Origin of the sequence: Flavobacterium sp. ASW18X (assembly GCF_005144745.1) — a bacterium.
Taxonomy (GTDB): domain Bacteria; phylum Bacteroidota; class Bacteroidia; order Flavobacteriales; family Flavobacteriaceae; genus Croceivirga.
The window spans coordinates 1-100,736 of sequence record NZ_SWKK01000018.1; the positions used below are offsets into that span (position 1 = coordinate 1).

Below are 100,736 nucleotides of genomic sequence, written 5' to 3' on the forward strand. Positions count from 1 at the left end.
TTTCTAAAGGCTATTCCCCAGATAGGGGCAGGTTCCATACGCGTTCCGCACCCGTGCGCCGGTCGTCAGCAAAAAAGCAAGCTTTTTCCTGTTACCCCTCGACTTGCATGTGTTAGGCCTGCCGCTAGCGTTCATCCTGAGCCAGGATCAAACTCTCCATCGTTGTTCTTTAAAATATCTCGCGATACCCTTAGAACCCCAATTCCTTGACGTCAAAATGGTAATTCTCTTTACGCTGTCGTTTCTTCAATATGTCCAATGAACTTCTTTCATTTTTGCTCGAAAACCTCTAGGCTTTCTCCGCTGCCTTATCGGCTAAGCGGCTGCAAATGTACAACTGTTTTTTAAACTGGCAAGCTTTTTTTTTTAAAAAAATTTATTTTCTTTTTTCTCGCCAAAAACAAGATGTGAATGAACTTTGCTGTTCCTTCAAAACTAAACCCGTAAGCTTCGTTTTTCCGGGGCTGCAAATCTACAACCGTTTTTTTTAATTGGCAAGGTTTTTTTGAAACTTTTTTTTAAGCTACCCGCTTTAAAAAACAATATGTCAATGAGCTTCTTTTCTCATCCCCTTAACAACTATACCGCTGTTTTTCGGGCTGCAAACATACTACCCTTTTCCTTTATTATCCTAACTTTTTATCGCCTTTTTTTAACCTTTTTTGGAAAGTGATTGGTTTACAGTAAATTAAAATTGCAGAAATATTAATTCAACTATGAAAACAGGTTCCAAACTAATCCAAAACGGATAACAAAGTCCCTGTAGGGATAATTAGGAGCGGCATAATATTGATATTCTTTTGACCAAATAGTATTTAAATGTTCGGCTTTTAAGAACAATCTGGTTTGCCTAACCTTTGCATTGATAAAGAAATCTAACAATGGATAACCTCCTATTTCTTCTATATTTTGTGTGTAGAACTCTCCAAGTAGTGGTTGATAGCCATCCATATGATAATTGGAAAAGTATTTAAAAGTTACTCCCGTTTGCATAAACATGGCTTTTTTAAACATATCACTGGAAAAATATAAGGTATTTCTAGTTACAAATTCTGGAACATTAAAAACAGGGTTTTCTTGAGATACCTTTTGATACATTACCGTATTATCTAATGCCCACTTTTTATATTTAAATTCCTTATTATATTTTGCCTTTAGGTAGGTAATTGAATTTTCTTCTTGTAAAGCGGTAACAAATGTATCTTGTAAACCTGCCTCTAAATCTTCCTCCGTAGGCTCTCCTTGAATACCAAAATAGGCATGGTTATCCACTGAAGAATAATCTAGGCTTAGATTTCCAAACCAATCTGAATTGAAACCTCCATGTATGGTTTTAACCTGTTCCCGATTAAAGGTATCCGTATTATTCCAGTTAAAATTTGCATAATCACTCTGATACAAGAGAAAGTTGTAATTAGGCATTTTAGAACTGATAAAAACCCCACCATTTAATTGATGGTTTTCTGAAAGTCTTATTTTGACACCGGCATCTATTAAATTTCCTGTTAACCTTCCCGACATGGTGTATCTTACCTTACCAAAAATATCTAGCGCTCCTAAACTATTATTGTAATCCCCCACAATACCAATTTCGTCTCCTTTTAGTTGTGCAGGAATAGTACCGGCTTCTGTTATTAAAATACTCCCTAATGCATAATCATACGAAAACATAGAAGCACCTATAGAGAGTCTTCCTAGTGTTGCACTAGAAAAATCTGCGGTTACCCTATTATATGTAGTTCTTAAAGTAGCCTTATCATCAATTGGCGTATCATACAATTCGCTCCCTAAAAAAGCGACTCCTGCGGTCTGTACAAATTGATAGTATTTGGTTTCATAATTAAATTGGTGGCCTATAGCTAAAAGTGTTGACCTAGATTTTATACTGTCTCGCTTAGGACGTACTAAATTAAATTGATGATCTAAAAAATACCTCTTACCCACTATATTATTACTAGCATTGGCATAACGCAAATCTATCCTGGAACGATCTAAAAGGTTTGGATCACCAGACTCAAACTGTAATTCTTTATTTGCTAACCCTCCACTTTCTTCTCCTTCTAAATCTTGGGCCGTAAAATGCCCCCTTATCCAATACCTATTATTTAACGTTCTATAATTAAAAGTAGCCCTAAATCTACCCGCTTGCGTTTGCTCATAGTCGTACTTACCCAATGAGCGCATTCCTGTATAGGCTACCGAAGCATTAAATCTTGGTGATGTATTGAGTGTCAACATCGCATCTAACAACTGCCCGCGTTCCATTGTAGTTTTAAAAAATAGCTCTGTTAGCGGCGTTGCAACATTGTAGTAATTAACATCTTCTACTTCTAGATATCCTATATTTCTAGAACGCGCTCCTATTTTAGGATACAAATCGAAACTAGTGACACTTTTGCCTAATTGGTTGTATGCTTGCCCTATATTTGCAAAAGACATCAACTCAAAATCATCTCTTCTCAAATAGTTAAACTTGTACTCTTTTTTTATGGTGAGACTGGTATCTAAGATAATAGTATCCCGTGCAAGGGTTATAATTTTATAATTAGCAATCGTTACTTCTTGAACATCCTCTTTTTTTGTTTTCTTTTTTTTCTGCCCAAGACTGTCTTTGACAATCCCTCTTTCAGGTATTTCCTTGTTATCTATTGGTAATTTATTTGGTAGCGGTTTTGTTTGTCCCGTTACCGAAATAGAAATTGCTAATACAAAAAAGGCAGTTAAGAGCTTGTTCAACTTCATCCGTTTAAATTGGATTTCAAAGGTAATTTTTTCGTTTTTAATAAAAAGCTAAAATTCTCCTAGCAAAAAGGTGCAGTTCAACGATGCCTTTAAATTCTTAACAAAATATGTGGTAAGTTTTAAGTAATTTACCGACCATTTTAATAAAAAATTATGAAAAGAAAGTTACTCCTGCTCTTCACTTTATTGACAGGCTTAGCGAATGCACAGTTTAATGAAAGTGCTCCTTGGATGACAGAAAGTCAAAACCTCAAGACTCTTCCCAAACAAAAGAATTCTACAATTCTTACTAAACAAAAATCATTTAAAGAGATTCGTTCTAATTTCAATGAATATTGGATAAATAAAGATTACAAGATTAAGGGTAGTGGCTATAAACCCTTTAAAAGGTGGGAAAACTACTGGTATTATCAGTTAGATGAAAATGGTAAGTTACCCAGCCCGAATGATTTACTGCTTTCTTATGAGAAAAAGAGAACTATTAGTTTAGCCACTTTAAACCCTACAAGCAGTTGGCTGCCCATTGGCCCTAACAGACCTGGAACCTTGTCAGGTAGTTTACCTGGAACTGGAAGAATAAATGCAATAGCCGTTGACCCTAACGATTCTAATATCTGGTATGCTGGAGCACCAGCGGGGGGTATATGGAAATCTTTAAATGCAGGTCAAAGCTGGACTAATTTATTTGATGATTTCTTGCAGATTGGCGTTTCTGGTATTGCTATTGACCCACAGAATTCTAATATAATATATATTGCCACTGGCGATGACGATGCTGCTGATTCCTTTAGTATTGGCGTCTATAAATCCATAGACGGGGGTATAACTTGGAACGCAACTGCTCTGAGTGCAGAAAACGATGAAACTTGGGGTAATAATAGATTAATGAGTGAAATTCAAGTAGACCCTACAAACTCTAACATTATTTGGGTCGCCACATCCTTTGGTTTGTATAAATCTGAAGATGCTGGTATTTCTTGGGAGAATAAACAATCTGGAAACATTACTGATTTTAGAATGAAACCAGGTGATAGCAACACTATTTATGCAATTTCAAATTCATCGTATTACAAAACAACCAACGGTAACGATTTTGTGCAAATTGAGGATATTCTTCCTGCCAGTTCAGGTAGAAGAGTTTTAGACGTTTCTCCTGCCAACCCTGAAGTCTTGTATATTCTAACGGCGGATACTGCTCCGGGGTATGAATTTCAAGGTTTATACAAATCCGTGGATAGCGGCGAAACATTTACTGCATCCAACAATACAGAAAATATAATGGAATCGAACCAAGCATGGTTCGATTTGGCAATATCTATTGACCCCACAGATGAAAATGTATTGTATACTGGTTGTTTAAATATTTGGAAGAGTACCAACGGCGGTAATACTTTCTCTAGACTTAACCAGTGGTTCACCAACAACGCTAGATATACTCATGCAGATATACACACGCTGAAATTTTTTAATAATCAGCTCTTTGTTGGTTCAGATGGCGGACTATATATTTCTGATAATAACGGGGTTTCCTTTGAAGATAAAACAGGAAATATGGGCATAACCCAGTTCTATAGACTATCTACAGGAAAAAATGACATTACAAGACTGGCTGGAGGCACACAAGACAATGCTGGTTTTGTGGCGACAAATGAATCTTGGAATGTTTATACGGGAGGTGACGGAATGGATTACGAAGTAGACCCGAGCAATAAAGAAATAGTATATGGTTTTACACAGTTTGGAGATAATTTTTTTATCACCAATAATGCAGGACAATCTGTTGCTTTCATAGGCAGACCAGATGAAGATAACGGTCCTAATAATCAAAAAAATTGGATAACACCATTAGCGGTAGATTTAAACGGTAATGTTTTTGCTGGTTTTTACAAGGCTTTATTCAAATTAGAGAATGGCGCATGGGTAAAATGGTCTAATGAATTCGGATCTAATTATTTGGATGATGTAGAAATAGACCCCAATAATCCACAAATAATTTATGTTGCCGATGAAGATTTTGTATATCGAAGTGAAGATGGTGGTCAAAATTTTAGTGCTTTCAATCGTTTTGATGGTATCGTTTCAGATATAGCTATCAACCAAAACGATGGGTCTGCCATTTATGCCACTACTTCATTTAGAGTTGGCACTGCACAAAGCAACCAAACGTCAGGGCAAGCAGGCACACGTGGAGTGTTTAAAGTGGCCGTTAACGCTAATGGGGACCCTGGACCCGAGGAAGACTTAACCTTGAATTTAACCGATGATTTTGCTTTCCTATCCATTGCACACCAAGGTAGACACACTGAAAATCCCATTTACGTGGGCACCAATGTTGGTGTTTTTAGATTAGACGAAAGCTTATCTGAATGGGAAGCCTATGATAATGACCTACCGAGTGTGGCTATAAGTGATTTAGAGATTAGCTTAGATGATGAAGTAATTGTGGCTTCTACTTATGGAAGAGGTGCATTTAAAAGCCCACTACCCATACAAACACCTGAAAATGATGTGAGAATAGCCCAATTGACTCCCGTAACAAATTCAGTCCTTTGTGGAGAAATATTCCCCATGGCCACAATTGAAAATAAAGGTCTTAATGAAATTACAACCATCAACATAACCTACAATTATAATTCTGAAAACACTTCAGAATTTACATGGAATGGTAATTTAGAGAGTGGTTCTACCATAGAAATCGCATTGCCTTCTACTACTAATTTGCCTTTTGGAGCAAATACGTTAAACATAACAGCTACCATACCCAACGATGCCTTTAGTGAAAACAATAATTATAGTAGCACTTTTATCTACTCTAATTTTGCTTCTGGAGACCAACTATATGATTTTGAATCAGACTCAACTTCCTTAATTGGATTAAATGGTGACGGGACAGAAAGTTTATGGCAAAGAGGAGTTCCTACAGGAAACTTATTAAATTCAGTTTCTTCAGGCTCGAACGCAATGGCAACTAATCTTCAAGGAAACCACCCAGATGCAACAATAGCCTATCTAATTAGTGGTTGCTATGAGCTATCATCCATATTAGCTCCAGTTCTAAAATTTAATATGGCTTATGATTTGGAATTAAATTTTGATATAGTTTACGTAGAATATTCAACAGATTCTGGTAACAATTGGAATGTGCTTGGCAATATTAATAGTGAACCCAACTGGTATAGTAGCAATAGAACCAACGCAACTTCAGGTGCGGAAGATGATTGTCAAAATTGTCCAGGAGCACAATGGACCGGCACCAATGCAGCAATGACAGAATACGCATACGATTTTGAGCTTAACGCTGCTGCTGGAGAAACCGATTTAACTAATGAAGACAATATTATTTTTAGAATCGTTTTTCAATCCGACCCATCAGTGAATCAAGAAGGCGTGGTTATTGACGATTTTATAGTTACTGGTTTTCAAGATGATGATGATGACGACAACGACGGAATTCTAGATATTAACGACAATTGCCCTCTTATTGCAAATGCTGATCAATTAGATACTGATAATGATGGATTTGGTGATGTTTGTGACGATGACGATGATAATGACGGTATATTAGATGTGAATGACAATTGCCCTCTTGTACCGAACACCAATCAGTTAGATGATGATAATGACGGATTAGGAAACTCCTGTGATGAGGATAGCGATAATGATGGTGTTATTAATGCACTAGATTTATGCGATAACACCCCTCTTGATGCGGTTGTAGACGTAAACGGGTGTGAAATATTTTCGCTACCGCAAAACAATTTTCTAATTAGCACAAACGGTGAAACTTGCGCTTCCAAAAACAACGCGTTTATAACTATAAGTGCAGTTGAAGCATTAGATTATACGGCAACTTTGACGAATTTAAATAGTACAGAGTCTATTCAGTTCACGGATACTATTCAATTTGAAAACTTAGCTGCAGGGAATTACACCTTATGCATTACAGTAAGCGGCATAGAAGAATATGAACAATGTTACGAATTATCTTTAGGGGAACCACAAAATCTTGATGTAGATGCAACTATTAATTCATTAGATAAAAAGGTAACCTTAAATATGAATGGCGGAAAGATTTATTTTATTCAAATTAATGGTAAAAACTTTGAAACGAGACAGTCATCAATAACATTACCTCTGGAGCGTACAATTAATGAAATTATAGTTAAAACAGATATTGACTGTCAAGGAACGTTTCAACAAACCATAAAACTAGACAATAGCATCTTACTATATCCAAACCCAATTGGTGATGAAATGCTAAACATTTTAATAAGTCAAAATTTAAACACCGAGTTTTTTGTTTCTATTTATGCCTCTAGCGGTCAATCTGTTTACCATAAAAAGCATAAAAAAGAAGGAGATTTTCAATTAGATTTATCTAACCTTTCTAAAGGAATTTATTTAATTACTATTAAAGACAATAACAATTCCTTTCAATATAAAATTATAAAGAAATGAAATTAAAAAACATATTCTTCACAAGCCTAACAACTTTTATTTTACTATACGCATGCGGGGGTTCTGATGGGGGACCAACTCAAGAAGAACCAGAGGTAATAGTACCTCCTAGCCCTAGCAATCTAATTTTTCCAGAGAACAATACAGAATGTAATACAGGAGAAATTTTGAATGACACACAAAGTAGGGTTAATTTTCAATGGACCGCATCCGAAAATACGGACACTTATGAAATAAACATTATTAACCTAAATACCAATAATGTTCAAAAATCTACAAGTATTGCCAACCAAACTGATGTAAACCTATTAAGAGGTGTACCTTATGAATGGTATGTTATTTCAAAGGCCAATAGCACCAATGAAACGGCAGAAAGTTCTCGTTTTCGTTTTTACAACGAAGGAATTGGCGTTCAAGATTATGCTCCTTTTCCTGCAGTTGCCATAAAACCAACCAGAGGACAAACAGTATTTACTACTTCTGACATACAATTAGAATGGAGTTCTAGTGATTTGGAAGATGATGAATTAACGTATGAAGTTTATTTAGGAACCAACCCAGAAAATATTAATCTTATACTAACAACAACAGAAAATACAACTGAATCTATTAACTTAGAGGAAAATACCACTTATTACTGGCGAATAAAAACTATAGACCAAAGTAATAATACAAGTATTTCTGAATTATTTGAATTTAAAATCAATTAAAGAATATGATAAAAAAAACATTACGCAACTTAAGCATAATACTATCCATTATTAGTTTTAGTGGTTACAGCCAAATGACCTTAGATTTACCAACGGATTATGTGAGAAATCAAGTGTTTAACGTGAACGGTCTTACAAACGGCAATAACTACGATGGTTCTCCATATTTATATACATCATTTGTAACAAGTATTATAAAAAACAAAATGAATACTTATCAAGTACCAACAAGATTTAATACCTATAACAACACTTTTGAATTAAAACTAGCTGATCAAATAAGTACATTAAAAAAAGAAGAATATCAGGAAATTAATGTTGACAATCATACATATATAGCATACCAATACAAGAATGAGCCAACATATTTTGAAGTGCTTTCTAGTGGAAGCCATACGCTTTTGGCCTTACGTAAAACTAATTTTATAGAAAGTAAAGCAGCAACTACAACATATGGCACGGATAAACCCGCGAGATTTAGTCCTTCAACAACATATTTTTACTTCAAAGAAAACAGCAAGAACATTAAGGAATTAAAGCTTAAAAAGAAAGAAGTTCTAAATATTTTCGATAGTAAAAAAAATATGAACTTATTTTTTAAAGAAAATAAGATAAATCTAAAAAAAGAAACCGACCTTATTAAACTATTTTCTTATAGCAATAAAAAAGTTTAATATTTCTCTCTTTAAAAATAACTACTTAAAATAAAAAAGCCCCTCTAATTTATAATTGAGGGGCTTTTTAACTTATTGTAACACTGAAAAGATCATTACAACTTAGTCAACTTAATTGTGATTTGAACAGGTCCGCCACAGCCACCTGCACCATCTACATCATCTGTCCAATTTATTAAAATCTCTGAATCATCTGCACTATCATAAATCGCATTAACCTCAGGAGAACCAACCACGATACTACCGCCACAACCAACGCCTGTATCAACGCCAGAAGGAACAACTACTTCTCCACAAATTAAACTAAATGTCCAGGTATATGGTCCAAATCCTCCAAAAGCATCATATAAACCCGACGAGAATTGTCTATCAGCAACAGTTGCGCCTTGAGTTAACGTAACTGTACCTGACTGAAATGTTTCAACACCAAATATTCCAGTAGTAACGGTTGTTAACTCATAATCCCCTAAAAAGGTCGCACCATCTTCAAAAGGACAAAACCTAAATAAATTGATTCTGTGTTGCAATCTTCCGGTAGTTGGATTGTCTAAAATAGCACCTTCTACTGAATCTAAATTCAAAACAACTTGGGTTTGACCTGTCTCAGGTATTTCATTAAAATTACCAAATACCTTTACAGTTGCAACAAACTCTCCAGCTGGTATAACCAAAGTACTCTGGTCGATTGTATACTCAGACGGATTTGCTGTAGATTCCTCATCAATGCTAACAACTACAGTTCTATCAACATCGGATACCGTTGATACTCCTACTAAAACTTCTGTGAAACTCTCACCTGAATCATCGACAGGATAAGTTTGTACCGTTCTATTAAATGCTGCTAACGCAGCACCATTATTTACATCATATATTGGTCCTTCTGTGCTATCACAAGAAGCTAAGGCTAAAACCAGACCAAAGATTAATACTATTTTTTTCATGTAATGTATATTTTAAGATCCGTAACCCGGATTCTGAACCATATTTTCGTTTGCATTTAATTCTGCCAAAGGAATTGGTAAATTAAACCTGTAATCTGCGGCAGGTAAGTCACAGTTTCCAGTAGGGCAATCTCTTGCATCTCTAGTAATACCAATATTTAATACATTACGTAGCCTTCTTATATCTAAATATCTATGTCCTTCAAAAGCTAACTCAATTCTTCTTTCATCTAAAATTCCTGTTAGCGCATCATTTACGGAAGAATATACTGGAGCGGGAGTGTCTACCCCAAAACGGGCATCTCTAATTTCCTTAATGGTTTCACCTGCTCCTTCTAAGTCATTAGTTCTGGCTTGAGCTTCCGCCTTTATTAAATACATTTCCGAAACTCTAAAGATTTTCAAATCGTTCAGGAATCCTGGTCCAGTATACTTACCGATTAAATGTGAATTGTTCTCAGGGTCACTACTATCTTCCCAAAAATTAACGTCATATCTAATATCCGCGGGATCAAGAGCATCATAAAGCCCATTAGACATCTCTAAGAATGGACCTGCACTACCTGTGAAGTAATAATAACCTCCTACAGGAAAATTACCAGCCACCCTTCGAGCTTTTAATATTACCTCGGTATTATCAGAATCCGCAAATATGCCCTCGTACTCTCCCCTATTAGCTAAAGGATAAGCATCTATTAGTTCTTGAGCCTTTGTCAAAGCAACATCAAAATTTTCTAAATACAAGTTCATTCTTGCTTCCATTGCCGTTAGAGCGTCTTGATTCATGATAATATTACCATTTGTCCCGCTTAAAAATGTTCTAGCTTGGGCAATATCAGCATTGATTCCCGCAACAACCTCACCTACCGTATTTCTTGGTAACTCTTCTATTGTTACCACAAAATCCACGTAAGGAACTGCCAAAGAGCCATCATCCGTATAATCTGTTGAAAACCAAGTTAATAACTGAAAATGACCAAACGCCCGCAATGCATATAACTGTCCAAGTATGTTATTAAACTCCGCTTGATCCTCAGCTTCTACCTCAATGGATTCTGAACCTTGTAACACTCTATTTACAGAATTAATCATCCCGTAATTAGATGTCCAATGAGCACCAGACTCTCCACTTTGAGCATTTAAGTTAAAATTGTAAAAATTTATATACTGCCCACCGTTATCAGCTCCTGGCTTAACTTCATCAGTCATGATATCAAATTGTAAATTCAATTCAGATGTCATGCCTGTATATGCAGCGTTTAATCCTTGTTGTAAATTGTCTACGGTCTCAAAGGTGTTTTCATCTGATAGAAAACCAATTGGTGCAATTTCTAATTGTTCGTCACAACTAACAAATAGAACCACTGCCGCCAATACCGCACTGACTTTTTTATGTATTCTTTTCATTATTTCTTTTTTTTAAAATTGAATATCTAATCCTAAAGTCAATATTCTGGGGGTTGGATAGTTGAAAAAATCTTGTACCCTTAAAGCGTCAGCCTCTGGATCAAATCCTCTCCATTCTGTCCATGTAATCAAATTCTCTCCTTGTAAATAAACCCTTACAGAAGAAAATGGAGTCTTTTCTAATAAATCCGATTGTAGGTTATACGCAAGTGTTACATTACGCAATCTTAAATAACCCGCATTTTCTAGGTAACGGTCAGTTAATAAATTTCTGGTACTACCTGCACTGGCCGCAGGAATATCAGTAATGTCCCCTGGAGTAGTCCAAATATTATTAACTGTTGAAGATTGGTTTGCTAAAGAAATCAAGGTAGGATCTTCCGCAACACCGTAAGCATTGTTATACCTATAAACATCACCAACAAATGAAAATAATGTACTTAACGTTAATCCTTTATAGTCGGCGTTAAAACCAAATCCTCCTGTAAATTCTGGAATAGTTCCTTTATCCACAAAAACTCTATCATCAGGATTATATTGAGAAGTAGGATTACCTTCCTTGTCTAAATAAATAGGTTGACCGTTAGCAGGATTTACACCGGCCCATCTTACAGCATAAAAACTATTGAATGGCTTTCCTTCTTGCAATGCTATTCTTCCACTTTCAATCAATTCACCATCTAGTAGTTCAGTTATCTCATTTTTATTCCATGCGGCATTAGCATTAACACTAAATTTAAAATTATCTGTATCAACTACATCTGCATTCAAACTAACTTCAACACCTTTGTTACTCATCGATCCTATATTTCTGGAAATAGAACCAAAAGTAGAAATAAGAGTATTTGGTGTTGCATAAAATAAATCAGAAGTTCTCTTGTCATATAAATCAAAAGTACCTGATAATTTATTAAACAAGCCGAAATCTAAACCTATGTTGTATTGCTCCGTTGTTTCCCATTTCAAATCAGGATTAGCTAAACTTGAAGCTACTATTGCTTGAGAGGCATTATATCCATTACCAACTGCATATAGATTATTAGTTAATGTGGTACCTCCAAATCTACCCCCTGTAATTCTATCATTCCCAGAGGTTCCATAACTAACTCTTAATTTTAAATCGTCTACTACATTAGAGTTAACTAAGAAATTTTCTTTGCTAATATTCCATCTCGCTGCTGCAGACCAGAAAGTACCCCACTTGTTTGTAGAACTAAATCTTGAAGACGCATCCCTTCTCAAAGACAAATCCACTCCATACTTACCATCGTAATCATAATTAAGCAAACCAAAATAAGAAAACAAGCTAGTTTCTATTCTAGTAGAGAATACATCTGGAATGTAGTAAAGTTGTAAATTGTCAAGAGACTCATCACCTGGGTCAACATCTGGAAATTCTCTTAAATCTCCAGGCGCAAAATTATACCCCTCTAAACGCGGATCAATTCCATAGCCGGTAAATCCGAATCTATCAAAAATATTCTGGTTAAATTCTACAAAACCCGAAATATCAAAAGTGTGTTTATCTGCAAAAGTATTAGAGTAGTTTAACCCTAAATTACTAGTCATTTGTAAATCTCTAGATTGTCCTTCGAATTGAGAACCTTTAAGCTCTGAATCTGGATTAGGTGCATTCTGACCATATATACTCAAAGGACTTGTTATTATTAAATCATTGGTTTGCGTAAAATCTGCACCAAAAGAAGTAGTCGCCCTAACATTCTTCAATAATTCAAGACTTGCGTTAAAAGAGCCAACCACTTTAATTTCCTCTTCTAATTGTGTATTTAGCTGAGTGTTGTTTAAGGATACGAATGGGGTTACATCAAAACCATCTCTATTAAGCCCTACAGTATTTAAACTTCCATCTGGATTAAAAGGATTTAAGTAAGGCTTTGCCAAGTAAGCCACAAGAAATGGATTACCTAAACTACCAGTCCCTTCGTTTTGAATAAAATTACTTTTACTAAAGTTAGCAGTAAAATTAGAACCGTAAGTAAATTTATTATCATTAGATTTCCCAGAGTAGTTAGTTCTAAACGTGAATCTTTGAAGATTACTTCTTCTAGCTGTACCCTCTTGTTCATAGTAAGAAATAGAGTTATAGTTAGATGCATTCTCACTACCGGAAGTTAAAGATAACTCATGAAGTATTGTCTTACCAGTTTGGGTAATTATGTCTGACCAGTTGGTATTGATATTTTCAGACACCAAAAAACTTCTAGCAGGATCACCACTCATGGCGTCAAAATTGGTATTACCAGTAAGTCTTTCTAAGTTTATAATTTCATCCGTGGTCATTGTCTCAAAGTTAGGATCCTGAGGTGAGGTAAAACCTGTTTGTGTTCTATAGGTTACCTTAAACGCAGAGTTAAACTTCCCAGACTTTGTTTTAATTACAATCACCCCTGCAGCACCTCTACTACCATACAATGCTGACGCAGAACCATCTTTTAAAATGTTAATTGATTCTATATCATTAGGGTTAATACTTCTAAAATTATCTTCATCTATAGGAACTCCATCCATTATAAATAATGGCTCCACATTTCCACTTAAAGAAGTTACACCTCTAATTAAAATTGTACTATTACTACCCGGCTGTCCAGACCCAGTGGATATCTGCATACCTGGCGCTTGAGACTGTAGTGTTTGTACAAACGAAGCATTTGGTCTAGATTCTATTGTTTCCGAACCAACTGTTGTAATTGCTGAGGCTATTTTACTTTTATCTTGTCCTCCACCGTAACCGGTAACCACAACCTCTGCCAATGCCTGAGCATCTTGCTCTAATTGTGCATTAATTGTACTAGAGGTGCCTACAGTTTTATTTACTGTTTTTTGCCCCAAGTAACTAAATCTTAAAACTTGTCCTGTACTTGCGGTAATTGAGTAATTACCATCAAAATCGGTTTGTGTTCCATTAGATGTCCCTACAACAACAATGGATACACCAGGCAATGGAAGACCGTCTTGGTCCGTTACATTACCTGAAATCGTTTTCTCTTGTGCAAAAGAAAAAGACATTGTAAACACCAACAAAGGTGTCAACAACCATGTTAACATTGATTTCATTTAAAAAATTTTTGAATTAGTCAGTCCCAAAAATGATAAATTATCGTTAAGAATCCAAAAAAGCTACGTATATGAGAAGCGATTTTGTTAATTATTACAGAATTTTTATTATTTGATTCTTAAATATTATGCTTGCATAATAATTTTTTAATATTTTGATGTTTCCTTTAATTATTATGCAATTTTTTAGTTAATTTTTAATTAAATTAAATTATGCTTAACATTTTTTATGATTCTTTTAACGATGCAGGAACAGATGAAGCAGGTAGGGGTTGTCTTGCAGGTCCAGTTACCGCTGCTGCTATTATACTGCCAGAATCTTTTAAAAATGAAATGCTTAACGACTCCAAACAACTTACCTTAAAGCAAAGAAATCTGCTTAAACCATTATTAGAAGTACAGGCTACCTCATTTGCTGTTTGCCATGTTTTTGAAGATGAAATTGACCAAATTAACATTCTAAATGCATCAATTTTAGCGATGCATAAGGCATTAGATAAACTAACGTCTACTCCATCTCATATTTTGGTAGACGGAAATCGGTTCAAAAAATACAAGAATATACCACATACTTGCTTTGTTAAAGGAGATTCAAAATACTTAACCATTGCCGCTGCTTCTGTCTTGGCTAAAACCTATAGAGATGCTTATATGTTAAAAATTCATCAAGAATTCCCTATGTACAACTGGGCAAAAAACAAAGGCTACCCTACTAAAGAACACAGAGCAGCCATTAAAAAGTACGGCCCTTGCAAGTACCACCGTAAAAGCTTTAAATTACTACCAGAACAATTGTCTTTTGATATATAAACAAAGCCGTTAACTTTGCGCTAAACACATTTTAAATGAGAGCAAAGGCAACACTAGTTATCTGTTTACTACTATCTATAGCTTGTAATAAACAATTACAAATTAAAGATGCTCTCAGCGCTACCTTACCTCAAGATGCCAGCGTCTTCGTTAAAATTAACAATTTAGACAACTTAAAAAGTGAATTAAAAAACAGCAGCATTCTAACTGCTTTACAATCTTCTGCAACCCACAATAGCATTGTAGATAAAATTGCTATCCTATCTAATGCCCAACCTAAAGGAAAAGGATTTATGGGTTTTTACGAATTGGGTAGAAATAATTTTGAATTTCTATATGCAACTAAGAAGGATAGTTTATTCTTTTCCTTGGCTTCAATTAAAAATAAAACAATAGAAAAATTACAGTACGAAGGTCATGAAATATTACATTATACTCTAGACGGAGAAGAAGGCTACTTATTAGAGAAATCTTCATATGTAATCGTAAGCTCTTCTAAATTGCTTATAGAGAACTTAGCTAGAGCTTCTGCAACACCTAAAGTGGACCCAATTTTAGAAAAACTGTATACCACTTCTGAAGATAATAAAGCGGCTAATTTTTTTATCAACCTAAAAAAGTCTAATTCATTAACCAGCTCCCTTATAAAAAATAGTTATACCGCTGAACTTAAAAATTTTGCTGATTGGTTGAGTTTAGACCTTAATTCTTCTCAAGAAGAACTTTCGCTTAGTGGTATTCTTACAGCGAACGATTCTATAAAAAATTATGTTAATCTATTTAAAGGTACTTCTCCCGTTACAAGCATTGCAAAAAACATAGCACCACAACACACAGATATCTTTATCAGCTACACCTTTAATGATTATCAAAAGTTGATTCAAAACCAACGTAAATTCTTAGATAAAAAATCATTTGTAAGTAGTTTGTCTAATATAGAAGAGATTGCCATTATTAGGGTAAAAGAAAATACCTCTATTTTATTAAATAGCAGCATAGGAGAAGGTCTTTCACAAACTGTTGATAGTTTAAGAATAGAAACTACAAATTACCAAGGTGTAGAAATCATTAAGCTTAGTAAACCCGATTTTATAACTACTAACTTTCAGCCAATCATAAAAAATTTTGAAGCGAATTACTGCTCTATTTTTGATAATTCTTTTCTTTTTGCAGAAAACGAAGAAACGTTACAAACCTTAATTGCAAACGTAAAAAATGGTAATGTTCTAGCCAATAATCCAAATTTTACACAGACAATGGAACAATTGGCAACCGAAGCATCCATCACTTATTTTGCCACACCTAACGGCATAAAGTCATTAGCAAATACCTATTTGCTTCCAGATAAAGCCAAGGAAATTTCAGAAGCCAGTATTGAGCAATATTTTGCAAGTCAAATTAATACAGACCAAGGCTTTTACCACTTTAATATTATTGCCTCAAACACCAAAAAAGTAAAAGTAGCTGCTAGTGTAGCCCCTGTTTTTACACTAGAATTAGATAGTGATTTACACTTAAAGCCACAGTTTGTTAAAAATCATAGAAATAACACCTATGAGATTGTAACTCAAGATATAGACAATAACTTATATCTTATATCACCCAATGGTAAATTGCTCTGGAAAAAACAATTAGAAGGGAAGGTTCAAGGAGAAATTCAGCAAGTAGATTTATATAAGAATGGCAAATTACAAATGGCATTTTGTACAAACAATCAATTCTTAATTCTAGACCGTAATGGAGAAGAGGTCGGTGATTTTAATAAAAAGTTTGAAGGCGGAAATTTAAATCCGTTAGCCGTTTTTGATTATGACAACAACCGTAATTATCGTTTTGTGGTTACTCAAGGACAATCCGTTTACATGTATAATAATCAAAATAAAATTGTGGATGGCTTTACTTTTACCAAAGCGGATAAAACGATTATACAAGCTCCAAAACACTTTAGAATTTCTGGTAAAGATTATTTATTGTTTCCATTAGCAGACGGAACTTTGAAAATTTTACACCGTGCTGGTCAAGACAGGTTAAACATCAAAGAAAAAATAGACTTTTCTAAAAACGAAGTATACTTGTATAAGAACAAGTTTACTACTACAAATACCAAAGGTGTTTTACATTTAATAGATACTAAAGGTAAACTAAGCGCCTCTAACCTTAACCTTGGTGCCGACCATGGAATTGACGCCACTAGTAAAACTTTAGCCTATATGGATGAAAACGTACTAAGCATTAAAGGAAAAAAAGTGGAACTAGATTTAGGTGTATACTCTAAACCTAAAATCTTTTACATTAACAACAAGATTTACGTAACTGTTACAGACCTGCAAAGTCAACAAGTTTATTTGTTTGATAGCCAAGCCAAACCCATCCCTAATTTTCCGGTTTACGGCAGCTCACAGATAGATTTAATTGATATGGATAAGGATAACGTTTTAGAATTTGTGTCTAAAGACCAAGAAAACTCCATCATAGTGTATAAGCTTAACTAACCTTTTATACAGCTAGCAATACCAATTATACAGATTTAAGAACATTCTCATTTACTGTTTTCTAATTTGTGGTGAATCTCATGAATCAACACAAAACAATAGAAAATGAAATTTCCCTTAAGAACAGTTGGCCTAATGGCATTTTTATTCCTGTTCACAGCTCCCGTACAGAGTCAATTTTTAAAAAAATTAGGCAAAAAGGCTAAAGAAGCTGCAGAACGCACGGTTGAACGCCGCGTAGAAAGTGAAACTTCTAAAAAAACAGACCAAACTTTAGATAGTATTTTAGAGCCTGGCAGTAAAAAATCGGAACCAAAAAGCTTACCCCAACCTACTAACCAAGATGATGATACGTTAGATACGGGCACCAAAGACGGTAATGCATCCAAAAACACCAGTATTAGCAATTCCGACCAAGAACCAAGCTTAGAAGTATACAGCAAATTTGATTTTGTTCCTGGAGATACGCCACTGTTCTTTGACGATTTTTCTAACGACTTTATTGGTGACTTTCCAGCAAAATGGAATACCGATGGCGGTGGAGAAGTGGTAAAAGTGAACAATAACAATCAAAATTGGTTTGAAATGCTATCTGGATCTTATTACATTCCTGATGTTCCCTATTTACCCGAAGAGTATACAATTGAATTTGATTTGTTAGCTGTTGGCGTTGATAAAAATACGTCATCTGCAGCGTTACTTCATGTAATTTTGGACGAAAAGGATAACTTTAGTTACAGTAATAACACTGTTTTCAGTTATCTTCCTTTTTGTCAATATACAGACATTGACATACGTATGTGGAATAATATTGACGGTAAAAACACCATCAACAATCGTATTAATGCAGATGTTAGGGAGGAAATGAATCAAATGCCCCATATTTCTATCGCCGTAAACAAACAGCGTTTTCGTTTATGGATAAATGAAGAAAAACATGTGGATATTCCAAGGATTGTCCCAGTAGGCAAGATTACAAAGTTGAAGTTTGAACCAGTAGGGTTTAAAGATGGTAAGGAAAAACTTTTAATAAGCAATCTAAAGGTTGCAGAAGGCGGTTTAGACTTAAGAAGAAAACTTATCTCCGAAGGTAAAATCTCTACCAACGGTATTTTATTTGATTCCGGTTCTGCTAACATCAAACCAGAATCTATGGGTATTATTCGCCAAATCTACCAAGTACTACAGCAAGATTCTTCTATCAAACTTAAAATTGTTGGTCACACAGATGCAGATGGAGATGATGCCACAAATCTTAAATTGAGTGATACCAGAGCACAATCTGTAAAAAAAGCTTTGACAGATGTATATGGGGTTGCCGCCAATAGACTTACCACAGAAGGTAAAGGTGAACTAGAACCCATAGCGGACAATACCTCAATAGAAGGAAAGACCCAAAACAGACGTGTAGAATTCATCAAACTATAAAAACATCATGAAAAATCTTATAATCCTGCTAACATTAAGTTGTTTTACCTATATGGCCTCCGCGCAATGTAGTAGGTATTATCCGTTAGAAAAAGGAACCACTTTTACTTATGACAACCTCAATAAAAAAGGTAAATCTGACGGAATTACCCATTACAAAGTAAGTGATGTAAGCACCGCCGGGGGCATTACAACCGCAACCATGGAGGTAAAACTTACAGATGCTAAGGGAAAAGAGTCTTTTTCCTCAGATTATTCATTTACCTGTGATGGCGATGTGGTACGAATTGACTACCAATCTTTAATGAACACAAAGATGTTAGAACAATTCAAAGACATGGAGATGGAAATTACGGGTACAGAGGTGGAATTACCCAATAATCTAAACGTAGGACAAGATTTAGCAGACGCAAATGTGGCTGTATCCATAAATATGAGTGGCATGAACATGAAAATGAATGTAGATACCGTAAACCGAAAAGTAGAGAAAAAAGAAACCATAACCACTAGTGCAGGCACTTTTGACTGCTATGTTATCTATAGCGAAATCAAAAGTAAAATGATGATGACCAACCAAACTTTTCCGTCTAGACTGTGGTTGGCAGAAGGTGTAGGATTGGTTAAGCAAGAAACCTATAATAAAAATGGGAAGCTTATGGGCTCTACCGTGCTTACCAGTTTAGAAATGTAAATAGATGCATTCAAAAAACGGAAGGCCTCGGTATTATATCGAGGCTTTTTCTTTTCATTAAGAACTTGTAAAAAAGAGGATAAACAGCAGCATGATTGATACTAACAAAATAATTTTCACCTTTTTCTTGACCACCATTGTTGGTTTATCTCAGAAATCTAAAGAATTTTCAAATTTATCTAATTCCGATTCCATAATATTTCAAGATTACCGTAAAAAGGTTGTAGTTCATATAAATCCAAAACCTGATAGTGCATTGTTTTACATTCAAAAAATGAGAACTTTCAGTTTTAACAAAAACTATAAGATAGGAATTGCCGACACCGAATATACTATGGGGCACTACTACAGAAGAATCCAGAATATGGATTCCGCCCTTTTTTATTATGCCAAGTCTAAAAAAATAGCCCTAGATATCAAATACAACACTGGTGCCGCTCGTGCATTGAATGCGCTTTGTAGAGGTTATTATTTGGTTGGCAAAATTGATTTGGCTAAAGACACCTGTGAGGAGTGTTTAAGAATAGCCTCACCAACAGATGACACCCATATAATTGTAGACACCTATACTGCATTGGGGAATACTTATGCAAGGGAGAATAATTTCAGTATTGCCGTTAATTACTTTTTGAAAGCAGATTCAATTCATCAAAAAAAACCACAGCGACCCGATATTATTGCTGCGGACTATCAAAGCTTGGGCAACGTTTATAAAGAACTAAATGATTATAAAAAATCGATTGAATATTATTTAAAGGCCAACAAAGAATTTGAAAAGTTACCGGTTAACAAAGAGTATTTCGTAAATAACACCAACATGCAATTGGGTACGGTTTATTACTTAAACAATGATATTAGTAAATCGGATTCTCTCTTAACCATGACCCTCGAGTACTTCAAGAATATAAAAGATGAGAATGCCCAAGCCCAGACCAGCACCTATCTAGGGCTGACGAAACTAGAATTGGGCAAACTTGATGAAGCCGAAAAATTATTGACCCAAGGGTATACCTTAAACAGAGACAATAAATTCAGTTACGAAACTACAGAGGCGAGGTTAAAACTTGCAGAACTGTATTTAAAAAATGACAATCCCAAAAAAGCCGCTCAACATCTTGAAGGAGTTTTAGAAAACAATATTGAAGGTAATAAAGGTATCGAAGCAAATGCACTTGAAAAACTAGCTCAGGCCTACCATTCTCAAGGTCTCTATGAAAAAGCCTATAGCTCGCTTCAAAAGGCAAAGCAGTTAAAAGATTCTATTGGGGCCGTTCAGAATCAAGCTACCATCCGGGAGCTGGAAACCATTTATGAGACTAGTCAAAAAGAACAAGAGATAGCCCTTTTAAAATCTGAAAATGAACTTGTACAGCAACGACAAAAAAGTCAAAAAAACATTTTACTAACTGCAATCGGCCTTACCACACTAACAGGTGTTTTTCTGTTCTTTTTATATAGAAACCGCCAAAAAACCAATAAAAAGCTGATGGAGTTAGATATGGCCAAGTCCAACTTTTTTACCAACATTACCCACGAATTGAGAACACCTTTATCATTGATTCGAGGCCCTATTGAACAACAACTAAGTAATGATAAATTAAGTATCGAATTAAGAAATGGTCTTACGCTGGCCAAAAAAAACTCTGAAAGACTGGAAGAACTTGTCGACCAGATAATGAATCTCTCTAAGTTGGAATCTGGCCAATATCAACTAAAGGTTTCTCTACAAAATCCCGAACCATTTATCAAATCAATTTTAAGCTCATTTGAATTTAACGCGAATCAAAAGGAGCAGAACTATAACACTCACATTAATTTAAATGTACCTGATGCATGGTTTGATCAAGATGTGCTTCAGAAAATACTCACCAACTTAATTGGCAATGCTATAAAATATAGCCCTGAAAAAGAGAAAGTTTTGATTGATATCAATGACAATAAAGACCAACTTTTTATCAAGGTAAGCAATTCGGGCACCTCGCTCTCTAATGATGAATTAAAGCAATTATTCAATAGGTTTTATAGAGCCAAGGATACAGATTCGGGTACTGGAATTGGACTTGCCTTGACCAAAGAATTGGTAGAGCTACACAAAGGGCAAATAAAGGTTGATTCCAGTCACGATGAGGTAGCGTTTACGGTGCAATTGCCTATTTCAAAAAATGCTTTTTCCTCCGATGAAAAGCTTTCTTTTAAAAAGGCTCCGGATACACTTAAAATTGATGCTACCGATGCGCCTCATGAAATTGGGAAAATTGATACAATTTCAAACAAAGACTTGCCTATATTGTTGGTGGTCGACGACAATGAAGAACTTCGAAACTTTGTGGGCTCCTTATTCGAAAAGGATTATCAAATTCACCTGAAAGAAAATGGAAAGACAGGATTTGAACTTGCACAAGAAATAGTGCCAGATATCATTATTACTGATTTAATGATGCCTGAGGAAGATGGCTTGCTTTTTACCAAAAAATGCAAAACCAGTGATGCCACTTCGCATATCCCTATTATAATGCTAACGGCAAAAGCAGGCGATGAAAATACCCTTGTGGGACTTGAATATGGAGCCGATGCCTATCTAACCAAACCTTTTAATACTGAAATTCTACGACAGCAAGCCAAAAATCTACTTGAAACGCAACAAAAAATACAGCAACGCTTTAGCAAAGAAGTGGTTCTGACTCCAAAAGACATATCCATCAACTCATACGATGAACGTTTTTTGACAAACTTGCAAAACATTCTTGACGATAAATTGGTGGAATCTGATTTCAATACCGAAAATTTTGCCCAAGCATTGGGTATGAGCCGCATGCAACTTCATCGAAAGCTAAAAGCCTTGACCGGACAGAGCACTACAGAGTTCATTAGAATTCAACGGTTAAAGCTTGCTGCGGGACTCTTAAAAAAATCCGATGTAAACGTTTCAGAGATTGGTTACTCTGTAGGGTTCAACAATCATTCTTATTTTACCAAAAGCTTTAAAGAACACTTTGGCGTCTCACCAACTGAATACAGCACAACCTAACCTTACAGAATAAAGAAAACGTCTTTCCTTTTACAAATTCTTCTATTTTTATTTTTCTAATAATTTGATTTTTAGTTAATTACGACACATGTTACAATAGTTAAAGCTATTGTTACATACGTGATAATCCTATTTTTCCTTCTCATCTAGTTTTGAACTGAAACCAAAATAGTTCCCAAATAGAATTGAAAAATGATTATGAGAAAAGGGTGTTTGAAGGAAACCTTTCCAAAATGGATAGCACAGAAATCTATCTAAATGTGACCCATTTGAACCATGGTGATTATGTAATACTCATTACGGACAAAAACAAGGTTATCCAAAAAACGACTTTTAAAAAAATGGATGTTAACCCTGATAAAGGAAATTCATTGAAGTAAAACAGTAAAAATTAAGAAGATGAGAAAACAACTTTTATTCAGTTTGACAATTATTATGTCTTGCTGCCTCGGACTTACGGCACAGGATAAAAAACAATCCTCCGGCACCAAAGAAACTCCCAAAAAAGAAATGAACCTAATGGATGAACAGGCCAAACTGTTCGGAAAACTTTTTGGTGACATGGAACAAGACCTTGACGGCACAAAAGACCCTTTTAAAGATGTAAAAAACTATGAGAATCTTTTGAATAGGTCCAAAATGGACCCCGAGACAAAATCAAAAATGAGGGCCATGTACCTTATGTATGACCAAAGCCTGGACCCTGGGAAAAAAGATTCGCTGAAAGTTTCCCTGGAAAAGATGTTTGAAGCGCATATTAAAAAAACCGAAAAACAGCACTAAGATGAAAACTATCAAAAACTTATTTGCACTGTGCTTCCTGACCCTGCTATCAACTTCGGTTACCCAGGCCCAATTTTTAAAAAACTTGGGGAAAAAAGCACAAAAAGCAGCTGAAAGAACCGTAGAACGTAGAGTTGAGCGCGAGACTTCAAAAAAAACCGACCAAACGATTGATAGTGTTTTTACCAAAAAGGAAGACAAAGGCATTGAAATGGGAGAGGATGCTAATAAAGCTTATGCTTTCAATACGAAATATGTCATGGAAATCACTACAGATAATGACGTATTGCCCATCACCTATTTTTTTAGTGAGAAAGGGGATGTCATGGCCACAACCATGGAAATTAAGCCGAATGAAAAAATCTATTCCATCATCGATTTAGGTGAAAATAAAATCCATTCGCTAATGGATCTTAATGGGCAAAGATCTCGTACTTCAATGAAGTTTTCTCCCAACAAAATAATGGAGGATACCGATTACAGCAAAATTTCGGTAAAACCCAACGGTCAAACCAAAACCATTATTGAATATACCTGTAAAGGCTATGAAGTGTCTGGAACCGATTTTAACGGTACGGTATGGGTAGCAGAAAACACTGGATTTTCGTATCCAGAAAAATTCAAGAACATGTCCATTAAAAATGGCAAAAAAGAAGGTATCAACCCACAATGGATGAGTTTGGTAGAAGGTATTCCTCTAGAAATGGACATGCTGGACTCTTCAAAGAAAAAACCGCAGAAAGTACACATGCTCTGTACAGAAATTGGAACAACTACTTTCTCTCTGGACCCTACGGAATACAAAGGAATATTTTAATTGATAGTCATGAAAAAAGTCTTAATCATATTTGGAATCTTACAACTACTATGCGTAAGCTGTAAAGAGAAAAAGGCAGCTGATAGTCAAACCTCAGAAATGAAGACTGAGGAAAACACACAAGTGGCCACATCCAACGATAACGTACTTTGTAATATCAATGGAGCGCCTTGGAGCTATACCGAAGCTTCAGGTGTTTTGGTGGATGACAAGAACAGGGGCATAAGAGTGTTAACCCTCACCTTCACAAAATATCTTAATCCAGGAAAGGAACATTTAAGCCTCAGTTTTGACGAAGCCACAAAAGAATTGTTTGAAGCCTCCGTTCAGATCAAACAACCGGGTAAAGATGGCCAGCGCATTCATGCCATTTACCTCTACAATGAAAGAACAGCAAAAAGCAACCCAAAGGGCAGTATTTCTGGCCAAGTTACCCTAGATCACGATGTGGCTTCGGGCACTGCTCAATTACAAAACCTGCACATTCAATACGAAGGGTCTTTATTGGCCAATGAAAAGGATACAGAAATAACGGTAACCGACCTTTCTTTTAACAACATTGCCTTCTCCGATGTCAAAAAAGAGATGGAAGCAATCTTTAAAAACTCAAAATGATGAAGACAAAATACGCCATGACTATTTGTTTGTTGGCATTTTCCATTTTCGGAAACCTTCTCGCACAAAACGAACAAGATTTTACTCCGCCGTCAATTAATGATGAAAAAGAAATTCCTGTGGTAAAAGAAGAACTTCCCATTCCAATGGAAGGTGAAAATTTTACCGTCCGCTACTTCTCAGGAGTAACGGATGGAGAGGAAAGTAGAATTGCCATTAAAAGCTTAGGGTATATTCTTCGAAACACAATGGTACATGTCTTTACAGAAAATGGTGACGAACTGGATGTAAAAATAGTCAAAAAAGGTTGGGACGATATACAAAGACAAGGCTCAACTAAAAATGGAGAATTCAAAAGTGTTTTTAGGACTGCATTGGAATTTGGCGTAGTTATCTCTGCCGCTGAAAAAGGCATCCCTTTCATTGTAGCTATTTCTGCAGGTCCTGAACTTTTCCCAACCAGCAACTTATTTGTTGATATCAGCACTAAGCAACCCACAATGAATGATAGTGATTCTCAAACAATCGAAAGTGATAAAACCACATCAATTTTCACAACTAAAAGCCTTGCTTTTATTCTTATCGCTCTAGCCATTATCATAATCGGGTTATTGTTTTTTATAATATTCCGCAAGAATAGAAACACCCTAAGTATTTTCTTAATGTTTTTTAGTCTTTGTTCACTTCATGCAGGCAAAGTTTTACCGCATGGCAACTCTTTAAACAACTATAGACAAACTCCTCAAATGCAAGAACTTATAAATAGAAGTAATAAAAAAATAAGAGAGGCAATAGAAGATGAATACGATAAAGATAAAAAAGACGAAGAAGACCTCTTATCAGAAGAGGACATAGAATTTGAACCTGAGCTTAGCCCAGCAGGTCAACCCTCCTTACCATCTAGCTGTATAGCGACTGCCAACGCGAGTGAGGGCGGCTCCATGGACGGTGATTTTGAACAGAATAAAAAGGATGGTTCTCAAGATGACAAGTATAAAGAAGGAAGCAAAAGTGAAAATGCATTTTCAGAAGATGGTATGGATTACGATTCAGAAAATTCAAGCTCCTCTAACCAACGCGAAAATAGTGGAGGTACAGAAATGATTTCGTCAAGTAATTATGAAGCTAAAGAACCCAACAATGAAAATACGTTTACTGGAGAATCGTCTTCTGAAACCTATAGAAGACTCCCGAAATATGATGAAAACGGCAACCTAAAGAATTCAGGCGATTATCCTGATGCGCCCGTAAAATATGACCCAAACTGGGCACCTGAAGAAAATGTTTTTGTTGAAAGTGAAGGCAGTACCGGTTCATACAGAAGATTACCGAAATATGATGAATATGGTAATTTAAAGAACCCAGGTGATTTTCCTGATGCACCTATAAAATACGACCCAAATTGGGAACCTCCTGAAAATCCATTTACTGGCGAGTCATCATCCGGTGATTATAGAAGGCTCCCAAAATATGACGAAAATGGTAATCTCAAAAATCCAGGAGATTATCCTGATGCACCATCAACATACGATCCGAACTGGATTCCTGAAGAAAATGTTTTTATAGAAAGCAATGGCTCTTCTGGCACTTACAATAGAATGCCAAAGTATGACAAGGATGGGCATCTACTTGATTATGGCGATTACCCACATGCCCCAAAACAAATTGACCCTGAACGTGTTGATGACCAAGAGTACATCATGAATGAAATTGAAGCAAATATTGATGAACCCAAAGAGGGTGAAAACACAAATTCGAGTGAAGGAAGCCAAGAGGAAGAAAATAGGCCAGGTCAAAACAATCCGTCTGAAATGGATAGTGGAAGAAGGCAAACTTCGAACAATAGCAACGACAGAAAGCGTGAAGGTTGCGAATGTTTAAAAAAGGCGTACAAAGAACTTCATAAAAGAAGGTATAGTCTTGAAAAACTCTCAAAGATAGGCAAATACAACAAAAAGGTCACAGATTTCGGTCTTTCGTTCGGTGATAATTTTTCAAGCTCCAGCGGAGTTGGTTCACTGGCTTGGAAAAACAAAAGAATAAAAATCATGAAGTCAATTAAAAAATTTGACCAGTCCTATAAAGACAAGCATGAGCAAATCACCAAATTATTGTACAAAAATCTCATGGAGATAAATAAATGTGAGCGCATGTTGGGAGAAGATAATTGGTACAATAAATATGGCTTTATCTATTACGAATTCATGAAAACACGTTATGCAACCTATAAATAGAAAAAACGGACCTCTTTATTTAGCCCTTTTAGTTTTGACATTTGTTTTAGCATCCTGCAATTCAAAATCGTCTAAAGAAAAGGAAAACCAAAGCGATTCAGAAGTATCGGAAACATTAGAATATAATGGTGATTCAAATGGTGACTCCAGAAATTCTTATGATACCAATGCTGAGGACCAAACTGAGGTTGGCACCTTGTTTATTGAAGAAGATTTTCTGGCCCAAAAAAAGGCAGATGAACCTGAATGGGATGAAATTCCCAAAGTCGAGGAAGATGATAAAAATCAATCCAAATTTGATGTTGACCCAGAGGAGTTAAAGCCATTGTTCAAAACCTTCTTTGGCCTTGATTCGAAAGAATCCAATCAATTTTTCTCCTATAAGGCCAAAATGGATGAACTAAAAAGCAAAAACCAATTCGATGGCCCCGAAGGTGACCGTTTGAGACAACAGGCCTATGCCTTTATCGACGAATTGAAAAAAACAAAGCCCAAGACCGTGGCACCTTTGGAAGAGCTAAAATTCATCTTTCGAAAGTCAAATTTGGAGAAAAAACGAAAAGACAGTCTGCGATATGTGATTCGAGAATCTTTAAAACAAATACCCCAAGAATTTTTAAGAGCCGACGGGGTGGTTGACGTCTCCTACATTGAAGCGGAATTGCGAAAAGAAGAGTTTTACCTCATCATCGAAAAATTCATCGAAGAAAACAAACAGCAAATGGTACTTAAAAATCTCGATGACGCCCAATTGGCAGAGCTAATGGAGGTTACCGAAGAAGAATACCAAATGCTAAAGGAAACGCCCGCCCAAACACATCTAAAAACGGCAAGTGAAGCTGAAGAATTGGCAAAAGGCCAGTTATCCGAAGAGATTGAACAGCAATTGAAAAAGGCTTCGGTTTCTGAAAAGTTTACCGAACGCATGAAGGCCCAAAAGAAAAAGCAAGTGGCTGTTGCCAAAAAGTTCTTGGCCAATTGCAAAAGGGCAGAAACCAAATTTTATAAAGAAAACCCAAGTTGGTACAGCAATAAAGAGGGTCTGAGCGAAGTATATCTTTCCGACCATGATGATTACGTATTTCTGCCACTTGGTAAACTTTCTTTTGCCGATCAGGTAATTTCTTTTGATAGGGGTGATGGGGCCAGTTCGGCCAATCCGAATGCTGCTTTGAACGAACCTGATTACGACCGCAGGTTACAGGATTACAGCAAAATGTGCAACTTGGGCACCAAAGGCGTGTTGACTTTACAATTTGTGGACAATGTACTTATTGATGTCAACGGCCCCGATCTTTTTGTCTTTGAAGTAGGCGCCATAGAGCCCACCTTGTTGGAAATCTCCAAAGATGGACAAAACTGGGTTGATATTGGTAAAATTGAAGGGGGTACGGCCCAAATTGACATTGCACCATTCATCAATCCCGGCGATACCTTCAACTACGTTCGGTTTACCGATTTAGATACCTACAGCGCGGTGCCTGGTGCCGATATTGATGCCGTGGCCACCATTGGTGGGGCATTGCGATTGAGCTTGGATAGTGCTGTACTCTTTGATACTGGAAAGTTTGAATTGAAACCTGAAGGCGTTACTGCTGTAAAAGCCTTGGCAACCCAAATTAAAAGCATACCCAAAGGTACCATTTCAGTGGATGGGCATACCGATAATGTTGGTTCCATTCAAAGCAATATGACCTTATCCAAAAAAAGGGCGGCAAGTGTGGCCAAAATACTCCGGCAAGAATTGGGTGAAGTGGCCTTCAAGTGGAAAGAAAACGGCTATGGAGAAAACAAACCATTGGTACCCAACACCACCGATGAAAACAAGCAAAAAAACCGGCGTGTCGAAATTTTGGTAACACCCTTTTAAACAAAAAGGTTCCTCAAAATACCTAAAAACCTTTTAATTAAATTTTATGAAAACAAAAAAATTAAATTTTAGAATTTTAATGATGGTACTTGGTGCCGTTTTAGTGTATTCTTGCTCAAAAGACGAAGAGCCGAAACCAGAATCTTTAAGTGGTGAAAACGAGATGTTGTCTTTTCAATTTCTTGTGGAAGACCAACCTGATCGATTGATAGTAGACGTCGATGCTGAAATTGATGGAGTCAATCTCAACGCCCAAGTTTTTCCTTTATATGTAGCCTCAGCTTTGACACCAGTGATAACTGTATCAGAAGGGGCGGATTATAGCCCAAAAGGTTCTCAAGATTTTACCGAGCCTGTGACCTATACCGTTACGGCTGAGGACGGTACAACCAAGTCTTATTCAGTATCAATTGAAGAAAACTTCACCTCCAGGAACTTAAGCGAAATAATCAATTGGGCCATTCTTGATGGGGACTCAGAATTCAACCCTATTGATGACGATATTTATGGGGAAATAAATGATGACAGCAACTCTATAATTTTCACCTTTCCATCGGGTTCTGATGTTTCCACCATCGACCCTCAAATTCAGTTTGTTGAAATGGATGGAACAATTCTTACAGGTGGCACTTTTCTAGATTTCAGTGAAGGAGGACCCATAATTTTGGAATATAGAGAGCAAGATGGTTCTGGGTTGTACATTAGTTTTGACATTGCATTTGAATAACTCATTTCCTAGAATAGTTTCCCGGGATATTTAACCTTTCAATATAAAATGATATGAAGACAAAATTTTTAACAAATAAAGTTGTACCGATGATACTTGGTGCCATATTAGTTTTTTCCTGCTCTGTGGAAGACGGTATTGATGGAGCGGTCGAACCTCAAGGGCTCCAGGGCATTCAAGGTCCCAAAGGAGACCAAGGAGAACCAGGTCAGGACGGAAACGATGGTACTGATGGACAAAATGGCCAGGACGGCACGGACGGACAAGATGGAGCAAATGGACAAGATGGAGCCGACGGAGAAGATGGGCAGGACGGGAATGCCAATGTAGCAAGTGTACTCTATGATGTATCCGACTGGTCAGGCTCTACCCGTAGTGTAGATTTACCATTTATACCATATTCGGTCTATGAGCAGGGTGCTATTTTGGCATACTTAAAATCTGGGATGGTTTGGCACCCAATTCCAAACACTAGGGTCCTTACAAATAGTAACGACTATATAGATGTAAATACTTGGATGACTGAAGGACCCAATGGAAGTTTTTTCTATGCGATGGAATTTACTAAATCAGATGTTTTATTTGCAATATCATCTGGAGACCTAGATGTCCTGAAAATTGTAATTATCGAGGCATCGACAACTATTAATGGAAAATCCGAGGCTACTTCAATTCTGGCTAAAATGAAGAGCGATGGCATAGACCCTAATAATTATTATGAAGTAATGGATTATTTCAATCTGGAATATTAAAAGTTTGAAACCTATAAAAAAACCACGGCTCAGACCGTGGTTTTTTGTTTTATGATTTCCGCCTCAAAAAGCGTTGTGAAATGCTTTAATAATTTTTGCTTCACTTCATCTATATCCACCTCCTTCTTCCCTAACTCTACATTTAAAGAGGTAACAGCCTTGTCTTTAATCCCACAGGGAATCATTAAATCAAAATAGCCTAAATCTGCATTGACGTTCAAAGCGAACCCGTGCATGGTTACCCAGCGGCTGGCACGTACGCCCATGGCACAAATTTTTCGAGCAAAAGGGGTTCCTACATCTAACCAAACACCCGTTTCACCCTCGGAACGTTCTGCTTTTAAACCATATTCTGACAGGGTCAAAATAACCATTTCCTCTAAAAAACGTAGGTATTTGTGTATATCGGTAAAGAAATTATCAAGGTCTAAAATGGGATAACCCACCACTTGTCCAGGACCATGATAGGTAATATCTCCACCCCTATTTATTTTATAGAAGGTAGCGCCTTTTTCTTCCAGAACTTTGTCGTCTACCAGAAGATTGGCCATATTTCCACTTTTGCCCAAAGTATACACGTGCGGATGCTCTACAAATAGAAAATGGTTTGGAGTTTCTAGCCCCGCATCTTCCCTTCTATTTCTAATCTTTACGTCTACAATATTTTTAAATAACGATTCCTGATAATCCCAAGTTTCTTTGTAGTCCTTCTGCCCTAAGTCCTCTAAATGTACCTTTTTATTCATATAGCAAAGATACAAAATAGGGCAATCTAGTCTTCTAGTTCTACCTCTATCTGTATAGATTCTGGGTCTTTTAGCATTTCTAGAAAATTAGCTTCGTAGATTAAGGTTTTTCCATCCATAGAAAAGGTGGCCTCATCCAAATTAGTACGCTTTATACGTCTTGGAAAATGATATTTAAAGGTATACGTAGAACCCCCTAAAAACATCTCTGCACTTGCCAAACTATCTACACTTTGGTTAAATAATGCTTGGTCTACTATTTTAGCTGTTCTTTTAAACGTATTTCTCTTAAAAGAATAGTCCACCTTTGTTGAGCTACCATCAGCCTGTTTGGGCATGGGTTTAGATCCTGCCGTAGGGCCAACGGTACTAGCATTCTGGAACGCATTAAAAGCATCGTTCATCTGAGAAATCTTTTGAAAATCCCCAAACATATCAAACTTCATCAGACCTTCAGCATCGTTCATTTGCATTCGTAAACTAAAAGGCTCCAAACGCATTAATTCTTCCCGTTCTTTAGGGCTCAGCGTTGCAATACTATCTCTTTTCTCTCTTATTAAATCCTTAAATACAATGGTAGAATCCATAACCTCTCCAGTTCTTGCGGAATCTGAGGGTATCATACTCATCATTTCGCTTCCATCAAATCCTATATTCAGCTTTCCAGAGCCATCCGCATTAAGGTAAATTTCTTCTGTAAAATTACAGGCTACAATTAGCACTGTTAGCATTAAAGCCAAAATAGATTTAGCTATTTTCATTGGTATTTAGTTTGGATTATTTAGTATAACAAGTGCCGCGATTACCCCTGGCACCCAACCACAAAAGGTTAATAACAATACAATTAAAAAAGACCCGCATCCTTTACCAATTACGGCTAAAGGCGGAAATAAAATGGCCAATAATACTCTAATTAAACTCATGATTTATTTTGATTGATGTACCTATTGGACGTATTTTAGGGTTCTTTGTTACAAAAATAGTTAGGGTGCACCAATTACTACGCTTTTTTTTGCTTATACCGATGATTTGCATAGGGCAATATCAATTTAAGGGTTCAGTCACCGATGAACTAAAAAACAAACCCATATTCCTATCACTTATAAACGATTTGAACAAGACAGAACGCGTTTACCAGGACCAAATAATTCAGCAGACCACAACAGATAGCCTAGGTTATTTTCTATTTGAAGGTGAGCAATTGCCCACCAACAACAGCCTGTTAAGATTGCATATAGACACTTGTACCGATACTATAAGAAACCAGCACTTTATGCAAACTTGTGAAGACACTAAATCCATATTATTTCTAGCAAAAAATACGGACAGTCTATATTTTCCGATGTCTGATTTTGGCGAAGCTTTTTGCAGCATAGAAGGCACCAATCCTATTGCTAAAGGCTTTCTAGATTTAGCGTTAATAAAAGATGCGTTTATACATGATTTTACGGGCAAAGAAACTTCTGCTGAGAAACAATTAAAATTTAACCAGTGGTTTACCCAATTTCATGAGTTTGCACAAACCCAAAACGAGCCGCTTTTAGAAGCTTATCTTCTATTTTATTTGGGCAACCCTACCGCAGAAACATATGATGACTACAAGACTTTTTTAGCAGAACTACATAATCAGAAACCAATATTTAGCACTTCTAACCCCACCACTTTAAACCCTAATTTTAGAGCGCAAGTCAACCAAAAATTAGCTTCGCTTGGTCTAGTTACCGTAGCTGTCAATTCTACATTAAATGTTTTTTGGATAGCACTTAGCATCGTTGGCGTGCTAATGGTCGTCTTTGTTTTATATCGCATTGGCAAAAGAACTTCTTCCAAGGCAAAACTAACAGCGATATTAACCCCGCAAGAACTTAAAATTGCCAAAGCAATCGCGGCTCAAAAAACCAATAAGGAGATAGCCACAGAGTTATTCATTAGTCTAAGTACTGTAAAAACCCACATAAACAACATCTATAAGAAACTGGGAATTACGGACAGAGAAATGCTAAGCAAATACCTATCCGATTAAATTTCAACCCGGGGTCTAGACCCAATCTCAACCCCATAAAAATTCAAACAAAAAGGATTTAGAATGATTTTGGCCTAAAAATCCAAAACATCATGAAAAATCTAATAATTACAAGTTTTACATTACTCTTTATTTACAACCTAAACGCCCAAACCGAACTACAATTTAAAAGCGGGACGCCATTTTTATTGGGAGAAATAGCCCAAGAGCATTTAGAAAAACCTCCCTACAAAAACTGGTTTGCTCCTAATTTTGAAAAGGCCACCATAAACCAAAAACTAATTACGCCATTGGCAGAAAAAATTACCCATAAAAAAATCTTGCTGTTCATGGGTACTTGGTGTAGAGACAGTAAAAGAGAAGTTCCCACAATTTTGAAATTATTACAGCATCTAAATTTTCCAAACAACCAATTAGAGATTATAGCGGTAGACGGCAGAAAAGAATTTTATAAAACAAGTCCTGATGGTAAAGCAACTACCTATAATCTTAAAAGAGTACCCACACTAATTGTCTTAGAAAACAATAAAGAATTAAACCGTATTGTAGAAACACCTATTATTTCTTGGGAAGCAGATCTATTAGCTATTTTAAACCAACAAAAATACGTTCCCAACTATACCACAAACAGAATGGAATAAGTTCATGATATTAAAGCGCAAAAGTGTAATTTTGCGCTTTAATTTTTTTAGCCCATGCAACTGTCAGAGCAAGAAATAGTACGTAGAGAAAAATTAGGCAAGCTTAGAGAAATGGGGATTGACCCATACCCTGCTGCATTATATCCTGTAGACCATACTTCTAAACAAATTAAATCTTCTTTTGAAGAGGGTAAAAAAGTGGTGGTTTCTGGTAGACTGATGAGTAGAAGAATTCAAGGAAAAGCTTCTTTTGCGGAATTGCAAGACAGTGAAGGGAGAATACAAGTCTACTTTAACCGTGACGAAATTTGCCCTAGTGAAGACAAAAATTTGTATAATGAGGTGTATAAAAAACTTCTAGACATTGGTGATATCATTGGGGTAGAAGGGGAATTATTTACCACCCAAGTTGGCGAAAAAACCATAATGGTTAAAAACTTCACTCTGTTAAGTAAAGCACTTAGACCCTTACCCCTACCAAAGGTAGACGCAGAAGGCAAGGTGTTTGATGAATTTAATGACCCAGAGTTGCGTTACCGCCAGCGCTATGTAGACTTAGTGGTAAACCCAAAGGTAAAAGAAACCTTTATTAAGCGAACAAAAATCACAAATAGCATACGTGAGTTCTATAATGCAAAGGGATATTTAGAGGTAGAAACACCCATTTTACAGCCTATTCCAGGTGGTGCAGCCGCTAGACCCTTCTTAACGCATCATAACGCATTAAATATTCCGCTATACCTAAGAATTGCTAACGAATTATACCTAAAACGATTGATTGTTGGCGGTTTTGACGGTGTTTACGAGTTTGCTAAGGATTTTAGAAACGAAGGAATGGACCGTACCCATAATCCGGAATTTACGGTAATGGAATTATACGTTGCCTACAAGGATTACAATTGGATGATGGATACCACAGAGCAATTGTTAGAAAAAATTGCTTTGGATGCCAATGGAAGCACCAAAATAACCGTTGGAGAAAATGAGATTGAATTTAAAGCTCCTTATGCCAGAGTACCAATTTTAGATGCTATTAAAGAACATACAGGAATTGATGTTTCTGGTATGGATGAAGGGCAACTAAGAGAAACTGCCAAAAATTTAGGCTTGGAAGTGGATGATACCATGGGCGTTGGTAAGTTAATTGATGAGATTTTTGGTGAAAAATGTGAGCACCATTACATACAACCTACATTTATTACAGATTACCCAAAAGAAATGAGTCCGTTAACCAAAGCACACAGAAGCAAACCAGGATTAACTGAGCGTTTTGAGTTGATGGTGAACGGTAAAGAATTGGCTAATGCGTATTCCGAGCTAAATGATCCTATTGACCAAAGAGAACGTTTTGAAGACCAATTAAAACTTTCTGAAAAAGGTGACGATGAGGCCATGTTTATAGACCAAGACTTTTTACGGGCTTTAGAATATGGGATGCCACCAACATCTGGTATTGGCATAGGTATAGATCGTTTGGTGATGTTAATGACGAATAACTCTTCTATACAAGAAGTACTTTTCTTCCCGCAAATGCGACCAGAAAAGAAAAAAGTAGAACTTACAGAAGAAGAAAAAGCAATAATAGCTATTCTTAAACCACAGGGAGAAATGCCATTAGCAGACCTTAAAGCCGCTGCAGGACTGAGCGGTAAAAAATGGGATAAGAGCAGTAAAAATTTATCCAAATTGGGGCAGATTAAAATAGAAAAAACTGCGGATGTACTTTTAGTTAAGTATACAGGTTAAAACCCTACTTTTTAAAATTTTACAAAGAAAAGGAAAGCATCGCTGTCCTTTTCTTTTTTCTTTCCACTAAATACCTTAGCTTAGAATCCCGATGGAACTAAGTAAACGACTGGGGCTTATAACGGGACCTCTATTATTTTTAGTAGTGCTTTTTTTACCGTTTGATTTGATTAACCCCAAAGGGGATGCTGTAATTGCGGTTGCACTTTGGATGCTCATCTGGTGGATTACAGAAGCTACTTCAATTTCCGTTACTGCCTTATTACCGCTACTCCTTTTCCCTATTCTAAACATATTACCAATTGCAGAAGTAGGCGCAAATTACGGTAGCCCAATTGTTTTCCTCTTTTTTGGAGGGTTTGTAATGGCGCTTGCGCTAGAAAAAGTGAATCTTCACAGGCGTATTGCCTTAAACATTATAAAAATCACGGGAACAACCCCGAATAAAGTTGTTCTAGGCTTTATGATTGCAACAGCCACTCTAAGCATGTGGATTAGCAATACGGCAAGCACGGTAGTAATGTTACCTATTGCTCTATCGGTTATCAATTTGTTGATACACGATGCTGATGGCTTTACAAAAAAAGACAAAAACTTTGCGCTTTGTGTTATGCTAGGCATCGCCTTCTCTGCTAATGTGGGCGGAGTAGCAACGGTCATTGGAACACCACCCAACTCCGTTATGATTGGGTTATTAGAAAATGAATATGGCATTCAAATTTCGTTTTTAAAATGGATGGTCATGGGGCTTCCTTTCTCCATAATACTAATTGGAATTACGTATATGGTATTAGTTAAATGGATGTACCCAAGCACTGGACTGCGTTTTACCGCTTCTAAAGATGTGGTACAACAAGAGCTAGATAAATTAGGGCCTACTACGGGCAAAGAAAAGCAAGTGCTTATTATTTTTGCAATTACCATCTTCCTTTGGATATTTCGTTCTTTAATCAATAATCTACTTCCTAATCTTGGTTTAACAGATACCATGATTAGCATTTTTGCCGCCATATCCCTTTTTGCCATTCCCTATAAAACAAAACATAAAGATTTTATCATAGAATGGAAAGACACTTCTAGGCTAGCATGGGGAATTTTGATATTATTTGGAGGGGGTTTAGCATTGGCTAAAGGTATGTCTGTGAGCGGCATTGTAGACCTTGTTGCTACCACCATTGCAGAGAGCGATGTAAGTATTCTATTAACTGCATCTTTGTTAATACTTCTTATGCTTTTTATGACGGAACTTATGAGCAACGTAGCACTGGTAGCCGTTTTAGCACCTGTAGTAGCAGGTATTGCTATTGGTTTAGAAATTCCTATTCTTTATCTATTGATTCCGGTAACTATGGCCAGTAGCTGCGCTTTTATGCTACCCATGGCAACCCCACCAAATGCTATTGTTTTTGCCAGCGGCCATGTTAAAGTTTCAGAAATGGCTAAAGCAGGGGTCCTTTTAAATCTTATTTCGGTAGTACTTTTAATACTTGTATTCCAATTTGTCTTACCACACCTTTTCTAAATAAAAAAGGCCCCGTTACACGGAGCCCTCTTAGATGCAAGTTTAATTTTCTATTCCATATCAGAGAATTTTAACGTAGCTGCGCCTGTGCTTGCATTGTTAAAATTTATAGCTTTAATACTTTTTCCTTCTATCGCAATATCTGTAACCACTAATTGTTGTTCTGCTAAAGTTTTTAAGTTGTCTAAATCCTCAAAATCATTGTACGCTAAATACAATTCTTTTAAGTTGATAAGATGTTCCATACCCGTAGGCATTTTTCCATTTAATTTATTTTTAGTCAGCACCAAGGTTCTTAAATTCTTTAGCTCTGGTAATGATTTTGGCAATGCCCCGGTTAACTGATTATCTGCTAAATTAAACTCTTGTAATTGCTGCAATCTGTTAATGGTTTGTGGAATTTTACCACTAAAGTTATTACCGCTTAAATCCACTACGCGTAAGTCATCAAACTTACGAAGCTCTGCAGGTATTTTACCTTTAAGATTGTTACCGGATAAATCCAATACTTTTAAGTGGGTAAGATTACCTATAGTTAAAGGTAAATTTCCTTTTAAATTGTTGTTAGACAGGTCTAGTCCAGTTACTTTACCATTTTCTACGGTAACACCGTACCAAGTGCGGATAGGTTTGGTGGTATCCCAAATATGAGTCCACTCATGGCCATTGGTTCTAGAACGTAGTTCTAATAATGCAATAACTTCTCTTTGACTTACTTCTTCTTGTGCGCTAAGATTTGCGTGGAATGCAAACATTACCAAACACAATGCCATTAACTTGCCGTATAGTGTCTTGTTCATAGGTTGAATAGGATTTGGGTTTCCGAGATTAAAGTTGGCTTTTTTCTTGTTCGAAACAAAAACTTTGTGGTAAACCCGTTATTTTCTGTGGTGACAAAATAGAGGAATTTTAACATTTACAGACGAAATACATCAATAATTCGATGAAATACATAACAAAAGCCCAGTCTATTGACTGGGCTTTCTAACTAACTAACTCAAAAATTTTGATAAAATGAAAACATCCTACCTTAGTTTGACCCTTGATAAGGATCAAAATCTTTTGGAAGAAGCGCTTGCGTATCAAAACCAAATGCGTCGTCTTCCACTTCCATATAATTTATACTGTCCACACTTATGTTATCACTATAAGGATTAAATTTACTGGGCAAATACAATTTTGTATCAAAACCTAAATCAGATTCCAAAACCTCTTCGAACTTAAAACTATTTAGTGCTATATATGAGCCATAGGGGTCAAATCTTTTAGGTAAATAAGGCGTTGGGTCAAAATCCAACGGCTCCTCTATTTCCATATAGTTAAATCCATGTACATCCGTAGGTGCAGCATAAGGATTAAAATTACTCGGCAAGTACTTTTGAGAATCAAAATCTAATTGGTCTTCTTCTAATTCCATTGTTACCATATCTTCCAAATTCACATATTTCTCGTGTGGATTAAAGTTGGCTGGTAAATAGTCAGCTGTATCAAACCCTAAATCTTCTTCTACCTCTACATATACTATAGCTCGGATATCTAAATTATAGCTATCCGTTTTGTAGGTTGGTTTACTTTTTAATGTGTAATTTAAATTAACTCTAGAATGGTCATGAGCCTCATAGGCAATCTCTTGCATTTCTGGTTGCACAATTGGCTTTTCCTTGGCGGTTACTACAGGACTATTACTTAAAAATAATGCTCCTAAAATCATTACTAACTTGTTCATTTTCTGATTGATTTGATGATTGATGTTATTTGCTAATAAGACCTTTGAAAAGCACAATTGTTACAGCGCAAATTTGATTTTAACAAATTTTGAATACCCAGATATAACTTCAAAAAAACGGCATTTCTTTGGGATTATCAGTAAAACGCAGGAGTGCGAAATTTTACTACTTCTTACAAAAAAAATGCTCTTAATACTTTTTTAACACGCTTACCAATAAATTTTTAAGTTCTTTGAAAGTATTGACTAATCCAAAGTGACTAAAATGATTCAAAAATTATTCCCAAAAGCAATGCTTTTGGTGTTGTGCATGGGTATCTCTACCCCTTCTTCCGCACAACTTTTTAAGAAAAAAAAGAAGAAAACGGAGCAATCTGCTAGCACCAAACCTAAAAAAGATGACATACAACCGTATAGTAAGGTAATTACTAAAGACGCAAAGTCAGACCAAGGTTTGTTTACCGTGCACCAAGTAGACCAAAAACATTTTTACGAAATTCCAGACTCTTTATTTAATAGAGAAATGCTAATGGTAAGCAGAATCTCTAAAACTGCAGATGGTATTGGTTTTGGTGGTGGTAAAATAAATACGCAGGTATTACGCTGGGAGAAAAAACCAAAAAAGGTATTACTACGGGTGGTATCTTATGAAAATTTTGCCGCAGACTCTTTACCTATACATGAAGCTGTAGTGAATTCTAATTTTGAACCTGTTCTTTATTCTTTTGACATTAAAGCTATTAATAAGAAGGATTCTATAAATCCAGCTACGGTAATAGAAGTAGACCCTTTATTTACTAAAGATGTCAACGCTCTAGGTTTACCAGACGGATACCGCTCTAGATATAAAGTAAGCCGATTAGATGGAGATAGAAGCTATATAGAAAGTCTTAAAAGTTACCCTTTAAATATTGAAGCCAGACATGTAAAAACTTATTTTGCTAAAAGTGCACCTAGTAATAAAAGCTTAGGTTCTATCTCTATAGAGATAAATAACTCTATGATTCTTTTACCTGCAAATCCCATGAAACGCAGGTATTTTGACGAACGTGTAGGTTGGTTTGCACGTGGACAAGTAGACTATGGTTTAGATGCCCAAAAGAGTAAAACGGTAACCTATTTAGATAGATGGCGTTTAGAAGTTAAAGAAGAAGACATTGCCAAATACAAAGCAGGAGAATTGGTAGAACCTAAAAAACCAATTGTTTACTATATAGATAGAGCTACTCCAAAAAAATGGATACCCTATATTAAACAAGGCGTGGAAGACTGGCAAGTTGCTTTTGAGGCTGCTGGCTTTAAAAATGCAATTATAGCAAAGGACCCACCGAGTGTAGAAGAAGACCCAGAATGGTCCCCAGAAGATGTGCGCTATTCTGTGGTACGTTATTTAGCCTCTCCCATCCCAAATGCCAACGGACCACACGTGAGCGACCCACGCAGTGGCGAAATATTAGAATCTGACATTAATTGGTACCATAACGTAATGACTTTGCTACGCAACTGGTATTTTGTACAAACCGCTGCAATTAACCCAGAAGCTCAAAAAACTGAATTTAAAGATGAGATTATGGGTAGATTAATTCGTTTTGTATCTGCTCATGAGGTAGGCCATACGCTTGGGCTACCCCACAACATGGGTAGTAGTGTAGCGTACCCTGTAGACAGTCTACGCTCTGCTAGCTTTACACAAAAATATGGCACTGCTCCCTCCATCATGGATTATGCTCGTTTTAATTACGTTGCACAACCAGAAGATAAAGGCGTGGCTTTAATGCCAAATATTGGAATTTATGATAAGTATGCTATCAAATGGGGATACAAACCTATATTAGATGTTAAAGCAGAAGATGAAAAATCTATTTTAAACCAATGGATTATGGAGCATGATGGCGACCCAATGTATCGCTTTGGTCACCAACAAGTTGGAGACATTCATGACCCTAGCTCGCAAACTGAAGATTTAGGCGATGATGCTATTAAAGCTAGTATGTATGGAATTGCCAACTTAAAGCGCATTGTACCTAAACTTATGGAATGGACCACCAAGGAAGGTGAAAATTATGACGAGTTAGAGACCATGTACGGGCAAGTACTATCTCAATTTAATAGATACACGGGTCATGTAGCTAATAATATTGGTGGTGTTTATGAATATCATAAAACCGCCGACCAAGAAGGTGCAGTTTATACTCATGTCCCTAAGGCTCATCAGCAAAAAGCAATGAAATTCTTAAATGAGCAGCTGTTTGCAACACCAGAATGGATGCTAGACCAAGACATTCTTAATAAGATAGAATATTCTGGTTCTGTTGAGCGTATTAGAGCATTACAAGAAAGTAGACTAAAAACTGTATTAGCTTTAGGGAAATTAGCTAGAGCTATAGAAAACCAAACTCTTAATGGTAAAGATGCGTATAGTATTACAGAAATTATGGGCGACCTACGTAAAGGCATTTGGTCAGAAACCAGAAGCGGAAAAACACTAGATACGTACCGTAGAAACTTGCAAAAAGCGCATATAGACCAGCTTGCTTATTTAATGACTGCAGACAGCCAAAGAAAGCTGCCAGATTTTGGAGGGTACAGAAAATCTACCCCTATCAACACAAGCCAATCAGATATCCGTTCTGTTGCTCGTGGAGAATTAAATAATCTTAAAAGAGATATCAGAAACGGTCTCGCTAGAACGGGAGATACTATGAGTCGTTATCACTACCAAGATGCCTTAGAGCGTATTGACCAAATTTTAAACCCCACTAAATAAATAGACTATTTCTTATATAATTAATAAAAAGGCTTGTGGTAACACAGGCCTTTTATTTTCGTCTACAGAAAAACAACATTCACCTATAGAAACCAGATTTTCACAACATTCCAAAAAAACGCTTTTTATTATTTTATAATTTAGGAGTACCAAATTCTTACACATGAAAGCGTACAAGATTAAAAGTTTACTTTATTTAGGCGGATTTGTTGCTGCTGCATTTGTTTACCACAACATGGAACAAAGACAACTATTTAACCAAGACTCCCAGGCCTCCACTGTTGCAGATTTATCTACAGAAGATACTACTGAAGACCTTAAGGTTGCCGAATTAGAAGCAGAAAACTTCAACTAAAACCTAGTTAACCCCCTGTTAAATTTCACTGCTGTTTTAAACCTTTGATGCCCCCAGCCGTCTTATAGACAAATCAAAAACTTAACGCAGTATGAAGAAATTAAGATTGCTTATAGCTACCGCATTATTAACCAGCATGGTTGGTGTTGCACAAAGAGGCCCAGAACATAAGGGTAAAGATTTAAAGGCTGAACTGTCTGTAGAACAGCTAGCCACATTAAGAACTAAGCGCCTAACTTTAGCCTTAGACTTGGACAGCAAACAACAGAAGCAAGTCATGGATTTAAATCTTGAGCAAGTTGCTAAACATAAGCAAAAAATGGACGAGCGAAAAGCAAAGCGCGAGGAAGGTGAAAGAGAAAGACCTAGCCCAGAAGAGCGTTTTAAGCTAGAAAATGAAAAATTAGATGCTAGAATTGCACACCAAAATGCAATGAAAGATATATTATCTGATGAACAATACGAGTTATGGAAACAAATGCATAAAAACCGAAAAGGAAAAGATGGTGATGATAGAATGAGAATGCACAAGAAAGAAGATAGAAGAGGATAGTGTTTTATGTATGATGTTTTGAATCCCATGCCCAAAAATTGGGCATGGGATTTTTTTATTTTAGTTACAATTAAACTCCCACATAATTGGTTTCATAGCCTTGTAACACGCTATAGTTGTTTGTTGCAATAGTATCTACAAAATGATATGATGCATTGGCAGCTCCTGGTGTAAAATGCACTTTAACAAAGCCACGCTGTTTTGCATCAAAATATTTTAATCCATCTATAAGCAGTGTAAATGCTTGTTCTATACCCGCTATAGTTGTTGGGTCTTCCCCAAATAAACCTTCAAACCCCGGAGAAGTCACCGATGGGCAACCAAATTCTTCCCCAATTTTATTACCGTTACTATCTATTAGTTCATTATGCCAACCATTGTGCGTATCCCCAGCTAAAACCACCGTATTTTTACCAGCTAAAGCAGCAAATAATTTTTCTCGCTCCACAAAATAACCATCCCACGCATCTAGATTGTAAGGAACACTAGCCGCTAGTCTACCCTGTTCTTGCGGGGTTAGACTGTTGTCTCCTTGCAATTGTCTAGCTTTTAAAGTAGATAGTTCTGTAATAGTATTAGCTAATAATTCTAAAGTGGCTGCAGAGGTATCGCCGCCAGCAACCCTACCTACAAGCGTTAACAGTTCTGCCGGGATTGTCATTTTACCCATCAAAACTTGTTGCCCAAGCACTTGCCATTTTGCAGTACTGCCTGTTATACGTGTAGCTGCCCATGACAATTGCGCTGCGCCCATCAGCTCTCTTGTTGGGTCTGCTACTGCATTAGTAAAACCAATCGCATCAAAACTACCATCTGCATTTATAAAATCTGAGAAAGCTAATTGTTTATCTCTACCAACAATACGTGTATCTAACATTACCAAGTTAGCTAGGTTACCGTATTCAAAGTTTCTATAAATAATCCCGTCTTGGTCCGTTCTTACGGGCAAATATTCTCCATGTACTTTTATAGCACGAGCTAGTCTTGCTTGGTAATCACCTTCTGAATCTTGATGATTCTGCGCACCCTCTTTATACGCATCATTGGTAATTTCATGGTCGTCCCATACTACAATAAACGGCTTCTTTTGGTGTGCCAATTGAAGTCCTTCGTCTGTTCTGTATTGTCTGTACCTTAAACGATAGTCTTCTAAGGTCAATATTTCGTTCTGTGGATCATGCTCCCTACCAAGACTTGCGGTATTTGCGTTGGTACCATAACCTCCTACTTCATATTCATAAATATAATCCCCTAAATGTAAAATAATGTCCACATCACTTTTAGCCATGGCATCATACACATTAAATAAGCCAGCAGGGTAATTACTGCAAGAACAAACAGCCAATTTTAAGCTATCTACCGCTGAACCTGGCATTGGTAAAGTAATGGTTTCACCGACTGGAGAAATTTCTCCTAAATCTTCCTGAATAAACCTATAATAATAGCGGCCATTTGGGATTAAACCGGTTACATCTTCTATAATGGTAAAATCATTTTCCTCGGTAGCGTATTGTATTCCTTCTTTTACAACTGTCTTAAATTGTTCATCTGTTGCTACCTGCCACTTAACTGCAATTTGGTGTGTTAATTCTTCTGCTGTTGGTGTAAACCTTGTCCAAATAAGTACGGCGGTTGCAATAGGATCAAAACTTCCTACTCCATGTAAAAATCGTGGTATGTTGGTTGGAGCATCCGCCTCATCGCCTAAAAATTCGTCTAATTTTTCACAAGCTACCATTTGCGAGGTTAAAATGACTCCTCCAGAAGCAAGGATAGATTTAGCTAAGAAGGCCCTTCTAGTAGTTATTTTTCTTTTCATTTTTAGTCTGCTTTAGTATTGGAGCTAAACATAGCACTGTAACTTTCGTTTTGAGTTAGCCCAGCTTTACCTCTATTTTAAGATTGATGGTAAGATGTTAGGAAACTATCATCTCTTCGTATTATTTACCGATACCGTATTTTTATCGTTTATTTATACGATATTTGTATATATCGACTAATTAAACGATATTTAAATCATGGAAAATACAGCCATCCTCACAGGAGATGTAGTAAATTCTAGAGCAATAGCTCCACAGCAATGGATGCCATTACTTAAAGAAACATTATTTCATTTTGGAAACGAACCCAAAGAATGGGAAGTTTATCGTGGCGATAGTTTTCAACTACAAACCAGACCAGCATTGGCTTTAACGGCTGCATTAACGTTAAAAGCCACTCTAAAAGAATTAAAGGGGCTAGATGTGCGCATAGCCATAGGCATCGGTGATAAATCTTATGATGCTCAAAAGATTACAGAGGCAAATGGCACCGCCTTTGTATATTCTGGCCAATGCTTTCAACATCTAAAAAAGCTTAATTTGGCGATTGCAACCCAAAATAAAACTTTTGACCAAACAATGAACCTAATGTTTAAACTGGCAAGTTTAACGATGGACAATTGGCAGCCCGCAACGGCACGCGTAGTAAAAACAGCGTTATTGCAACCCGAAGCTAGCCAAGTAGAACTTGCTACACTTTTAGGGAAATCTCAAAGTACTATTAGCGAAGCACTCTTGCGCGCTGGCTATGACGAAATAAACCAACTTTTAAATTACTACAAACAATATATAACCAACTTATGACTCTTTTAGTCTTGCAATTATTACTCGCTCATTTTATTGGTGATTTTATTTTACAGCCTGCAAAATGGGTGGTGCATAAAAAAGCATACAAACTCAAATCTAAATATTTGTATTACCACATTACAGTACATTTTTTGCTACTCCTTCTTTGTACTGTATTTAATTATTTTGGTGCTATTGCCTTAATCGTCATAAGTCATTTAATCATAGACGGTGCAAAACTGGTTTTTACAACTCCCAAAAACGAACGCCTTTTATTTATCCTAGACCAACTACTACACTTAGCATTTATTGCTATTGCAGTGCATCTATACTATCCATTTAATATTCCCCTGCACGAGCTAATCTCACCAAAACTATTGCTTTTGTTGCTCTTTTTAATCTTAGTAAGTTTTGTAAGTGCTATTCTTATAAAAATACTTTTAGCCCCATACATACAGATTCTATTTACGGAAGAAGATAAAACAGCTACAGCAGATGAAGGCGCCTCTTTGCCAAATGCTGGCAAATATATTGGTATTCTAGAACGTTTATTTGTTTTTGGGTTTATACTAGCCAATCAATGGGCTGCAATAGGTTTATTAATTGCTGCAAAATCTGTTTTTAGATTCGGAGACCTTAACAAAGGAAACAACAGAAAACTTACAGAATATGTTCTCATAGGTACATTATTAAGTTTTGGTCTTGCTATCTTATCTGGGCTAGGCTATACAGCGATTTTATCTTTTATACCGTAAATTCTGACGTTAGAGATTAAATTCTCTTGCAATATTTAAAATTTGCAGATAAACCATAGTTTTTTTAAGGTTTTTCTGCAATGGGTTTTTACAGCAATCTACTAATTTGGCCCCAGTTATTATTAACCTATACTTAGATAGGACCATTGGGGGGACTATCACTTAGACGTTACGTCATTCAACGCAAGAAGCTTACACTAGGTGTAAGCTTCTTCTTTTTTTACGATTATACCCTATTCAAAAACTTATTTTTCTTCATAAAAATGCACTAAGCGCTTATAGTATAACGTTAGAGCTATCAGTAATTGGCATAATGCCAAAACAACTCATAAACCATTTAATTTTCAAACATGAAAAACAACCTAAAATTTTTGCCAATAGCCTTAGCCTCTGCTTTTATCTTCAGTTGTGAAAAGGATACAGTATCAGAAGAATTTGATAATGCTAATGGAGATGTACAAGAGAAAAAACTGGAAAGTGTAGCTGTGAGTTCTGTGAAGGATCCACAAGAAAATAGTCTCATAACGTTAACGTACAATGCCAACGGCTCTTTAAGTACCATAAACACCGGTGAGGATGCATCCTTATTTGTGTACGAGGGCGAAGAACTAACCAACGTTACCAGCGGTGAGGATAATTTAGCTGTTGAAGAATTGTACCAATCCCCTTATGATGCTTTTGAAACTGGTGATGTTAAATTATATGATGCTAATGGCAATCCATCACTTATTGAGTTTTTTGAAGAAGATTTTAATTATGACAACTCTGAGTATGAAATGATGATTTACACCGCAGAGATAACTTATGATGAAGCTCCAAATCCGTTCTTTTATACCTTAAAGGCCGCTGGCTTGGTATCTATATTAGATAACATTGATTTAAATTTTAGCGGAAATGCACAATCTACTGAGCTCTTAAAAGCTAGAGAACTATTTCCATTAAACAATCCTTCACAAATAATTTACAAGAATCCAGAGGGAGAAATTGAATATACAATCAAAATGGATTATGAATATGATGCTGCCAACTATGCAACTAAGGCAACGGTAACATCTTCTGGCTCAGATAACGCTACCGAAATTTATGAAGTAGTATTCACCTACGTAGAATAGCAACAATTACCATTTAATTAAGTAAAGCGAATCCATGTGATTCGCTTTTTTTTGTCAAAATTTTATTCGTGAGACATAAGCTACCATGGTTTAATAAAAGTGAAGATTTATAATACTTTACCATTTTCATTGCCTATCAAACAACTTCATCGTAATATTGCAATATATTAATTGCACACTAAAATCATTATATAAATCAACTATGGCACGTAGAAAATTAAATTTCTTAGACCGCAACTTAACCTTATGGATTTTTACTGCCATGCTTATCGGCGTGGGTATAGGTTATTTTTTTCCTGAATTGCCTAAAAGCATAAATTCATTACAAAAAGGAAGCACCAATATCCCTATAGCTATAGGCCTAATTTTAATGATGTTCCCTCCTCTTGCTAAAGTAAATTATGCATTGTTACCAAAGGTATTTAAGAATGTAAAAATACTTTCAGTATCGCTACTTCTAAATTGGATAATTGGTCCTATTCTTATGTTTGTCTTGGCTATTACTTTTCTACAAGATCATCCAGAATATATGGTAGGCTTAATACTTATCGGGTTAGCGCGTTGCATTGCCATGGTATTGGTATGGAATGATTTAGCGGACGGGAGCACCGAATATGGGGCCGGATTAGTGGCTTTAAATAGTATATTCCAAGTATTTGGTTATAGCTTTTATGCTTGGTTATTTATAACGGTATTACCTCCGTATTTTGGGTTTGATGGCGCTATAGTAGATATATCTATAGGTACTATTGCGGAGAGCGTATTCATATATTTAGGCATACCATTTATTTTGGGTATTCTTTGCAGAATTATTGGGGTGAAGCTTAAAGGTGAAACGTGGTATAAAGACGTTTTTATCCCTTTTATATCTCCATTAACACTGATAGCATTACTTTTTACTATTGTACTAATGTTCTCTTTAAAGGGAGAATTAATTGTACAAATTCCGATGGATGTAGTAATCATAGCCATCCCGTTGCTTATCTATTTTATTGCTATGTTCATAATTGGTTTTTTTATTACAAAAGCATTAGGCGCGTCGTATGATAAAACAGCCTCAGTTGCATTTACCGCTGCCGGCAACAATTTTGAACTTGCCATTGCGGTTGCCATTGCAGTTTTTGGGCTAAATTCTGGTCAAGCTTTTGCAGGTGTAATAGGTCCATTGGTAGAGGTTCCAGCCCTTATACTTTTGGTTCGGGTAGCGTTCTGGTTAAAAAAGAAATATTACTAAATAGCACAGTAATTATCACCTATAAAGAACTAGTATACTTTTTTTAATTAATTCCTGTTTTATTAAGAGACCCTTTAACAATTTGGCAGCTATAAGTGTGCTATAAAGAATTATAAAATGATTAATGCTACCTCCTTAACTAAAATTGTCTTTAACCTAATTGTTGCTGGTGTTGGTGCTGTACTTGGCGGAATACTAGGTTTTTTGGGATTGCTTTGGAGCTGCCAATGGTATGATGCCACTCATCCTCCCAGCAGTCCTACTGCTAGTATGATGGCTGTAGGCTGGGTATATGCTTTTATAACCATACCGGTAGGTGTCATTCTTGGAATTGTAATAAGCCTTCTTTTGTATAGGTGGATAAAAAATAGAAGAAAAAAAGCTACTATTAAATAGAAAAGCCTAGACAACTTACTATCTTTGAGAGCTTTATCATATTTTCAAAATGAAGCAACACCACTACACCTTACGTTTAAAATGGACCGGCAATACAGGTCAAGGCACCAAAGATTATAAAAGTTATCAACGTGACCATCTAATTTCCGTTAAGGATAAACAAGTACAAATACCGGGTAGTGCTGACCCTAATTTTAGAGGTGACCCAGCCAAATACAATCCAGAAGAACTATTCTTGTCTTCCCTAGCATCTTGCCATATGCTCTGGTATCTTCATTTGTGTAGTACCGAAAATATAACGGTTCTAACTTATATAGATAATCCCATAGGTATAATGGCAGAAGAAGCCAACGGCAGTGGAAAATTTACAAACGTTATCTTACATCCTGAGGTTACTATTAAAGAAGAAGATAAAATAGAATTGGCTAAGAAATTACACCACAAAGCCAATCAATTTTGCTTTATTGCTAATAGCTGCAATTTTGAAATTAAGCATGAACCGGTGGTGAAGTTTAAAATTTAATTCTATTAAACTAGTAATTCCCACATAAAATAACTAAAACGTAAAAGAACTAACACCTTTTACTGACCCTATGTCTAAATTATTGGTTTATTTTGGTTAACCAATTTTAAAAAGCATGAGTAAAGCATTAGAAGTAATCACATTTGGTGAGTCCATGGTTCTTTTTAGTCCAGATTCTAAAGGGCCTTTGCGCCATATCCATAGTTTTCATAAATCTATGGCAGGCGCAGAATCTAACGTGGCTATCGCGCTTAGCAGGCTTGGACATAATGTAGGATGGTTTTCTAAAGTTGGAGACGATGAATTTGGTAGATACCTAGAGTTTATGGTTCGCGGAGAAGGGGTAGATGTAAGCCGACTCATTAAAGATAAAAAGCATAGTACGGGATTACTTTTTAAAGAGCTTTTTGCTCATGTAAATCCAAACGTTTATTATTATCGTAAAAATTCTGCCGCGAGTTTTTTAGAACCTCAAGACTTAGATTCAGAATATCTAAAAAACACTAAAATACTGCACGTTACTGGCATTACTCCCGCAATAAGTGCGTCTGCCAAAGAGACGGCTTTAGAAGCTATTAAAATAGCCAAAGATGCTGGGGTAAAAATTTCTTTTGACCCTAATATTCGACTTAAATTATGGCCCTTAGCGGAAGCTAAAGCCACCTTACTAGAGTTTTGCTCCTATGCAGATATCTTATTTCCAGGGATAGATGAGTCAGAAATTTTATTGGGAACCAAAGAACCTAAAGAAATTCTTGCAAAATTTCATGCTATGGGTGCCTCTGAAATTGCCTTAAAAATGGGTAAAGAAGGATGTATGGTTTCTGATGGCACAGAGGCAGTTTTTGTTCCTGGCTTTGTAGTAGAAAAAATTGTAGATACTGTAGGTGCAGGAGATGGTTTCGCAGCTGGTTATTTAAGTTCCAGATTAAAAGGAATGTCTATTGCAGAAGCAGGCAGTTACGCCAACGGTATTGGGGCTATGGCCACTATGGTTAAAGGAGATAGTGAAGGTTACCCTACTTTTGAACAATTGCAAATTTTTATTGGTAAAGAACAAGGAATAGATAGGTAGAGATTTCTTTTAATTCAAACAACCTGAAAACCCTGTGCATACGGGTCATCATCATCGATAAATATAGTATTGTAACCCGTGATTTTAGCCCAGCCTTCTATCCGTGGAATTATGGCATCTAACGCGCCTACTTTAGTAGTACCCACAATAGTCCCAATAAATTTAGAACCAATATAACTTTCATGCACGAAAGGTTCTTCTTTGGCTAATTTACCTTGTGCATACCATTGTGCCATTCGTGCAGAAGTTCCCGTACCACACGGAGAACGGTCTATGGCTTTTTCACCATAAAAAACAGCATTTCTGGCAGTAGCATCAGCAGATAAAGTATCGCCAGTCCACAATACATGAGACAATCCTTTTATGTCCGCCTCCGTAGGATGTTCAAACTGATAAGCTTTATTTAATTTTTTTCGTATTTCCCTACTCCAACGTATCAATTGGTCTGCTGTATAATCTTGAATTCCTCTAAAATTTTCTTGTGGGTCTATAATCGCATAAAAGTTACCGCCATAGGCTACATCAACCGTTAACATTCCCAAATCTGGACATTCTACTTGTAGTCCAGAAGTATACAAAAAAGAAGGAATGTTAGTCAACCTCACATATTTTACCTTATTACCTTCTTGCGCATAGGTAACGGACACTATACCTGCCGGAGTTTCTAATTTTAAATTGCCAGGCGTTTTAGGTTGTATTAAACCTTCTTCTATCATTACAGTGACAGTACCAATAGTACCATGACCACACATGGGTAAACATCCACTCGTTTCTATATACAGAATACCCACATCGTTAGCAGGGTCCACAGGAGGGTAAAGAATAGTCCCAGACATCATATCATGCCCTCTAGGCTCAAACATTAGTCCTTTTCGTATCCAATCGTATTCCTTTAAAAAATGTAAGCGCTTCTCCATCATAGAATTCCCTTTTAAAAAGGGTGCTCCTCCAGAAACCACTCTTACAGGATTACCACAAGTATGTGCATCTATACAAGAAAAGGTGTTCCGCATAACTAAAAATTTATTGTATTTGGTTGTATCTTTAATATGACTACAAGATAACGCAATTCGGCTACATCCATGCTTCCATTTTAATGCAACTTTGTAGCCTAAAACAGCACACATGAAGCAACAAGAAATAGCACTCGTTACCGGAGGCAGTCGAGGATTAGGTAAGAATATGGCATTGCAATTAGCAAAGGGTGGTAAACATATCATCCTAACCTACCACACCAATTCAGAAGCTGCAGAAGATGTAATTAATCTACTGTTGGCAGAAGGAGTAAAAGCAATCGCATTACCATTAGACACTACTAAAACAGACACCTTTCCAAAATTCTTTGAACAACTGATTCAATGGACCAAAACCGAATTTAATAGAACCACTATAGATTACCTTATTAATAATGCTGGCACCGGTTATTACGTTCCATTTTTAGAAACAACAGAAATCCAGTTCGATGAAATGGTAAACATCCATTTAAAAGGCACTTATTTTTTAACACAACAAGCTGTGCCGTACCTAAAAGAAAATGGAGGCATCGTCAATATTACTTCTGGTTTAGCAAGGTTCAGTCTACCCAATTGTTCTGCCTATGCAAGTGCCAAAGGCGGTTTAGAAGTACTAACAAGATATCTAGCTAAAGAATTAGCCTTTAAAAAAATTAGAGCTAATGCCGTAGCTCCTGGAGCAGTGGCAACCGATTTTGGAGGCGGAGAAAATAAAAACAACGAGCAAAAAAGAGAAGTTATAGCTAAAAATACCGCTTTAGGGCGCGTAGGAGAACCAGAAGATATTGGCGGCATTGTTGCCTTCTTATGTTCTGATGCTGGCAAATGGATTAACGGCCAACGCTTAGAAGCTTCTGGAGGAATTTTTCTTTAAAAGTACTATGATAAGACCCATCAATTCCATCAAAGAATTTCATAAAATAAGAGGGTTGCAACCACCTACCCATCCCCTGATAAGTTTGGTAGACTATGGCAAAACTAGTATTCCAAAAGACAGCATTGGCGAGGTATGGAAAATGAGCTTCTACTCCATAGGCCTTAAAAGAGATGTTGGTAAAATACGCTATGGACAGCAGACGTATGATTTTGATGAAGGTATTCTATCTTTTATAGCACCTACACAAATGCTGAGCGTACAGCCCAATCCGTTAAATTCTACAAAACCCAGTGGGTGGCTACTCCTAATCCATGAAGACTACCTATACAAAGCCAATATGCATCAAAGAATTAAGAAATATGATTTTTTTGACTACACGATTAACGAAGCGTTGTTTTTATCTCCTAAGGAAGAAGAAAAGGTAATCCAATGGTTTATGACTATTCAGCAAGAATTAGAGACCAACATGGATAATTTTAGCCAAAACATCATATTAGCGCAGTTAGATTTGTTTTTAAATTACGCAGAGCGCTACTATCAAAGACAGTTTTTAACAAGAGCCAAGAATAATAAAGATATTCTGAACCAGTTCTTAGACTTACTAGAGGCCTATTTTACGACCGAAACCGTATATGAAAAGGGATTACCTACCGTAAATTACTTTGCTACTCAATTACATATTTCTCCCAGTTACCTTAGCAGCGCATTAAAAACAGCAACTACTAGTTCTGCCCAGCAATTAATACACGAGAAGCTTATTGCATTAGCTAAAAGTAAACTTGCAAATAGCACGCTTAGTATAAGCGAAGTGGCTTTTACCCTAGGATTTGAACATTCGCAATCTTTTTCTAAACTATTTAAAGCCAAAACCAAACAAACGCCTTCTGCTTTTAGATCTTCATTTCACCATTAAAAATTAAGTTTTTCTAACTTCACCGACTTATTGTTGAAAACCCATCATTTGAATCCACCAAAACAAATTTTACCCATAATTATTGGTGCACAGTTTTTATGCACATCACTGTGGTTTGCCAGTAACGGGGTACTAACGCAAATTGTATCTGCTTATGGTTTAGATGCCCTTAGCAGCCTTAGCAATCTAACCGCTGCGGTACAACTAGGTTTTATTTTGGGCACATTGACTTTCGCCTTGCTGAGCATCACAGACCGTTTTTCTCCTTCTAAAGTATTTTTTACATGCGCAGTATTGGGAGCACTGTGCAATCTGGCTATTTTATGGCCTAAAAATGTGCTACTTACTTTGGCATTATTTAGAATGATGACGGGTTTTTTCCTTGCAGGGATTTACCCTGTAGGTATGAAAATTGCCGCAGACTACTATGAAAAAGGTCTAGGCAAATCGCTCAGCCTACTAGTAGGTGCTCTAGTGCTTGGCACGGCTTTTCCGCATGCATTGAATGCATTTTCTATAGGTATTAGTTATAAAATAGTAATTATCAGCACTACCCTTTTGGCAACTTTAGGAGGTTTAGCCCTTTATTTGGGCGTGCCAGACGGACCATTTAGAAAAAAAGGAAACCAATTTGGTTTAAAAGAGGTAATAGGTATTTTTAAAATTAAACCACTTAAGACAGCAGCTTTAGGGTACTTTGGTCATATGTGGGAACTCTACACGTTTTGGACCTTTGTACCTATAATGATTTCTGCATTTAAATCCAATTTACCCCCCCAAACCACATCAATATTAAGCTTTGTTATCATAGCAATAGGCAGTGTGGGCTGCATTATTGGCGGATTTCTTTCTCAAAAATATGGCCCTAAAAAGATAGCTACTATTGCATTATCATTTTCTTTTGTATGTTGCCTGTTGTTTCCCATAACTATACAGCTCCCTTTCAATATTTTTATACTATTTATGTGCCTCTGGGGAATGGCAGTTATTACAGATTCTCCGCTATTCTCTACACTCGTAGCAAGCGCAGCTCCCCCAGCAATCACAGGAACAGCCTTAACTCTAATTAATTGTCTTGGGTACACCTTAACTATTGTTAGTATACAAGTAGTTTCTATGGCGATAATTTCCTTTTCCTCCCCTTGGGTATACAGCCTATTAGCCATAGGTCCAATGGTGGGACTTTATGTTTTATTTAGCAGTAAATTGAAGTAAGCGTTACAATAAACCGATAGTTTACTCTTATCTTCATGGTAAGAAAAAACAGACAATTGCATGGCCAAAATAAAGATTAATACCCTGATTAAAGGTGCTATTGAAGAAGTATGGAATAAATATACCAATCCAACCCATATTGTACATTGGAATTTTGCTTCTCCAGATTGGCACTGTCCTTTAGCAGAAAATAATTTAACCGTTGGCGGTTCTTATAAAACAAGAATGGAAGCTAAAGATGGTAGCATGGGTTTTAATTTTGAAGGGGTTTATATTGATGTAATACCCAACAAAGCATTTACGTACAAACTAGCCGACGAGCGTAAAGTACAAGTCCTTTTTAATCCAAATAAAACAACTACCGAATTGGTGATTTTGTTTGATCCAGACATGGAAAATCCAATTGAATTACAACGAAAAGGATGGCAGGCCATTCTGAATCATTTTAAGGAATATGTAGAAAACACTCCCTAAGTACGTTCTAAATTGAGCCATTTAGGCACTGCTGGGGCAGTATAGTTTTCCATCTGTGTTAGCAAATCTTCAATAGATGCGCTCACCAAAACCATATCTCTATTGGCTTGTTTTAAAAATCCCTGAGCTACCATGCCATCTAGCAATTGTAAAAGAGCATCGTAATACCCGTTACTATTTAGAATGCCAATTGGTTTTGTATGCAAGCCAAGCTGACCCCAAGTCAGCATTTCAAACAGCTCCTCCAAAGTACCAAAACCTCCTGGTAGTGCTATTACACCATCACACAAATCATTCATCATCGTTTTGCGTTCGTGCATACTTGCCACCAAATGTAACGCAGATAAACCCGTGTGTGCAATCTCTTTTGTCTGTAAAAATTTTGGTAGCACCCCAATTACTTCTCCTTGGGCTTGCAAAGCTCCGTCCGCTACCGCTCCCATAAGACCTACTTTGGCCCCTCCGTAAATTAATTGAATTTGCTTGGTTGCTAAAGCGCCACCTAAAGCATGCGCTTGCTCCAGATATAAGGCTGCTGCACCATTACTAGAGCCACAGAATACTGTAATTGCTTTCAAAATAGACTGTTTATAATTTACATTTTTCTACCGCCTCTATAGTTTTATCCAAATCTTGATAAGAAATAGCATCATTTAAAAAATAACTTTCAAATGCCGAAGGTGGCAAATAGACTCCTTGGTCTAACATGCCATGAAAATAGGCTTTAAAACGGTCGTTATTACCCAACGCGGAAGAAGCAAAATCCGTTACCGGTTGGTCGCAAAAATGAACCGAAATCATACTGCCAAATCTATTTATTTGGTGAGTAATCCCCCGTTTTGTCATTACAGATTCAATTCCTTTATGCAGGTATTCCGTTTTATCTGCTAAGCTGGTAAACACCTCTGGTTTCTCATCTATCTCTGTAAGCATGGCCAAACCAGCACTCATAGCTAACGGGTTACCGCTTAACGTACCTGCTTGGTAAACAGGACCTTCTGGAGCCAAATGAGCCATAATTTCTGCTCGTGCAGCAAAAGCACCTACGGGCAAGCCACCACCAATAACTTTACCGAACATAACAATATCTGCATCTATCCCCAAAGCTTCTTGGGCACCGCCAGCGGCCAACCTAAAACCAGTCATTACCTCATCAAACAGCAACAAAATTCCTTCTTGGGTACACAGTTCACGTAAACCGTGGATAAAATCGTCCTTCGGTATTATACATCCCATATTACCAGCAACTGGCTCTAAAATTATAGCCGCAATTTCGCCTTTATTCGCTTCCACCAACTGTTTTACTCCTGCCAAATCGTTGTAATTGGCTAACAACGTATCTTTTGCGGTCCCTTGGGTAACCCCAGGGCTATTTGGACTTCCAAAAGTAACCGCACCACTACCTGCTTGTATTAAAAAAGAGTCCGAATGACCGTGGTAGCATCCTGCAAATTTTATGATTTTATCCCTACCAGTATATCCCCTAGCCAAGCGTACCGCACTCATACATGCCTCTGTACCGGAATTCACAAAACGTATTTTATCTATATTGGGCACCATTTTTACGGCCAATTGTGCCAATTTGGTTTCTATCTCCGTAGGAATACCAAAAGAGGTTCCTTTCTTGGCTTTTTCTATAACCGCATTCAGCACAGGTTCATGCGCATGGCCAAACAATAACGGACCCCATGAGGCAATATAATCAACGTACTGGTTGTCATCCTCGTCTGTTAAGTAAGCACCTTTGGCGTATTTAATAAAAATAGGTTCACCGCCCACTGCTTTAAAAGCTCTTACGGGCGAGTTTACACCGCCTGGTATGTATTTTTTTGCTTCGGTAAATAATGCACTGCTTCTTTGGTAACGCATGTAATTCTGTTTTGCTATTAATTGGCTCGCGCCTTTCTAATATTTAATACTTGCCCAATAGACAAGGTTGTATCTTTTAAATTATTCAATCGCATTAACTCTTCTACACTTATAGCATAAGTTCTAGACAATGCGTATAGGGTATCTCCTTTAGCCACTATATGGGTAAAAACATCGTATTTTTTAGGTTTTCTAACCGTTTCTAATCCGTTTTTTACTACCTCTCTATCGTACTGATGTAAGTTGTATTTGTCTATGAGGTAGATTAATTTATTTGGGTATTTTGGATCCGTAGCATAACCCGCTTTTTTAAGTCCATAAGCCCATTTTTTGTAATCGTCCTTAGCATAATTAAAAAGAAAACGATAGCGAGAACGGGATGCAAGAAAAATACTATGGTCCCTAAAACTAAACATAGGGTGATTGTATTTTCTAAAACACTCCCCTTTGGCATCATCATCATGAAAATCAAACTCGCCTTGCCACCCCGTATGGCATTTGATACCAAAGTGATTGTTTGTTTTTAGCGTTAATTCCCCTTTACCAGACCCACTTTCTAAAATACCTTGAGCCAAGGTAATACTTGCCGGTATGCCAAAAGCACGCATTTCGTACTGAGCCATTTCATGAAACTCCGCTATGTACTCAGTTGTATTCGCTACAGGAAATTTCTTGAAATACCCGGGGTCTTCTGGTAATGGGTATAATTCTGACTTATTGAACTTAGTACCCTCTAAACCATCATTAGGCTTGTATACCCCATTCTTAGTTGTTGCAGTTGGAGCGCTATTTCTCTTGCTAGAAGTTGTTCTTTTTTTCTTAGCACCACAGCCGGCCAAAAGCAACGCCACCGTAATTAAGGCCATCAATTTTCTTATCATAAATCCAAAACCGGTAATTTTCTCCGTATTAATTGTTGGTTCATTCCTCTTATTCCTTGTAAGCCACCCGTATGGATGGCTAAAATTTTAGTGCCTCTAGTAAAATTGCCTTGAATTATACCTTTCCATATTCCAAATAGCATCTTGCCGGTGTAAATTGGGTCTAAAGGAATGCCCGTGTCTCGTTTAAATTCATTAATGAACCGCACCAAGCTTTCCGTCACTTTAGCATAACCTCCAAAATGATAATCGGTTACCAATTGCCACTGATCATTAATTGCAAATTTATCAATTTCAGCCTTCAGAAAATCACCCTTTAGCGCCGGATATGCCAAAACCTTTTGATTTTTAGTTGAACTATTGATAAGACCTGCAACCGTACCACCTGTTCCAACAGCGCATGTAATAATATCAAACTGCTTATCTTCTTCTGTTAAAATTTCTTCGCAACCCTGTACAGCTAACATATTAGTGCCGCCTTCTGGAATAAGGTAAAAATCACCAAATTCATTTTTTAGTTTCAATATGTAGTCGGCTTCCGTTTTAAGACGATAGGCTTCTCGGGTTACAAATAAAAATTGCATCCCATAAGAAGCGGCTTGCACCAAAGTAGAGTTCGATTTCCATTTTTCCTTCAACTCCTCTCCCCTAATAACCCCAATAGCTTTTAACCCTGCCTCTTTTGCCGCACAAGCAGTAGCCACAATATGGTTACTGTAGGCACCACCAAAAGTAAGTACGGTTTTTTGTTTTTGAGCTAGAGCAGCTTTGATGTTGTATTTGAGTTTTCTATACTTATTACCACTTACAACAGGGTGTAGCACGTCTTCTCTTTTTATCCAAAGATTAATTTGATGTTTTTCTAAAAGCGGATGTTGTATTTGCTGGTTATAAGAAGACAAGTTTATGGCCGAAAAAGAAAATTGATAAAACTATACGGTTTTCGTCTTGCAAGATACCCTAAATCGTTCTCTTTTGCATAAGCTTCGCGTTCAAAACTAATATTTTGATAGGCACGGTAACTATCTAAATACAAAACCGTTCTTAACAGCCATTCAATGATATACCAGAGGTAAAAGAAGAAAACTAAAAGTTCTTTTTGTTGGCGTAAATGAATCCGTTCATGATTAATTAAAATAGTATCTTCTTTATAACTATGCTCCTTAACAATAATAAAAGGCCAAAGTGTTAAACCCACATAGTTCTTCCTAAAAAAGTGTCGAAATACCAATATCATTCCAGCTTCTTTGCGCAACTTATTATTTAGCTTGTGATGCAAACAAATATAGTTTTTCTTAAAAAAGATGCCCATTTGTCCCGATAAACCGTCGCTGTTTTAGATTAAATAAGCAGAAAGGCGTTAAAACCCTTTAAAATTGAATTAATAGCCGTTAATTTTGATGTAAAAGGAAGAAATAAAAATGGGAAAAATACTACCTTTAGAAGAAGGCGATTTTTATTTGAGCCCAGAAGGTTACAAGGTTTTTACAGCACAATACCACTTAAAAAGAGGCTATTGTTGTGAGAGTGGATGCAGGCATTGCCCCTACGGTTATAATAAAAAAACTAACAAACAGTAACACCACTTTTTTCGGCATAATAATTGATACTATGTAAGGTGTTAGCGAGCTCATTTTTAACGTGATAAAAAAATTGATATGAAAAAGTTTAAGTGGATAGTATTACCCCTCCTTACGGTAATTTTCTTAAGTTCTTGTGCCACCGTAAACGTAATTACGGATTATGATAGGCAGGCGGACTTTAAGGAATACAAAAGCTATGCTTTTTATAAAACAGGAATAGATAAGGCTCAAATTTCTGATTTGGACAAAAAACGAATTTTAAAAGCCATTGAAACGGAAATGGCAAATAGAGGTTTTGTAAAATCTCAAGACCCAGATATTTTGGTAAGTATTTTTACCAAAGAAAGAGAACGTGTAGATGTCTACAACAACGTTGGCTGGGGCTGGGGTGGCTTTTACAATCCTTGGGCCTGGGGTCCCGGTTGGGGTTGGGGCTGGGGCGGCGGATTTGGCCCTAATGTTAGCGCACGCACAGAAGGCTCTTTATATATAGACCTTATAGATGCCAAGGATAAAGAATTGATTTGGCAAGGACGTGGCGTTGGCACATTGAATAACACCAAAGATATAGCCAAAAAAGAAGAACGAATTCGTGAGTTTGTTGCGCAAATTTTAAAGGAATATCCACCTATGCAGATAGTAGCAGCTAAGTAATAGGCTAAAAAATAGTTAGGCGAAGCAACTACCGCGAGTTTGAGTGTTCATTGGAGTGGTTTTAGGTAGGTGCTTCGCTTTTTTATTGCCAGTAACTTAAGTTTTAATACATTTATACTTAACAGTTAAAATATTAAGTATGCTTTCTACGAACTTTTTAGGAATGATAGGTCCATGGCAAATTATTTTAATACTAATTTGCCTATTAGGTATTATTCCGACTTTGATTGCTTTAATTGACATTTTAAGAAATAAGTTTGAAGGAAACAACAAGTTAATTTGGACACTTGTTGTTCTATTTTTTAACCTATTGGGAGCTGTGCTCTATTTTACAATTGGAAAAAAACAAAAAATCAAACTTCAATAGTTTTATTTATTTAGCGTAGCTATTTGGTCAAAGCAGCGGAAACCGATAATCCTGCTTCGCTTCTTTAAGTCCGAAGGCACTTTTTACAGCACCTATATTGGGCAAAGTAGCCACACGTTGCTTTGCAAAAGTGTAGTAGGCATCCAAATCTTTTACCATCACTTTTAGTAAAAAATCGAACTCCCCTCCTACCACAAAACACTCTACCACCTCTGGAAAATCTTGTATACGAGCAATAAACTGGTCCATAAACTCTGCTTTTTGCACCTCTAAAGACACAAAACTGAATACGGTGATACTTTCCGCTATTTTATCTTTATCCAAAATAGCCGCATACCTTTTAATAAAACCTTCCTTCTCCAGTCGCCTAATACGGTCATAAACAGGAGTTTTTGTAAGTCCTAATTGCTCCGCAATGGTCTTGGCCACCATCTTACCATCTTGTTCTAAAAGTTTCAATATCTGTTTATCTATAGCATCTAATTGCATACATTCCTTTTTTATCAAACAAAATGGTTAAGATTTAATTCTTTTTCCTTCAAATTTAAACATTAAAAGGAATTATTTCTGTTTATAATTCTTATAACACTTTTTAAAGCTACTTTATTTTAATTTTAAAGGAACTGTAATTGACTAAAACAACAAACTGAAACTCATGAAAGAACAGCTGTACGAAAGCAATCTTGTTCTGGATAAATTACCAGAACATTTAAGACAATACATAAAACCGCAGAATTACGAGGAATATACTCCCGTAGACCAAGCCGTGTGGCGCTATGTGATGCGTAAAAATGTGGACTACCTAAGTAAAGTGGCACACAAATCTTACGTAGATGGCCTGCAAAAAACAGGCATTTCCATAGATGCCATTCCCAATATGTATGGGATGAATAGGATTTTAAAGGAAATTGGTTGGGCGGCAGTAGCAGTAGACGGGTTTATACCGCCTTCTGCATTTATGGAGTTTCAAGCATATAACGTATTGGTGATTGCTTCGGACATTAGACAATTGGAAAACATAGAATACACGCCGGCTCCAGATATAATTCACGAAGGTGCCGGCCATGCTCCAATTATTGCCAATCCAGAATATTCAGAATATTTAAGGCGATTTGGAGAAATTGGTGCTAAAGCCATTTCTAGTGGAAAAGATTACGAACTATATGATGCTGTACGACATTTATCCATCATAAAGGAAGCCGAAGGAACGCCACTAGAGGCTATTGAAAAGGCAGAAAAACGTATTGAAGCGTTACAACAGAACATGGGGAAACCTAGTGAAATGGCCCTATTGCGGAACCTACACTGGTGGACCGTAGAATACGGGCTCATAGGTACTCTAGAAAACCCAAAGATATACGGTGCAGGTTTGCTCTCGTCTATTGGGGAAAGCGCGTGGTGCATGACGGATAAAGTTAAAAAACTCCCGTATACCTTAGATAGTGCCACGACCGATTTTGATATTACCAAACCGCAACCACAGCTTTTTGTAACGCCAAACTTTGCTCATTTGAGTCAGGTTTTAGAAGATTTTGCCAATACTATGGCGCTGCGCACGGGTGGTTTATCTGCTGTTCAAAAATTAATTGACTCCCAAGCCTTGGGCACACTGGAACTAAGTACGGGATTACAAGTGTCTGGTTATTTTGAACGTGTGTTAAGTTACGATGGCATGCCTATCTATTTTGCTACAAAAGGCGCCACAGCCTTGGCCTATCATGACAAAGAATTAGTAAATCATGGCACCACACAGCATCCAGAAGGCTTTGGTTCTCCCGTTGGAAAGCTAAAAGGCATAAATCTAGCCATAGAAGATATGAGTCCACGAGATTTAAAAGCGTATAATATTTTTGAAGGCGAAAAAGTAGAACTGGAATTTGTTGGTGGGGTTACCATTTCTGGAGAAATTATAACAGGCACCCGTAATTTACAGGGTAAAATCAGCTTAATCACCTTCCAAAATTGTACGGTAACCTACCAAGACGAGGTGCTATTTAAACCCGATTGGGGTCTTTACCATATGGCTGTGGGTAGAAAAGTAAGTAGCGGTTATAACGGACCGGCAGACTTAAAAAGCTTTAATTTGGTTTCTCATGCGTTGAGTGATACTACCGTAAAAAAGAACAGAGACGATAATAAATTAGCTCTTGAGGAATTTTATCAGCGTGTGCGTGATTATAGAGAGGGTAAAAACACCATTATTTCTAGGAGCAAACTGTTTCAAGAATTTATAATCCGTTTTCCAAAAGACTGGCTGCTACCTGTAGAGTTATATGAGCTTGCAATAAAAGGAAACAGGACTGTATTAGCCACAGAAATAAAATCACATTTGGAACAACTAAAACTGGACCGCCCTAAAGTAGGCCACCTTATTGATGATGGTTTGGCTTTAGTAGACCAAGGCCTTAAAATTGATGCTTAATTTTAATTAAAAGTAGATTATTAAAGTCTTTACGAATCCTTGAAGAATAAAAGGTGAGAAATCTCCTAGAGGTAATAAAATTTTGACTAATCCTTCAACTGTTGTTCTAGGTCGCTAAGCTCTGCAACGGTTTGGTTTTGATAAACAAGCGTCCAACCCATAGAATTGGTTAGCACCAACAATTTAGACAATTCACTTACCAATCGGTTATTGGCATTGGTATATAAAGTAGAGGCTTCAACTTTTTTTAAAAGTGAAGCCTTTACGTTTTTCTTTATTTTGTTGTAATCGGCTGCTGCAAATGGATTTAAATAATCCTGAGTAACATCATAGTACTCAAAGTCTGGATGTAGTTTTATTTCTGGCTCTGGTATATGGGTTATCTGCACCGTTTTAGCTTTCTCATCTACTGTAAATGAAACTTGTTTAAGGTCAAATACCACCTCTACATCAGCATTAACCACCACCAACGCTTTTTTTTCTGCGGTTACCAATGGTCCAAATAATTCCTTGCTATCCTTATAATTATGAACTTCCGCAAAATGACCTTCGGTTACTATCAACTTAGAAACCTGAGCAATTTGCTGCTCAATGAGCATGGAATTTTCCTTTAGAATGGAGCGCTCCTTTTGGGTATTCATATAACTGTTATAAATGAACACCACTGCCAAAGCTACTATGATTCCTGCAAGGACTTTTTTCATTGCTGTTTAATTCAGGTATTCCTTAACCTTTTCCAGTGCTTCTGGTATACCGGCTGGATTTTTACCTCCTGCTGTTGCAAAGAAGGGTTGGCCACCGCCACCGCCTTGAATGTATTTACCCAGCTCTCTAACTATTTGGCCCGCATTTAATTCTTTGGCTTTAACCAGCTCTTTAGAGATATAGCAACTCAACAATGCTTTGCCGTCTTTATCCGCAGCCAACAGCACAAATAAATTGTCTTTATTGGCTCCCATCTCAAACAACAAGTCTTTAATACCCGCAGCATCCAAATCTACTTGTTTTGCTAAGAAATCTACCCCGTTTACGTTGGTAACTTCATTCAACAATTCTGACTTTAAGCCTTTTGCTTTCTCTTTAAGCAATTGCTCTACTTGTTTGCGCAATTGGGCATTTTCGTCTTGCAAGTCTGCCACCGCTTTCACAGGGTCTTTGGCTTTATTTAAAAGGCCTTTAATAATAGATAAAGTAGCATCGTTCTCTTGGTAAAACGCTTTTACGGCATCAGAGGTAATCGCCTCTATTCTTCGGATACCTGCGGCCACCGCTCCTTCTGAGGTTATTTTAAAGTGCCATATTTCACTGGTATTTTGCACGTGCGTACCGCCACACAATTCAATAGAATTTCCAAATTTAATGGTACGTACGGTATCGCCATACTTTTCTCCAAACAATGCCATTGCCCCTGCTTCTAACGCTTGTTTTACAGGAACGTTTCTATTTTCTTCTAAGGGAATCTGCCCTGCAATACGGGCGTTTACAAATTGCTCTACCGCTTCTAATTCCTCTGGAGTAACTTTAGCAAAATGACTAAAATCAAATCGTAAATGCTTGGAATGAACCGCAGAACCTTTCTGCTCTACATGGGTTCCTAAAATTTCTCGTAACGCTTGATGTAGCAAGTGTGTTGCCGTATGGTTACTAGCCGTGCGTTGACGTTGTTTTTTATCTACCACTGCTTTGAACGTGCCCGCTAAATCTGCTGGCAAGTTTTCCGCAAAATGTACAATTTCGTTATTCTCTTTTTTAGTATCTAAAATATAGGTTACATCGCCATTAGCTGCCTCTAAATAGCCTTTATCCCCTACTTGGCCACCACCTTCAGCATAGAAGGGCGTTAGGTTAAAAACCAATTGGTAACGGTCTCCTTCCTTCTTAGTGGTAACCTTACGGTATTTTACCACTTTAACCTGTGCTTCTAAGGCATCGTACCCAATAAATTCTTGTTCAGTATCTTGTTCCAATACCGTCCAATCGCCTTTACTTATCTCAGAAGCGGCTCTAGAACGTGCCTTTTGCGCTTGCAAAGCCTGCTCAAATCCTTCCGTATCTAGAGCAAAACCTTTTTCTTCTAAAATCAAGGCTGTTAAATCTATAGGGAAACCAAAGGTATCATATAGTTCAAACGCCTTATCGCCATCCACTTTTTTATCCTTGGCAGATTTCATCACCGAATCTAACAATACCAATCCTTGTTCTAAGGTAGCTAAGAACGAGTTTTCTTCTTCTTTAATCACGTTCTCTATCAGTTGCTGTTGGTTCTTCAACTCTGGAAATGCCGCACCCATTTGTGAGGCTAGCGTATTCACCAAACGATAAATAAACGGCTCTTTGGTATCTAAAAACGTAAATCCGTAGCGGATTGCTCTTCTTAAAATTCTACGGATAACATATCCAGCACCAGTATTGCTGGGTAATTGCCCATCTGCAATAGCAAAGGCTACCGCTCTTACGTGATCCGCAATTACACGGATAGCAATGTCGGTTTCCTCATTTTTACCGTATTTGCTTTCGGTTATGGCTTCAATTTCGCGAATTAAAGGTGTAAACACATCGGTATCGTAATTACTTTGTACGCCCTGTAAAACCATACACAAACGCTCAAAGCCCATACCGGTATCTATATGCTTTTCTGGTAAATTCTCCAGTTGGCCGTTTGCTTTTCTGTTGTATTGAATAAATACCAAATTCCAAATTTCCACCACTTGTGGATGGTCCATATTTACCAATTCCGCACCTGGTGTTTTGGCTTTTTCTTCCGCAGAGCGGATATCTACATGGATTTCTGAACAAGGTCCACAAGGTCCTTGATCACCCATTTCCCAAAAGTTATCTTTTTTGTTACCCATTAAGATGCGTTCTTCTGGCACAATAGCTTTCCAGAAATCGTACGCTTCCTTATCCATGGCTAACTGGTCTTCATCTTCACTCCCTTCAAACACGGTAACATACAAACAGTCTTTATCAATTTTATAGACTTCGGTCAACAACTCCCAAGCCCATGCAATGGCTTCTTTTTTAAAATAATCGCCAAAGCTCCAGTTCCCCAACATTTCGAACATGGTATGGTGGTAGGTATCTTTACCCACCTCTTCCAAATCGTTATGCTTACCACTAACGCGCAAACATTTTTGCGTGTCCGATGCGCGTTTAAATGTAGGTTTGGTGTTACCAAGAAAATACTCTTTAAACTGGTTCATCCCCGCATTGGTAAACAGCAAGGTTGGGTCATTTTTCATAACCATTGGGGCAGAAGGAACTATCTTGTGCTCCTTATTCTTAAAAAAGTTTAAAAACTGTTCTCTAACCTTTTGGGATGTCATATGGAGAGTGCTACTTTAAATTATTTTTAACTCAACAAACAAAACAATTTTTATATTTGTTTGTTACCATAAATTGAAAGCCCAAAAATAGGATAAATTACCTTCATGAGTAAAGTAAAGTACTATTACGATCCAGATACCCTTTCTTACCGAAAAATAGAGCCTAAAAAATCTAAACGATACCGGAATGTATTTTTGTTTTTGGCAGCTGCGGCACTGTTTGGTTTTCTGGGGCTTACCGTTCTATTGAATACCAATTTGGTAAATACACCTAAAGAACTTTCCTTGGAAAGGGAGGTTCAGAATTACGAACTACAGTACGAGATTTTAAATAAAAAAATGGACCAAATGGAACAGGTCCTTGCCAATATAGAAGATAGGGATAACAACATTTACCGGTTGTACTTTGAGGCCAACCCAATTCCAGAAGAGCAGCGAAAAGCCGGTTTTGGTGGGGTAAATCGCTATAAATCCTTAGAGGGTTATAATAATTCTGAGATGATCGTAAATACCACCAAACGATTAGATATAATCCAGAAACAAATGGTTATCCAATCCAAGTCTTTAGATGAAATTACCCTCTTGGCAGAAGAAAAAGAAAAACTATTGGCGGCCATACCCGCCATACAACCAGTACGAAACGAAGATTTGACCCGTATGGCTTCTGGTTTTGGCTGGAGAACGGACCCTTTTTTAAAAACACGTAAAAAACATTGGGGAATGGATTTTACCGCCCCACGTGGAACACCCATATTTGCAAGTGGCGATGGTAAAATTTCACGTGCAGACAATAATTCTTCTGGGTACGGTAAGCACATAAGAATAGAACATGGCCATGGCTACATGAGCCTATATGCCCACTTAAGCAAATACAATGTAACGCCTGGCCAAAAGGTAAAACGTGGCGATTTAATTGGGTTTGTTGGCAATACAGGCCGTTCAGAAGCACCCCATTTACATTATGAGGTGTGGAAAGATGGTGAACGTATAAACCCCATAAACTTCTACTACGGAAGTTTATCTCCAGAAGAGTTCGAAAGCATGTTGAAGTTTGCCACCCAAGAAAACCAATCGTTAGACTAATGCATATAGACCTACCAGAAAAACGTTATTACGGTATTGGAGAAGTCGCCGATGCATTTGGTGTCAACACCTCATTGATTCGTTTTTGGGAAAAAGAATTCGACATCCTTCAACCTAAAAAAAATGCAAAGGGCAATAGAAAATTTACTCCTGAGGATATTAAAAATCTTAAATTGATTTTCCACTTGGTTAAAGAGCGTGGATTTACTTTAGAAGGAGCAAAAATTCATTTAAAAGAAGAAAAACACAAAACCCTTTCTCGTTTTGAAGTAATTGAAAAATTACAACGGGTTAAAGCCGAATTAATAAAAATTAAAGAACAACTATAACACTAATAAACACTAGAAGATGAAAAAATGGTTAATTCCGGTTGCTATCATAGCCGTGATAGCAATTGCAATCTATTCTTGGGCCGTAGGTTTTAATAATACTGCGGTAAAACTAAAAGAAACCACCACAGAAGCCTGGGGCAAGGTAGAAAGTTCTTACCAAAGACGTAACGATCTTATTGGTAATCTGGTTAAAACTGTACAAGGGGCGGCAGACTTTGAAAGAGGCACCTTAACAGATGTTATAGAAGCGCGCGCCAAAGCAACAGCTACCACTATAGACCCTGCAAATATTACCCCAGAGCAACTACAGGCATTTAACCAAGCACAAGGTGGATTAAGCTCTGCTTTATCTCGCTTATTGGTTACGGTAGAACGCTACCCAGATTTAAAAGCCAATCAGAATTTCTTAGAACTACAATCGCAATTAGAAGGTACGGAAAACCGAATTAACGTGGCCAGAGACCGTTTTAATGAAGCTATTAGACCTTACAATACCCACATTAAAACGTTCCCCAATTCTGTTTTAGCAGGTTGGTTTGGTTTTGATGAATTGGCATACTTTAAAGCAGAAGCTGGAGCGGAAAAAGCTCCTGATGTTGATTTTAATTTTGACTAATGAACGCTAAGGTAGAAGCCTTTTTAACTGCAGAAGAAGAACAAGAAATAGTTGCGGCCATTATTGAGGCGGAAAAAAACACTTCTGGTGAAATACGAGTACATATAGAAGCCACAACGCAATTGGACCATTTTAGCAGGGCACAACAAGTGTTTCATTTTTTAAAAATGGATAATACCAAAGACGAAAATGGCGTATTGCTGTATGTTGCCGTACAAGACAAACGCTTTGTTATCTACGGTGACCGTGGTATAGATCAAGCCGTGCCCAAAGGGTTTTGGGAATCTACCAAAGAAGTAATTGCCCAGCATTTTAAAAAGGGGGCTTTCAAAGAGGGAATCGTAGCGGGCGTGTTAAAGGCTGGTGAAGAATTACAAACACATTTTCCTTGGTATCATGGAGATGTTAATGAATTGAGCGATACCATTTCTAAAGGGTAGATAACATGACCAAAACACTGGGTATAAAGTATCTTATAGGCGTTACGCTAAGCATTTTTAGCTTACAACTAGCTTGGGGGCAATTTAACATCCCAGAAAAACCTAAAGTAGAAACCAGTGTTTACGACTATGTTAATCTTTTGTCTCCAACACAGAAAAATCAGCTAGAACAAAAATTAATTCGTTACTCAGATAGCACTTCTACCCAAATAGTAATAGCCATTATAAATTCTACCGAAGGGGAGAATATTAATTATTTAGGGGCCCAATGGGGTCAAAAATGGGGAATTGGCCAAGCTAAGGAAGATAATGGAATACTAATACTCTTGGCCAGTAACGACCGAAGAATAGCCATTAATACCGGCTATGGCGTGGAAGAATTCTTAACGGATTTTATGAGTAGGCGTATTATAGAACAGGTTATTATTCCCCAATTTAAACAAGATAACTACTACGCAGGGTTAGACAAGGGGGCAGACGCTATCTTTCAAGTATTAAACGGACAGTTTACAGAAGACCGCAATTTTAATAAGCAACCGTTTTTTAAAGACGCCCTACCATTTATCATTTTCATCATCATCCTTTTTGTTATTATCAGTAGCAGCAAACGCAATGGAGGCGGCAGAAACAATCGGGGAGGAAAAGGCGGCCGTGGGCTGGATATTTGGGATATGATTATCCTTAGCAATATGGGCCGTGGCGGTGGTTCCTCTGGCGGATTTGGCGGTGGCGGCAGCTTTGGAGGTGGTGGCTTTGGCGGCGGCTTCGGAGGCGGTGGTTTTGGTGGTGGTGGCGCCTCTGGAGGCTGGTAACACAGCAAAAGCACTTTTCTTGAAAGACCTTTTTTTCCCTTATTCTTTGGGTTGTGGATAAACTGGAATACAAAAAGGCCTTTTTTTCACTTTAATAAGAATACTTGATCCTTTTTCTTATCAAAAAATTGGCAGTTAAGACCTAGCAGCAAAAGAATGTGTTTAAATTGTCTTTAAACTATGCTATTTAATGGGTAGTTTTATACCAAAGAGATATCTGTGGCATGATGGGTATTGTAATTATAGGCAAAATTAAAACCAACAGCAATGACAAGAATTTACAGAAGTTTTTCAGAACCTGATAGAAAAAATTTGACTTGGGAAGAAACTTGGAGACGAGAAGATAAAGGCTTGATAAAAAACTATGAAGTTGGTAGAGCTTTAGCAATAAAAGAACCTGAATTAGCTGAAAAAGCAAAAAGAGGTGAATTGCCTGTTCTTGGATATAAAGGCGGAGTTGAAAAAGTCTTAAAGAAAAAAGAAAAAATTGGAGCATTAAATTACATTGCAAAATGGCAAGCGTTACGTGGGGAAGACTTGAATATAGATATGGACGAAGAAATGATTTTGACTTGTACAAAGACAGGAGTAACCGTAACATTTACGATGGACTTGGAAAAACTTAAAAATCCTTTCTAATGGACTTTTTAGCAATTGATGTTGAAACAGCAAATTCTGATATGGCATCAATTTGCCAAATTGGATTTGTTATTTACGAAAATGGTCAAATTAAAAAAGAATGGTCAAGTCTATTAAACCCAGAAGATTACTTTGACTTTTGGAATAAATCAATACATAATATAACAGAAGAAGATGTTATTGAAAGTCCAAAATTTCCAAAAGTTTATGAGTTTCTTAAGCAATATTTAGAAAATTACATTTGTGTTTGTCACTCTCATTTTGACCGAGTTTCAATAAATCGAACTTGCGAAAAATATGGGCTTCCATCAATTAAAAACAGTTGGATTGACACAGCAAAAGTTTCTCGAAGGTGTTGGGAAGAATTTGCATACAAAGGATATGGACTTGCGAATGTTTGTAAAAAATTGAATTTCTCTTTTAATCACCACGATGCTTTGGAAGATGCTAAAGCTTGTGCTCATATTTTAATTTCAGCAATTAAAGAAAAAGAGAATACTATTGATGATTGGCTTATAAGAGTAAACAAACCAATTTTAGCTAATGCAAAAAATTATAGTAATTCAGTTTCAAAAGAGGGAAATCCAAATGGAAATCTGTTTGGAGAGATTTTAGTGTTTACAGGTTCATTACAAATTCCAAGAAGAGAAGCTTCATTACTTGCATCCGAAATAGGTTGTAAAGTTGTAAATGGAATTACGAAGAAAACAACTCTTTTAGTGGTTGGAGACCAAGATGTAAGCAAACTTTCGGGAAAGGAAAAAAGCTCGAAACATATAAAAGCAGAAGAACTGAAAAATAATGGACAGAACATCAGAATATTGAAAGAATCCGACTTTATCGCCTTGTACGAATCAAATAAAGAATAAATTAAAAAAACTTTGCCTAACAAAGAACTGAGTTAAAAAACCAACTGAAATTTTTAAATATTTTAAACTTAAAAAAATGTTGAACTATTTCAGGACAAGATTTATGTTACATTTTTGCCATTAATACCCTTACTGAATGGATAAACCTATTGATAGATTAGTAGATAGTGTTGGAGTTGCTACATTTATTAAATACTTTAATCAGTTTTCCGATTTAAAAAAAGGACGTTTAACGAAATCCAAAATGTCGGAATTATTTGGAGAAAATTCTGAACCTTGGACTGATGGCTCAATTACGACAAAAATAAACGCCGGACTTAAAATTTTCACTTTAAATAGAGAGTTAGAAGCAATAGACCATATTTTATTTGTCAAGAAAACTAGGAATATTCCAAACGGAAAAGAAATTAAAAAAATGGCTTCCGAAATAAAGGAATTGTTAATCCAGAAAAGCTTTACATCTTCAGAAACGGATTTTAATCCAACTGAATTAACTGACGAATTAACCGAAGGAAATTTTAAAACGGTCCAAGTAAATTTATATGAACGAAACCCAAAAGCAAGATTGGAATGTATAAAGCATTTTGGTTTGAGTTGTCAAGTTTGCGAATTCGATTTTGAGAAAACATTTGGAGCAATAGGTAAAGGATTTATACATGTTCATCACTTAAACGAATTTAGTATTTTAGGAAAGGAATATGTTATCAATCCAAAAACTGATTTAGTTCCTGTTTGTCCAAATTGTCATTCTATGTTACACAAGAAAAAACCAGCTTTTACGATATCCGAATTGAAACAAATATTAAGAAAAAAATACTAATTACAACGCCTACATTCGTTTCACCCCCCTTAAAACATCCCACTTATTGCTAGGTTTTGATCCTTTCAGAGGGACTTTCCCTTTAACAGCCGCTTACCTTCATTTCATTTTCAGCGTGGCAACCAAAATCAACTCAAAACAACTAGTTGGAATGCGGTATCAACCTGTATCATCTGCTTATTTTAATAATATTTTTTTTTAATATCAACCGCATAATAAATCACCTCATAAACTGTTAGGTATTATATTTATACAAAAACGATAGTTGTATAAAAAATAACAGCAACCAAACCAACCTTTAGATGACATACAGATTTGCCCTTGCACTTTTAATAAGTGTATTGCTATGCTCTTGCAAAACAGACCCCAAAAAACCTATTCCCAGTACAGAGAATACACCTGCTAAGGCTGCTAAAGAAAAGGTTATAGACAGCCTGCAACATACGCCAGACTCATTGCCTACGGCTCAAGATAGTATTACACCAGGTTTTATAACAGAGTGGTATTTAGATTATGAAGACTCTGTCACCATACCCACTAGAGATAGAATATTAACCTATGACTATACTATTGATTGGGGAGATGGCACAGTAGACAAACACGTAAAAGGAGATATTACGCATGATTATGAAGATGATGGCTATTATACGATTACCATCACAGGAAAGTTCCCCAGTATTTATATGGGTAAACTTTCTGGAGAAGATCGTTTAATGAGCGTAAAACAATGGGGAGACCAAAAATGGAAATCTATGGCAGATTCATTTTCCGCTTGTCCCAATCTAAGCATAGATGCTACAGATGTCCCAGACCTCTCCCAAGTGATTTTTATGAATTCCATGTTTGCTGAATGCACCAATCTAGAAGGCAATTTTAAAAATTGGGATACGGCTAACGTGCGCTACATGAAGCTTCTCTTTTCCGAAGCCACCAACTTTAACGAAGACATTACCTTATGGAATACCGCTAATGTAGAAAACATGGACCGTATGTTTGAAAATGCCGAAGCATTTAACCAACCGATAGGTAATTGGAACACGGCTAAGGTAAAAAACATGAGAGGTATGTTTAACGGGGCTACTAATTTTAATCAGGAAATTGCCAATTGGGATACCACATTGGTAGAGAATATGGAACGTATGTTCGATGGCGCCATATCTTTTAACCAGCCCATTGGTAGTTGGAATACGGCAAACGTCATCTTTTTTTCTTACATGTTTAATGGTGCTGAAACATTTAACCAACCTATCGGTAACTGGAAAACTGCTAATGCTAGGAGTTTTGCTGGCATGTTTAGCTATGCAAAGGCATTTAATCAACCAATAGGTAATTGGAATACGGCCAATGCTAAATCAATGCACTTGATGTTTTATAAAACCGAAAGTTTTAATCAACCCATTGGAACATGGGATACCGCTATGGTAACCACTATGAAAGACATGTTCGGCTACACGCAAAAATTTAATCAACACATCGGGGAGTGGGACACAAGCATGGTAACTACTATGTCTGGCATGTTTAAGCATGCAGAGCGGTTTAACCAACCCATTGGCAATTGGGACACCTCTAAGGTAACCAGTATGGAAGAAATGTTCTATTACGCCGAACAATTTAATCAACCTATAGGCAATTGGGACACCTCTAACGTTACTACCATAGAAGGCATATTTTACAATGCAACCTCTTTTAACCAACCTATAAACGATTGGGATATTTCTAAAATTACAAGTTTAAACAAAGTTTTTCATGGTGCAGAGGCATTTAACCAAACGGTGGAAGATTGGGACATCTCTAACCTAGAAACTATAGAAAGAACGTTTTACTATGCTAAATCCTTTAACCAACCCTTAGAAAAATGGGACATCTCTAAATTTAAAAGTTTAAAAATGATGTTTTCATTTGCAGAATCTTTTAATCAACCCTTAGCCAAATGGAATACTGGTAATATAGAAACTATGGAGGATGCTTTTTTTGAAGCAAAATCCTTTAACCAGCCTATTGGCAATTGGGACACCTCTAATGTAATAGATATGGATGCCATGTTCAAGGAGGCAGTATCGTTTAATCAAAATATTAATGATTGGGACACTTCTAACGTCATCCATATGTCACAAATGTTCCATGGCGCTACCGCTTTTAACCAACCCCTAGACCAATGGGATGTTTCTATTATTAGACATTTTAATATGATGTTTGAAGATGCAGAAGCGTTTAACCAAAATATTAATACTTGGGATGTTTCTGCTGCCGTGGATATGGCGGGCATGTTCAGCGGCGCCAAAGCATTTAACCAACCCTTAAACAATTGGGATGTTTCTAAGGTGGAAAGAACCATATATATGTTTTCTCAAGCTACGGCTTTTAACCAAGATATTAGCCAATGGGATACCTCTAACATAACATCAATGGATTCTATGTTTGAGTATGCTTCTTCATTTGACCAAGATATTAGCAAATGGAACGTTACTAATGTCACCAATATGAACGAGATATTTAAAGATGCTAACCTATCTACCAAACATTATGATGCTTTATTACTGTCCTGGCAAAATCAAGAACTAAAAAGAAATGTCTCTTTTTATGTGGGGAATACCAAGTACACCAAAGCAGCAGAGGATGCCAGAATTAACATGCAAAAAAAGGGTTGGAAATTTTATGATGGTGGCCTTTTAGAAGAGTAAAAAGTGGTATGAAAGTAAAATTCTTTTTCTTTAGCGCACTAGCTTTATCCATTTTAGGCATTTTGCTAGTATTCATTAAACTGAATTATTATTTCTGGCAGTCTAAGGGTGACTTTATGCTGTATGCTGGGATGGCTATGCTTGTCCTTGCCATGCTAATTACCTGCATCACATTTGTGCTGACGACGAAAGAACTACTACAAACTTCTAAATTGGATTGGCTTTGGTGCACTAATTTAATTCTGATGGTAGTATACCTCATCGCATTTCTTTATTATTTGTTTGTTTGATATTCATTTGAAATAATTATCGCACTGTAAAAAGGTTATAGACTTTAGTCTAGCTTAGATTCAAAAAAAAGATATAAATAACTGATAGTATTTCATCTTTTTCTTTACATACGCTTTAACACACTTAACGGTATTCCGTGAGATAAATAGCATTTAATTGCTGTATCTTGCAGTAGTAAGCACCAATAAATCACGCCACCACATGAAACTATTGAAATACACATTTTTTGCTTTAGCCCTTCTATTTTGGAGCAGCTGTAAAAAGAATACCCCAGCAGAAACTACAGACAACCTATTTGCTTTTAAGGCGTACGTTAGCTACCACACCATGGGGCAACATAGTATTGCAGAGCCAATTACCGTAGGGCTTACCAATCCGCTTTCGCAGTACGATTTAACCCAAGAAATTCCCGCAGAATATATAAAAATAAGACCTAAAGTTAAAGGCAAACTCGTCATAGAAAACGGTAACACTTTGCTTTTTACACCAGAAGAGTTATTACAACCAGATACGGAATACAATGTAACCATAGCCTTAGATAAGTTGTATGAGGATGTGCCGGCAAAATATAAAAACTACACCTTCGCTTTTAAGACCTTAACACCTAATTTTAATATCAACCTAGACCATTTACAATCGTATTCTAAAGAATGGCAATACCTAACAGGTACATTACAAGCTTCTGATTTACTGCCTACAGAAAAAATTTCTGAAATTTTAAAAGTCTGGCATGATGGTAAATCAGTAAAAATTAAATGGTCTAATACGGAACCTTATAGCAAATACTACAACTTTACCATAGATAGTATTCAACGTAAAACAGAAGATAGTGAACTGGCTATTACCTATGATGGTGCTGCGGTGGGGGTGGACCAAAAAGGAAACCAAAACTATCCTGTTCCTGGTAAAAACAATTTTACAATCGTAGATGTTAAAACCTCTACAGCACCTAATGCCTATGTAACCCTTAATTTCTCTGAAGCCTTACAAGAAAATCAAGATTTAAAAGGATTTGTTAGAATTTCAGAAGCAGATGAACTTAGGTATGAGGTAGAAGGGAATTTGCTCCATGTGTACCCCTCTAACAGAATCTTAGGAGAAGTAATGATCACGGTATTTAGTGGTATAAAAAGTGCCTATGGGGTTGCGCTAAAAGACCATTTTGGCCAAAAGGTGTCCTTTGAGCAATTAAAACCGCAAGTACGCCTGCTTTCTAAAGGTACCATTTTGCCCAACAGCACGGCAACTCCCCTTTATTTTGAAACCGTAAATCTAAAAGCTATAGAGGTTAGGGTTATACAAATATTTCAGAACAACATGTTGCAGCATTTGCAATATAACAACCTAACAGACAACTACAACAATGAACTTAAAGCGGTAGGCAGGCGCGTTGCCTACAAAGTTATAGACCTTACTAAAGACGGACAAAAAGACCTAAGCTATTGGAAAGCCCATGCATTAGATTTATCTAAGTTGATGCAAGTAGACCCTGGTGCTATGTACCGGGTTGAATTTAGTTTTAGAAAAGTGCACGCCCTATACACGTGTGAAGGCTCTGAGACCGAAACTGAATTGGACCAAATAGCGATGGAAAATCCAACGGAAAATGCAGAAGAGCAATATTGGGATAATCAATTGTACCGATGGCGCTCTTACCGTTACAATTGGGAAGAAATGGAAAATCCTTGCCATGAGGCTTACTACAATTTTGACCGTGTGGCAAGTATCAATTTATTGGGGAGTGATTTAGGGCTGATTGTTAAAAAAGGAACGAATAAGTCGTACCATTTTGCTACAAGTAATTTATTAACCGCACAACCCGAAGGGAACACCAAGATTTCGCTTTACAATTTTCAACAACAAAAACTAGCAGAAATCACTACAGATACAAAAGGTTTAGGCGTGTATGATGGTGATGCTACTATTGCCTTTGCTGTAGCACAAAAAGGAAACAACTATGCTTATGCTAAGTTATTAGATGGTAATGCCCTTTCTTTAAGTAAGTTTGATGTCTCTGGCGCCTCTCTTAAAAAGGGGCTGCAGGGCTTTTTATACACGGAACGTGGGGTGCACCGCCCAGGAGATATAGTTCATTTAACTTTTGCCTTAGATGATAAAAGCAACCCGCTCCCAGAAGGCCATCCTGTAGTTTTAGAAGTTACTGATGCTAGGGGTAAATTAGTACAACGGAACGTTTTAAAAGACCCGATTGTAGCGGTTAATGATAGTTTATTTGCGCGTAAAGAAGGTCAATTTTATTATTTTCCTATTCCCACCACTGAGGATGCACCTACTGGCAGCTGGACGGCAACGGTAAAAGTAGGAGGAGCAACATTTAATAAAACCCTCCGTATTGCAACCGTAAAACCAAATAGGCTAAAAATAGATTTAGGTTTTAACAAAGAAGTTTTAGAGGCAAACCGTTTAGTTGTGGGCAACCTACAAGTTAATTGGCTGCATGGTGCACCTGCTCGCAATTTAAAGGTGGATATAAATGCAAAAATTTCTGTAGCAAACACAGGGTTCCCTAACTACAAAAAGTACAACTTTAAGGACCCAGTCCGCAGTTTTACCAATACTGAACTACAGTTGTTAGAAGATTACGTAGATGATAATGGCCTACTAGCGATACAAAAAGAAATTAGCGTCAATAAAAATGCACCGGGCATGTTACAGGCTACATTTACCACCCTGGCCTACGAACAAGGGGGCGACTATTCTTTAGATGTATTTACCAAACCACTTGCTCCCTACCGTTATTTTGTAGGTTTACAATCGCCAGAACCCAAGCAATATGGTTCTTTTTATACTGATGAAAAGACCACTTTTGACGTAATCTCTGTAGATGCTCAAGGCAAGGCTGCTGCACAACGTAAACTAACCGTAAAGGTGTACGAGATTGCATGGCGATGGTGGTGGAATCGTGGTAATGATAATCTTTCTAGATATGATAATGCTTCTGTGCATATTCCGTATAAAGAACTTAGTATTACTACCGATGCGCAAGGCAAGGGCAGTTTTAGCCTCTCTATCCCTGAGAATGATAGAGGCCGATTCTTAATTCGTGTTATTGATGAAGCTTCTGGCCACGCTACTGGGCGTACCGCCTATTTTTATCGCAACTGGTGGAATAGAGCGCATAATGGTGATGCAGAAAGCTCTAAAATATTGCTATTTGCATCAGACAAAGAAAGCTACGAAACGGGAGAGGAGGCTACCATAAGTTTTCCTTCTTCTGCAGGAGGCAAAGCGCTTGTAAGTATAGAAAATGGTTCTGAAGTTTTATCGCAGCAGTGGATTAGCACCAAAGACAAAGAAACCAAAACCAGCATAAAAATTACGCCAGAAATGGCTCCAAATGTATATATCAATATCTCGTTATTACAGCCACATGGCCAAGTACGCAATGATATGCCCGTACGGCTCTATGGCGTGATGCCCTTGCTAGTTACTAATCCTGCTACAGAACTAGCACCAAAAATTGATGTGCCAGAAGTCCTTAAACCAGAAGAGAACTATACCATCACGGTAAGTGAAGCACGCAACAATCCTATGACCTATAGTATTGCTATAGTAGACCAAGGGCTGTTAGACCTCACACGTTTTAAAACACCAGATATCCATGCTCATTTTTATGCTAGAAAAGCGCTAGGTGTAAAAACCTTTGACATTTACGATGCGGTGATGGGCGCTTACTCTATAAGCGTGGATAATATTTATGCTATTGGGGGTGGCGGTATGGCAGAAGGCGCTAAAAACAGAAAAGCGCAGCGTTTTAAACCTGTAGTCACTTATTTAGGGCCTTTTACCTTAAAGGCAGGCAGTAAAGACAAGCATACTATTAAAATGCCCAACTATGTGGGGGCTGTACGCGCTATGGTGGTTGCTGGTAATGCCAAAGGAGCCTATGGCCATACCGAAAAAAGCGTTCCTGTACGTAAGCCATTAATGGTTTTAAGCTCTGTGCCCAGAAAACTAACACCCGGAGAAACCGTGACTATTCCTGTTACCGTATTTGCCATGGAAAAAAAGGTAAAAAACGTTGCGGTTACCATTAAAACTTCGGAAGCCTTGGAACCTCTAGGGAATACTACTAAAAATCTCAACTTTAAAGGTATAGGTGACCAGGTAGTAAACTTTGATTTTAAAGTAAAGCCAAATGTAGCTTACCAGACCATAGAAGTCATTGCCAGCGGAGCTGGAGAAAAAGCAACTACCAAAACGGAAATACAGATTAGTAATCCAAATCCTATTACAACAAATAGCACCTTACATACGCTAGAAGCGAATGAAAAAAAATCATTTGATTTTACCGTATTTGGCACTAGTGGCAGTAACAATGCTACGGTAGAATTCTCTACCCTACCTCCTATGGATTTTAGTAAAAGGTTGGCGTACCTTATATCTTATCCTCATGGTTGTGTAGAGCAAACTACATCGGCAGCATTTCCGCAATTATTCTTATCCTCTATTTTAGATATTAGTTACAACCAACAAAAATCTACAGAGAAAAATATAAAAGCAGCGATTAAAAAGTTGTCAGATTTCCAAACTACAGATGGTGGACTTAGTTATTGGCCTGGTAACAGCTACGCAGATGAATGGGGCACCAACTATGCAGGGCATTTTATGCTAGAAGCTAAGAGTAGAGGGTACCAGTTACCGTTAACCTTTTTAAGCAACTGGCTACGTTATCAGACTAAAACAGCTAGAGAATGGAATGGGGCAAGATATAGCTACAACACGGACCTTACCCAAGCCTACCGCTTATACACCTTAGCCCTTGCACAACAACCAGAACTTGCTGCTATGAACCGCTTAAGAGGGCAGTCTAATCTTAGTAATAATGCTAAATGGCGTTTGGCTGCTGCTTATGCCTTAATTGGCAAAAAAAGTATTGCTCAAGAGCTTATAAATAAGGCTAACATTGAAATAACTCCTAAAAGGGAAGATTATCATACCTACGGTTCTGTATTTAGAAATAGAGCGATGGCACTAGAAACCCTTGTACTATTGGGTAGTGATAAGCAGCGCGAATTAGCCTTAAGTTTGGCTAAAAATTTATCTTCAGATAAATGGTACAGTACGCAGGAAACAGCCTATGCCTTATTAGCCATGGCTAAAATGGCCAAGAAAAACGGCGGAAAAGCTATAGACCTTAGCTACATTTATAACGGTAAAGAATACAATGTTAAGAGTGACAAAGCCCTTGCCATTCGCGATTTACCTATTCGTAAAACCACAGCAACAGTGACCGTAAATAATAAGCGCAACAATGTGGTTTATGCCACTTTAAATTTACAAGGGCGTTTGCCTGTGGGTCAAGAGTTAGAGCAACAGCAAAAAGTAGTACTTAAAACCAGCTACATCAATAGTGATGGGAGTAGCCTTTCTGTTGACCAGTTACGACAAGGAACAGAATTCCAAGCCCGTATTAGTGTAACCAACACTACTAATGATGATATGGATAATCTTGCGCTAACCCAATTATTGCCAAGTGGCTGGGAGCTAGTAGATACTTCCTTTGTAGATAACAACAACAATTCTCAAGGTGTAGATTACCAAGATACCAGAGATGATAGAACGCATTTTTATTTTGGTTTAAAAGCCAAGAGTTCTAAAAGCTTTGTGGTGAGACTAAATGCCTCCTATCTAGGCACATATTATCTACCTGGCTCGCAAGTAGAAGCTATGTATGACAATACGATTAGCGCACGTACCAAAGGCACTTGGGTAAAAGTAGTGCAGTAAAGTAAAGGGTGTTTGTTGCATGAAGTGGATTGCAGTTTTAAAAAGACACCGCATACAACTAGGGATAGCCTCGCTACTATTCCTAGTTTGGCTTTTCTGTTTACCTAAACCCCTATTCACTGCTCCAACAGCAACTGTAGCTTACAGTAAAGAAGGGCTACTCATAGGTGCGCGTATTGCCTCAGATGGGCAATGGCGATTCCCCGCTGTAGATAGTGTTCCTTACAAATATGAGCAATGTATTTTACAATTTGAAGACGCTTATTTTTACAAGCATCCAGGTTTTAATCCTGTATCCATGTACAAAGCCCTACAACACAACCTAACCAAATCTACACGTAGAGGGGCAAGTACGCTAACACAACAGGTAATACGGTTAAGTAGAGGTCAAAAAAAACGTTCTTACCTAGAAAAACTTATCGAAATTTTCATGGCTACACGGTTAGAAGCGAGGTATTCTAAAAATGAAATATTAAAAATGCACGCAAGCCACACACCTTTTGGTGGTAATGTTGTAGGCTTAGAGACCGCCGCTTGGCGGTATTTTGGATTACCAGCAGCACAACTAAGTTGGGGGCAAAGCGCTGCCTTAGCAGTTTTACCTAATGCACCTTCCTTAATTTTTCCGGGTAAGAATGACACTTCCCTGTTAAATAAAAGAAATCGACTATTAAGAAAGTTACATGCAACGGCAATAATAGATGCTACAGAATTAGAGTTAGCATTATTAGAACCGCTACCAAAAAAACCGCTACCCTTACCAGATTATGCTTCTCATTTAACAGCGCGTATAGCAAAAGAATACCCTGGACAAAATATAAAAACCACGATAGATTTTGCCCTGCAAGGCCAATTAAATAATATCGCACTGCGTCATCATCAACAGCTAGCAAGCAATCAAATTCATAATTTAGGAATTGTAGTTTTAGAGGTTTCCTCTAAAGAGGTTCTTGCCTATATTGGGAACACGCCAAATAAAAAAACAGAAGCGTATTACGTAGATATGGTTACCGCACAACGTAGTACAGGTAGTACGCTTAAGCCATTATTGTTTGCTGCTCTGCTAGAAGAAGGTCATCTTTTGCCCAACACTTTAGTAGAAGATATACCAACCGTCATTAATGGTTACGAACCCAAAAACTATGATAACTCTTTTAGTGGACTAGTGCCTGCCAGTAGCGCCTTAACCCGTTCTTTGAATATCCCTGCCGTGCGTTTATTGCAAGACTACGGTTTAGAAAAATTTTATCACAAATTAGAAAAAACGACCTTACACAGTATTGATAAACCGCCGCACCATTATGGATTACCTATTATTCTTGGTGGCGCGGAGAGCAGTTTATGGCAATTGACTAGCACCTTTGCCGGTATGGCAAATACTGTGAATTATTACGTAAAGAACAGCAGTCAATACCGTAAAAACGAATTTCAATTGCCGCATTACCAAAAAGAAATTATACCGAAACAAGGCTCTAATCAATTTTCACCACCCTTTTTAGGTGCAGGCAGTTTGTATACCACACTGCAAACCCTTCGCAAAGTTAATAGACCAGAAGGTGATGAGAATTGGTATTTCTTTGATGACTCCCAAGCCTTAGCGTGGAAAACCGGGACAAGTTTCGGATTTAAAGACGCTTGGGCCGTTGGTACTACTCCAAAATACGCTATAGGAGTTTGGGTAGGGAATGCCGATGGGGAAGGCAGGCCAGGACTAACGGGTATCACGGCTGCTGCACCATTATTGTTTGATGTACTGCGCAGCCTGCCAAAATCGGGTTGGTTTTCCACACCTTATGATGATATGGCAACGGTGCAAGTCTGTACCAAAAGCGGTTATAATGCCACTCCCTATTGCGAAGATAGTCTTGAAGAACTAGTACCAACTAACGGTAAGCGCGGTGCACCCTGCCCTTACCACACTCAAATATCATTAGACCAAACGGGTACCTTCCGTGTAAATAATGCGTGCTATCCCTTAGCAGAAATGCAACAAAAATCATGGTTTAGCTTACCGCCTCAGTTAGAATATTATTACGCTCAAAAACAAAGCAATTACCAAGCTTTACCTCCCTTTTTAGACGGATGTTCTGCCCTTAATAATGACAGAATAGCTTTCATCTATCCGAAGAAAAATGAAACCATTCTGCTCCCTAAAGGATTTGATACTAGTCCTGAAGATGTTGTTCTAAAATTAGCCCACCAGCAAAAAGATGCCAAAGTGTATTGGTACATAGACCATACTTTTGTAGGCGAAACAGAACACTTCCATGAGTTGCTAGTTCCTATTACTCCTGGCGAATATACTCTTAGCGTAATGGATGAGGAAGGCAACCTACTTAGCCAAGAAATAACTGTAGCAACTGCAAGTACAGACTAGGCCTACTTATTTTTTACGCATAAATACGGTAATTGGCACTCCAGAAAAATCAAACTGCTCTCTTATTTGATTTTCTAGAAAACGCTTGTATGGATCGCGCACGTACTGCGGCAAATTGCAAAAAAATGCAAACTGCGGGTATTGCGTAGGCAGCTGCGTACAGAACTTAATTTTAACGTATTTCCCTTTTAGCGAAGGTGGAGGCCTGTTCTCAATAATAGGCAACATAATATCATTGAGCTTGCGTGTAGGGATTCTTCTAGAACGGTTTTGGAATACCTCTACGGCGGTTTCTATAGCTTTGTAAATACGTTGCTTATTGAGCACCGAAACAAATAGAATGGGCACATCATCAAAAGGTTCAATTTGTTTTTTAATCGCCTTGGTATAATCCCGTACAGAATTGGTTTCTTTAGAAACCAAATCCCATTTATTTACTAAAATGACAATCCCTTTATTATTACGTTGTGCTAACCAAAAAATGTTTTGCACTTGCCCATCAAACCCACGTGTGGCATCTAACATAAGAATACAAACATCACAATGTTCAATAGCCCTTACAGAGCGCATTACGGAGTAAAATTCTAAATCTTCTCTTACTTTGGCTTTTCTTCTTATCCCCGCGGTATCTACCAAATTAAACTCGAACCCAAACCTGTTATACTTGGTATCTATACTATCTCTGGTGGTACCCGCAATGTCTGTAACTATGTATCTGTCCTCTCCTATTAGAGCGTTGATAAAAGAAGATTTACCGGCATTAGGTCTCCCCACCACGGCAAAACGTGGCAAATCGTCCTCTACTTCTACCTCTTCTGGCAATACTTTTACCAACGCATCTAACAAATCACCTGTACCACTACCATTAATACTAGAAAGGGTAAAATATTCTCCGAGTCCTAAGGCGTAAAACTCCACCGCATCTGCTTCGCGTTGTGCATTATCTACTTTATTAACGGCTAAAAAGACCGGCTTTTCTACGCGACGCAACAAATTAGCCACGTCTTCATCCATACCCGTAACGCCAGATTCTACATCTACCATAAAAATGATGGCATCTGCCTCCTCTATTGCTAACTCTACTTGTTTATCTATCTCTTGTTCAAAGATATCATCACTCCCAACCACATAACCACCGGTATCGATAACAGAAAAGTCCTTACCGTTCCAGTCGCTCTTACCATAATGACGGTCTCTAGTAACCCCACTAACCGCATCTACAATAGCTTCTCTACGCTGAATTAAACGGTTAAAAAAGGTGGATTTACCAACATTAGGTCTCCCTACAATAGCAACAATAGCGCCCATCCAATGAAATTTTTGGCAAAAGTACCATTAATTTTTATAGGCTGCTATTTCTTAAGGATTTGTGGTAGAAAATATGGGGTCTTTCTACTTTTCTTTTCTAAAAACATTAAATAACTCTTAAATATCACTTGATTCTGCTTCTATATCATCCTTATGCCTTGGGCTTGTTGTAATTTAACGGTTGTTTTAAAAATGATTCGCGATGAATATGGAAATCAACGACACAAATACTTTACTATCCTATACGGCAAATACAGAACGTTACCAAAAAATGCAATACAAACGTTGTGGTAATTCTGGTATTCTATTGCCCAAACTTTCTTTAGGACTGTGGCATAATTTTGGCGATACGGACGATTTATCTAAAGCGAGAACCATCTTAAGAACCGCTTTTGACCACGGAATTACACATTTTGATTTAGCCAATAACTACGGTCCTCCTTACGGAGCTGCAGAGACTAATTTTGGTCGAATTTATCAACAGGATTTTAAAAATTACCGGGACGAACTTCTAATTTCTAGCAAAGCAGGATACGATATGTGGCCTGGCCCTTACGGTAATTTTGGTTCTAAAAAGTACTTAGTAGCCAGCATAGACCAAAGTTTAAAACGGATGGGGCTAGACTATGTAGATATTTTTTATCATCATAGACCAGACCCAAATACGCCATTAGAAGAAACAATGGCCGCGCTACACCAGTTAGTGACGCAAGGTAAAGCCCTGTATGTTGGTATCTCTAATTATCCTGCAGCACAAACGGCAAAGGCATATACTATATTAAAGGAAATGGGGACTCCACTATTAATACATCAACCTAAATATAGTTTATTTGAACGATGGGTAGAAGAAGGGCTACTACAAGTTCTAGACGAAAAACAAATAGGTTCCATTGTGTTCTCTCCATTAGCACAGGGCTTATTAACGGATAAATATTTAGACGGATTTCCAGAAGACTCCCGCGCTGTAAGAGATGCACGTTATTTAAAAACCAATCAAATTACCGATGAAGTTTTAACTAAAATCCGAGATTTAAATTCGCTTGCAAAAGAAAGAGGACAAAGCTTAGCACAAATGGCTATAGCCTGGCTATTGCATAAACCACAAGTAACCTCTGTCTTGGTAGGGGTTAGCAAGCCCCAACAGCTAAAAGATAATGTAAAATCACTTGATAAACAAGATTTCACCAACGAAGAATTAGAACGTATAGAAACTATTATAGATGCTAACAACTAATCATTTTGCTTTTTACAATACAGTATTTAGGTAAATACAGTGTACTGAAAAATGAATTCCAGACCAGTACATTATTCTCTCAACTTAATTAATGCGTTGTGTATTGCTTATGGGTTAAATAGTTCAGCATCATTCTTAAAACATTTAAATTCTATAGGATTATTGCTATAATCTAAGACAAACATAGTCTGTTGCTCTCCTTGCTTTCCCTTATATCTGGTTTGTGGCGGAACTATAAATTTTATATCATGTATCTCCAAAGCTTTCTGCACCTTTTTAAACGTATTTTGGTCTAGAACACAACCAAAATGTGGAATTGGCACTTGTACTTGGTCTACGGTACCACAATAGTCTAAAGGCGGCATATTCTCTGAAACATGAGCAGACAATTGATGGCCAAAAAAATCAAAATCTATCCAACTTTCACTTTGTCGGCCTATTTTGCATTGTAAAACTTCATGATAAAATTGGTACGTACTGGCAATATCTTTTACCTTGAACGCATGGTGAAAAACGTGCATTATTAATATCCTTTATGTATTGAAACTTGGTTGAGCAGGTCTTCTTCTGCTATGGCCTTATTATAATTCATTACAATACCCGCTGTTGCCGTACTTATATTGGTTAAGGCTGCAACATGGGGTGTTATCTGTATTTTATTGTGCTCCCAAAAGGGATGGTTTTCTGGCAATGGTTCCGTTCTAAAAACATCTAATAAAGCGCCAGAAAGATGCCCCCTGTTTAAAACGGCTAAAAGGTCTTCTTCTACCAAATGCTCCCCTCTACCCACGTTAATTAGAAAAGCATTTTTGGGTAATGACATCAGTAAGTTCTTATTTAAAATACCTTCTGTATCTGCAGTATAAGGTAACATGTTAATTAGAACTTTTGCTTTTGCAACAGCTTTAGATAATTCTGTTTTTCCATAAAAACAACTTACACCATCTAAATTTTTAGCATTTTTAGCCCAGCCAGTTACTTTAAATCCCATGCCTGCCAATTCCGTTGCCACGTACGCCCCAATTTTACCTAAACCTAACAAACACACCTGTGTTTCTGCAATAGTATTGTAGCTTTTTTGCCCCCAAACCTTATTGGTTTGTGCTTTTTGGTAGCAATTCGTTCCCCTGATAAAATTTAAAATTCCAGTGAGTACGTAGGTAAACATATCTTTTGCTAACTGCTGGTCTACTACCCGGGTTACGGCAACTTTAGGTGGTAGTTTTTGCGTATTGATGATGTGATCTACAGATGCACCTACAGATTGTAGCACCCGTACATTTGGGTAGGTTTTCAACACATCAAAATCCGCTTTCCAACACAATGCAAAAGTTGGCTCTTCCTTTTGGGAGACCTGCGGGTGTATTTCTACCTTAACCTTGGGCAATCGCCTTTTAAGCTCTTCTTGCCAAGGTTTAGGGTTCTTATTGGTAAAACAGATAACTATACTCATTTTTTTATTTCAAATTTCTGATTAGCTGCTTTAACTACAAAGTGGATTAATCGGTATATTTAAATTTTAACCATTGATTTTTATGTTAAAATGAAAAATACCAACGATTTTTCTGCCGACAGCATTGACCTTGCCATTTTACAAGCTTTACAAACTGATTCTAGACAATCTTTTGCTGCTATTGGCCGAAGCATAAATTTATCTGCTTCTGCTGTTAGAGAACGGGTGTTAAAGATGGAGGATACTGGACTTATAAAAAAATACAGTGTTACCGTAGACTATTCCTTATTGGGATATGATTTAGAAGCCATAATTCTAGTAAAGGTGTTTCATGGAAAACTTAAACCTTTCTTAGCCTTTTTACCCCAACTAAAAGCAGTACAAAAAGCACATAGAATTACGGGTAACCAAAATGTACATTTACATGTTTTACTAAAAAATCAATTGCAATTACAACAGCTTATAGATAGTTTGATGGATTATGGAGACACCCACACTTTGTTAGTACTTTCTGAGATTGAAACAAACTAAAACAAGGATTGCTTAGTATTTTTTTCGGTGGGTAATCTTACCTTTCTCGTTATACGTTTTCCATTCCCCAATTGGCATACCATTCTGGTAATATCTTTCTTGATGCAGTTCACCGTTTTTGTGATACGACTTCCAAGTGCCATCTTTTTCATCGTTCTTATAAAATCCTTTTACCACTAAACTTTCTTCCAAATCATATTCTTGATGCATCCCCTCTTTAACTTTTACGTGTGTATTGCTGGATGGATGGCGAAAAGAAGTTAAGGATTCTATTTTACCTTGGTCGTCAAAGTCTTGGTACTGAACAAACTCATAATAATAACTACCTCCTTCTTTTGGATCTTCTATTAAATTAGAATGGGTAATAACAGATCGCAAAAGTCCATCGCGAGAATAATTGAATTTTACATTAGTTTCTACTGGGCATCCTTCACCAACGTAAGTCATTTGTTCTTCTATTTTTCCCTCTTTAGTATAGGTTATCCAAGTTCCAGCTCGTTTATCTGACCAGTATTCCCCTTCTGTCTCTATTATGCCATTCCTGTAATATTCTGTGAATAAGCCTTCTAATTTATCATTCTTATACTTACGGTACTTTTTAAGTTGACCATTGTCATGGTAGTCTTTTTTAATGCGAATGTTTGCGGCTTTGTCTTCTTCTACAAGTGTTTTTAGTGTGATTTTATCTGCGTAATAAACTTTTTTAAAGTTCTTCTGATTGGTGTTTTCTGAATACTCTTTACGCTCCAAAAGCGCTCCATTTAAAGAAAAGCTTTCCCAGACGCCTACTTTTTTTCCTTCCTTATAAGCCCCTTTTTGAATTATTTTTTTTGAAGCGCTATTTTTATCCTTGGAGATTACCTCATCTTTATCTTGCACATATCTTATGTATGTTCCGTGCAATTTTTCATCTTGCCCGTATGTTCCTTCTTCCAAAGCATATAGTTCTCCTCTATAACCTTCTAGCTGATTTTTAAATGGGCCTATTCTTTTACCACCCACGTAGGAATACTCATAATATAAGGTTCCATCAGGATTATACTTGGTATGCTTACCTTCTTTTAATCCATTGCTATAAACAATGGTTTCTATTAACTGCCCTTCTGCATTATAATATTCTTGTTTCCCGTCTTTTTTGCCTGCTACTAGTCTTGCTATACTAATAATTTGACCTTGTTTATTCTTATATTTTTTCTCGGTTATCGTAATAGTATCACGTTGGGTATATGTTATTTCTACTTGCTTTTCTTCGCCTTCCTCCAGTGTTAGTATTTCTTCCAATTGCGCTGTATCTGGATTGTACATTTTAAAAGTACCATAACCATTATTTAAAGTACCGTGGCTTAAAGCTTTACCATTGATATCAAAGAAAGCCTGAACATTCATTAATCTTCCATCTTTATATTTCACTTTAGAATGTAACTGCCCATTCTTAAAGTAAGTGCTCATAATGCCTGTAGGAATACCGTTCTTTAAAAAGCCTTCAATAGCTTTCTTTCCATTTTTGTGGTATGTTGTAAAAGAACCATTTACTCTATTTTCCTTGTATACATAAGAAGATTGTAATGTACCATCCTCATAATACATATTCCAATTCCCTATCATGAGACGTTCTTCGGTTACTCCATTGAAAGTGGGCTGAGCTACTTTTACAAATGGTCCCTTTGCTTTTAGTGTCCCATTTACATGGTAATACTCCATAGTACCAATGGCTACTTGGCCTTTAGTATAGTTTTCATCTGTTGTATATACTAACTTTAATTCTGGAATGCCCTCAACAGTATACCAAATCTCTTCTGTTGCAATACCATATACAGGATGGACTATTTGTCGCTTTTCTTGTTTTTGCCCGTATATAGTTATAACGTTACATAAGATATAGGTTAGGAAAAGGAATCGTATTAGCATGCTGTAGTTTGTGGTTTTTTAGACTGCCTTTAATAGCAATACTATAGGTTAAAAAATAACGGTACCCTATAAATTATAGTATAGTAGTCTACTATAAAAAGTAGCATGCGAATATGGCACATCAGCTCCATCACTAAACATATAGTCACAAAAAAAGCACCACTTTCGTGGTGCCCTTACCTAATTATGAACAGTTATTTCTATTAGTTCTCGTAAATAGTAACAGTGCCGCTAACTTCATTACTAACCACCAACAAATCTTTACCTGTTGGGCTGTCTGCGGCTGCGATAGCTAGAACACCTTCTGGCGCTACATCACCACTAGTTTCTAACAACTGAATAAATTCTGGCGCAGCAGGATTACTAACATCGTACACCAAAACTTGATTGTTACGTTCCAAGCCAACGAATAAGATGTGTTTGTTACCTATTTTCTGTACAGTTACGGCTTCTGGCTCAGCACCTTTATCATCACTTCTACCATCTTCTCCATTGAAAGTATCGGGGGTTAGCTCTAAGGTCTTCTGAGCAATATCATTACCACTATCATAGACCATTTCTCCGGTACCGGTCCAAATAGTAAAAGAACGCGCGCCAAAACTATACAGTTCATCAAAATCGCCATCGTTATCAATATCACCTTTAGTCAACGTAATTTTTAATCGTCCTAAATTTTCATCTGCCTGCAAATTTTCCCAATCTGGAAAAGCTGTAGGATCAAGCACTATGTCTTTAATTCTTTCTTCCTCCACAAAACCAGGGTCTCCTTCGTACTCACGAGCATCGCCTTCATTTGCAGTAACTATATAATCCATTCCGTTTACACTGTAATAAGCAATAGCATCTGGATGATACGTACCAAACACAGGAACGCTACGCAACTCAGTTTTATCATCCTTGTCACTTGGATCAATCTCATTCCCCGGTAATGAATAATCTTTGTAACCTAATGGTAAAATTGTTTCTATGGTTTTGGTTTCTAGGTTAACCACAGCTACACCATTATTTTCTTGTAAACTTACCCAAGCTTTTTTGCCATCATCAGAAACTGCTACGTATTCTGGTTCAACATCCATAGCCAAACTAGCATTAGGACCAAAAACGCGGAATCCATTTTCTAGTAAGCTTTCTTTGGCTCCATTAAAGGCTTCAAAATCTAAATGTGTACAAGCTCCCGTAGCTACTTCTACAATAGAAATTGTACCTTTTGGGTCTACCGTGTAATCATCATTTGGTTCGCCTTCATTCGCTAATATTACGTATGTACCGTCTGGTGTAAAAGTTACCATATCTGGCAATGCTCCCACTTTAGAAGCAGAGATAAACTGTAAACTTTCTGTATCATAAAACTTAACGTAGCCATTATCTTGTTTCACCTCTTGTTCTACAGCCACTGCTAGTATACCATTTTTAACAGCAACACTATTGGGTGCACCAGCGCCATTCAACGCAATATCTGCCACGAACATTGGAGCATCAACATTAGAGATATCATAAACGGTAATTACGTCTTTCTCTACATTCACCGTAAACAGTCTCCCCGTAGCCGCGTCGAAAGCAGAAATTTCTGCAGCACCTTCACCACCCACCGTAAAGGTTTTTTTGTGCGTGAAATTGATGGATACTGGATTTTCACCTTCCATACCATCCCCATTGGTACCACCATCCCCAATAAAATCGTCTAAATGTTCGCAAGAAAATAAAAGTGCCGCTGCTGCAAAGAATACAGCTGGTCGTGTAAATTTTTTCATTTTGTTCGGTATTATTTATCGTTTCAATATCTTAAATAACAACCGTTTAAAAGTTATGCCAATCCTAACCTTACCTTTAGTTTTAGTAAGGTTAAGCCTAAGAAAAGGTTACCTAAACTATAACATAATCTTAGGGAATACTAACAAGGCTTTAACGACTGTACACTGGCGCTGACCCGTATATACTATGAACAAAAAAACAGAACCTATGAAAACTTTGAAATCTATTGCCCTTACCTTGGCAATGGTATGCAGCACTGCTTTAACAGCACAAGACAAGAAACAAGAAAAACTTATAGTTGATGCCCACAAAGCGCATGAACAACTTGTAAAAGCGGATACTGGACTAGAAAACTTTTTCACCAACTCTGCCGGATATGTCATTTTTCCGAATGTAGGTAAAGGTGGATTTATTGTTGGTGGCGCCTCTGGTAATGGTGTAGTTTACGAAAATGGAAACATTGCAGGTTACGCTAATCTTAAAAAGTTAAATGTTGGATTACAAGCTGGTGGGCAAGCAATAATTGAGGTCATCTTTTTTGAGACGGAAGAAGATTTAGCCGAATTTAAAACAGATAATTTTCAGTTTTCAGCAGAAGCTTCTGCGGTAGCAGTAAAATCTGGAATCGCCTACAACGCAAAATATAAAGATGGTGTAGCTGTGTTTGCTTTACCTAAAGCAGGATTAATGGCAGATGCCTCTGTAGGTGGACAAAAAATTGAGTTCACCCCCGTAAAATAATCGTTTTTTGATTGATTGATGTTGATTGGAAAAGGTTGGCCCGCTAGTGCCAGCCTTTTCTTTTTTTTATTTCTGTTGATACCCAAAGCGTTTTAACTGGTTGCTATTACTGCGCCAGTTCTTATTTACTTTTACATAAATTTCTATATGTACTTGTTTATCAAAAAATAGTTCTAAATCTTTTCTAGCTTCTACCCCTACTCTTTTTAGGGCACTGCCTTTGTGACCTATGATAATCCCTTTTTGACTATCCCGTTCCACCATAATTATAGAACGTATACGAATGATATCTTCGTCCTCAAAAAATTCTTCTGTTTCTACTTCTACAGCATACGGAATCTCCTTTTTATAATGTAGTAAGATTTTCTCTCGGATAGTTTCGTTTACAAAAAAACGTTCTGGCTTATCTGTTATTTGGTCTTTTGGATAGTATGCCGGTCCTACGGGTAGCAACTCCAAAATACGCTCAAATACTTCTCTGACATTAAAATTTTGAAGCGCGGAAATGGGATGAATTTCTGCTCTTGGTAGTAAATCTTGCCAATATTGAATTTGCTCTTCTAAAACTCCTTGTTCCGAAGTGTCTATTTTATTCAATAACAATAACACCGGAATCTTACTATGCTGTATTTTTTTAAAAAAAGCTTCATCTTTAAGTCCCTTTTCACCAATTTCTACCAAATACAACAATACATCTGCATCTTCAAAAGCCGACTTCACAAAATCCATCATACTGGTTTGCAGTTCGTAGGCTGGTTTAATGATACCAGGCGTATCTGATATCACTACCTGAAAATCATCCCCATTAACAATACCAAAAATACGGTGACGTGTAGTCTGTGCTTTAGAGGTGATAATAGATAGTTTTTCGCCGACAAAGGCATTCATCAAGGTAGATTTACCCACATTTGGGTTACCTATAATATTTACAAAACCAGATTTATGTTCTCCCATAACTATTGTTTTTTGTGCATGCGAGGTTTAGGTAAGTTTCTATCATACATCACAATACTCCCCGCAACCGCAACATTCAAACTTTTAATCGACTTAAATTGTATTAAATGATGTGCTTTATCGCACGCCACTCTACTTAATCCGTGGTCTTCTGCACCCAACAAATAAACACACCTTCTAGGGTGATTAAAGGTTTCTAGTGCCACGGCATTTTCCTTCATTTCTACACCAACCAATTCTGCTCCTTTTGGTAGATTTTTATAAAAATCTTCAAACGTATCATAATGAAAGTAAGGCATAGCCTTTACCGCATGGTGGGTATCACAAGCCTGTTTGGCATATCTATTACCAATAGTAAAAATAAAGCTTGCTCCTAAATTCTGTGCCGTCCGCCATAAAACGCCCAAATTTTCTGGCGTTTTGCCATTTTGGATGCCAATTCCAAAAAACTCGTGCTCAAAATTATCTGTGCTCACTCTTTAATTTCTGAAAATAAATTTTTGCCTCTTTATTTACTTTAGGCGCCAACAAAAGTACGGCAATCATATTGGGTATCACCATTAATGCATAGGAAAGGTCTATTAAGTTTTTAACTAAGTCTAATGATGCTACAGCAGCAAAAACTATCATAATTACAAAATACACATTATACCATTTACCAATTTTGGCATTGGTTAAAAAAGACAGACTTTTTACACCATAATAGGAGTATGTAAATAAGGTAGAAAGTGCAAAAGCGGAAACGATAATCATTAACAGCACATCACCATACCCAAAAAGTGAAGCGTTAAAAGCAGAAAGCGTCATTAAAATACCACTAACATCCTCTTTGTAAGCACCACTTAAAATAATTACAACGGCTGTGAACGTGCAGACTAAAATGGTATCAATAAAAGGCCCTAACATGGCCACTAAGCCCTCTCTTATAGGCTCATTATTCTTAGATTGACCGTGGTACATGGGGGCACTCCCTAAACCAGCTTCATTAGAAAACATAGCTCTGCGCACCCCAATAATGACTAAACCCCAAAATCCACCAGTGACTAGGGTATTAAAATTCCAGGCTTCTGTTATTATCAATTGCAAGGAAGGTAAAATTTCCGAAGCATTCATAACCATCACCACCAACACTGCAACCAAATAAACCATGACCATGAAAGGCACTATTGCCGTAGCCACTTTTGCTATGTTTTTTAATCCTCCAAAAATAACCAAAGAAGAAACCAATGCTAACACAATCCCCACACCTAGCTTCCAGTTAAATTCTCCTAAACTTGCAATATTGTCATTTGGCGCTACAACTTCCATGAAGGTTTCTGTGAACTGATTGGCAGTAAACACGCCTAAAAACCCAAATAAACCTGCAATACTAAAGAAAATGGCTAAGGGTTTATATTTTTCTCCTAAGCCTTTTGTAATGTAGAACATTGGACCACCTTGCATAGCTCCATTAGAATCTTTACCCCTAAACATTATGGATAAACTACAAGAATAAAACTTAATACACATCCCGATTATAGCGGTAACCCAAATCCAAAAAACAACCCCAGGACCACCATCATGGATAGCAATGGCCACACCGGATATGTTACCCAACCCTACTGTTGCAGCTACTGCCGCAGATAGCGCCTGCAAAGAACTTACATCCCCTACAGCAGAGGCATCCTCATATTTACCCCTAGTAATGTCTATGGCATGTCTAAAAAACCGGTATGGTAAGCCTTTAGAATATAGCACTAAAAATACCCCTCCACCAATAAGCAATAGAAACATGGGCCATTCTGTCCACTTTATTGCTTCTTGTAAAAAACTGTTTAAACTTTCCATGCTGCCGAAGGTAGCTATTTTACTAGTATTAACGATAACCGGGCTTTAGAATTGAAATAAAATTAAAAATGATTTTAAAGTTAATTTGGTGTATTCTAAAAAAGGGTTGTATATTTGCCTTCCGATTCGCAAAAAGATACGTTCTTGAATCGAATTATATTGACAAGTTAGTTGCTACGCAAGCAACAGTAAACATACATCGCGGGGTAGAGCAGTAGGTAGCTCGTCGGGCTCATAACCCGAAGGTCGCTGGTTCGAGTCCAGTCCCCGCTACTAAGGCTAAGGCCAGAAAAATCAACGGTTCGTCCAAAACGAGCCGTTTTTTTATGCCTGAAATTTCCGTATTTCTAGCTGCCGTACACGATTTCGTACACGATTCCACAATGAAGAAAGACTTTAGCCCAAATAATAACAGATTAAGATGCCACTTATCGCCTATTGAAAACTTTCTTTAAGAAGATTAATTAATCCTTTTTTTTTGAACTTTTGATTATCTCAGTTCTTTGTAGCGGATAGTTATTTATAATTCATCAAATAATATCACTTTGATGTTTGGAAATTGAGTGCTTAATTCTTTTTTCAAACCGATAATATGAGCGGCCCCAACAAATAAAATACTCTTATTAAAATTATTCTTATTGATTTGTGTACCAAGATTGTAAGCAAAACGTCTATTCCTTTGGTTAAAATAGTCAACAGCCTTTACACAATCAGAGTTTTGTTGATTTGTATACTTAAGTCCACTTAAACTATCTAGAAGTTGAAGGTGTTTAATTCTATTATTGATTATTCCGTATTTACCCACAACTGAAGGTAAAATTTCTCTTAGGAATAGTTTTCGAGCTAATTTGTTTTCTTTTCTTTTGTATGATGTACCTACCAAAGCCTTCTCACAAGCTCTCCAATGTTTATGGAATTCTCCATTAGTTTGTTGGTCATCAGCAGCATATATTTTTTTATGACGTAGCCTAAGTGCTAACTTTCTAGATAACTCAAAGTTTTCGTGCCTTCGAGACTTTTTATGACCATTAGGAAAATAATCTTGAATATATTGGTAATAATAGTAGTTTGGATAATCCCGTTGATAGGCAAATGAAAGTTTAATTTTGCTAAAATCATCTTTGGTCAATTTATCAAAATCTTTGCTCAACAAATAGTTTAATGAATCCTTATTGAATTTAAATTCTTCTTTAACTTTTATAGAATACTTATAAAACTCTTGAAGGCTTTTGCTATATCCATTTTTCAAATACTGCCAGCTTAAAGAGTCATCAGGCATAGCAGTTTCTACAAAAATAGCTTCAGGATTATAACGTAATGACTTTTTAAACAGCGGTCTGTAACTGTTTTTTAAAATCTTAGGCACCTGATGCATTGTCCCAACTAAAACAATTTCTTTACGTTGTCCAATTGCAAAAGAATAAATAAAGATTATAATAAGAAAAAGTAAATTCTTCATCCTCATATTTTTAAATAACCTAAATTAATATCTTTCTGTCATAATATGAATATCCATATCGTATAAAACCACTAAATCTTAGACGGGCAGAAAATCCCATTTTTGAACTTTAATCATTTTATAAATTCAACCGGGAAGTATACCTGGGAATCCACCTGTTGTCCATTTATAATCCCAGGTTGGAATTGAAAGCCGCAGTTTTGTATGATGTCAGAGGCTACCAAATAGAACCCAGAGTCGTCTTTCTCGTATGGCTCAATATATCCAATTGTTCCATCCTTTAGAAGCAAAAAACTCATGTAACAGATGTACTTTTCACCATCTTTACTAGAGACCTTTGAGACTTTCTCTTGATAGCATTGTATCTGTTCAGGAGTTGGTTGCATCATCTCAGCTCGACTGTCCAACGCTGAGAAAGCAGCTGCCACAGGTTTTTTAGGAAGTTCAAAATCATTATCATCAACATTGCGTTCTACTATTTTAACTGCTTCCTGTATCTCGTAGTATGTATCGTATTCTGTTATGGTTTTTAGGGCTATTGCTCCATTTACTTCTTTGAGTTTATTGTACCAATTTCCAGCTTGGTGCCCTTCAAAGTCAGAATAATTAACGCGGATATCGTCTGAATAATATGTTCGGGAGGTACCATACTCAGACTTTGTGACTACCATGTAGCAATCATGCCCTAGAACATTTATAATGCTGTCTTTATATACATTTGAACCAAAGTATTCAAAGTTCCCTTTTTGGGAATCCCTAAATGTCACGTATGGTTTGTCACGATAATCATCATACATTCTTTTGGTTTTATCATCATAGGTGTATGAATAATTATACTCGTTGTTTTTAAAGTATGTTGATTTATATTTCTTGGAAGTGATAACATATTTAGCTTGAGTGCCATGTTTCATATCAATGATGTCTTTTACATCAACTGTATCCGATTTGGGCAATATTTCAATTTGATAAGTGATTTCCCCACTGAAATATTGGGGATGGCATATGACTGGAAAGATTATTAAAAATAATACTAAGTTCTTCATCTATTGATTGTTGTTTTACTGTTTTGAGCTACTGTCTATGTTGGTCTATTTACCCTTTTTTTTGAACTCATAGGTGCTCTTCGAAATTCATTCTTTTCCCTAGAATCCTTACCACGTATATTTCGCCTGCATTATCAAATGAATAATAAATTACATGACCTTTGAAATTATAGAACTTTAATCCGTTGGCAATTGGTGAGGCATCTCTGGCGAGCTCCGGGCGTTCTGCTAGTTCTTCCAGAAAATCCTCCAGTCCGGTCAAATAACCAACAGCTTGCTCGATACCGAAATACTTTATCCCGTACTTATAAATTCCAATAATATCAAATTGCGCCCTAATGGAAAGATTATAGCTCCCCATCATCAACCTTCTTGATGATATCGCTTATTTTTAAAGGGCTTCGGCCGCTTTGCAAACCTTCATCTATGGCTTGCTTCAGTTCCAAGAGTTTCATATTCTCTGCCTGGTCTTTTCTGACAAGCTCACGGATATATTCACTGTCGTTGGTAAAATCCCCGTTTTCAACTCTTAGCTTAATCCATCTATCCTGTTGGGCCGTGAATGTTATTGATTTTCTGGTAGTTTGCATAAATATAAATTACGGTGCAATATAGTAATTATTCGCACCAGATTATATTTATTTTACGTTTCCGTGAACTTTGTTTCGGGATTACACTACCCTAAAAAGGGGATTCACCCATACTTTTTTTGAACTTTTACGTAAGATGCTTCGGAAAATCCATTCGACCACCTAAGACCCTAACTATAAATATTTCATTCTCCATTAAATAATAGTAAATTACGTGGGCCTTGTAACGATAACGTAGTAACATTTTATCCTTTATAGCTACATATCTTCTACCAAGCTCTGGATTTTCTGCCAGTTCGGCTAAAACACTTTTTAGACCTGCTGCATATTTTAAGGATTGTTGCTCCCCAAACTTTAGAACCGTGAATTTGGCAATTGCCTTGAAGTCCGCTCTTGCCTTGGCACTAATAATGTATTTATTCATTGGCATTGTGCTCTTTTATGGCCTCTTCCCAAATACTATCTATAGTTGCATCTGTAGGGCCACTCTCAATACCTTCAATAAGGGCTTCGTTCAAATCAACAATCCGTTTTCTACGTTCTTGATCTTGGCGAATTATATCTCTAATATATTCGCTATCATTTGTGTAAAAGCCTTGTTCTATCAAACTTTTAACATAGGCGTCTTGCTGCTCCGTAAAGGTGATGGATTTTCTAATTACAGCCATATTGAACCAATATTATTATTTATGATTCAATTTAAGCATATATTCTGGTTTTTACAAAATCCTTTTTTTGAACTTATAAATTAAAACATCATTTGATTCGAAGGTTTTCCATTTCAATCTTGAAAGACTCTTCCATCAAACGATACGTCTTCGTCTTCCGTCCTACTAGCATCTTCTCTGCGAGTGCATTTGACTTTGCAATTCCATACTGTGAAAAATCTCTTGCCACCTCAAGATTTCCGAGATATAAGTTAATATCTTTCATTAGTAATGCAAATCTACGCCTATTGAAAATCTCATATTTGCCCAGTAATTTGTAATCTTGATTTTCTATAACATCTTCAACAGAGATTTTGTCAAAAGGGTCTGGAAAATTTTCAAAATCTGAGTAAAATTGCGGACCAACGTTTAGAAAAGTTTCCAAAATGTTTTGGACCTGTTTCACATTCCTTTCTTCCTCTGTATAAAATTTCCATGTCCCAACTGATAGTCGTTCCCTAAAAAAACATTCAGTTACCTTCTTTTTTTCAATTGGTTTGTCGTGCTCATAAAGTGGTAAAAAATCGAAATGGATTCCTGTTTCACAATAAATACATCCTCCCATCCAACTACCGTACATCCCAAATAATTTCACCAAATGATTTTCCTCTATTCTTCTGTAATCGAAGCCGTTTCCAGTCCAACCCAATTCCTTCATTTTTGGTGAGAAATGCTTAGTTACGAGTTTTCTAAATTTAGTTGCATTCATTTTAGTAAAATAAAGCGTTAGGTCCCACTATGATCCTTATCTTGAACTTTATCTGAGACATCGTTTCATTTATTAAAGCTTTTATTTCGTGATGGGTTAAGATAATTAATCAGATAAATTTCTAAAGCAGAAGCAAGACAAAAATGCTCATTAGGGAAGCCAATGGTTAAAATACCAGTTAATTCCTGCCATTTTTCTGTTGGTAAATATTTGTTGGGATTTAGTTGAAGATTTTTGTTGGCTTTAAAATATCTTTTTAGACGAAAACCCAAACCGTGGTTTTTATAAATTCCTGAACCTTTACTAATACCAACCCCAATATAAATTACTTCGTCATTCTTTAAGAGCGCATAACATCCTTGTTTATCGTGATTAGGTATAGTTCCGTTAAAATTCCATTCAGATTTTTCCCAAGTAGGATTATCTCCGTTTTTTGGGTTCCAATAACGACTAAAAAAGTCATTTGTAACTGAATTTAAAAGGTCTTTTGTAATCATCTCTCAAATATGTGGCAACAATTAAATACCCGTAATAACGAATATCCCTTTTGTATAAAACTACTAAATCTTACACCGACAGAAAATCCTTTTTTTGAACTTTCAACGTTTTGGCTAAACTGCCTTTTAACGCGGTTTAGGTTTTGTTGTAGGTAGTTTCTTTTCTTTTAATTCAATAATTGTATGTAGTAAAAGAACATCACGTCCATTATTTGGCTCGATGTATCCGATTCCTACGAAATAATGCGTGTCACAATTATCACATTTGATGATCTTGCAAATTGTTCCTGTTCCTCCTAATTCAATTATTGATTCCAACTCGATTTTGATTTTTTCGGGATTAAAAGAATTCGCGTTTATATGATCAATATTTATACTACTATCCTGACAAACACGACAATTAAAATAATACGGAGTAACGGTTTTAAAATCTAGGATACAATATTCGGAGCTGAATCCATCAGTATTTAATAGATGCTGTTTTTCAACCTCAAAAGTTTTATCTGATTTATCGAGTGATTTAAATCCCATAATTCTAATTACCTACAACAATTAAATATCCGCATAATAACGAATATCGCTTTTGTATAAAACTACTAATTATTTGAAACTGATTAAATCGTTCTAATTGAACTTCCTTATAATATTTAAATGTAAAGACTCAAATGTTAAAACTTCTTCCCAAATCAAGTAAAAAAAAAGAAGGAAATCCCTAAACAACTAATACCACATTAATTTTAGAATAGCCTCAACATGGGGAAACTCTTTTTTACCCATTGGATGTTGAGAAACAATAAACTTTCTTTTTTCTCCAAAACAGTCAATTTCAAAGACCGAGGATTCATATTTGTCTCCCCACCCGATTACTTTTTTAGGCTCTGGTAAATTTTCCATTCTATCTATGCCCATTAAATTCTTTAAAAAATATCCTTCCCATCCACCAGTGAACATAACTATAATTTCCGGATTAAAGAATTCTAATTCTTTTTTAAAGATAGAAATACAATACTCTCTTTGAATGTTTCGCAATTTTATATTTGGATTGCCTCCAGTTTGGTTTGGAGCTACTTTAAAAAGGTTACTCCAGGCTATTTTTTTATGCCAATTTGAATCATGGATTGCTTGCATTTCAATTGCCACTCTTTTGACAACACGCCAGAATGCAGATTTTTTAGGATTATAGCCGTTCGTTTTACCATATGAAGTAACTACCCATTTAAGTTGGTCTGGTCTATTAAATAATCTATCATCTGAACTACCAAATATTATTTCTGAATCTATGATATTATGAATCCAACCATTAACCGCACGACCTACAAAAAAAACCTTTGCCTCTTCACTAACATCTAGAAAAGTTTCTCCCCATTGTGCACAAAACACACATGAACTTTCTTTGTATTTAGACTTGGCTATTTTATCTAACATCGGTTTATAATTTTCCAACAAATTCTTTCTAAATTTTTCTATCGTTCCCATGTTTAACTTAGTTTTATAAACCCTTATGCACTTTAGCATATTTCATAGTATATTAGTTTACCTATTCAAACCTATGCCTATCAAAAGTTTATAAAATTTTCCTTCTACTCAAAAACCTTTTGAGCATCCCCCAGTGATTAGGACAGGTTTTGCTCTAAATTAGGTTCTGGTTAATATTCATTAAGCTGCTTTTTGTTGTTCTCTCAAA

At 36.8% G+C, this 100,736-nt stretch carries 88 protein-coding genes, 1 tRNA gene and 1 rRNA gene; 52 read left to right on the forward strand and 38 right to left on the reverse strand.

Translation table 11 applies throughout. The features are described from left to right. Both FBT53_RS12665 and FBT53_RS12670 read right to left on the reverse strand, forming a co-directional pair. A 16S ribosomal RNA gene (locus FBT53_RS12665) occupies positions 1-163 on the reverse strand; the annotation flags it as partial. A 551-nt stretch (positions 164-714) separates the two neighbouring features. Further along, positions 715-2,742: a putative porin gene (locus FBT53_RS12670; RefSeq protein ID WP_136951563.1), complete on the reverse strand. Its 2,028-nt coding sequence runs from the start codon at positions 2,740-2,742 to the stop codon at positions 715-717. Positions 2,743-2,895: 153 nt separating this feature from the next. Between FBT53_RS12670 and FBT53_RS12675 the strand changes: the two genes are divergently transcribed. From FBT53_RS12675 to FBT53_RS12685, 3 genes are read left to right on the forward strand one after another with little or no spacing between them, the layout of a single operon-like run. Then, the gene (locus FBT53_RS12675) at positions 2,896-7,200 is read left to right on the forward strand and encodes a thrombospondin type 3 repeat-containing protein (RefSeq protein ID WP_136951564.1); all 4,305 of its coding nucleotides are present in this window, start codon (positions 2,896-2,898) and stop codon (positions 7,198-7,200) included. Continuing rightward, positions 7,197-7,910 (forward strand): hypothetical protein, encoded by a 714-nt coding sequence (locus FBT53_RS12680; protein ID WP_136951565.1) that lies wholly within the window; start codon positions 7,197-7,199, stop codon positions 7,908-7,910. The genes FBT53_RS12675 and FBT53_RS12680 overlap by 4 nt, the downstream gene beginning before the upstream one ends. A gap of 5 nt (positions 7,911-7,915) precedes the next feature. Then, positions 7,916-8,584 carry a hypothetical protein gene (locus tag FBT53_RS12685; RefSeq protein WP_136951566.1) on the forward strand — a complete coding sequence of 223 codons (669 nt, stop codon included), beginning with the start codon at positions 7,916-7,918 and terminating at the stop codon, positions 8,582-8,584. 95 nt (positions 8,585-8,679) lie between these two features. Here the strand turns inward: FBT53_RS12685 and FBT53_RS12690 are convergent, their stop codons facing one another. From FBT53_RS12690 to FBT53_RS12700, 3 genes are read right to left on the reverse strand one after another with little or no spacing between them, the layout of a single operon-like run. After that, the gene (locus FBT53_RS12690) at positions 8,680-9,525 is read right to left on the reverse strand and encodes a membrane lipoprotein lipid attachment site-containing protein (RefSeq protein ID WP_136951567.1); all 846 of its coding nucleotides are present in this window, start codon (positions 9,523-9,525) and stop codon (positions 8,680-8,682) included. Between the two features lie 12 nt (positions 9,526-9,537). Further along, positions 9,538-10,932 carry a RagB/SusD family nutrient uptake outer membrane protein gene (locus FBT53_RS12695; RefSeq protein WP_136951568.1) on the reverse strand — a complete coding sequence of 465 codons (1,395 nt, stop codon included), beginning with the start codon at positions 10,930-10,932 and terminating at the stop codon, positions 9,538-9,540. Positions 10,933-10,944: 12 nt separating this feature from the next. After that, positions 10,945-14,007, reverse strand: coding sequence for a TonB-dependent receptor (locus FBT53_RS12700; RefSeq protein WP_136951569.1), 3,063 nt, complete (start codon positions 14,005-14,007; stop codon positions 10,945-10,947). Between the two features lie 213 nt (positions 14,008-14,220). Between FBT53_RS12700 and FBT53_RS12705 the strand changes: the two genes are divergently transcribed. The 12 genes from FBT53_RS12705 to FBT53_RS12760 all read left to right on the forward strand — a co-directional run bounded on the left by FBT53_RS12705 (position 14,221) and on the right by FBT53_RS12760 (position 30,254). Then, entirely contained in the window at positions 14,221-14,817 is a 597-nt protein-coding gene (locus tag FBT53_RS12705) for a ribonuclease HII (protein WP_136951570.1), read from the forward strand. A 35-nt stretch (positions 14,818-14,852) separates the two neighbouring features. Further along, positions 14,853-17,309, forward strand: a complete 2,457-nt coding sequence (locus FBT53_RS12710) for a DUF3352 domain-containing protein (RefSeq protein WP_136951571.1) — start codon at positions 14,853-14,855, stop codon at positions 17,307-17,309. A gap of 105 nt (positions 17,310-17,414) precedes the next feature. Then, the gene (locus FBT53_RS12715) at positions 17,415-18,737 is read left to right on the forward strand and encodes an OmpA family protein (RefSeq protein ID WP_136951572.1); all 1,323 of its coding nucleotides are present in this window, start codon (positions 17,415-17,417) and stop codon (positions 18,735-18,737) included. 7 nt (positions 18,738-18,744) lie between these two features. After that, positions 18,745-19,428 carry a hypothetical protein gene (locus tag FBT53_RS12720; protein WP_136951573.1) on the forward strand — a complete coding sequence of 228 codons (684 nt, stop codon included), beginning with the start codon at positions 18,745-18,747 and terminating at the stop codon, positions 19,426-19,428. A 256-nt stretch (positions 19,429-19,684) separates the two neighbouring features. Further along, the gene (locus tag FBT53_RS12725) at positions 19,685-22,456 is read left to right on the forward strand and encodes a response regulator (RefSeq protein WP_169630362.1); all 2,772 of its coding nucleotides are present in this window, start codon (positions 19,685-19,687) and stop codon (positions 22,454-22,456) included. 399 nt (positions 22,457-22,855) lie between these two features. Next, a complete protein-coding gene (locus FBT53_RS12730) occupies positions 22,856-23,239 on the forward strand; it encodes a hypothetical protein (RefSeq protein WP_136951575.1) in 384 nt (127 codons plus the stop codon). Position 23,240: 1 nt separating this feature from the next. Further along, positions 23,241-24,056, forward strand: a complete 816-nt coding sequence (locus tag FBT53_RS16320; RefSeq protein WP_240729830.1) for a hypothetical protein — start codon at positions 23,241-23,243, stop codon at positions 24,054-24,056. A 9-nt stretch (positions 24,057-24,065) separates the two neighbouring features. Beyond that, entirely contained in the window at positions 24,066-24,671 is a 606-nt protein-coding gene (locus tag FBT53_RS12740) for a hypothetical protein (RefSeq protein WP_136951576.1), read from the forward strand. After that, positions 24,668-26,905 (forward strand): hypothetical protein, encoded by a 2,238-nt coding sequence (locus tag FBT53_RS12745; protein WP_136951577.1) that lies wholly within the window; start codon positions 24,668-24,670, stop codon positions 26,903-26,905. Before FBT53_RS12740 ends, FBT53_RS12745 begins: the two co-directional genes overlap by 4 nt. Next, a complete protein-coding gene (locus FBT53_RS12750; RefSeq protein WP_136951578.1) occupies positions 26,889-28,775 on the forward strand; it encodes an OmpA family protein in 1,887 nt (628 codons plus the stop codon). The genes FBT53_RS12745 and FBT53_RS12750 overlap by 17 nt, the downstream gene beginning before the upstream one ends. A gap of 46 nt (positions 28,776-28,821) precedes the next feature. Then, positions 28,822-29,502 carry a hypothetical protein gene (locus FBT53_RS12755; RefSeq protein ID WP_136951579.1) on the forward strand — a complete coding sequence of 227 codons (681 nt, stop codon included), beginning with the start codon at positions 28,822-28,824 and terminating at the stop codon, positions 29,500-29,502. A gap of 53 nt (positions 29,503-29,555) precedes the next feature. Next, positions 29,556-30,254, forward strand: coding sequence for a collagen-like protein (locus FBT53_RS12760; protein WP_136951580.1), 699 nt, complete (start codon positions 29,556-29,558; stop codon positions 30,252-30,254). A 29-nt stretch (positions 30,255-30,283) separates the two neighbouring features. Here the strand turns inward: FBT53_RS12760 and lipB are convergent, their stop codons facing one another. Genes lipB through FBT53_RS12775 form a run of 3 tightly spaced genes read right to left on the reverse strand, consistent with a single transcriptional unit; the run spans position 30,284 to position 31,923 of the window. Next, the gene (gene lipB / locus FBT53_RS12765) at positions 30,284-31,000 is read right to left on the reverse strand and encodes a lipoyl(octanoyl) transferase LipB (RefSeq protein WP_136951581.1); all 717 of its coding nucleotides are present in this window, start codon (positions 30,998-31,000) and stop codon (positions 30,284-30,286) included. A 26-nt stretch (positions 31,001-31,026) separates the two neighbouring features. Further along, positions 31,027-31,761 carry a hypothetical protein gene (locus tag FBT53_RS12770; RefSeq protein WP_240729831.1) on the reverse strand — a complete coding sequence of 245 codons (735 nt, stop codon included), beginning with the start codon at positions 31,759-31,761 and terminating at the stop codon, positions 31,027-31,029. A gap of 6 nt (positions 31,762-31,767) precedes the next feature. Beyond that, complete coding sequence (locus FBT53_RS12775) at positions 31,768-31,923, reverse strand: YqaE/Pmp3 family membrane protein (protein WP_010518549.1); 156 nt, start codon at positions 31,921-31,923, stop codon at positions 31,768-31,770. 188 nt (positions 31,924-32,111) lie between these two features. Here FBT53_RS12775 and FBT53_RS16380 point away from each other — a divergent pair, with 188 nt between their 5' ends. The 4 genes from FBT53_RS16380 to FBT53_RS12795 all read left to right on the forward strand — a co-directional run bounded on the left by FBT53_RS16380 (position 32,112) and on the right by FBT53_RS12795 (position 36,932). Then, positions 32,112-33,023, forward strand: a complete 912-nt coding sequence (locus FBT53_RS16380; RefSeq protein ID WP_304993353.1) for a response regulator transcription factor — start codon at positions 32,112-32,114, stop codon at positions 33,021-33,023. A gap of 92 nt (positions 33,024-33,115) precedes the next feature. Next, complete coding sequence (locus tag FBT53_RS12785; RefSeq protein WP_136951583.1) at positions 33,116-33,664, forward strand: thioredoxin family protein; 549 nt, start codon at positions 33,116-33,118, stop codon at positions 33,662-33,664. Between the two features lie 54 nt (positions 33,665-33,718). Then, a complete protein-coding gene (gene lysS / locus FBT53_RS12790; RefSeq protein WP_136951584.1) occupies positions 33,719-35,410 on the forward strand; it encodes a lysine--tRNA ligase in 1,692 nt (563 codons plus the stop codon). Between the two features lie 91 nt (positions 35,411-35,501). Then, positions 35,502-36,932 carry a DASS family sodium-coupled anion symporter gene (locus tag FBT53_RS12795; protein ID WP_136951585.1) on the forward strand — a complete coding sequence of 477 codons (1,431 nt, stop codon included), beginning with the start codon at positions 35,502-35,504 and terminating at the stop codon, positions 36,930-36,932. Between the two features lie 50 nt (positions 36,933-36,982). Here the strand turns inward: FBT53_RS12795 and FBT53_RS12800 are convergent, their stop codons facing one another. Continuing rightward, positions 36,983-37,732, reverse strand: coding sequence for a leucine-rich repeat domain-containing protein (locus FBT53_RS12800; protein WP_136951586.1), 750 nt, complete (start codon positions 37,730-37,732; stop codon positions 36,983-36,985). A gap of 230 nt (positions 37,733-37,962) precedes the next feature. Further along, positions 37,963-38,658: a hypothetical protein gene (locus FBT53_RS12805; protein ID WP_136951587.1), complete on the reverse strand. Its 696-nt coding sequence runs from the start codon at positions 38,656-38,658 to the stop codon at positions 37,963-37,965. 265 nt (positions 38,659-38,923) lie between these two features. Here FBT53_RS12805 and FBT53_RS12810 point away from each other — a divergent pair, with 265 nt between their 5' ends. From FBT53_RS12810 to FBT53_RS12820, 3 genes are all read left to right on the forward strand, one after another. After that, on the forward strand, positions 38,924-41,425 hold the full coding sequence (locus FBT53_RS12810; RefSeq protein ID WP_136951588.1) for a zinc-dependent metalloprotease: 2,502 nt from the start codon (positions 38,924-38,926) through the stop codon (positions 41,423-41,425). Positions 41,426-41,588: 163 nt separating this feature from the next. After that, entirely contained in the window at positions 41,589-41,780 is a 192-nt protein-coding gene (locus FBT53_RS12815) for a hypothetical protein (RefSeq protein ID WP_136951589.1), read from the forward strand. A gap of 91 nt (positions 41,781-41,871) precedes the next feature. After that, complete coding sequence (locus tag FBT53_RS12820) at positions 41,872-42,333, forward strand: hypothetical protein (RefSeq protein WP_136951590.1); 462 nt, start codon at positions 41,872-41,874, stop codon at positions 42,331-42,333. 70 nt (positions 42,334-42,403) lie between these two features. Here FBT53_RS12820 and FBT53_RS12825 read toward each other — a convergent pair whose 3' ends face one another. Continuing rightward, a complete protein-coding gene (locus FBT53_RS12825; protein ID WP_136951591.1) occupies positions 42,404-44,152 on the reverse strand; it encodes an alkaline phosphatase in 1,749 nt (582 codons plus the stop codon). Positions 44,153-44,351: 199 nt separating this feature from the next. Here FBT53_RS12825 and FBT53_RS12830 point away from each other — a divergent pair, with 199 nt between their 5' ends. The 7 genes from FBT53_RS12830 to FBT53_RS12860 all read left to right on the forward strand — a co-directional run bounded on the left by FBT53_RS12830 (position 44,352) and on the right by FBT53_RS12860 (position 50,034). Further along, positions 44,352-44,957 carry a transcriptional regulator gene (locus FBT53_RS12830; protein WP_136951592.1) on the forward strand — a complete coding sequence of 202 codons (606 nt, stop codon included), beginning with the start codon at positions 44,352-44,354 and terminating at the stop codon, positions 44,955-44,957. Beyond that, on the forward strand, positions 44,954-45,694 hold the full coding sequence (locus FBT53_RS12835; protein WP_136951593.1) for a DUF3307 domain-containing protein: 741 nt from the start codon (positions 44,954-44,956) through the stop codon (positions 45,692-45,694). The genes FBT53_RS12830 and FBT53_RS12835 overlap by 4 nt, the downstream gene beginning before the upstream one ends. A gap of 350 nt (positions 45,695-46,044) precedes the next feature. Then, positions 46,045-46,806 carry a hypothetical protein gene (locus FBT53_RS12840; protein WP_136951594.1) on the forward strand — a complete coding sequence of 254 codons (762 nt, stop codon included), beginning with the start codon at positions 46,045-46,047 and terminating at the stop codon, positions 46,804-46,806. A gap of 202 nt (positions 46,807-47,008) precedes the next feature. Next, complete coding sequence (gene arsB, locus FBT53_RS12845) at positions 47,009-48,040, forward strand: ACR3 family arsenite efflux transporter (RefSeq protein WP_136951595.1); 1,032 nt, start codon at positions 47,009-47,011, stop codon at positions 48,038-48,040. Positions 48,041-48,157: 117 nt separating this feature from the next. Then, entirely contained in the window at positions 48,158-48,436 is a 279-nt protein-coding gene (locus FBT53_RS12850; protein ID WP_136951596.1) for a hypothetical protein, read from the forward strand. Positions 48,437-48,485: 49 nt separating this feature from the next. Further along, positions 48,486-48,959, forward strand: a complete 474-nt coding sequence (locus tag FBT53_RS12855; protein WP_136951597.1) for an OsmC family protein — start codon at positions 48,486-48,488, stop codon at positions 48,957-48,959. Between the two features lie 115 nt (positions 48,960-49,074). Next, positions 49,075-50,034: a sugar kinase gene (locus FBT53_RS12860; RefSeq protein WP_136951598.1), complete on the forward strand. Its 960-nt coding sequence runs from the start codon at positions 49,075-49,077 to the stop codon at positions 50,032-50,034. A gap of 14 nt (positions 50,035-50,048) precedes the next feature. On the opposite strand, the gene FBT53_RS12865 is transcribed toward FBT53_RS12860, so the two are convergent. Further along, positions 50,049-51,047: a 4-hydroxyproline epimerase gene (locus FBT53_RS12865; protein ID WP_136951599.1), complete on the reverse strand. Its 999-nt coding sequence runs from the start codon at positions 51,045-51,047 to the stop codon at positions 50,049-50,051. Between the two features lie 112 nt (positions 51,048-51,159). Between FBT53_RS12865 and FBT53_RS12870 the strand changes: the two genes are divergently transcribed. Genes FBT53_RS12870 through FBT53_RS12885 form a run of 4 tightly spaced genes read left to right on the forward strand, consistent with a single transcriptional unit; the run spans position 51,160 to position 54,526 of the window. Beyond that, a complete protein-coding gene (locus tag FBT53_RS12870) occupies positions 51,160-51,921 on the forward strand; it encodes an SDR family NAD(P)-dependent oxidoreductase (protein WP_136951600.1) in 762 nt (253 codons plus the stop codon). 7 nt (positions 51,922-51,928) lie between these two features. Continuing rightward, entirely contained in the window at positions 51,929-52,837 is a 909-nt protein-coding gene (locus FBT53_RS12875; protein ID WP_136951601.1) for an AraC family transcriptional regulator, read from the forward strand. Positions 52,838-52,885: 48 nt separating this feature from the next. Further along, positions 52,886-54,052 (forward strand): MFS transporter, encoded by a 1,167-nt coding sequence (locus FBT53_RS12880; protein ID WP_136951641.1) that lies wholly within the window; start codon positions 52,886-52,888, stop codon positions 54,050-54,052. Positions 54,053-54,112: 60 nt separating this feature from the next. Continuing rightward, complete coding sequence (locus FBT53_RS12885; protein WP_136951602.1) at positions 54,113-54,526, forward strand: SRPBCC domain-containing protein; 414 nt, start codon at positions 54,113-54,115, stop codon at positions 54,524-54,526. Here the strand turns inward: FBT53_RS12885 and FBT53_RS12890 are convergent. Genes FBT53_RS12890 through FBT53_RS12910 form a run of 5 tightly spaced genes read right to left on the reverse strand, consistent with a single transcriptional unit; the run spans position 54,523 to position 58,513 of the window. Next, positions 54,523-55,104 (reverse strand): TIGR00730 family Rossman fold protein, encoded by a 582-nt coding sequence (locus FBT53_RS12890; protein WP_136951603.1) that lies wholly within the window; start codon positions 55,102-55,104, stop codon positions 54,523-54,525. The genes FBT53_RS12885 and FBT53_RS12890 overlap by 4 nt on opposite strands. 10 nt (positions 55,105-55,114) lie before the next feature. Next, positions 55,115-56,395, reverse strand: coding sequence for a glutamate-1-semialdehyde 2,1-aminomutase (gene hemL / locus FBT53_RS12895; protein WP_136951604.1), 1,281 nt, complete (start codon positions 56,393-56,395; stop codon positions 55,115-55,117). Between the two features lie 17 nt (positions 56,396-56,412). Continuing rightward, positions 56,413-57,276 carry a glucosaminidase domain-containing protein gene (locus tag FBT53_RS12900; RefSeq protein ID WP_136951605.1) on the reverse strand — a complete coding sequence of 288 codons (864 nt, stop codon included), beginning with the start codon at positions 57,274-57,276 and terminating at the stop codon, positions 56,413-56,415. Beyond that, the gene (locus FBT53_RS12905) at positions 57,273-58,178 is read right to left on the reverse strand and encodes a 1-aminocyclopropane-1-carboxylate deaminase/D-cysteine desulfhydrase (RefSeq protein WP_136951606.1); all 906 of its coding nucleotides are present in this window, start codon (positions 58,176-58,178) and stop codon (positions 57,273-57,275) included. The genes FBT53_RS12900 and FBT53_RS12905 overlap by 4 nt, the downstream gene beginning before the upstream one ends. A 2-nt stretch (positions 58,179-58,180) precedes the next feature. Continuing rightward, entirely contained in the window at positions 58,181-58,513 is a 333-nt protein-coding gene (locus FBT53_RS12910) for a hypothetical protein (RefSeq protein ID WP_136951607.1), read from the reverse strand. A gap of 184 nt (positions 58,514-58,697) precedes the next feature. Here FBT53_RS12910 and FBT53_RS16120 point away from each other — a divergent pair, with 184 nt between their 5' ends. From FBT53_RS16120 to FBT53_RS12920, 3 genes are all read left to right on the forward strand, one after another. Then, a complete protein-coding gene (locus tag FBT53_RS16120; RefSeq protein WP_169630363.1) occupies positions 58,698-58,856 on the forward strand; it encodes a DUF5522 domain-containing protein in 159 nt (52 codons plus the stop codon). A 78-nt stretch (positions 58,857-58,934) separates the two neighbouring features. Further along, positions 58,935-59,513, forward strand: coding sequence for a DUF4136 domain-containing protein (locus tag FBT53_RS12915; RefSeq protein ID WP_136951608.1), 579 nt, complete (start codon positions 58,935-58,937; stop codon positions 59,511-59,513). Between the two features lie 163 nt (positions 59,514-59,676). Continuing rightward, the gene (locus tag FBT53_RS12920; RefSeq protein WP_240729832.1) at positions 59,677-59,880 is read left to right on the forward strand and encodes a PLD nuclease N-terminal domain-containing protein; all 204 of its coding nucleotides are present in this window, start codon (positions 59,677-59,679) and stop codon (positions 59,878-59,880) included. Between the two features lie 27 nt (positions 59,881-59,907). Here the strand turns inward: FBT53_RS12920 and FBT53_RS12925 are convergent, their stop codons facing one another. After that, a complete protein-coding gene (locus FBT53_RS12925) occupies positions 59,908-60,387 on the reverse strand; it encodes an Lrp/AsnC family transcriptional regulator (RefSeq protein ID WP_136951609.1) in 480 nt (159 codons plus the stop codon). Between the two features lie 148 nt (positions 60,388-60,535). Here FBT53_RS12925 and FBT53_RS12930 point away from each other — a divergent pair, with 148 nt between their 5' ends. Continuing rightward, positions 60,536-62,302 (forward strand): aromatic amino acid hydroxylase, encoded by a 1,767-nt coding sequence (locus FBT53_RS12930; RefSeq protein ID WP_136951610.1) that lies wholly within the window; start codon positions 60,536-60,538, stop codon positions 62,300-62,302. 86 nt (positions 62,303-62,388) lie between these two features. On the opposite strand, the gene FBT53_RS12935 is transcribed toward FBT53_RS12930, so the two are convergent. Both FBT53_RS12935 and alaS read right to left on the reverse strand, forming a co-directional pair. Next, a complete protein-coding gene (locus tag FBT53_RS12935) occupies positions 62,389-63,006 on the reverse strand; it encodes a DUF4230 domain-containing protein (protein WP_169630364.1) in 618 nt (205 codons plus the stop codon). A 6-nt stretch (positions 63,007-63,012) separates the two neighbouring features. Next, entirely contained in the window at positions 63,013-65,628 is a 2,616-nt protein-coding gene (alaS, locus tag FBT53_RS12940; RefSeq protein ID WP_136951611.1) for an alanine--tRNA ligase, read from the reverse strand. A gap of 105 nt (positions 65,629-65,733) precedes the next feature. Between alaS and FBT53_RS12945 the strand changes: the two genes are divergently transcribed. From FBT53_RS12945 to pbpC, 11 genes are all read left to right on the forward strand, one after another. Next, complete coding sequence (locus FBT53_RS12945; protein WP_010518521.1) at positions 65,734-66,711, forward strand: M23 family metallopeptidase; 978 nt, start codon at positions 65,734-65,736, stop codon at positions 66,709-66,711. Then, positions 66,711-67,040, forward strand: coding sequence for a MerR family transcriptional regulator (locus FBT53_RS12950; protein ID WP_010518520.1), 330 nt, complete (start codon positions 66,711-66,713; stop codon positions 67,038-67,040). Before FBT53_RS12945 ends, FBT53_RS12950 begins: the two co-directional genes overlap by 1 nt. A gap of 19 nt (positions 67,041-67,059) precedes the next feature. After that, entirely contained in the window at positions 67,060-67,659 is a 600-nt protein-coding gene (locus tag FBT53_RS12955) for a LemA family protein (protein ID WP_080319673.1), read from the forward strand. Then, the gene (locus FBT53_RS12960) at positions 67,659-68,099 is read left to right on the forward strand and encodes a TPM domain-containing protein (RefSeq protein WP_136951612.1); all 441 of its coding nucleotides are present in this window, start codon (positions 67,659-67,661) and stop codon (positions 68,097-68,099) included. The genes FBT53_RS12955 and FBT53_RS12960 overlap by 1 nt, the downstream gene beginning before the upstream one ends. A gap of 5 nt (positions 68,100-68,104) precedes the next feature. Next, positions 68,105-68,911, forward strand: coding sequence for a YgcG family protein (locus tag FBT53_RS12965; RefSeq protein ID WP_136951613.1), 807 nt, complete (start codon positions 68,105-68,107; stop codon positions 68,909-68,911). A gap of 267 nt (positions 68,912-69,178) precedes the next feature. Continuing rightward, a complete protein-coding gene (locus FBT53_RS12970; protein ID WP_136951614.1) occupies positions 69,179-69,550 on the forward strand; it encodes a hypothetical protein in 372 nt (123 codons plus the stop codon). After that, positions 69,550-70,419: an exonuclease domain-containing protein gene (locus FBT53_RS12975; RefSeq protein ID WP_136951615.1), complete on the forward strand. Its 870-nt coding sequence runs from the start codon at positions 69,550-69,552 to the stop codon at positions 70,417-70,419. The genes FBT53_RS12970 and FBT53_RS12975 overlap by 1 nt, the downstream gene beginning before the upstream one ends. A 136-nt stretch (positions 70,420-70,555) precedes the next feature. Further along, a complete protein-coding gene (locus FBT53_RS12980) occupies positions 70,556-71,239 on the forward strand; it encodes an HNH endonuclease (RefSeq protein ID WP_136951616.1) in 684 nt (227 codons plus the stop codon). A 302-nt stretch (positions 71,240-71,541) separates the two neighbouring features. Continuing rightward, the gene (locus FBT53_RS12985; protein WP_136951617.1) at positions 71,542-73,920 is read left to right on the forward strand and encodes a BspA family leucine-rich repeat surface protein; all 2,379 of its coding nucleotides are present in this window, start codon (positions 71,542-71,544) and stop codon (positions 73,918-73,920) included. A 492-nt stretch (positions 73,921-74,412) separates the two neighbouring features. Next, entirely contained in the window at positions 74,413-79,962 is a 5,550-nt protein-coding gene (locus FBT53_RS12990; RefSeq protein ID WP_136951618.1) for an alpha-2-macroglobulin, read from the forward strand. A 19-nt stretch (positions 79,963-79,981) separates the two neighbouring features. After that, the gene (gene pbpC, locus FBT53_RS12995; RefSeq protein ID WP_136951619.1) at positions 79,982-82,339 is read left to right on the forward strand and encodes a penicillin-binding protein 1C; all 2,358 of its coding nucleotides are present in this window, start codon (positions 79,982-79,984) and stop codon (positions 82,337-82,339) included. A 6-nt stretch (positions 82,340-82,345) separates the two neighbouring features. Here pbpC and der read toward each other — a convergent pair whose 3' ends face one another. Next, the gene (gene der, locus FBT53_RS13000) at positions 82,346-83,647 is read right to left on the reverse strand and encodes a ribosome biogenesis GTPase Der (protein ID WP_136951620.1); all 1,302 of its coding nucleotides are present in this window, start codon (positions 83,645-83,647) and stop codon (positions 82,346-82,348) included. 208 nt (positions 83,648-83,855) lie between these two features. On the opposite strand from der, the gene mgrA reads away from it, so the two are divergent. Then, positions 83,856-84,881, forward strand: a complete 1,026-nt coding sequence (gene mgrA, locus FBT53_RS13005) for an L-glyceraldehyde 3-phosphate reductase (RefSeq protein ID WP_136951643.1) — start codon at positions 83,856-83,858, stop codon at positions 84,879-84,881. A 107-nt stretch (positions 84,882-84,988) separates the two neighbouring features. Here mgrA and FBT53_RS13010 read toward each other — a convergent pair whose 3' ends face one another. Together FBT53_RS13010 and FBT53_RS13015 are read right to left on the reverse strand one after the other, a co-directional pair. Next, entirely contained in the window at positions 84,989-85,402 is a 414-nt protein-coding gene (locus FBT53_RS13010; protein ID WP_136951621.1) for a VOC family protein, read from the reverse strand. A 2-nt stretch (positions 85,403-85,404) separates the two neighbouring features. Beyond that, positions 85,405-86,334 carry a glyoxylate/hydroxypyruvate reductase A gene (locus FBT53_RS13015; RefSeq protein ID WP_136951622.1) on the reverse strand — a complete coding sequence of 310 codons (930 nt, stop codon included), beginning with the start codon at positions 86,332-86,334 and terminating at the stop codon, positions 85,405-85,407. A gap of 90 nt (positions 86,335-86,424) precedes the next feature. Here FBT53_RS13015 and FBT53_RS13020 point away from each other — a divergent pair, with 90 nt between their 5' ends. Next, the gene (locus FBT53_RS13020; RefSeq protein ID WP_136951623.1) at positions 86,425-86,865 is read left to right on the forward strand and encodes an Lrp/AsnC family transcriptional regulator; all 441 of its coding nucleotides are present in this window, start codon (positions 86,425-86,427) and stop codon (positions 86,863-86,865) included. Between the two features lie 12 nt (positions 86,866-86,877). On the opposite strand, the gene FBT53_RS13025 is transcribed toward FBT53_RS13020, so the two are convergent. Together FBT53_RS13025 and FBT53_RS13030 are read right to left on the reverse strand one after the other, a co-directional pair. After that, positions 86,878-88,773: a toxin-antitoxin system YwqK family antitoxin gene (locus FBT53_RS13025; protein ID WP_136951624.1), complete on the reverse strand. Its 1,896-nt coding sequence runs from the start codon at positions 88,771-88,773 to the stop codon at positions 86,878-86,880. Positions 88,774-88,976: 203 nt separating this feature from the next. Then, positions 88,977-90,524, reverse strand: coding sequence for a choice-of-anchor I family protein (locus FBT53_RS13030; protein ID WP_136951625.1), 1,548 nt, complete (start codon positions 90,522-90,524; stop codon positions 88,977-88,979). A 208-nt stretch (positions 90,525-90,732) separates the two neighbouring features. On the opposite strand from FBT53_RS13030, the gene FBT53_RS13035 reads away from it, so the two are divergent. After that, positions 90,733-91,266, forward strand: a complete 534-nt coding sequence (locus tag FBT53_RS13035; RefSeq protein ID WP_136951626.1) for a YSC84-related protein — start codon at positions 90,733-90,735, stop codon at positions 91,264-91,266. Positions 91,267-91,332: 66 nt separating this feature from the next. On the opposite strand, the gene era is transcribed toward FBT53_RS13035, so the two are convergent. From era to FBT53_RS13050, 3 genes are read right to left on the reverse strand one after another with little or no spacing between them, the layout of a single operon-like run. Then, complete coding sequence (gene era, locus FBT53_RS13040; protein ID WP_136951627.1) at positions 91,333-92,220, reverse strand: GTPase Era; 888 nt, start codon at positions 92,218-92,220, stop codon at positions 91,333-91,335. 2 nt (positions 92,221-92,222) lie between these two features. Then, positions 92,223-92,696: an RNA methyltransferase gene (locus FBT53_RS13045; protein WP_136951628.1), complete on the reverse strand. Its 474-nt coding sequence runs from the start codon at positions 92,694-92,696 to the stop codon at positions 92,223-92,225. Continuing rightward, positions 92,683-94,047: a sodium:alanine symporter family protein gene (locus tag FBT53_RS13050; RefSeq protein WP_136951629.1), complete on the reverse strand. Its 1,365-nt coding sequence runs from the start codon at positions 94,045-94,047 to the stop codon at positions 92,683-92,685. The genes FBT53_RS13045 and FBT53_RS13050 overlap by 14 nt, the downstream gene beginning before the upstream one ends. 200 nt (positions 94,048-94,247) lie before the next feature. Between FBT53_RS13050 and FBT53_RS13055 the strand changes: the two genes are divergently transcribed. Then, positions 94,248-94,320 (forward strand) — tRNA-Met (locus FBT53_RS13055). A 247-nt stretch (positions 94,321-94,567) separates the two neighbouring features. Here the strand turns inward: FBT53_RS13055 and FBT53_RS13060 are convergent. From FBT53_RS13060 to FBT53_RS13105, 10 genes are all read right to left on the reverse strand, one after another. Next, on the reverse strand, positions 94,568-95,506 hold the full coding sequence (locus tag FBT53_RS13060) for a DUF5694 domain-containing protein (RefSeq protein WP_136951630.1): 939 nt from the start codon (positions 95,504-95,506) through the stop codon (positions 94,568-94,570). A gap of 113 nt (positions 95,507-95,619) precedes the next feature. Beyond that, a complete protein-coding gene (locus FBT53_RS13065) occupies positions 95,620-96,549 on the reverse strand; it encodes a hypothetical protein (RefSeq protein ID WP_136951631.1) in 930 nt (309 codons plus the stop codon). A gap of 67 nt (positions 96,550-96,616) precedes the next feature. Further along, a complete protein-coding gene (locus FBT53_RS13070) occupies positions 96,617-96,910 on the reverse strand; it encodes a type II toxin-antitoxin system RelE/ParE family toxin (RefSeq protein WP_167989624.1) in 294 nt (97 codons plus the stop codon). Next, on the reverse strand, positions 96,897-97,139 hold the full coding sequence (locus FBT53_RS13075; RefSeq protein WP_136951633.1) for a type II toxin-antitoxin system ParD family antitoxin: 243 nt from the start codon (positions 97,137-97,139) through the stop codon (positions 96,897-96,899). The genes FBT53_RS13070 and FBT53_RS13075 overlap by 14 nt, the downstream gene beginning before the upstream one ends. A 127-nt stretch (positions 97,140-97,266) precedes the next feature. Next, positions 97,267-97,563, reverse strand: a complete 297-nt coding sequence (locus FBT53_RS13080; protein ID WP_169630365.1) for a type II toxin-antitoxin system RelE/ParE family toxin — start codon at positions 97,561-97,563, stop codon at positions 97,267-97,269. Further along, a complete protein-coding gene (locus FBT53_RS13085; protein ID WP_136951635.1) occupies positions 97,556-97,807 on the reverse strand; it encodes a type II toxin-antitoxin system ParD family antitoxin in 252 nt (83 codons plus the stop codon). Before FBT53_RS13085 ends, FBT53_RS13080 begins: the two co-directional genes overlap by 8 nt. Positions 97,808-97,895: 88 nt before the next feature. Next, entirely contained in the window at positions 97,896-98,555 is a 660-nt protein-coding gene (locus FBT53_RS13090; protein ID WP_136951636.1) for a DUF4304 domain-containing protein, read from the reverse strand. Positions 98,556-98,620: 65 nt separating this feature from the next. Continuing rightward, positions 98,621-99,052, reverse strand: coding sequence for a hypothetical protein (locus FBT53_RS13095; RefSeq protein ID WP_136951637.1), 432 nt, complete (start codon positions 99,050-99,052; stop codon positions 98,621-98,623). A 126-nt stretch (positions 99,053-99,178) separates the two neighbouring features. Beyond that, positions 99,179-99,583, reverse strand: a complete 405-nt coding sequence (locus tag FBT53_RS13100; RefSeq protein WP_136951638.1) for a hypothetical protein — start codon at positions 99,581-99,583, stop codon at positions 99,179-99,181. A 189-nt stretch (positions 99,584-99,772) separates the two neighbouring features. Beyond that, positions 99,773-100,528, reverse strand: a complete 756-nt coding sequence (locus FBT53_RS13105; RefSeq protein ID WP_136951639.1) for a hypothetical protein — start codon at positions 100,526-100,528, stop codon at positions 99,773-99,775. Between the last annotated feature and the right edge of the window lie 208 nt (positions 100,529-100,736).

Coding starts and splice junctions, on each gene's coding strand:
- FBT53_RS12720 (WP_136951573.1), top strand. CDS start 18,745: ATGAAAAATCTTATAATCCTGCTAACATTAAGTTGTTTTACCTATATG.
- FBT53_RS12715 (WP_136951572.1), top strand. CDS start 17,415: ATGAAATTTCCCTTAAGAACAGTTGGCCTAATGGCATTTTTATTCCTG.
- FBT53_RS12930 (WP_136951610.1), top strand. CDS start 60,536: ATGAAAGAACAGCTGTACGAAAGCAATCTTGTTCTGGATAAATTACCA.
- FBT53_RS12690 (WP_136951567.1), bottom strand. CDS start 9,525: ATGAAAAAAATAGTATTAATCTTTGGTCTGGTTTTAGCCTTAGCTTCT.
- FBT53_RS12885 (WP_136951602.1), top strand. CDS start 54,113: ATGGCCAAAATAAAGATTAATACCCTGATTAAAGGTGCTATTGAAGAA.
- FBT53_RS13065 (WP_136951631.1), bottom strand. CDS start 96,549: ATGAAGAACTTAGTATTATTTTTAATAATCTTTCCAGTCATATGCCAT.
- FBT53_RS12825 (WP_136951591.1), bottom strand. CDS start 44,152: ATGAAAAGAAAAATAACTACTAGAAGGGCCTTCTTAGCTAAATCTATC.
- FBT53_RS12915 (WP_136951608.1), top strand. CDS start 58,935: ATGAAAAAGTTTAAGTGGATAGTATTACCCCTCCTTACGGTAATTTTC.
- FBT53_RS12695 (WP_136951568.1), bottom strand. CDS start 10,932: ATGAAAAGAATACATAAAAAAGTCAGTGCGGTATTGGCGGCAGTGGTT.
- mgrA (WP_136951643.1), top strand. CDS start 83,856: ATGGAAATCAACGACACAAATACTTTACTATCCTATACGGCAAATACA.
- FBT53_RS13020 (WP_136951623.1), top strand. CDS start 86,425: ATGAAAAATACCAACGATTTTTCTGCCGACAGCATTGACCTTGCCATT.
- FBT53_RS12745 (WP_136951577.1), top strand. CDS start 24,668: ATGATGAAGACAAAATACGCCATGACTATTTGTTTGTTGGCATTTTCC.
- lysS (WP_136951584.1), top strand. CDS start 33,719: ATGCAACTGTCAGAGCAAGAAATAGTACGTAGAGAAAAATTAGGCAAG.
- FBT53_RS12750 (WP_136951578.1), top strand. CDS start 26,889: ATGCAACCTATAAATAGAAAAAACGGACCTCTTTATTTAGCCCTTTTA.
- hemL (WP_136951604.1), bottom strand. CDS start 56,395: ATGCGTTACCAAAGAAGCAGTGCATTATTTACCGAAGCAAAAAAATAC.
- FBT53_RS12770 (WP_240729831.1), bottom strand. CDS start 31,761: ATGAAAATAGCTAAATCTATTTTGGCTTTAATGCTAACAGTGCTAATT.
- FBT53_RS12965 (WP_136951613.1), top strand. CDS start 68,105: ATGACCAAAACACTGGGTATAAAGTATCTTATAGGCGTTACGCTAAGC.
- FBT53_RS12800 (WP_136951586.1), bottom strand. CDS start 37,732: ATGAACAAGACACTATACGGCAAGTTAATGGCATTGTGTTTGGTAATG.
- FBT53_RS12775 (WP_010518549.1), bottom strand. CDS start 31,923: ATGAGTTTAATTAGAGTATTATTGGCCATTTTATTTCCGCCTTTAGCC.
- FBT53_RS12990 (WP_136951618.1), top strand. CDS start 74,413: ATGAAACTATTGAAATACACATTTTTTGCTTTAGCCCTTCTATTTTGG.
- FBT53_RS12755 (WP_136951579.1), top strand. CDS start 28,822: ATGAAAACAAAAAAATTAAATTTTAGAATTTTAATGATGGTACTTGGT.
- FBT53_RS12970 (WP_136951614.1), top strand. CDS start 69,179: ATGACAAGAATTTACAGAAGTTTTTCAGAACCTGATAGAAAAAATTTG.
- arsB (WP_136951595.1), top strand. CDS start 47,009: ATGGCACGTAGAAAATTAAATTTCTTAGACCGCAACTTAACCTTATGG.
- FBT53_RS12975 (WP_136951615.1), top strand. CDS start 69,550: ATGGACTTTTTAGCAATTGATGTTGAAACAGCAAATTCTGATATGGCA.
- FBT53_RS12870 (WP_136951600.1), top strand. CDS start 51,160: ATGAAGCAACAAGAAATAGCACTCGTTACCGGAGGCAGTCGAGGATTA.
- FBT53_RS12785 (WP_136951583.1), top strand. CDS start 33,116: ATGAAAAATCTAATAATTACAAGTTTTACATTACTCTTTATTTACAAC.
- FBT53_RS12705 (WP_136951570.1), top strand. CDS start 14,221: ATGCTTAACATTTTTTATGATTCTTTTAACGATGCAGGAACAGATGAA.
- FBT53_RS12850 (WP_136951596.1), top strand. CDS start 48,158: ATGATTAATGCTACCTCCTTAACTAAAATTGTCTTTAACCTAATTGTT.
- FBT53_RS12860 (WP_136951598.1), top strand. CDS start 49,075: ATGAGTAAAGCATTAGAAGTAATCACATTTGGTGAGTCCATGGTTCTT.
- FBT53_RS12960 (WP_136951612.1), top strand. CDS start 67,659: ATGAACGCTAAGGTAGAAGCCTTTTTAACTGCAGAAGAAGAACAAGAA.
- FBT53_RS13070 (WP_167989624.1), bottom strand. CDS start 96,910: ATGGGGAGCTATAATCTTTCCATTAGGGCGCAATTTGATATTATTGGA.
- FBT53_RS12740 (WP_136951576.1), top strand. CDS start 24,066: ATGAAAAAAGTCTTAATCATATTTGGAATCTTACAACTACTATGCGTA.
- pbpC (WP_136951619.1), top strand. CDS start 79,982: ATGAAGTGGATTGCAGTTTTAAAAAGACACCGCATACAACTAGGGATA.
- FBT53_RS13085 (WP_136951635.1), bottom strand. CDS start 97,807: ATGGCTGTAATTAGAAAATCCATCACCTTTACGGAGCAGCAAGACGCC.
- FBT53_RS12920 (WP_240729832.1), top strand. CDS start 59,677: ATGATAGGTCCATGGCAAATTATTTTAATACTAATTTGCCTATTAGGT.
- FBT53_RS12980 (WP_136951616.1), top strand. CDS start 70,556: ATGGATAAACCTATTGATAGATTAGTAGATAGTGTTGGAGTTGCTACA.
- FBT53_RS13075 (WP_136951633.1), bottom strand. CDS start 97,139: ATGCAAACTACCAGAAAATCAATAACATTCACGGCCCAACAGGATAGA.
- FBT53_RS13050 (WP_136951629.1), bottom strand. CDS start 94,047: ATGGAAAGTTTAAACAGTTTTTTACAAGAAGCAATAAAGTGGACAGAA.
- FBT53_RS13100 (WP_136951638.1), bottom strand. CDS start 99,583: ATGGGATTTAAATCACTCGATAAATCAGATAAAACTTTTGAGGTTGAA.
- FBT53_RS12685 (WP_136951566.1), top strand. CDS start 7,916: ATGATAAAAAAAACATTACGCAACTTAAGCATAATACTATCCATTATT.
- FBT53_RS12910 (WP_136951607.1), bottom strand. CDS start 58,513: ATGATATTGGTATTTCGACACTTTTTTAGGAAGAACTATGTGGGTTTA.
- FBT53_RS12810 (WP_136951588.1), top strand. CDS start 38,924: ATGATTCAAAAATTATTCCCAAAAGCAATGCTTTTGGTGTTGTGCATG.
- FBT53_RS12670 (WP_136951563.1), bottom strand. CDS start 2,742: ATGAAGTTGAACAAGCTCTTAACTGCCTTTTTTGTATTAGCAATTTCT.
- FBT53_RS12730 (WP_136951575.1), top strand. CDS start 22,856: ATGAGAAAACAACTTTTATTCAGTTTGACAATTATTATGTCTTGCTGC.
- FBT53_RS12835 (WP_136951593.1), top strand. CDS start 44,954: ATGACTCTTTTAGTCTTGCAATTATTACTCGCTCATTTTATTGGTGAT.
- FBT53_RS12710 (WP_136951571.1), top strand. CDS start 14,853: ATGAGAGCAAAGGCAACACTAGTTATCTGTTTACTACTATCTATAGCT.
- FBT53_RS12945 (WP_010518521.1), top strand. CDS start 65,734: ATGAGTAAAGTAAAGTACTATTACGATCCAGATACCCTTTCTTACCGA.
- FBT53_RS13025 (WP_136951624.1), bottom strand. CDS start 88,773: ATGCTAATACGATTCCTTTTCCTAACCTATATCTTATGTAACGTTATA.
- FBT53_RS12855 (WP_136951597.1), top strand. CDS start 48,486: ATGAAGCAACACCACTACACCTTACGTTTAAAATGGACCGGCAATACA.
- FBT53_RS13090 (WP_136951636.1), bottom strand. CDS start 98,555: ATGAATGCAACTAAATTTAGAAAACTCGTAACTAAGCATTTCTCACCA.
- FBT53_RS12865 (WP_136951599.1), bottom strand. CDS start 51,047: ATGCGGAACACCTTTTCTTGTATAGATGCACATACTTGTGGTAATCCT.
- FBT53_RS13015 (WP_136951622.1), bottom strand. CDS start 86,334: ATGAGTATAGTTATCTGTTTTACCAATAAGAACCCTAAACCTTGGCAA.
- FBT53_RS12675 (WP_136951564.1), top strand. CDS start 2,896: ATGAAAAGAAAGTTACTCCTGCTCTTCACTTTATTGACAGGCTTAGCG.
- FBT53_RS12840 (WP_136951594.1), top strand. CDS start 46,045: ATGAAAAACAACCTAAAATTTTTGCCAATAGCCTTAGCCTCTGCTTTT.
- FBT53_RS13010 (WP_136951621.1), bottom strand. CDS start 85,402: ATGCACGTTTTTCACCATGCGTTCAAGGTAAAAGATATTGCCAGTACG.
- FBT53_RS12795 (WP_136951585.1), top strand. CDS start 35,502: ATGGAACTAAGTAAACGACTGGGGCTTATAACGGGACCTCTATTATTT.
- era (WP_136951627.1), bottom strand. CDS start 92,220: ATGGGAGAACATAAATCTGGTTTTGTAAATATTATAGGTAACCCAAAT.
- FBT53_RS13035 (WP_136951626.1), top strand. CDS start 90,733: ATGAAAACTTTGAAATCTATTGCCCTTACCTTGGCAATGGTATGCAGC.
- FBT53_RS12950 (WP_010518520.1), top strand. CDS start 66,711: ATGCATATAGACCTACCAGAAAAACGTTATTACGGTATTGGAGAAGTC.
- FBT53_RS12875 (WP_136951601.1), top strand. CDS start 51,929: ATGATAAGACCCATCAATTCCATCAAAGAATTTCATAAAATAAGAGGG.
- FBT53_RS16120 (WP_169630363.1), top strand. CDS start 58,698: ATGGGAAAAATACTACCTTTAGAAGAAGGCGATTTTTATTTGAGCCCA.
- FBT53_RS12985 (WP_136951617.1), top strand. CDS start 71,542: ATGACATACAGATTTGCCCTTGCACTTTTAATAAGTGTATTGCTATGC.
- FBT53_RS12900 (WP_136951605.1), bottom strand. CDS start 57,276: ATGATAAGAAAATTGATGGCCTTAATTACGGTGGCGTTGCTTTTGGCC.
- FBT53_RS13095 (WP_136951637.1), bottom strand. CDS start 99,052: ATGATTACAAAAGACCTTTTAAATTCAGTTACAAATGACTTTTTTAGT.
- FBT53_RS12815 (WP_136951589.1), top strand. CDS start 41,589: ATGAAAGCGTACAAGATTAAAAGTTTACTTTATTTAGGCGGATTTGTT.
- FBT53_RS13105 (WP_136951639.1), bottom strand. CDS start 100,528: ATGGGAACGATAGAAAAATTTAGAAAGAATTTGTTGGAAAATTATAAA.
- FBT53_RS16320 (WP_240729830.1), top strand. CDS start 23,241: ATGAAAACTATCAAAAACTTATTTGCACTGTGCTTCCTGACCCTGCTA.
- FBT53_RS12805 (WP_136951587.1), bottom strand. CDS start 38,658: ATGAACAAGTTAGTAATGATTTTAGGAGCATTATTTTTAAGTAATAGT.
- FBT53_RS12935 (WP_169630364.1), bottom strand. CDS start 63,006: ATGAAAAAAGTCCTTGCAGGAATCATAGTAGCTTTGGCAGTGGTGTTC.
- FBT53_RS12820 (WP_136951590.1), top strand. CDS start 41,872: ATGAAGAAATTAAGATTGCTTATAGCTACCGCATTATTAACCAGCATG.
- der (WP_136951620.1), bottom strand. CDS start 83,647: ATGGGCGCTATTGTTGCTATTGTAGGGAGACCTAATGTTGGTAAATCC.
- lipB (WP_136951581.1), bottom strand. CDS start 31,000: ATGAATAAAAAGGTACATTTAGAGGACTTAGGGCAGAAGGACTACAAA.
- FBT53_RS12830 (WP_136951592.1), top strand. CDS start 44,352: ATGGAAAATACAGCCATCCTCACAGGAGATGTAGTAAATTCTAGAGCA.
- FBT53_RS12760 (WP_136951580.1), top strand. CDS start 29,556: ATGAAGACAAAATTTTTAACAAATAAAGTTGTACCGATGATACTTGGT.
- FBT53_RS12700 (WP_136951569.1), bottom strand. CDS start 14,007: ATGAAATCAATGTTAACATGGTTGTTGACACCTTTGTTGGTGTTTACA.
- FBT53_RS13030 (WP_136951625.1), bottom strand. CDS start 90,524: ATGAAAAAATTTACACGACCAGCTGTATTCTTTGCAGCAGCGGCACTT.
- FBT53_RS13060 (WP_136951630.1), bottom strand. CDS start 95,506: ATGAAGAATTTACTTTTTCTTATTATAATCTTTATTTATTCTTTTGCA.
- FBT53_RS12680 (WP_136951565.1), top strand. CDS start 7,197: ATGAAATTAAAAAACATATTCTTCACAAGCCTAACAACTTTTATTTTA.
- alaS (WP_136951611.1), bottom strand. CDS start 65,628: ATGACATCCCAAAAGGTTAGAGAACAGTTTTTAAACTTTTTTAAGAAT.
- FBT53_RS13080 (WP_169630365.1), bottom strand. CDS start 97,563: ATGAATAAATACATTATTAGTGCCAAGGCAAGAGCGGACTTCAAGGCA.
- FBT53_RS12955 (WP_080319673.1), top strand. CDS start 67,060: ATGAAAAAATGGTTAATTCCGGTTGCTATCATAGCCGTGATAGCAATT.